The sequence below is a fragment of the Clostridium pascui genome (assembly GCF_016908015.1).
Taxonomy (GTDB): Bacteria; Bacillota; Clostridia; order Clostridiales; family Clostridiaceae; genus Clostridium_AK; species Clostridium_AK pascui.
Map to the genome: position 1 here is coordinate 1 of NZ_JAFBDB010000009.1, position 107,956 is coordinate 107,956.

Genomic DNA, 107,956 nt, shown 5'->3' on the forward strand with positions numbered 1-107,956 from the left:
CATTAATTTAATAAAATAAGGCCCCTTGGTCAAGCGGTTAAGACACCACCCTTTCACGGTGGTAACACGAGTTCGAGTCTCGTAGGGGTCACCATATAATGTGGGAGCATAGCTCAGCTGGGAGAGCATCTGCCTTACAAGCAGAGGGTCACAGGTTCGATCCCTGTTGTTCCCACCACATTATGGCCCAGTGGCTCAGTTGGTTAGAGTGCCGGCCTGTCACGCCGGAGGTCGAGGGTTCGAGTCCCTTCTGGGTCGCCATAATTATGCTGGCATGGCTCAACGGTAGAGCAGCTGACTTGTAATCAGCAGGTTGTAGGTTCGATTCCTATTGCCAGCTCCATTAATTTAATAAAATAAGGCCCCTTGGTCAAGCGGTTAAGACACCACCCTTTCACGGTGGTAACACGAGTTCGAGTCTCGTAGGGGTCACCATTATAATGCGGGAGCATAGCTCAGCTGGGAGAGCATCTGCCTTACAAGCAGAGGGTCACAGGTTCGATCCCTGTTGTTCCCACCATTTTTTTTATTGGAGCTTAAAACAAGGTATACATCTTAGATGTATACCTTGTTTTTTACTTTCTTCTTGCCACATTTTTTCTTACTCTTATATCATCACCATAGAATTTATATAGATTAAAGTTTCCAAGTAGTCTAGATGATATTCTTTCTGAGTATGTCTTTAAAATCAATTCTAGAGTAAAGTTTGTAGAAATAATCATTTTCTTTCCTTTAAGAAGTTTTCTATTTAATAAGTTGAATAATTCTCCCTTAGAAAACTCAGTCATAGGCTCAGTGCCTAAGTCATCTATTATTAACAAGTCGCAATTTAAGAGTAAATCTTCTAATTCCTCATTATCTCTATAGCGTATCTCTTTTAAGTTTTCAATTAAATCAACTGCTGTTCTGTATATAACTAAATATCCGTTATCAAAAAGCTCTTTTGCAACACAGTTAGCTAAAAAGCTTTTTCCAGTTCCAGAATCACCGTAAAATAGCAAGTTTTCATTTGTATTAGGAAAGTTATTTATGAAGTTCCAACAGTCATTTGCTATTTTTTCCATATTTTTTCTAGGACTTTCAGGTTCATTTGGTCCTGCATTAGTAGAAAAGTATTCAAAGCTAAAATTATCGAAGTTATTAGTTTTGAGAAGAACATTTAATTCAGAGTTTTGATATAATATTTTTACTAAATTATATTTATAGCAGCTACACTGCATATTGCCTATACGACCAGTATCTTTACACTTAGTGCATCTATAATGCAATTCTAAGTAATCTACGGAATAACCTTTACAAACTAGTAGTTCGGACTTTCTTATTCTTAATTCTGTTATTTTTTCCTTTTGACTATTTATATAAGAATTTATATCTTCTCTACCTCTTAATATATTTAAGGAAAGCTCTAAGGAAAGCTTTCCTATTTCTTTTTCTAACCTTATAACTTCGGGAAGTTTTTTTTCTATTTCTTCTCTTCTTTTTAAAAGGGCATGTTCCTCTTGTGTCCTTATATTTTCATAAAGCTTAAGAACTTTTTCATGATAAACTTTAAGCATTATTTATCCCATCCTAACAATTTCTTTTCTAGCTCGTCAAAATTATAATTTCTTTGATCATAACTATTGAAACTATCCATTTTAACTTTATAAGAGCCATTCTTTTTAATAGTCTTTTTATTATCTTTCTTGTCTATATCTTCTAGAGTTTTAATACCTTCCCTTTGCCAACTATTTAAAATTCCATCTATATATTTAAAGTCAGCTTTATTTATTCGCTGAAAACATATGTCACAAGCTCTATGTATTATATCCATGCTAAAGCTATATGTGTATAGCCACTTAGTTAACATTTCTTCTTGAGGTTTCATTATTTCCCCATCTTTTATACCTAAGTAAGTTAGGATCTTTCTTATATTAATCCATTTATTTTCATGCTTTTTTATAAAACCTTGTGCATCTTCAATGGATTTAATATTAGCATCATACCAAGCGATGGCAATGGTTTCTATATATCGGCAGTCAGTTTTTCCCTTAGAAACACAATATTGAATTAGCAGAAGTATTATCTCAGGTAAAAATGCATAGTCTTTAATCCACCCTATGTACATAGTCATTTCCTTACTAGAAAGAGGTCTGCCCAAAAGCTTTTCAATATCTTGAAGCATATCTTTAGTAGAGTTTTTATTTAATTCCTCAAGTAAGTTTATATTATTTTCATTTTCAGATGATATAGAAGTTGTAATATCTAAAAATTCTATAGTATAGTTACCCATATTATCTACAGGTATCATCTTTATAAGTCCTTCATCATTCCAATAACTCCAAGCATTAAGTACATCTGTTTCAAGTAAGTGTAGGCTACTTGCCATTATGCTGGAATTTACTCCAAGTTCTCCAGATACACAATATTTTAGCCCAAGAAGATATACTTTTACAAACTCTCCACGGGCTTTCGGCATGTACTTATCTATAAATATATTGCTTACAGGAGTATACTCAGAATGCTTATTTTTAAATACAAATGTACTCATTTATAAGCCCCCTAAAAATTCCTAATTATTTTACTTCAATTAATTATAACAAAGTATATTTATTATCTCAATAACAAATACTTGATAACTTAGCTAAAAAATAGGACATACTTATATCATATAAATAATAATAAAATTATGAAAAATGCATATAATAAGTAGCGATTGGTTAAAAATAGATTAATATAACATGTGATTAAAAATGGAAAGGAAAGTAAATCATGAAAAAAAGGTTAATAATTGGGGTTCTGTCAGTAAGTATAACTTTTACTTCTACAGCTTATGTTATAAGTGCTGAAAGGATAACAAAAGAAGTAAAGTATACATCTAGTAGCACTGTGGAGAAATCAAATATTAATATGATTGAAGTCATATCTGTAAAATCAGATGGTAAGGAAGTTGCATTGGTTAAAGATAAATCTGAGATTAAAAAGTTGATTGATATGGTAAAGGAAGAGGCTATAAAGCAAAGTGATGTAAAAGAAGTAGAAGAAGTAAGGTTAAATAGTAAAATTACATATGTACCAAAGGTAGTTAATAGCTCAGAAATAAATAACCTAGCATACTATGTTTCAAATATATCTATGGCCCATGATAACAATTGGTCAATAAAGTTTCAGGTAAAGGGTTATAAGGAAGGCGATAAATGGATACCAGTTTCAAGAGGAACTATTTCATCTAGCTTTGGAGAAAGATGGGGAAGGATGCATAAAGGAATAGATATAGCCGCACCTACGGGAACTTCTATATATGCAGTAAGAAAGGGCAGAGTCATATTTTCAGGGTGGCAGGATGGATATGGAAAGGTAATTAAAATAGATATAGGAGAAGACACTGTTATAATATATGGCCATTGCAGTGCTTTAAATGTTAATAAAGATGATTTAGTAGATACAGGAGATAAAATTGGAGAAGTAGGAAGTACGGGAAATAGTACTGGCCCCCATCTTCATTTTGAAGTAAGAAAAGATGATATCCCTCAAAATCCAGAACCATATTTAAAAAAATATTAAAATAACATTATTTCATCAATTTATCACTTTACAAATTTATCATGCTAAAGTATAATGAATTTATAAATTTTAAAAGTATAGGGGGATTAACTATGAAAAAGAAATTTTTATTAGGAGTAGCAGCTTTAATATTAAGCTTTAGCATGATAGGATGTTCATCACAGGGAAATAGCAGCAAGGAAGATAAGTCTTTGGAAGCGATAAAGCAAAAAGGTGAATTCGTAGTAGGACTTGATGATACCTTTGCACCTATGGGATTTAGAGATGAAAAAGGTGAAATCGTAGGAATGGATATAGATTTGGCAAAAGAAGTGGCAAAGAGAATGGGAGTTAAGGTGGTTTTTAAGCCAGTTGAATGGGATGGAATAATAATGAGTTTAAACAATGGTGATATAGATCTTATATGGAATGGCTTAAGTATTACTGAAAAGAGAAAGGAACAAATAAATTATTCAACTCCATATATGGTTGACGGACAAGCTATAATGGTAAAGAAAGATTCAACCATAAAGACTAAGAAAGATTTAAAAGATAAAGTAGTGGCATTACAAATGGGAAGTACAAGTGAAGACGCAGTACAAAAGGAACCTGAATTATTAAATTCATTTAAGGAGTTAAAAAAATATGGAAACTACGCAGAAGCCCTTATGGATTTACAAATAGGTAGAGTTGAAGCGGTAGTTATTGATGAGATAGTGGGAAGATACTATATGACTAAAAAGCCAGGAGTATATACGGTATTAGATGATTCTCTTGAAGAACAAGCAATGGGAATAGGATTTAGAAAAGCGGACGTTAGCTTTAAAGATGAAGTAAATAAAGTTCTAGATGAAATGAAAGCTGACGGAACAGCGAAAAAGATATCAGAAAAATGGCTTGGAAAGGATCTTATTGAAAAATAGAGGTGAAATAAATGGACAATCTTCAATCATCAGCACTATTTATATTAAAGGGAAGTATAGTAACGGTTAAACTATTTTCTATAATATTCTTATTTTCTATACCAGTTGCAGTAATATTATCTCTTATGAAGGTTTCTAATAATAAAATATTAAAAGGAATAATTGGAGTATATACATGGGTGTTTAGAGGAACACCCCTTTTACTTCAATTGTTTTTTGTATACTTTGGTCTTCCGGTTACAGGGATAAAATTATCTCGTTTTGCAGCAGCATCAATTGCTTTTATATTAAATTATGCTGCATATTTTACAGAAATATTTAGAGCTGGAATTGAGTCTATAGACAAAGGACAATATGAAGCTGCAAAAGCTTTAGGGATGAGTTATTCACAAATCATGAGAAGAGTTATAATACCTCAAGCAGTAAGAAGAGTAATACCTGCTACTTGTAATGAGGGCATAAGCTTAGTAAAGGATACAGCATTAGTAGCAACTATAGGTATGGAGGAGATATTAAGAGCAGCTAAGCAAATTCTTTCAAGAGATTTTACTATTACACCTTTTTTTATAGCTGCATTTATATACTTAATATTAACTTCTATAGTGGTGTTGTTTTTCAAAAATGTGGAAAAAAAATACGCCGCTTTTGAGTAAATTTTCAAATTTTTTATTGACTTTATTTTTTTTTAGATATATACTTTGACTATCAAAATATTTGAATATCAAATAGTAGGGAGGGGAGCTTATGAATATTCCTCCTTTGCAAATTGGAGATCTAACCTTAAAAGTTCCTATTATACAGGGGGGCATGGGAATAGGAGTTTCCTTGTCAACTCTTGCAGCAGCAGTAGCAAATGAAGGAGCTTTAGGAGTGATTTCTGGTGTGCAGATAGGATTTAGAGAAGAAGACTTTAAATCTAATAGCAAAGAGGCTAATATTAGAGCTTTAAGAAAAGAAATAAGAAGAGCAAAAGAACTAAGTCCAAAGGGAGTTATAGGGCTAAACCTAATGGTGGCTATGAATAATTACGAGGACATGGTAAAAACAGCAGTAGAAGAAAAAATAGACATTATAATATCAGGAGCAGGATTACCAACTGTTTTACCAAAGCTTGTAAAAGGAAGTACTACTAAAATAGCACCTATAGTTTCATCAGCTAAGGCGACTAGAGTTATATTAAAGTTATGGGAAGAAAAGCATAATTATATCCCAGATTTAATAGTAGTAGAAGGTCCTAAGGCAGGAGGACATCTTGGCTTTAAGAGAGACGAACTAGAAGTTATTGAAAAATATGATTTAAGGAATATATTAAAAGAGGTACTTGATACTGTAAGTGAATATGAATCTAAACATAATTGTAAGATACCTGTTGTAGCAGCAGGTGGAGTATACTCAGGAAAAGATATAGCAGAGCTTTTAAGTATTGGGGCTTCTGGAGTGCAAATGGGTACTAGATTTATAGGAACTTATGAATGTGATGCGGATGAAAAGTATAAAAGAGCATTTATAGAAAGCAAAAAAGAAGATATAGAAATAATTCAAAGTCCAGTTGGAATGCCAGGAAGAGCTATAAAGAATTCATTTATAAAGAGTGTAAACGAACAAAGACCTAAAATAGATAGATGTTATAATTGTTTGAGAAAATGCGACCCCAAAACTACCATATATTGCATATCTAATGCATTAATGGAGGCAGTTAAGGGAAACATTGAAAATGGGTTAATATTTACTGGAAGTAATGGTTACAAAATAACTAAATTGGTTACAGTAAAAGAACTTATAAATGATCTTACTAAGGAAGTGATGGAGTATGAGCAAATCGATTAGCATACTAAATGAGTTACTGGTGGAATTGTTCAATGATATCCTCACTATAGAACAAAATGCATTACAGTCTGGAGAGTTTAAAGATTTATCTGTAACTGAAATACATACTATAGATGCCATAGGCATGTATAGTAAAAGAACTATGTCTGAAGTTGCACAAGAGTTAAGAATTACTGTAGGGACCTTAACAACTGCAATTAATCATTTAGTAAGAAAGGGCTATGTAGAAAGAAAAAGGTCAGAGGAAGACAGAAGAAATGTATATATAAGCCTTACTAAAAGAGGAAAGCTTGCCTATAGAATTCATCAAAAGTTTCATTCAGATATGATTAAAAATACTATATCAGGACTTAGGGATGAAGAGGAGAGAATTCTTATGGATTCTCTTGAGAAATTAAACACTTTCTTTAAAAGTCATTATGACATAAAAAATTAAAAGAAGGAGACGTAATTAAATGAATGAAGTAGAAATTATAGCAACAGGTAGCTATGTTCCGGATAGAATAGTTACTAATAAAGAGCTTTCTGAATTCGTAGATACAAATGATGAGTGGATAAGAAGTAGAACTGGTATATGCGAAAGAAGAATTTCAATTGATGAAAATACATCAGATATTGCAGCTAAGGCAGCAATTAATGCTTTAAAAAGTTCCAACTTATCTGCTGAAGACATTGATCTCATAATAGTTGCTACAGTTACACCAGATTGTTACACTCCTTCTACTGCATGTATTGTTCAGGAAAAAATAGGAGCAAGTAAAGCAACTTGCTTTGATATTTCTGCAGCTTGTTCAGGATTTATATTTGGCTTAAATATTGCATCTCAATTTATAAAAACAGGCGCTGTAAACAATGCATTAGTAATAGGAGCAGAAACTTTATCAAAAATTTTAAATTGGAACGATAGAAATACTTGCGTATTATTTGGCGATGGAGCTGGTGCAGCTATTATAACAAAAAGTGAAAAGCAAGGAATAATAAGCTTTCATACTGGGTCTGATGGAACAGGTGGAAAATTTTTAAGTTGCAGCGCGGCACCTTTAAAGGTAAATAACGAAATTTTTAATAAAAAACTTAAAAACTCCTCTGAAAATACAATTTATGAACAATTATTTTTGTCTATGGAAGGTAAGGAAGTTTTTAAGTTTGCAGTAAGAGCTATGAATGAAACAATAAAAGAGTTATTAAAATCCAATAATTTAACTATTGATGATGTAGATTATGTAATCCCACATCAAGCTAATTTAAGAATAATAGAGCATGTTGGAAAGAAATTAAATATAGATAGAAATAAATTTTATATAAATTTGCACAAGTATGGGAATACATCTGCAGCAAGTATTGCAATAGCATTAGATGAGGCAAATAAAAGTGGTCTTATTAAAAAGGAAGATAAATTAATATTAGTAGGATTCGGCGGCGGACTTACTTGGGGTGGAACCTTAATAAAATGGACTATATAAATATGTATATTTAAATTTGAGGAGGATATTAAAATGATTTTTGAAAAAATAAAAAATATTATTGTAGAACAATTAAATGTAGAAGAAGAAGGCCTAACTTTAGAAACTAGCTTTGAAGAATTAGGAGTAGATTCATTAGACCTCTTTCAAATAGTTATAGAAATAGAAGAAGAATTTAATGTTCAAATAGAAGATGCAGAAGAAATAAAAACTATAGGCGATGCAGTTAAATTTGTAGAAAGCAGAATAGAGGAATAGAATTAGGCCTTTTAGTATTAAATTTTGGGAGGTCAACGATGAAAAATAACAAATTTTGTGAAATGATAGGTATAGAATATCCAATTATTCAAGGGGCCATGGCATGGATAGCTGATAGTACTTTAGCTGCTGCTGTATCCAATGCAGGAGGACTTGGAATTATTGCTACAGGGAATATGCCTGTAGACCTTGTAAGAGAAGAAATAAGAAAAGCAAAAGAACTTACAGATAAACCGTTTGGAGTTAATATAATGCTTTTAAGTCCAAATGCTGAGGAAGTTGCAAGAATAGTTTGTGAAGAAAAGATAAAAGTAGTAACTACAGGAGCTGGAAGCCCGGGCAAATATATGGAGATGTGGAAGAGCCATAACATAAAGGTTATTCCAGTAGTAGCTTCAGTAGCACTTGCAAAGAGAATGGAGAAAGCAGGAGCAGATGCAATTATAGCAGAAGGATGCGAATCAGGAGGCCATGTAGGAGAACTTACAACTATGGCATTAGTGCCGCAGGTAGTAGATGCGGTAAATGTTCCTGTAATTGCGGCCGGAGGAATCGGTGATAAAAGAGGAGTGGCAGCAGCTTTTATGCTTGGAGCAGTGGCAATACAAGTAGGAACAAGATTCCTAGCTGCTAGAGAATGTAATATACATGAAAATTATAAGCAAAAGGTTTTAACTGCTAAGGATATAGACACTGTAGTTACAGGAAGAAGTACAGGTCATCCTGTAAGAGTACTTAGAAATAAACTCACAAGGAAGTTCCAGATTTTAGAAAAGGGAAATGCTGCTTCTGAAGAGTTTGATAAGCTAGGGAAAGGTGCATTAACAAAGGCAGTTAAAGAAGGAGATTTGGATAATGGGTCCTTTATGGCAGGCCAAATCGCTGGGTTAATAAGCAAGGAAGAAACCTGTAAAGAAATAATAGAAGAAATGTTTGATTTAGTAAATTTATTAGAAAAAATTAATAAAGATATAAGATAGATAAAGAGGAGATAAGTATGAGTAATTCAAGTAAGGTAGCTTTCATTTTTCCAGGGCAGGGAGCTCAATATGTAGGAATGGGCAAAGAATTATATGAAAATCATCCTAAGTGTAGAGAAGTATTTCAAGAGGCAAGTTATGCTTTGGGTTTTGATATGGCAAAGTTATGTTTTGAAGGCCCTGAGGAAAAATTAAACAGCACAGAATTTACTCAACCAGCTATTTTAACTGTAAGTATCGCAGCATTAAAGCTACTGGAAGAAGAAGGAATAACACCTGACGTAGTAGCAGGATTAAGCCTTGGCGAATATTCTGCATTAGTTACAGCAGGGGCAATTAAGTTTAAAGATGCAGTAGCTTTAGTAAAGAAAAGAGGAAGGTTTATGCAAGAGGCTGTTCCCAATGGAATTGGTGGAATGGCTGCAGTACTAAAACTTGATGAAAAACAAATTTATGAAGTATGTGAAATAGCTAGGGAAAAAGGTATAGTGGAGCCAGCTAACTTTAATTGTCCAGGGCAAATAGTTATTGCCGGGGAAATGGAAGCTTTAAGTTATGCTTGCGAAATAGCTAAGGAAAAGGGAGCACTAAAAACTGTAATGCTTCCTGTAAGCGGGCCTTTTCATAGCTCTATGCTTAAAGACGCGGCAGATAAGCTTTATGAGGAACTACAAAACTTAGAAATATCAAAGCCTAATATACCTGTTATAACAAATGTTACAGGGGAATACATGAATGAAGATAGTATAAGAGAAACACTAAGACTTCAAGTTATGACTTCTGTAAAATGGGAACATAGTATAAGAAAAATGATAGAAGAAGGTGTAGAGTCCTTTATAGAAATTGGGCCTGGAAAAACATTAAGTTCTTTTGTAAAGAAGATAGATAGAAAATTAAAAACTATTAATTATGGAGCATAATCAATTGCTCCATTATAAGTTAGAGAAGGAGTTGTTAGTTTGAATAGAGCACTGGAGGGAAAGGTGGCTATAGTTACTGGAGGAAGCAGGGGCATAGGCAAAGCAATATGCTTTAAACTTGCAAGCCTTGGAGCTAACATAGTAATTAACTACAGAAGCAGTAATAATTTAGAAGAATTAATTGAAGAAATCAAGGCCATGAACGTAGAATGTATAGCCATTAAAGGTGATATAAGTGATTTTAATGAATCAGAAGTTATAATAAAGGAAACAATAAATAAGTTTGGCAGAATAGACATACTTGTAAACAATGCAGGTATAACTTTAGATGGATTAATCATGAGAATGAAGGAAGAAGACTTTGATAAAGTTATAAATGTAAACTTAAAGGGTGCATTTAACTGTATAAGGCATGCATCTCCTATAATGGTTAAGCAAAGATATGGTAAAATAATAAATATGTCTTCTGTAGTAGGGGTTGCAGGTAATGCAGGCCAAGCAAACTACGCTGCTGCAAAGGCAGGGATAATAGGGCTTACTAAAAGTGTAGCTAGAGAACTAGCATCAAGAGGGATAAATGTCAATGCAATAGCACCTGGCTTTATAGAAACCGATATGACAAGTGGTTTATCAGATAAGGTTAAAGAGGAGTCAGTAAAGGGTATACCACTTAAGAGATTTGGAAAAGCGGAAGATGTAGCAGAGTTAGTAGCATTTTTGGCTTCTGACAGTGCTTCATATATAACTGGTCAGGTTATAAATGTAGATGGAGGAATGGTGATATAACTTGGAAAATAGAGTAGTAATTACAGGAATGGGAGCTGTAACTCCTTTAGGAAATAATGTTAATGATTTTTGGAATGGGTTAAAAGAAGGAAAATGTGGAATAGATCTTATAAAAGCATTTGATACAGAAAATTTTAAGTCAAAGTTGGCAGCAGAAGTTAAAGACTTTAAGCCAGAAGATATAATTGATAAAAGAGAAGCTAAAAGAATGGATAGATATTCACAGTTTGCAGTGGTAGCTGCTGACGAGGCTGTAAAGGATTCAAAGCTTGACTTAGAAACTATAGATAAGGATAGACTTGGAGTAGTTGTAGGTTCTGGAATAGGTGGAATAGATACTGTTGAAAAGCAGCATGGAACTCTTGTAGAAAAAGGACCAGGCAGAGTACATCCATTATTTATACCAATGATTATAAGTAATATGGCAGCAGGAAATATCGCTATAAGATTTGGAGCGAGAAATATATGTACAACAGTTGTTACTGCTTGTGCTACAGGTACAAATGCCATTGGTGAAGCATTTGAGATGATAAAATCAGGAAGAGCTGATGTAATAATAGCAGGAGGAACAGAAGCATCTATCACTCCTCTTTCAGTAGCAGGGTTTATAACATTAACTGCTTTAAGTAAAAGTACAGATCCAACTAGAGCATCCATACCTTTTGATAAGGAAAGGGCAGGATTTGTAATGGGAGAAGGAGCAGGAATAGTTATTGTAGAATCCTTAGAACATGCATTAAAAAGAGGAGCAAAAATATATGGTGAAGTAGTGGGTTATGGTTCAACTTGTGATGCTTATCATATAACATCTCCAGCACCAGGCGGAGAAGGTGCTGCAAGAGCTATGAAAATGGCATTAGAAGAAGCTAATATCAAGCCAGAGGAAGTTTCTTATATTAATGCTCATGGAACTGGAACAGAAGTTAATGATAAACTTGAAACAGCAGCAATAAAACTAGTATTTGGTGACAAGGCTAAGGAAGTACCAGTGAGTTCTACTAAATCTATGACAGGACATCTTTTAGGAGCAGCAGGTGCAGTAGAAGCTATAGCTTGTATAAAGGCTATGGAAGATAGTTTTATACCTCCAACCATTGGATATAAAGTTTTTGATGAAGAATGTGATTTGGATTGTGTTCCAAACGAAGGAAGAGAAAAAGAACTTCAGTATGCAATGTCAAACTCATTAGGTTTTGGGGGACATAATGCAGTTATTTTATTTAAAAAATGGAGTGATAAGTAATGGATTTTAAGGGAATTACTGAACTTATTAAGGTAATGAGCAGTTCTAATATAAAACTTCTTGAAGTTCAGGAAAATGGAATATCAATAAGGATGGAAAAGGATTCACAGGGTGTAGTTGTCAAAAATGAAGTACCTGTAATTAGTTCATCAAGTTATGATATTCTTGATGAGGAAGTAAGTAGAGATTTAGCAGTAGAAAAAAAAGAAATAGTAAATGATGAAAATATATATACAATAACTTCACCTATAGTGGGCACTTTTTATGGTTCACCATCACCTGATAAAGATCCTTTTATAAAAGAAGGAAAAGAAGTAAAGAAAGGTGATACTATTTGTATTATTGAAGCTATGAAGCTTATGAATGAAATACAAAGCGAAGTAGATGGAGAAGTTGTGGAAGTTCTTGTAAGTGATGGAGACATGGTAGAGTATGGTCAAGAGATGGTAAGAATAAGAAAGCTTTAATCTATAAATAAGCTAGGAGGTTATTATGGAAGGTTTAGATATCAAAGACATTATGGAAATAATTCCTCATAGATATCCATTTTTATTGTTAGATAAAATAGAGGAATTAGAGCCAGGTAAAAGAGTAGTAGGAATAAAAAATGTTACTATGAATGATAACTTTTTTCAAGGTCATTTCCCAGGTAACCCTGTTATGCCAGGAGTGCTTATAGTTGAAGCTTTAGCTCAAGCTGGCGCTGTAGCAGTTTTAAGTCTCGAGGAATTTAAGGGTAAAACTCCATATTTTGCAGGAGTTAATAAGGCTAGATTTAGAAAAAAGGTTGTACCAGGGGATACTTTAAAACTTCAAGTAGAACTTACTAAATTAAGAGGAAATTTTGGTGTTGGAGATGCTGTTGCATTAGTAGGTAATGAGAAAGTAGCGGAAGCCGAAATTATGTTTATGATAGGGTGATTATATGTTTAAGAAAATATTAATAGCAAATCGAGGAGAAATTGCAGTAAGAATAATAAGAGCATGCAGGGAAATGGGAGTAGAAACTGTTGCGGTTTATTCCACTGCAGATAAAGATGCCCTACATGTTCAAATGGCAGATGAAGCAGTTTGCATTGGACCTCCTGCGTCAAAGGATAGTTACTTAAATGTAAAAAATATTTTAAGTGCTACAGTACTTACAGGTGCAGAAGCAATACATCCTGGATTCGGATTTTTATCTGAAAATAGCAAATTTGCACAAATGTGTAATGAATGTAACATAACATTTATAGGCCCTGACGCTGAAACTATAGACTCTATGGGTAATAAATCCAATGCTAGAAAAATGATGATAGAATCAGGAATTCCTGTAATCCCTGGGGTAGAAGAAAAAATTACGGAAGAAAATATAAAGAATATAGCAAATAATATAGGATATCCAGTTATGATTAAGGCATCAGCAGGTGGCGGCGGAAGAGGAATAAGAATTGTAAGAGAAGAAAAAGAATTATTGGATGCATTTTTTGCAGCAAGAGAAGAATCTAGAGTAGCCTTTGGAGATGACGATGTATATGTAGAAAAGTATATAGAAAATCCTAGGCATATAGAAATTCAAATCCTTGCAGATAACTACGGAAATGTGGTATATCTAGGAGAAAGAGATTGTTCTATTCAAAGAAGAAATCAAAAGGTTTTAGAAGAAGCTCCAAGTCCAATAATGACTGAAGAATTAAGAAGTAAAATGGGAGAGGCAGCTGTTAAAGCAGCTAAATATGTAAATTATAAAAATGCCGGAACCATAGAATTTTTAGTAGATAAACACATGGACTTTTATTTCATGGAAATGAATACAAGAATACAAGTGGAACATCCTATAACTGAATTTATAACTGGTGTAGATTTGATAAAAGAGCAAATTAAAATAGCATCAGGAGAGAGATTGAAATTTTCACAAGAAGATGTTCAAATAAAAGGGCATTCTATAGAATTTAGAGTAAATGCAGAGGATCCTTCAAAAAACTTTATGCCGTGCCCAGGAAGAATAGATGGATTATTTATGCCAGGGGGATTAGGTGTAAGGGTAGATAGTGCAATATATGAAGGATATACTATTTCTCCATATTATGATTCAATGATAGGGAAACTTATTGTATATGGAAAAGATAGAAATGAAGCTATAAATAAAATGAGAAGAGCATTAGGTGAATTTTTGATAGAAGGACTTACAACTAATATAGAGTATGCCTTTAAAATCATTGATAATGAGGAGTTTAATAAAGGGAACTATGATACAGGATTTGTAAGTAGAAACCTAATGTAGGAGATGATTTTGGTGTTTAAAGGATTATTTAAAAAGACTAAATATATAACCGTAAGTACTCAAAATTTAAATACATCAGTAAATGATAAAGAAGAACAAAAGCCTAATATTCCGGGAGGAATGTGGCAAAAGTGTGAAAAGTGCGGGCAAATAATATATATTAATGATTTAAAGGAAAATAATAAAGTATGTAATTTTTGCAAATATCACTTTAAAATGCCTGCATATGAAAGAATAGAATTTATTTTAGATGAAGGAAGTTTTCAAGAGCTAAATAAAGAAATGAAAACTTTAAATCCATTGGACTTTGAAGGGTATGAAGAAAAGGTAGAATTTTCAAAGGAAGCTACAGGACTTAGAGAAGCTGTTATTACAGGAACAGGAACTATAACTGAGCAAGATGTTGTAATTTGTGTTATGGATAGCAGATTTCTAATGGCAAGTATGGGATCTGTAGTAGGAGAAAAGCTTACAAGAGCAATTGAATTTGCAACTAAAAAAGAATTACCTCTTATAATTTTTACAGCATCAGGTGGTGCTAGAATGCAGGAGGGAATGTTCTCTCTAATGCAAATGGCTAAGGTTAATTCAGCACTTGCAAGATTCAAGGAAAAGGGATTACTGTATATTTCTGTAATTACAAATCCTACTACAGGAGGAGTTACTGCTAGTTTTGCAATGGTAGCAGATATAGTAATTGCAGAGCCAGGAGCACTAATTGGTTTTGCAGGAAAAAGAGTTATTGAACAAACCGTTAATGAAAAGCTTCCAGAAGGATTTCAAACAGCTGAGTTTATGTTAAAGCGCGGATTTATAGATAAGATAATTCATAGAAAAAATTTAAGAAATGCCCTAGGATACTTAGTAAAGGTTCATAGAAATGACTGTATTAAGGATACTAATAACATTGAAAACAATGAAGGCGGTAAGGAAAGTATTGAAGAATGCAATGGATTAACGGCCTGGCAAAAGTTAAACCTTGTAAGAAAGGCTAATAGACCTACTGCTCTTCACTATATAGATAAAATATTTGATAATTTTATAGAAATGCATGGAGATAGATACTTTGGAGATGACGGATGTATAATAGGTGGAATAGCTACTATAAATGGCATGCCTTTTACGGTAATAGCTCAGCAAAAAGGTAGAGATCTAAAAGATAATATAAAAAGGAACTTTGGAATGCCAAACCCCGAGGGATATAGGAAGGCATTAAGACTTATGAGGCAGGCGGAAAAGTTTAAAAGACCTATTATTTGTTTTGTGGATACACCAGGAGCTTATCCAGGTATAGGAGCAGAAGAAAGAGGTCAAGGAGAAGCTATAGGAAACAACATTTTAGAAATGAGTCAAATCAAATCTCCTATTATTTCTATAGTAATAGGGGAAGGTGGAAGTGGAGGAGCTTTAGCTTTAGCCGTAGCTGATGAAGTATGGATGCTTGAAAATGCAATCTACTCTGTATTATCACCTGAAGGATTTGCAAGCATACTATGGAAGGATTCTTCAAGAGCTGAAGAAGCTTCAGAGATAATGAAAATAACTGCACAAAACCTAAAAGAGTTTAAGATAATAGACAAGATTTTAAAGGAACCATCAGGAGATGCATCTACAGACGTAGAAAGGTTATCCGACGAACTAAAGATAAATCTAATAAGCAAAATTAATGAGTTATCTTTATTATCAGATGAAGAGTTGTTACAAAAAAGATATGATAAATTTAGAAATATGGGTATGTATTCAGAATTTTAATTTTTAGGGAGTAATGCAATATAAGATTGTATTACTCCTTGGTAATTTATGGGAGTAATTTTTCTATATCTATTACTCCAGCACCTTGCACCCATCTTGATATATTTAGCATATTACAAGATATTTTTAAAAGAGAAGTAACATCTTTAAATGTAAGATCAGGATTAGTTTCAAATAATAAAGCACAAAGCCCTGATATATAGGCTGCTGCACAGGAAGTGCCAGTATATGTGATATAGGGGTCATCTAAAGGCCGAGGATATATACGCCTATTATTACGTTCAGATATATAGTCTATATTAGAGTTTAGAGAACATATATCTACACAAGATGCAGATAAGTTAGGTTTATCTAATTTTCCTACAGGTCCTGAGGATGAATTGGCATAGGCCTTTAAATCATCAGAAGAAGTATCAATTCCACCTACAGTAATGCAATTTGATAAAGTTGCTATACCTCTTATAGAACATTCTATGTTTCCATTATGTCCAGAAGGAACAACAACAATAATTCCACTATCAACTGCCTTTTGAAATAACTTGGAAAATAATGACAATATAAATTCATTGTTTTCATGAAGTTCACAAGGTAAGCATATGACCTTTATGTTATAGATATCCTTTTCTTCTATTAGCTTGTTTAAAGAGAATAGTATATTAGATACATAACCCTTTCCTAAGTTATCAAAAGCCTTTATACAATATAAATTACTATTAACAGCTACCCCTCTATAAACCCCTTTTGATGCAGAGCCATTACCACATAATATGCCGCTTATAAAGGTTCCATGTCCATTATCATCATATGGATACTTATATTGATTTATTAAATCAGTAAAGCATTTAATTCTATTATAAGGATTTACTAAATCCATGTGTGGATAAACTCCACTGTCAATTAAGCCAATGGTGATTCCCTTTCCAGTAAGCTTATGATTGTTTTGCAAAGCACATCTATTTGACTTTAATATGCTTTTAGCACAAAGAAAAGCCATTGTATCTAAGGATATATAGCTTATACTAGGGAACTCCAAGAGTCGTTCTATTGCATTAGGAGATAAATTAGCTACAATGCAATTTATATCAGGGAGTGAATGAATAACATGGCCTCTATAGCTTTTTATTTTACCCTCTATTTTTTCCTGGAGCAGCTTACAATGAATAATAACTCTTAAGCTTTTGTAAAGCTTATTTTTTACAAGTACCTTTAAATCAGGGCTTAATTTACTTTTGAAAAAATACATAGTAAGATACTCCTTAAAATTTATTCCATTATATATTATAGTAACAAAAGGATATATATGTGATAAAAACTATATAAATTTTTAAAATTCATTTTATAAATTCTTAGAGGTACAAAATGTACCCCTAAGAATTTAACATTTCCATTTAAATATAATAATCCCTATTATCATAACTCCAACTCCAATTATTTTTGTTAGTCCAAATTTAATTTGGGTGGAATCAAAAAGTCCAAAAGCATCTATAATAGCAGCAGCAGTTAATTGTGCTACTAATATAGTTGCAATAGAGCAGGTAGGACCAAGGGATTTTATTCCCATCATAACTGTATATATTATTATTACGCCTAATATTCCACCGGTAAGGTATAACTTGTTTGCTTCCCGTAAGTTTTTAAAACTGCCACTTCCTGAAATTAGAAGTGCTATTAAAGTAACAATTAAGCCAGTGCCCTGAACAAACACATTTGTTTCCCAAGTGCCTATTTTTTCACCAAGTCTTGTATTGAATACTCCTTGAAAACTCATAGCTATTCCTGCAATTATTGAAAAAATTACTCCTAGCATAATTAACTGATCACTCTCCTTTTATTTAGTGTATCCAAAGAAGAATGTAATTATAAAAAAAAGAAGTAGTAAAAAACTACCTCCTAATATCCAATAACCTGCCTTTGATGATTTATGAAATTTTTTTTATGATAACCTTTTTCTATATCTTCATCTGTAAAATTTAAATACTTTCCTAATAAGAGAAAGTCTTCAAATAAGGTTTGATAGTGATCTTTAGAAGGGCAAATTATAAAATCATTTACATCTATATACAAATTTGTGAATTTATCTGTTATATCTACTTGTAAGCTAACATCAGGTATAGTAAGTGATATATCAGTATAGTTTTTTTCAAGGCCTATGGTTAATATAAAATGAAGGCAATCCACATATTCTTCCAATATAACATCTTTTGAAGATGGACCTTTAGTGCTCCAGTATTTAAAGCAACGCGTTTCATTAGCTAGCTCCGCTATTTCAACTTGAAGTGCAAGTAACTTTTGCGGCAAAAGAGGTTTATCTTGAAGATTATGTTGGTTTATTATATATTCATCCAGCTTTTCTTGCATTACAAAAAGATTTTTAAGATTCATATTGTAAGGCCGCCTTTCTATATACTCTTCTTAAGATTTTAATTACATAATATATTTTATATAAACTTATTAAAAAGTTAAAGGTACAGCAATCGGTTACATAAAAAAAATTTTATATATGCGTGAAAAATGGACTAAAGTAAATGTGAAAACGATTTTATTGGGCTAAATCGTTGATAAATAAAAGAAACACCGCAAATCGATGTTTCTTTTGTTTATATTAGGTTAACAAAACCTTATAAATAGGAATAACGACTACACTTAATAAGGTACTGATTGCAACCATAACAGCTGCATATTTATAATCTGTATCATAAATCCTGGACATAATAGCTGTGTTGGTCATTGCAGGCATTGCTGCTTGTACAGTAAATACGTTTTTCATAAGTGGAGGAAGTGGGTAAATAAGAATAACGATAAGAACTAATATAGGAGAAATAACAAATCGGCCTAAAAGAGCACCAACCATATCTTTGTCCACTTTAATTCCCTTAAAATCAACATAGTAAATAGTATTACCTATAAAAATCATAGATAAAGGTGTAGTGATGTTTCCTAAATATCTACAGCTATCTAATATAAAGCTTGGAAGTTTAATTCCTAAAAGGATCAATACTATTGCCGAAGAAAAACCTAAAAGTGGAGGAGAAATTATTCTCTTTAATGTATCTTTAGAAAATAACTTAGCTCCACCAGTTTTTCCATCTTTACTTATTTCATAAACTCCAATTGTCCAAAAAAATGTAGTATTTGCTATATAGTATAAAAGTACATAAGGAACACTTTGCTCGCCAAATAAAGCTAAATTTACAGGAAGCCCCATATATATGGTATTGGACACGAAAAATATAGATTGGAATGCTCCTTGTCTTCCTTTTTTCACTCTAAATATACGACAAAAGACTTTGGCACAAAGATAAGATAGAGCAATGGAGGCAAAGGGAACAAATAATCCCTTGCCAGCATCTAAAAGCTTTTCTTTATCAAAGTTAATCATTAAGTTATTTATCATCATAGTAGGAAGTCCTATATTGGTAATTAGTTTGGCAAAAACCTTAGCATTTTCTTCATCAATCCACTTTTTATGTGTAAGAAAATACCCTAGTGCTATCATTATTACTATACTAAATACACTTCCCAGGGCATTAAAAAAAGCCATTGAACTCCCCCCTTTAAAAGTTATTTGTTAAAATTCAGCGGAACCTGTAGTTCTTGGATAAGGTATAACATCTCTAATATTAGAAATTCCGGTAATATACATTATTATTCTTTCAAAGCCTAAGCCAAATCCAGCGTGTTTAGTACCACCATATTTCCTAAGCTCTAAGTACCACCAGTAATCTTCCTTCTTAAGTCCTAGTTCTTCCATTCTTCTTTCAAGGACATCAAGACGCTCTTCTCTTTGGCTGCCACCTATTATTTCTCCAACTCCAGGAACAAGTAAGTCAGCAGCAGCAACTGTTTTATTATCATCATTTAATCTCATATAAAAGGCCTTTATATCCTTTGGATAATCAGTAACAAACACAGGTTTTTTAAATATTTTCTCTGTTAAGTATCTTTCGTGCTCAGTTTGAAGATCTATACCCCATTCAACTGGATATTCGAAGTTCTCTCCACAATTTTTAAGAAGTTCTACAGCTTCAGTGTAGGAAACTCTTTTAAATTCTGAATTCACTACATTATTTAATCTCTCAAATAAGCCCTTATCTACAAAGTTATTGAAGAATTCCATTTCTTCAGGAGCATTTTCCATTACATAGTTAATTACGTATTTAACCATATCCTCAGCTAAATCCATGTCATCATGTAAGTCTGCAAAGGCCATTTCAGGTTCTATCATCCAAAACTCAGCTGCATGTCTTGCAGTATTAGAATTTTCCGCTCTAAATGTAGGGCCAAAGGTATATACATTTCTAAAAGCTAATGCATAGGTTTCAGCAGATAATTGACCACTTACTGTAAGATTAGATTCTTTGCCGAAAAAGTCCTTTGAAAAATCTATGCTACCATCTTCAGTCTTAGGAATATTATTTAAGTCTAAAGTAGTAACCTTAAACATTTCTCCTGCACCTTCACAGTCACTGCCAGTAATTATTGGAGTGTGAACATATACAAAGGCTCTTTCATTAAAGAATTTATGTATAGCAAAGGCAGCTAGTGAACGCACCCTAAATACTGCAGAAAACATATTACTTCTTGGTCTTAAGTGTGCTATAGTTCTTAAAAATTCAACAGTATGTCTTTTCTTTTGTAGTGGATAATCTGAAGATGAAAGCCCTTCGATTATTATTTTTGATGCATGTAATTCAAAGGCTTGCTTTGAGTTAGGTGTAGCCACTAACTTTCCTTCTACTGTTAAGGATGAACTTATAGCAAGTTTTGTAATTTCTACAAAGTTGTCAAGCTTATCATCAAATACTATTTGAACATTTTTAAAGAAACTTCCATCATTTAATTCTATAAAACCAAATGTTTTAGAATTTCTTTGAGTTCTTATCCATCCAGATATGCTAACTTCTTTGTCTGTAAACTTTTCTGTTTCTCTGTAAAGCTGTTTAATTAATATAGTTTCCATATTTATCCTCCCTGTATCTAATTATATTATGTAAGAATTTATTTATATGTTATAAATAATTTGTAAAATAAAAAAAGACTTTCATCCTAAAGGGACGAAAGTCTTATATTCGCGGTACCACCCAATTTGCCAAAAGGCCTCTTAGCTACATAGAAAAATCTATATCCCAACTATAAGGTGTTGGAAACCTCTAAGCCTACTTTTATTTAAAATTTCGGTTAGAAACTCAAGGATGTTCTTCTGCAAAGGTCTCACACTGATCTCACACCATCATCAGCTCGCTTAGGTTATATCCTGTACATACTCTTCCTATCATAGTTTTTACATATTATTATATCTAATAATTATAATAATTCAAATATTTTCTGTCAAGGTAAAGTTTAATAAGATTATTTATTTAAACCAATTATCAACTTCATGTAATATTTTAAAGTTAGTTAAATCATAATGAAGAGGGGTAATAGTTACATAGCCATTATTAAAATAAAACTTATCAGTTCCCTCGCCTATATTATTATTTAAGGTACCTCTTAAGAGTACTGAAATATCGTTGTTTTCAGTAGTTGATTCTAAATAATAATTGTCATAAGTTTTATCTCCTATAGGACAAACTTGTATTCCCTTAATATCCTCTTCTTCAATACAAGGTACATTTACATTTAAAACTAAATCTTTATAAATTCCATTTTTTATTGCTGTATTTAAAATTTTAGGCGCAAATCTTGCCGCTATATCATAGCAAAGTTTATCCTTGCGGACTTCTGAAGAAATAGCTATTGATGGAATTTTATAAATAGCAGCTTCTATTGCAGCAGATACAGTGCCAGAATAAAGTACATCAGTTCCTAGATTAGTTCCTAAGTTTATTCCTGATATAACCATATCAAAGCTATCGCTTGAAAGCTTATCTATTGCAACTCGTACACAATCTGCAGGAGTGCCACTTATACTATATGCCTTTGATGAAACTCCTTGTAAACTTACTGGTCGTATTATAATGGGGGTTTCGATGGTTATTGAATGACCAGTTGCACTTTTTTGAGCATCTGGGGCAGCTATTATAAGTTCATGGTCTTTTTCTAATTCTTTTGCTAAGGCAAGTAATGCGGGAGATTGGATGCCATCGTCGTTAGTAAGTAATAATTTCATAGTTACCTCCTAAAAATATATTAAATAAAGTATTAATATAACTAATTATGCTAATTACTATTTATTATATATTAATATTATATATTTATATACAAATTATTATTTTGAGAGTTTTAATGAAATATCTGAATTATTATATTGAAAAAATATTTATAGAAATAAAAAAGATTAAATTTCCATAAATTATTTGATATAATTTTAGATGCATTAAATAAATAGGAGGGAACAATATGGCAGAGTTTTTTACGAATACCATTGGCCAAGCAAATAATATACTATGGTCTTATGTATTAATTGCAGTTTTGGTAGGTGTGGGTTTATATTTTGGATTTTTAACAAAATTTGTTCAAATAAGATACTTTAAAACCATGTTTAAGCTTTTAGGAGAAGGTGCAGGAAAAGCCATAACAGAAAAAAATAAAACTCATGTCTCATCATTCCAAGCATTTTGCATAAGCACAGCTTCAAGAGTTGGAACAGGGAACATGGCGGGAGTAGCAATTGCTATTGCAGCTGGAGGTCCTGGGGCAGTATTTTGGATGTGGGCTATAGCAATCGTAGGAGGAGCATCTAGCTTTGTAGAGAGTACATTAGCACAAGTTTATAAGGTTAAGGATGGAAATGGTGGATATAGAGGTGGTCCTGCATATTATATGGAACAAGGACTAAATAAAAGATGGCTTGGTATAATTTTTTCTATTCTTATAACAGTAAGTTTTGGGTTAGTTTTTAATTCAGTGCAAGCTAATACTATATCCGGAGCCTTTGAGGAAGCTTTTGGTATAAACAAACTTGTAGTAGGGATAGTATTAATAGCTTTAACATCTATTATTATATTTGGAGGAGTAAAAAGAATAGCTCAAGTAGCAGAGGCTATAGTACCTGTAATGGCAGTAGCTTATGTATTGATTGCATTATTTGTAGTTATAAGAAATATAACACTAGTTCCACACATGTTTAATCTTGTAATTAAAAATGCTTTTGGATTACAGCCATTCATTGGAGGTACCATAGGTACAACTATTATGATGGGAATAAAGAGAGGATTGTTTTCAAATGAAGCAGGTATGGGAAGTGCTCCTAATGCAGCTGCAACAGCAGAGGTTACTCATCCTGTAAAGCAGGGATTTATACAAACACTTGGAGTATACACAGATACTATTTTGATATGCAGCTGTACGGCATTTATAATACTTCTTTCAGGAGTTTATACTGAAGCTAATTTGACAGGAATACAGCTTACTCAAAAGGCTTTAAGCTCACAGGTAGGAAATTGGGGCAATACATTTATAGCAATAAGCATATTCTTATTTGCCTACAGTTCAATAATTGGTAATTATTATTATGGGGAAACAAACATTGAATTTATTAAAGCAAATAAGGGATGGCTTTTTGCATATAGAGCAGCTGTACTTGGCATGGTTATATTTGGAACAATAGCTAAAGTGCAAATAGTTTGGGATATGGCTGATTTATTTATGGCATTTATGGCTCTTATAAACTTAGTTACTATTGCAATGCTTGGAAAGGTAGCTTTCAATGCGCTAAAGGATTACGAAGTTCAATTTAAACAGGGAAAGGATCCTCATTTCAATAAAAATAACATACCTAATTTAGAAAATGTTGAGTGTTGGGATGAATAAAATACATAAAAATTTATGAATTTATAAGGCATGTACGGTATTAAATACTACTACATGCCTCTTTATTTATTAGTATTTTCAGCATTTAAATAAAGATTTTCAAGTTCGTCATGGGATAAAAGTGATTCTATTATAAGGCCCATGAGGATTATGCCAGGAAGATTTATAAGGAGCCTTGCAAAGGTGAATCTATAACCTAAAGCTGTAAGTTCAAATAAAAATGTTGATATCTTTGTGACGCACCAAGCATTCATAAATATTAGCACATTACTAAATCGGACACCTTTTTTTAATAATACAGTTGTAAAAGGAAAGGCTGCATACATAGGGCCAGCGGCAAGGGACCCTATAAGTATAGAGAGTAATATTCCCCCAAAACCTGAATTCTTTCCCATATACTTCATCATTGTTTCTCGAGAAATCCAAGAATCCATTAATCCAAGCATTATCATTATTGGAGGTAATACCGAAATCATTTGTTTAAAACTTGATAGCGCTATAACAAAAGACTTCAACCCGATAGTCTTATCAAATAATGCTAACAGAATAGTAATAAGAATAGAAAATAAAAAAAACTTATATCTTTTTAGTATTTTAGTAAACTTCATTTAAAAAACCACCCTATGATAAATGCTACAATAAAAGAAAATAAAAAAGCCACAAAGTTTCTTAAAAAAGCAGCTTTCTTACCAATGTATTTAGATTCCAGGGGAAAAGTAATTACCCCTACCAGTGTTAATGTAGATACAAGTGCTCCAACTTGTGCATAGCCGGCACCACTTTTAAGGAGCATGTCAGCAGTAGGAAACGCAACAAAGGTTGGCATCATTGTTATGGATCCAATTATTGAAGATAAAAACACTCCTAAAATCCCAGAATTATTACCAATAAGATTTGATATGGTTTCTGGTTTAAGTAGTGCAAGCATTATTCCAACTATAAATATTATCCCCAAAAATTGAGGCATTATATTTTCAAAGGATTTCATAGATCTAATAAGTGCCTTTTTAGTTTTATTTTTATCTTTAAAATAAGATAGCATAAGTAAAATTCCAGCACTTATATAAAGTATTACAGATGACATTTAGACCTCCAATATTATAAGCACTAATATACTATTAGTCTATTATGAAAATCTAAATAGGTGATAGGAGTAATCAAACTTTATAGCATACATTGCCTTAAATAAATAAATCATCAACTAACTTTCCGTCGGTATTCTCCATGGAAATACCAAGCATTTTAGCAAGGGTAGGACCCTCATCAACAATATTAGCTTCTTTAATTATTCCTCCTTTTTTTATATTTTTACCCATAGCTGAAAATATTGTACTGTAATTAGGTTTTAAAGGAGAGTAACCATGAGTAGCTTTTGTATAGTGTTTTTTGATGCCTATAAGTGATTCATCTACTTTCTCAAAAATACTTCCAGTATATTTTTCTAAAAAGTAATATCCCTTCTTGGCTTCAAGCATAAATGAACATTTATCATTAGCACCTAAGCCTATTGCTTGGTCTTTATTAAGTAAAGATTCTATTCCACTATCTTCTCTTTTTATAAAATCTATAAGTATATCTTCAACCTTTTTAACTAAATGACTATCATTAGGTTTTTTTAAATAAACATAGCCACTTCCATCACAGCTGCTAAAGTAAGCCTGCCAATCCTTTAATTCTCCATTTGAATCTAGGGTAATTAGATCTTTTTCTTTAAAGAGTACATTTATATTTATTATGGTATGTTCATCTAATGCACTATGATCACCTAGTATAGCAAATGTAGTGTCTTCATATATACCAATATCTTTAGTAGTCTTTAATATTTCACCTAATCTAAAGTCATGACGGTGAATAGCATCTACAGCTTCTTTAGAGTTATATCCGTATAAATGCCTATTTGTATCTACATCTGTAAAGTGGACCAAAAGTAAGTTAGGCATTTTACTTTTAATAGTATATATAGCAGATTGCAGTATAAAGTCGTCCAAGAAGGGCTGAGATATTCCTTTTCTTATCTTACCAAACTTACTATTTAATTTAAGTATATAGCAGAGAGACCCACCTAAAAGGGAAACTAAAGCTTGATTCTCATACCATTTATTTGGCCATATTTCAGGGAGATTATAATCTATATTAGCACCAGCAGTTACAGGCCAAAGAAGCGCTGCAGTTTTCAATCCCTTTTCTTTAGCTATATCATATAATGTAGGACACTTTATATATTTCCTATGCCAATACCAATCAGGACTCTGTTTTCCAGGTTGAAATAATGTGTTATTTACTATACCGTGATTTTTAGGCAGCATACCTGTAATAATAGATGTATGCGCAGGATAAGTTAAGGTTGGATATATAGAATTTACTTTTTCTATATGGGAGCCATTGTCTAAAATAAATTTAAAGTTTGGAAGAGTCTTCATATATCCATAATCTTCTGAAGACATAGCATCAAAAGATAACACTATTAAGTACTTAGAAGTTGTCATTTTTCCACCCCTTCAGGTTAATTATATTATATATATTATGCATGAATAAAACTAATTGATAAGAAATATTAAATATTTACTTATATTGTAACATGTACAGTTCATTAGTCATAAAATAAGTTGATAAATAATTTTTTGGGGGAATATTTATAGAAACCAATGGATTATTAAATCTTTTAATAAATGTACCACAAAGTGTATTAGCAAAATTAGCGGATTTATCAAAAAATGAGCAATTTTTAACTGGAAAGGTAGAATTAACAGTAATATATAATGTTCGGCCTGATGAAATATCCAGCCAAGTTACAGCTATAGGGGGAACATTTGAAGATTTAGGTTACAATTTTGGGATCGTAATCTTGAATGTGGAAGACATTGAAAAAGTATCTCAAATAAGAGGGATTCAATATTTGGAGCTCCCAAGAATTGTATTTACATCCGATTTAAATAGTAATAGAGCTTCTTGTGTTCCTCCGCTTTGGGGAAGTGGACTAACAGGTAGGGGTACACTTGTAGGATTCATAGATTCAGGCATAGATTATACAAGCCCTGCTTTTATAAATGCAGATAATACCACACGAATTGATTATATATATGACTTATCTCAAGGGGGAATGGTATATAATAGAGCGGATATAAATAGAGCTCTTCAATCTGAAAATCCATTTGCTATAGTTCAGCAAAGAGATACTCTTGGACATGGTACTCATGTTGCAGGTATAGCATGCGCTGGAGGAAGAATTCTTAGAGAAAATTATGGAGTAGCTTATGAAAGCTCTATAGCAATGGTTAAGATAACCGCAGGAGGTCAAGTAAACTATACTAAGGATACTTTAATTATGAGAGGAATAAAGTTTCTTTTAGAAAAAGCGGTAGAACTCAACAAACCATTAGTAATAAATTTAAGTTTTAGTACTAATGATGGATCACATACAGGAAGTACTTTATTTGAGCAATATATTGATACTGTTTGCAGGTTAAATCCAATTAGTTTTGTAGTTGCCGCTGGAAACGAAGGAGATAAGGCACATCATGCAGGCGGTGAATTAAGACAAAATCAAACAATACCTTTGAACATAGCACCAGATGAGAGAGGAATAATATTTCAAATATATAAGCCTGTACTAAATGACATTACTATACAAATAGTAAATCCCAGTGGAATTCGTTCAGAGCAAATTAGAATAACTGAGGGATACAAAGAAGGAACAATAGGACAGGACAGATATTATATTTATTATACAGGCCCTAAACCATATAACATGAATGGAGAAATTATAATAAGTTTAATACCTACAGGAGATTTTTTATCCTCAGGAGTTTGGAATCTGAATATTACATCTCAGGGAGAATATCAAGGAAGATATAATATATGGCTTCCTATAACAGAAGGGTTAAATCCGAATACTAAGTTTTTAGAGCCTGAAGTATATTTTACTATAGGTATACCAGCTACAGTAGAAAGTGTATTTTCTGTAGGAAGTTATAATGGAATTACAAATACTATTTCAAGTTTTTCAGGAAGAGGGGAACTTCAAGGGAATATAATAAAACCAGATTTAGTGGCTCCGGGAGAAGATATTCAATCTGTAATACCTAGTGGTAGGTTAGATACTAAAAGTGGGACCTCTATGGCAGCTCCTCATGTAAGCGGAATATGTTCACTTTTTATGCAGTGGGGTATAGTAGATGGGAATGACCCCTTTTTATATGGAGAAAGACTTAAATATTATCTTGCACGAGGTGCAAAGAAGGATAGGCCTCAAGTTATTTATCCTAATCCCACTTGGGGATATGGTCAGGTGTGTGCACAAACATCCTTTGATTTATTAAGACTTTTTAGGGGTGATTTATTGAATATGAATGATAACTATTGTAAATTAACTCGTGAGCAGCAAGAAGTTCAGCCAGTACCGGAGACTCAAGTAGCTCCTGAAGTTCAAGAAATTAGTCAAGAGCCAATAATTTTAAGCTATCTTGTAGAATATGATGGAGATATAGTTGAAAGACTTAGACAATTACCTTATGCAAGTGCAGCAATTTTAGATGAAAATTATGCCATAGTGTCTGTAGAACGAGGCAGAGAAACAGAAGTTTTAAGAATACAAGAAGTGGTTTACGTAGATAGGTCATCGTTATATACATTGATGCAAACACAACCTCAAGAATCTGCAAATATATATCAATTTCACATAAATCCATATCTTAATTTGTTAGGCACAGAAGTATACGTAGGAATAATAGACACGGGAATAGATTATTTAAATAGAGAGTTCATGTACGAAGATGATACAACAAAGATACTAAGTATTTGGGATCAAAGTGATAATAGTGGAACCCCTCCACAGGGACTTAATTATGGAACTGAATATAGTAGAACACAAATAAATGAAGCAATAACTATTTCAAGAAATAATGGAGACCCTTATGGGGTCGTAAGCCAAAGAGATACTATAGGTCATGGAACGCAAATGGCAGGGATCATAGGAGCAAGAGGATATAATAGAGAAATTATTGGAGCTGCACCTGACGCACAATTCATAGTTGTAAAGCTTAGACAGGCCAGCGCTGATGCCATAGACGAAGGAATAGGAGGGGTTTCAACTCCAGTACCTGTGTATGAGGGAACAGATATTATAACAGCTATAAGATATGTGTCCAACGTAGGTAAATCGTTAAATAAACCTACAGTAATTTTTATACCTCTTGGGACTAATTGTGGGCCCCATGATGGGAATACAATTATAGAAAGATATATAGATGAAGTTTCAAAAGTAAGAGGAATAGCAGTGGTAACAGGGGTTGGAAATGAGGGAGATGAAAACGGGCATACTTATGGAACGTTAGAAAGACAGGGTGATAGAAAGGTTATTGAATTAAATATGGCCCCAGAACAAAGGAATTTGGTCTTTCAAATATGGGTGAAAAAACCAGATATATTTTCATTAGGTATAGTATCTCCTTCAGGAGAAGTTATAGATAGAATTCCTGCTAAGCTTCAAGAAGTAGAACAAATAAATCTTGTATTTGAAAGAAGTACAGTGTTTGTAGAATATTTACTTCCAGAAGAATTAACAGGAGATGAGTTGATAATAATAAGAATTGAAAATGCTAGACCTGGAATATGGCAGTTTATATTATATGGAGATCTTGTTTTAAGTGGAGAATATAATGCATGGCTGCCCCAAAAGCCATTAGTTAAAGAAGGAACAAGATTTTTAAACCCTACACCTTTTATTACAGTTCAGACACCAGCTACTGCAAGGCAAGTACTTGTGGCAGGGTTTTATAATCAAAATACTAATGCAAGAGTTGTAGAATCCGGTAGAGGATACACTAGGGATGGAAGAATAGTTCCTAATATAGCAGCTGGTGGTATAAATGCTAAGACTACAGCAGTAGGAGGAGGAGTTACCACTATTAGTGGAAGCAGTGTAGCAGCAGCAGTTTACGCTGGAGCATGTGCACTATTATATCAATGGGGACTAGTAGATGGTAATGATCCAAGTCTTTTTGTTGGAAAGATGAGAACCTATTTTATAAGAGGGGCAAGAAGAAGAGAAGGCGATATCTATCCAAATCCTGAATGGGGTTATGGGCAGCTGGATTTAGAGAAGGTTTTTGAAACAATTCGTGCTGGAGGAAGAGGTCTAGAGCAAGAGGTATTAGGAAATAGAGATGTATGCATAAAGGAAGATTGTATTGAGTGTAGTATAGGTGAAATATTTTTAAGAATACCAAAAGATATATAAAGTCGCCATTTAGGCGACTTTATAGTTTAAAGAAGCATCTTTAAAAAATTATCTATTTCCCGGGAATTTAGGTATATGTCTCCTATCAATCCATGTTTCAAATCAGTTTGCTTATTTGTATGAAAGTCAGAACCAGCAGTATAAAATAATCCACTTTCAGTAGCTATTTTTATGAAGAATTCCATATCGCTAGGTGTATGTCTAAAATGCTTGGCTTCTATACCATCAAAGGGCATATTAATAATTTCCGTAAGATAGTTTTTATTTATAAGAATTGGATGAGCTAAAACTACTGTTGCCCCAAATAACTTTAACACCTTAATTCCATCATTAACAGATAATCTATGGCTATTTTTATTATAATCGCTTTGTAAATTTATTAATTGCTTTGCATGATTTGCTTTATGATCTTTTACAAGGTTTAAAAATTCCTCGAAAATTTTATCCTTATATCTATCATCTTTAAAGTAACCTAAAATATGAACACTCTTATTTTTATAACGTGAAGATAATTCAACCCCTGGAATTACCGTAATTCCAAGTTTATTACCTGCTTGAATAGCTTCTTCAACACCTAATATAGTATTGTGATCTGTTATTGATATTATATCAATATGTTCATTACTTGCAAGACTTACTATTTCACTTGGAGTGAGGTCACCATCAGATGCTGTAGAATGTATGTGGAAATCACCCTTATAAAACATATTAAAATCCTTTAATTAATTATTATATATTTATAGTATTAAAAAAGATTAATAAAGGACACTAGAAATCATAGATATTATAACAAAAATATAACTTTAAATAGATTATAAATATAAGTTTAATATTTATCTATAGCTTTTCTCTAATTATAGGCATACTCATACACCTAGGACCGCCACGTCCTCGTGATAACTCATAGGATTGGAATTCTAACACTTCTACGCCATTTTTTCTAAGTGCCTCATTTGTAATATAATTACGATCATAACAAATCACTTTTCCAGGAGAAATGGCCAAAGTGTTACTTCCATCACTCCATTGTTCTCGACTAGCAGCAATTGGGTCCCCATTTCCACATCTAATCAGGTTTACCGAAGGTAGATTCAAATGTTTTTTTAGGATATCACATAAGTCATCACATTCATAAGTAATGCTTATCTCATTATTTTTGCTCCTAGTTATTCTATATACATCTAAAGGCTCCTCAATTCCTGGGTATATGCTAAACTTATCATAGTCGACCATTGTGAATACAGTATCTAAGTGCATATATGCCCTTGCCTTTGGGATATCTAAGGCTAAAACTACTTCAAAGGGTTCATCTGAAGCTAAGAGTTTATGCGATAATCTTTCAATAGCCATTGGATCCGTTCTATCGCTAATACCTACAGCTAATATTTTGTCAGAGAGAACTAAAATATCTCCACCTTCTATAGGATGTGTCTTATCACGATTATACCAACGGCTCACATCTTTGAATCTAGGGTGATAATTAAAAATATATTTAGCAAATAAAGTTTCTCTATTTCTGGTGGTATTTGCCATAACATTTAAAGAAATTCCCCCTCCAATGGAGGCAAATGGATCCCTTTGAAAATAAAGATTTGGAATGGGATCCAAATAAAATGGATAAGGGTTTTTAACCATATCTCCTAGTGATTTAGGCTTAATATGCCTAAGTTCCTCTTTACGAACTCCAGATATACATTTTCTTATAAGTTCATGGGGGGAACATGAATTAAATAATTCCATAATGGCTTCTTGTAAGCCCCATGTAACTACACCGCCTTCCTCCATAAACTCTGTCAAAAATTCTTGCCTGATTTGTGGATGCTGTAAAATTTCTGCCATCAAATCTGTCAAGTATAGGACCTCGACACCTTCTTTTTTTAAAATATTAGCAAATTCAGTATGCTCTTTACGAGCTTGCTTTAAATAAGCAATTTCATCAAATAAAAGCCTTCTTAAATAATCTGGTACTATATTTTCAATTTCTTCCCCAGGGCAGTGAAGTAGTACACATTTTAGCTTTCCTATTTCGTTGTAAACAGAAATACTTGGGTTAGAATACATAGGCGCCATCCTTTCTATCATCTATTCTAACCATTAGTTTATCAATTCCATAAAATATTATGCTAATTTATATTTACATAGAAATGGGTTAAAGCTTAATTGGATTTAATTCTATTAAATTCAGATGTTATTTCCTGTAGTTTTTCTTTGTTTGTAATCAAAGCAAGTCCAGTAATTGCTAGAGCTTTTGCACCGATAATTAATGCCTCGTCGGCTTCCTTAGAAGCTGATGCCTCACAAAATTCAGGAGTATGCCCTACTAAGGTATTAGGACCAATTTTTATATAGGGATGTATAGTAGGAACAACCTGACTTATATTTCCGGCATCTGTTGATCCTAATCCCTCTTTCACCTTGTTGCTTATTTCTAAACCAAGCAAGTTAGCACTTTCAATAAATAGTTCATCAAAGCTTTTATTGATAAGAAAGTTATCAACTTTATTTTGAAAGGCTATTATATTTAACTTCGAACCAGTGGCAAGAGCTGCACCTTGCGCAATGTTTTTTATCTTAGAGGTAACTTCATCACATGTTTTTCTGTTTGCTGCGCGAATAAAAAATCTTGCTTTTGCATAATCAGGAACTATATTAGGTGCATCACCACCATGAGTAATAATTCCATGTATGCGCACATCCGTAGGCACATGTTGTCTTAAGGCATTTATACCGTTAAAAAGCTGAATAACTGAATCTAGGGCATTAATACCCTTTTCAGGTGCACCTGAAGCATGGGCTGATTTGCCTATATATTCGAAATCAAGTGGATCCACAGCTAGAGAATTCCCAGTTACTCCTGTTGTATTTGATGGATGAATTATCATACAAGCATCTATACCTTGGAGTAAATTATAATTAACAAAACTTGCTTTAGCACTTCCATTTGGACCACCTTCTTCTGCTGGAGTACCTAGAACTACAACTTCTCCTCCTGTTTCATCTAAAAGATATGAAAGAGAAATAGCAGCCGCAATACTGATTGTTCCAATCATATTATGCCCGCAGGCGTGTCCTAGTCCTGGCAAGGCATCATATTCAGCTAAAAATCCTATAGTAGGACCTTCAAGTTTTGTTGATTTTTTTCTTGCTATAAAGGAAGTATCATGACCAGCTACAGCTCTTTCTATAGAAAAACCTGCATCAGCCAAGGTGTCTGCAAGAAGTTTAGATGCAAAGAACTCTTGATTGCCTATCTCCGGATTAGCATGAATTTTATGACTTATTTTTATGTATTTATTTCTTTCATTGTCCAATTTATCAATAATTATTTTTTCATAGCTATTTATTATTTTACTCATTATAATAGATCCCCCTTTTTATAAGTAAATAGAGATACTAATCTTTATTTGCTTCGCTAATAAAATTAGATAAAATAAAAATCTTCTTCCTAGATGGAAGAAGATTTTAAAACATAAACTCTTATAAGAGCAATATTTAAACTTAACACCTTCCCTCATCTACCAGAATAAACTTCTGTTGGATTTAGCACCATACAGGCTAATGATACCTGCTGGTTGCTGAGACGTCACAGGGCCAATCCCTCAGTCTCTCTTGATAAGGATACTTATTAACTTTTAACTTTATCATGACAAAGATTAATTGAATAAAATTATATATGCATGCGTAAAAATTGTCAACAAATTTATAATATTTGGTGCATTGACGGTAACGTATGATTATTACATGATTAAATAAAATATTTAGAAAAAATGCGTTTCGGTTGTTTGACTTAATAATTTATTTTTAAGTATTTTTTCATAAGATATTAAAGTATATTTATTATATGAATAGCAAAAAAAGTTTATTTCTCTATAAAAATTTTTATTGACATTTAAAAAATATGAGAATATAATAAGTTTCAAGCAGAAAACGCTAACTTAAAAATCGAATATAAATCCTTATCTAGAGAAGCAGAGGGACTGGCCCGATGAAGCTTCAGCAACCAGCAATGCTTATTTGCAAAGCAAGGTGCTAAATCCTGCAGACATTAGTCTGAAAGATGAGGGAAGGTAATAGTTTAAAAGCGGTCCTTCCATGGGGCTTTTTTTATTGGAATTATCCTCTTTCTCATCTGGGAAAGGGGATTTTTTATTTTATTTGGGGAGGTAAATGAATGATTTATTTAAAGGATGTTAAAAAAGTCTATGAAACTAAAGAACATAAGATAGAGGCTGTAAAAGGAGTAAACTTACATGTAGAAGCTGGCAAGATAATGGGTATTATTGGATATAGTGGTGCGGGAAAAAGTACTCTCATAAGATGTATCAATTTGCTTGAGGCTCCTACTTCTGGGGAGGTAATTGTAAATGGTAAAAACTTAACTAAATTGTCGCCAAAAGAGCTTAGAAAAACTAGAGAAAAGATAGGCATGATTTTTCAGCACTTTAACCTTATGAGGAGTAGAAATGTATTCGAAAATGTAGCGTATCCTCTCAAAGGAAAAGGTCTTACTAAAGAACAAATTAAGGAAAAGGTAGAAAGCCTTTTGGAATTAGTTGGATTAAGCGATAAAATTAAAGTTTATCCTGGAGAGCTAAGTGGGGGACAAAAGCAAAGAGTTGCAATTGCTAGAGCACTAGCAAATGATCCACAGGTACTTTTATGTGATGAGGCTACTTCAGCATTAGATCCTCAAACAACTAGAGCAATCTTAAAGCTTTTAAAACAAATAAATGAAAAATTAGGCCTTACAATAGTTATCATTACTCATCAAATGGAAGTCGTTAAAGAAATATGTCATAGGGTAGCGATAATGGAGGATGGAAGAGTGGTTGAGGAAGGAAATATTCTTCAAGTATTTGTAAGTCCAAAGGCGAAGATGACTAAGGGCTTTGTATCCACAGTATTTCATTATGATAAGATTTATGAAGTTTTAGATAAAGAATCATTTATAGGAGAACTTACCGAAGAGGAGTTAATTGGAAAGATATCTTTTGTAGGTCAAAAAACGGGCCAGGCCTTTATTTCCAAGGTGTCTAGAAGATTTAAAGTTGATGCAAGTATCTTATTTGGTAACATCGAACTAATTCAAGAGGTTCCTGTAGGAAATCTAATCGTTAAATTTAGTGGCTCTAAAGAAGGAATAGTTGAATCATTAAATTATTTAAAACAAAATGATATTTATGTGGAGGTGATTAAAAATGCTAGAATTTCTGAACAACTTTATGCCGAATGTAATAGAGCTCTTTCCTGATATGATAAAGGCATTAGGAGAAACCATACTTATGGTAGTTATAGCAGGAAGCATTTCAACTGCTATAGGAATAATAATAGGAATAATTATTGTAGTAACAAGGCCAGGAAATATACTTGAGAATAACGCAATTTATAGTGTTGTGGGGAAAGTAATAAATATATTTCGTTCAATTCCGTTTGTAATACTTTTAGCAGCAGTTGTACCTTTTACAAGACTTATAGTTGGAACAACAATTGGATTAAAGGGCGCCATAGTTCCATTAGTACTTGGTGCTGTTCCATTTGTGGCAAGGCAAATTGAGTCTGCTCTTTTAGACATTGATAAGGGAGTAATAGAGGCAGCACAGGCCATGGGTTCAAGTCCTTTTGAGATAATCTATAGGATTTTATTAAAGGAAGGGCTCCCAGGTATCGTTTATGCTCTAACAATTACAACAGTTAGCTTAATAGGATTTTCGGCTGTTGCAGGAACCGTAGGAGGGGGTGGACTTGGAGACTTTGCTATAAGATATGGATATCAGTACTTTAAAACTGACATCATGGTAGCTACTATAATAATTCTTCTAATCCTAGTTAATGGAATACAAAGCTTTGGTGATTTTTTACTAAAGAAATTAAGTCATTAATAAAATAAAAATATTTAAGATAATTTAGGGGGGCTTTAATAATGAAAATAAAAAGATTAGCAGCGTTAGTATTAGGGGTAGTAATAACTGCTACAGCATTTGTTGGATGTGGACAGTCAAAAGGAGCATCTGCTGATGCAAGTAAGAAACAGGTTATAAAACTAGGGGTTACAGGGGATGACCATAAAGTTTGGGATAATGTAAAAGAGAGATTAGCAAAAGAGAATATTGAGTTAAAGATTGTAAGTTTTAGTGATTATGTAAGACCAAACATGGCATTAAATGATGGAGAAATAGATGCCAATGCCTTTCAAACTATGGCATACTTTGAACAATTTAAAAAAGACCGCAACCTAGATCTTGTATCTATCGCAAATACTGTTTTAGCACCAATGGCTATATATTCAAGTAATTTAAAAGACTTAAAGGAGCTAAAAAATGGAGATAAAATTGCTATTCCTAATGATGCAACCAATGGCGGAAGGGCACTTTTACTTCTTCAGGAAGCAGGTTTAATTAAATTGAAGGAAGGCTCAGGTATTACCCCAACTGTCAAAGACATAGTGGAAAACCCTAAGAATTTTGAAGTAATACCACTTGTAGCAACACAAATTCCAAGATCTATAAAAGACGTAGCAGTTGCAGCCATTAATAACGGTGTTGCAGTGGAAGCAGGATATTCTCCACTAGAAGATTCCATATATATTGAGGATACTAAAAAGGATAGTGTTAAGAACTATTTTAATATTATAGCTGCAAGAACTAAGGATAAAGACAATGCAGCGCTTAAAAGATTAGTAGAAATTTACCAAACTGATGAAACCAAAAAGCTTATAAAAGAAACAACTAAAGGTTCATCTATTCCTGTATTTTAAGATTTTATCAGCATGGCCATGTCTTATAAAGGGGATATGGCTATTTATTTTTATGATATAATACTATAGGGTGATAACATGCAAATATTAAAAAATGATTGGCAGGATTTATTAGAAGATGAATTTAAAAAGGATTATTATTTAAATCTTAGAGAGTTTTTGATAAATGAATATAAAACAAAAACTATATATCCTAATATGTATGATATATTCAATGCCCTGCACTACACTGAGTATAAGGATGTAAAGGTGGTTATATTAGGTCAGGATCCATATCACGGCCCTAATCAGGCACATGGATTAAGTTTCTCCGTAAAGCCAGGCGTACCAGCTCCGCCTTCTCTTATGAATATCTATAAGGAGCTTAATAATGACATGGGCTACTATATTCCTAATAATGGTTACTTAAAGAAATGGGCGGATCAAGGAGTTATGCTTCTTAATACTGTGTTAACAGTTAGAGCAGGTGAGGCAAATTCACATAAAGGAATAGGATGGGAACACTTTACTGATAAAGTAATTAGCCTATTAAATGATAGGGAAGAACCTATTGTCTTTATATTATGGGGGAAAAATGCTCAATCCAAAGTTGATATAATAAATAACCCAAAGCATTACATAATAAAGTCTGTTCATCCAAGTCCACTATCTGTTCATAGAGGATTTTTCGGAAGTAAGCCTTTTTCTAAGACTAATAAATTTCTTAGCTCCATAGGTAAAAAAACTATAGATTGGCAGATTGAAAATATTTAAAAAGCATCCTATGATGCTTTTTATCATTTTTGCCTAAAAACTTTGACTTTTTTAAAGCAATTTTTATATTATTGCATATTAAATATATAGGTAGAGATTTTTTGGAGGTGGATTACTTATGGCATTATATAGACAATTACAATTATCCTTTTGGGGAGATGCTTTTGTTATAGATTTGACACCAGAGGAGAAGTTTTTCTATGTCTACTTACTTCAATGTACTAATACTAAACAATGTGGAATTTTTGAACTTCCTAAAAGAACAATCGAATATGAGACAGGCTATAATAGGGAAACTGTGGGTAAGCTTTTAGAGAGGTTTATTACTTATGGGAAAATAGAATATTGTGAGGAAACAAAAGAGATTATGATTTTAAACTGGATAAAGTACAACTTTATAAACAGCCCAAATACAATAAAGTGCATAAATAAGGAAATAAAAGAAATTAAACATAAGGAGTTTGTAGATAAGCTTTATGATTTATGTAAGAAGCTAGGATACCCTATACATTTAATTTTTGATGGGGTAGGGGACTTTCTGGAAAAAACAAGGGTCTTAGAAGGGGCTTATAAGGACCTAGGGGAAGAAGAAATTAAAGAAGAAATTAAAGAAGAAATTAAAAAAGAAATTGAAGAAGTAGAAGAAGCAGAAGAAATAATAGGGAACTCTGCTGCTGATGTTCATGAGAATGTAGTTAATGAGACAGAAAATGCAGGTATCAGTGAAGTTTTAGAGATATTTAATGACAATATTCACCTAATAACTCCTATAGAGTTTGAAAGTCTTCAGGATTGGAGTAAGGATATGAGCTGTGATTCTATAATTTTGGCCATTAAAGAGGCGGCGTATCATAATGCTCGAAGCATGAAATACATAGATTCGGTTTTAAATAATTGGTATATCCTTAATCTTACAACGGGCCCAAAAATTCTAGCTTATCAAAGGGAATGGAAGGATAAAAATAAAGATAAGTGCAATAAAACTAAATTTCAAGGTGCTAATGCTGAAGCTTATGTATAACGTAGACTAAGGGTGATTGGGGTGTACTAAAAGTGCCACCCACATAGCAAGATTAAAAAACAATAGAATATCTTTTACTTTACTAGTAATTTGTAAGCACATAGTCCATTTGTTTGCAGCCGATGGCAGAGGCAACTGAACTGCATTTTGCTCGCAATAGATAAAATATAGTTTTATCTTTAATATCACTTAATGTTTCAAAGTTAGCTTGTCCTTTACTTATAATAAGATCTGCCTTGTTAAATTCACTCTTAAATGTACTTGAGCAATCTTTTAATATAGTTCCTTGTGCAGCATGTCCATTGTCGATAACTTTTACTAGATTTACAATACCTGTGCTTATTGCATCCTGCATCGTTGCATCATTAACTATTGGGCCTCCCTTTACCACATAAGTAACCTTGTTTAATGGAAGATTCTCTAATAGAAATTTATCAAATATTATTTCGCCAGCATTGTCAGCAATATACATAATATTATTTGATTTCTCTACTGCTTCTCGCAGAGCTGCTGTTCCAGTACCAAAAATATCATGCTTGATACTGTCCTCAACGGACTTAACAACATCTGAGTGCTCTAGCTTTAAGCCAACTGAAAAATCTATAATATTTCCTGCAATAGCTAGCCTACAGGACATATCGAAGGGATCTTTTGCATTATCTAACCACTTTTCCCTAGTAATTCTTTCATAAATCTCTTTAGCAATTTCATTATACTGTTCTTTCAATCTTGCATATGGATCAATAATCTTAGTAATATTCTTAGCATGTTGATGCATCCTAAAAGCTATTTCAGGCGCTGTTTCATTGAAGTTTATTTCTGCTAATTCTTTCAAAGATTTTTTGATTATTTCTTCCTGTATTGTTACATTGCTTGTAGATTCTTCAGCTATTTCTACTGCTTGTCTAGCAAGACAGTAGATGCATTCATGTGATATTTTCATAGCATTTTCTCCTTAAGAGCAATATGATTTTACTCCACTAATTAGAGTATTTATATTATACCATCTTAATTTACAATTAAGAAACTACATTTATTTATGGTAATGTTTCCTGTACCGTTATATTGGAGGTTTTTACTAATGTCATCTGTTTAAACTAACACGTCAAATTTCCATTGCATATATACCTTTTAGGATATCTATGACCTTAATCATACACTCCTATATGTGTGGTGGTTGATGCTCAATTTCTAAAGACTTCTATGTTTAATGATTGAAATTTGTGAAGAAAGGTGTTATGTTATCTACTGAAATCAAAAACAATATCATTGCTGCATAATATTGAATTTGAAAATTAAGATTGGCAATATTATATAATAAAGAGCTTATTTGATAGGTTCTTTTTAAGTGATAAAGAGAGGTAATAATATGATAAAGGTTGATAACTTGTCTTACTCGTTCCCACAAAAAAATCTATATAATAATATTTCATTTTCATTAGAAGATGGTCAACATTGCGCTTTTATAGGGAGAAATGGAAATGGAAAAAGTACATTAATAGATATAATTATGAATCCAGAAAGATATATGTTTGATGGTAAGTTAGAGATGGACCCTAATTGTAGAATTGGGTATGTAAGTCAGTTCTCGCAAATAGAGGAGAGAAAAGATACTACAGTTTACGAATATGTAGCAGAAGAATTTATTAAATTACAAAATCAAATAACATCCATTTGCACTGAAATGGAAACATCTATGGATATTGATACTTTATTAGAAAAATACCAGCAAGCTTTAGACGCATTTAATGCAATTGGTGGGGATGATTTCGAAAGCATCATAAACAAGAAACTAAATCTTGCAAATCTAACCAGGCATAAAGATCTAATGATATCTGAGCTTAGTGGCGGAGAATTCAAACTTATACAAGTTATTAAGGAGATGTTCAGTAATCCAGACTTAATGATTATGGATGAACCAGATGTATTCTTAGACTTTGAAAACCTTAATTCTCTTAAAGACCTAATTAATTCACATAAAGGAACACTATTAGTTATTACGCACAACAGGTATTTATTGAATCATTGTTTTAACAAAATTCTGCACCTTGAAAACATGGAACTCCAAGAATTTGATGGAAGATTTATTGATTATAACTTTTCATTGCTTCAAACTAAAATTGAATTGCAAGAACTGGCTATGGCCGATAGTGAAGAAATTGAAAGAAATGCTAAATTAATCGATAAACTAAGGGAGATTGCAACTGATGATTCTGAAGCTGCTAGAGGAAAGTCTTTAAAGGCTAGAGTGAAAATTCAAGAAAGATTAGAAGCAAGACGTATTAAAGAGCCTTTTTTGGATATTAAGCAGCCAAATATAAGTTTTGATATTGATAATAAAACCGAAAATATCATCGCTTTAAAGGTTAATGATTACAGTGTTTCCTATGATGAGATGCTTTTACAAAATGTTAATATCGAGATTAAATCTACTGATAAAGTAGCTATTATCGGTTCAAATGGTACTGGAAAAACCACTTTATTAAGATCCATTTTTAAGAATAATAGTGATTCAATTGAAATAAGTCCTGAAATTAAAATGGCTTATTTATCTCAACATCAAGGTGAAACACTAAATGAGTCTAATACAATATTTGAAGAGTTCTTCGATGCAGGTTTTAAAACCTATGCAGAGATTAAATCATATATTTCGAACTATGGCTTTGAGGGAGAAATACTTGATCATAAAATAGGATCCCTATCCGGCGGAGAAAAAAATGTGCTTCAATTAGCTAAAGTTTCTGCTAGTAAAGCAAACATGTTGCTTCTGGATGAACCCACAAGTCATTTAGATACATATTCACAAATAGCGCTTGAAAAAGCCATTGAAAACTATAAAGGCGCGATTTTAATGATCTCTCATGATTACTATCTTATATCCAATTGCATGGATTATGTTCTAATCGTTGAAGATAAAACCCTTAGAAAAATGAGTATGAAGAAATTTAGAAGGAAGATTTATGCCAATCATTTTGATAGGGACTATTTAGAAGTTGAACAAAAGAAAAAATCAATTGAAACGAAAATAGAATTGGCTTTAAAAGACACTAATTTTGAGCTTGCAAAAGCTTTATCTGAAGAGTTAGAAGAGCTGATTAAGTTGCTTTAATAAGAAGCTCCTAGAAACAATAAAAGTTGTACATAAAAAAGCTATGGAATCTATGGTGCACCTCAGATAACTAAGAATCTACTTGAAGATCAGAAAGCTAGCAAGGGACGCGTAGCGCGGCTTATGAAAGCAGATGGCATACGCTAATTTTCAATTAACATATCACAAAACAAAGGGGTTATGCTGAAAGATGAACTCAAAATCATCTTACAACATAGCCCCTTTTATTTTTTTAACTTTACCAGATGAGAATCCTCAATGTAAGTGATATTTTCTATGCGTGGTGAATATGCTAATATATGGTGCTCCGGCATATAATTAGTATGTAATTGAGAGGTAATTGTAATGATGAAGCTTGCTTTGATAGGCTGTGGAAAATGGGGAAAAAATTATCTGAAAACTGTAAATGCAATAGAGGGCTGTGAATTGAAGTGGGCCTGCGACCTAGAGTATGAAAAGCTAAATCAAGCAGCTGCTGTTTACCCTCAGACCAGGTTCACTGAAAATAAGGCAGATATATTCAATGACGGTGAGGTACAGGGGGTTATTATAGCCACAACACCTGAAAGTCATTACATACTGGCGAAGGAAGCAATAAGCAAAGGCAAAGCTGTTCTCGTAGAAAAGCCAGTGACAATTAACAGTAAAGACAGTCATGATCTAATTGAATTGGCTGCTGATCAAAATACCGTATTGATGGCCGGCCATACATTGATTTACCATCCTGCTGTGAAAAGGATAAAGGGGCTTCTGGAAGAAAAACATATTATTGATGATCTATGTTACTTGAACATGTCCAGAACCAGTTCCACTTCTCAGGCTCCTAAAGTAGATGTTCTTCATGATCTGGCAGTTCATGATATTTATCTTTCACGCCACCTTATAGGGATGGATCCTATCTGGGTAATTGCCCATGGTGAAAAATATATTCAAAGTCCTTATAACAATGTTATCAATATACTGTTGGGTTTCCCCAATGGTAAAACAGCTTCTATATTTGCTAGCTTCATTCATACGGAAAAAACAAGGAAAATGACACTGGTTGCATCGAAAACAAAATTAGTATTTGACGATGTACAGACTGCCGATAGAAAGATCCAAATCTTCCATAACGGAGAGCAGGAGCATTTTTGGGCAGTGGAAGACAATTCGGAACCTCTGACACAGGAGTGTATTCATTTTATGGAATGCATTAGAGAACACAAGGAACCTCTTAGCGGCAGAAAAGATATAGAATTTGTAGCAAAAATAACTGATTGCATTTTGGAATCTCTCGCAAAAGTCGGAGAGAAAATCAACATCTTTTGATGGAGATGGTAAGCACTATAATCAGGAAAGTGTGGTGAAATTATATTGTTTGTAAAGAGATATTCAAAAGAGCTTGAGAATGAATGGGAGGGATTTGTGAGTTCCTCAGTTAACGGCACTTTTATGCAGGAGAGAAGATTTCTGGGTTATCATCCTTCAGACAGGTTTTTAGATCATTCCCTGATATTTATGGAGGATAAGGGAATCATTGCTGTTCTTCCTGCCGCCGTAGTACAACAAGAGGATAAACGCATCCTAGTTTCCCACCCCGGCGCCTCCCATGGAGGGCTCATAATAAAGTCCAGTCTAAGCACTAAAAAATGCCTGAAGCTCGTAAGTGCCCTTGTGGAATATTGTGCCATAGCTGGTTTTGACTATATACGGCTAAAACCTGTTCCAAAGGTTTACCATAATGAGCTTTCGGAACAACTTGACTTTGCTTTAAGGTTTTCTGGGTTTAGGCTTGAGTATACAGAGCTGGCCACAGTCCTTGAGCTAAAAAAAGGTGAGGAATCTTTTGTAAAGCGGGTAATGAGTGACACCGCTTTTCGAAACTATCAGAAGGCATTGAAAAGTGGACTATCAGTGGTGGAGGATGCCGATATAAATGATTTTTGGCCTATCTTAGAAAATAAACTTAAACATAATCATAATGCAAAGCCTGCACATACATTAGATGAAATCAAACATCTAAAAACTCTTTATCCTCACAGGATAAAACTCTTTGCAGCATATGAAGGAGTAACTCCTGCAGCGGGTGTTTTGGCATTTTTACTGAACGACAGAGTTATAAACTGTTTTTATATTGCCCACCACGATGGTTTCCAACATAAGCGGCCGTTAAACCTTATTTTTGGTCATATGATGGAATGGGGACTAAAAAACAGCTTTTCATATTTAGATTGGGGTATTTCCACTGAGGTAAAAGGAAGTAGAGTCAATACAGGGCTGTTTCGTTTCAAAGAAGGTTATGGAGGGCATGGGATACTTAGGGAATGCTATTTGTATGAAGTAAACAATAGCAAATAATTTAAAGGAGTAAGGTAATGAAATTAGCAGGTCATCAACCGAATTATATTCCCTGGCCGGGATATTTTGTTAAGATGGCACAGTGTGATATTTTTTTTATTTTAGATACTGCTCAGTTTCAAACAGGCAGTTCATTGGATAATAGGAATCTTATCAAAACTTCCCAAGGGACTCAGATGCTAACTGTGCCGGTGAAACGCAAAGGCATGGGCTTGCAGCGGTTTAATGAAGTTACTGTTATACCAGGCTTTAAAAGGCATCATCTTATGGCACTCAAAGTAAACTACGCCAAAGCACCCCATTTCAAAGAAGTTTTCCCCATGATGGAGCAGGTATTGCAAGATACCGGATATCTTATAGATACCAACATGGCTTTTATCAAGCTGGTATATGACCTGCTGGGACTTAAAACAAAGCTTGTGTTTTTATCAGATTTACCTCAATTTTCTGAGCTTCGAAAAAATGAACTAATAGCTGCAATCTGTCGCCACTTTTCTGCTGACAGTTACCTGTCCGGTATTGGAGGAATGGCATATATTAAGCCAGAGATTTTTGAAAAACAAGGTATTAAATTGGAGTATTTGGATTATGAACCTACAGCATATTCGCAGCTTTGGGGCAATTTTATCCCTAATTTGTCTATAGTTGATATGTTATTTAATTGCGGTGCGGAGGGCACACGCAAGCTTTTGTTGAAAGAGGTGCAATTATGAAAAGAATATTGTTTTTTGCACATAGTTCTAAATATACCCTTGGGCTGCCCCAGGGCTTTAGGGAACTTAATTGTCCTGTTTTTAGCCTGAGGGATTTAAGTAGAAGCTCTATAACAGACGCAATTGACAACTTTAGGCCTGATATTATGATAACAACGGGATGGGCTTACCGCAGGTATAGCCGTGAGCATATAGACGAGCTTACGAAAAGAGCTACTAAATATAAGGTGAAACATGTCTATTGGGCAACTGAAGATCCAAGATGGACTGAAAAGTGTTCCTTCAGGTGTATTGAAACCTATAAACCTAATGCAGTTATGACCATACATCCTGGTAGTGTAAATAAATACAGGGAGCTTGGGCTTCCCGCCGAACATCTTGATTTTGGCTGCAATCCGGAATTCAATAAGAATGAACCTCCAAGCAGTAAATATGATTATGATGTCGTCCTAATTGGGAATGGGGGACGAGAGTGGAAGTCATATCGGAAGGATAGCGTTCAGATATTACTTAAGCCTTTGGTGGAAAGGGGATATAACATTGCTATTTGGGGTAAGCGATGGGATCGTTTTAATGAGGAGCTAATGGGTTTTAAGATCCCAAAGCATATGCTTAAAGGTGAACTACCTTATGAGGAAACAAATAAAGTATATAATTCAGCTAGAATTATATTAGGTTTGCAAAATGACCATGACATGTTAACATCTAGGACTTTTGAAGTGCTGGGTTCGGGCGGTTTTCTGCTTACCGTACCAACACAATCTGTCACCAAGCTGTTTATAAATAATGTTCACCTGTCATGTGCCTCTTCCCAAGAAGATACAGTTAACTTGGTAAATTATTTTCTTAAAAATACCGCAGCACGGCAAGAAATAGCGCACAATGGTCAGCTGGAGGTTTATTTAAAACATAGTTATAAGGAACGCGCCAGACAAATTCTTGATTTCTGCAGTTTAGTTGAAAGGAATTGAAATTGAAATGGATAATCAGACAACTATTAAACAAAGGGTTTCTTTAATGGGTACTAGCATTGCTGGCGAAACTGATGCAAAGGTAACTTTTTATCCAGCTCCGCCGAGTACTGGTATAATATTTATCCGTAATGACCTGCCAGGCTGCCCTAAAGTAAAATGCTCATTTGAAAAAGCAAAGGTTGAATACAGATGGACTTCTCTTGTTGATGGAGATGTTCGCATCGAACACACGGAGCATGCCTTGGCAGCCTTATCAGGATTAGGTTTGGACAACGTATTTATTGAGCTGGAACAGGCCAGCCTGCCCGTAACAGAGGATTACAGCAGTAAAGAGTTCAAAAGAGCGCTCACGGAAGCTGGGATAGTGGAGCAAAATGCCAAGAAGGAAATGATAAAAATACTTAAGCCCATTATTGTATATAAACGTGAAAGCTTAGGGGATATGGAATATGAAAAGTTCCTGATAGCTCTTCCCTACGATGGATTTAAACTAACCTATGTGGTTGACTATCCCAATCTGCCTCAATTATCTCAAGTAGCTGAAATGGACATAACTCCTGAAACCTTTGCTAAAGAGCTGGCAGATGCCCGTTCTTATATAATTGAGTCAGAGATTGAAGATGTTGTAAACCTAACTGGGAAAGTCAGCTCAAATGTATTGGTAGTCAAATCCGGGGCTGAGTACAGGTCCTGGAAATGGCCCAATGAACCTGCCCGTCATAAAGTGCTTGACCTTCTCGGAGACCTTGGCTTACTTGGGAAAAAGGTACTGGGACATGTAATAGGCTTTAGATCCGGTCACCGGTTAAATCTAGAGCTGTGTAAAAAAATTTATGAGGAGTGTAATTATGAATAAAATCAATGGAACTCTCAGTGTATTGGTTACAGGTGCAGGTTCCGTATACGGGCAGGGTATTATCAGGTCACTGAAGGAATCGGTGCTTCCTGTTGAAACAATAGCAATTGACGTTAACCCATATTCCCTAGGTTTATTTTTTGCCGACAAAAGCTTTATCCCTCCACAGGTAGCAGATGAAGAAAGCTATTATATGTTTATTAAAAATCTTTGTATAAATCATCAGATTAAAGCGATATTTATCGGGTCTACAGCGGAGCTTCCCTTTTATTCAAGAAATAGAGAATCCCTTGAAAGATCTACAGGAGCAAAGGTGTTTGTAAATTCTCCGAGAGTGTTAGAGCTTTGCACCGATAAGTGGCTGACTATGTGCCATTTATCACGCTCCGGTTTTCAAATTCCTGCAAGCATCAGGTATCCTGAAGATGCTGGTATGCTCTCCTCATTTATTGAAAGTGCGGGGTTTCCCTTGATAGTCAAGCCGCGTTTTGGACGTGGCTCAGTAGGTGTTGTTCTGGTTAAGGATAAGCAGCAGCTGCTTGAAAATATAAAGGGTAAGGAAAGCTTGATTATACAGGAATACCTTACAGATGAGGATCAAGAGTTTACCGTAGGGATTTGTACAAATCAAAAGGGAGAGGTTATTTCCAAAATCGCTTTAAGGAGGTATTTGCTGGAGGGAGTTTCTATTGCTGCAGTTTCTGATGATTATCACCACATTGCAGATTATTGTGCGGTCGTTGCAAGTACACTGGGAGCCTATGGGGCTATAAATATTCAATTGCGCATTAAAGATGGTATGCCGGTAATTTTCGAAATAAATCCCAGATTCAGCAGTTCCACAGGGATGCGGTTACTATTTGGAATAAATGAGCCGGAAAGCTTAATACGCTCAGAAGTGCTTTGCCAGGAGGTAATACCCGGCAGCCCAGCAACTGGCCTTGTATTGAGACAATACATGGATAATTACTTCCCGCTAGATAAGCTTAACTCGCTTTCTACAGCCAGGCTTCACAAGATATAAATATTTACGTGAAAATTATTGAAAACCACGACTAATTAATTAGTCGTGGTTTTTATGTTTTTTATTTATGGTACGGTTCACCCTTTATTATTCTAAAAGATCTATATATTTGTTCTAAAAGCATTACCCTAAACAGTTGATGAGGGAATGTCATTTTGGAAAAACAAAGCTTATAATGGCACTTATTTAAAACTTCCTGTGAAATACCTAAAGAACCGCCAATAATAAAGGTTATATGACTGTTGCCTGATAAGGCACGGTCTTCTATAAACTGGGCAAGTTCATCAGATGAAATCATTTTACCTTTTAAATCTAACGCAATCACATACATATTATCCTTAATGTGTTTTAAAATTGATTGGCCTTCCTTAAGTTTAATATTTTCTTCATCTTTAGGAGAGGCATTTTCAGGAGTTTTTTCATCAGCGACTTCTACAATTTCAAGGCTGCAATATTTGGTTAATCTTTTTGAATACTCATTTATTGCGTCTTTAAGATATTTTTCTTTTAGTTTACCTACAGTTATTATTGTTATATTCATTTTAATTCTCCTAACAGATTGTAAGTTCAATATAAAATGCAGAAAGCCGGGAGTACCCGACTTTCAATTAAAATTATCAAACTTTATTAATACTGGTTAATGGTAACTAGCTGCTAATTAAGCTTCTTTACCACAGCATTTTTTGTATTTCTTACCGCTTCCGCATGGGCAAGCATCGTTTCTGCCTACTTTATTGTTATTAACTATAACCTTAGATTCCTTCCACTGATTACGAATTTCTTTTCTTTTTTCAGGGGAGAATACAGCTTCCCATTGAGGAAGAGTATAAAGATAATCAGCTTTAGCATCTAACATGTTAAAGTATAATTTGTCAAAGTCGATAGCTAAATTTAATTCTGTATTAGTATCTATAGCTTCTAAATCTAGAGGATTAATTAAGCTATCGTTTACTCCATCAATAAATCCCATAAAAAATATTGTAGAAGTATTGAAGTCATTAGCTAAATCTTCTAGTTTACCGCTAATTTCCTTTGTATGATTTGCAAGTATTTTAGTATATATATTTTTTTCTACAGCACCATATTCTTTCCAAAAAGCAGCTTCACCTTTTGTTTTAACATACTCTACAACCATATCTGTCCATTCTGTATATAAACTCATATCCATTCTCCTTTTGTAAAAAGTATAAAATTTTACAATAATATTATAATAAAAAAAATTAAAGATTTCAATTAAAAGCAAGTTAGAAAAAATATATTTATTTTTTTTCTAACTGTTCTACATCAAGCTTTCCTATAGGCTTAGAAATATTAAAATTACCACCTAATGTATCAATAGTTTTATTTTCTACCAATATCTTAATTTTATCAATTGAAGGCAATTGAGTAAGTGACCATATAAGACTTCTTAAGCAGGCTTCTTCAGCCACAGGAGACATAGTTAAGATGGCTTCTTTGCTTAAATTTACATATGCAATTCCGTCGTTAATAGAGAAACTTAAAAGTCTTGTATTTTTAGGTAAAATAGGGCTTAAGCTACTATTTACTGCAGGGCCCTTTATAAGTTCACGAACTATAATTTCACCAATAAGTTCATTTTCCTTAATAATTCGCTCTTCCTTAGTAATAGTTATTTTCTTATTATCTTTAGAGGAATTAAAGTACAAATTTAATTCTAAAGTATCATCATCAGCTTCAGATAAGGTAAATTGCTGTACTTTTTGCTTATTTTCTGAGCTTAAAACATCTGTTTTTTCACAACCTGAAAATGTAAAACTTAAAAATAGCATAAAAGAACACGATAAGATAATAGATTTTTTCATTAACTTCACCCCTTTTAAAACTCTATACATTTAGTGGGTGCACTTCTGTCAGCCATAAGCAAATCGATATCCTTATTTAATTTTAACTTGTTTTCTATAAGAATATTCTTTACAGTTTCGTAAGCTAGTTCAGGATAATTATTGGTTTTACTCAAGTGCCCAAGCATTATTCTTTTAAAGTTGCCATCCATTAAATTAATGATTGCTCTTCCACAATCATCGTTAGAAAGATGGCCTTCATTGCTTAATATTCTTCTTTTTAAAACATATGGGTAAGGGCCAAACTTTAGCATTTCTACATCATGATTACTTTCAAGCAGTATGGCATCAGCACCTTTTAAAGCTTGTTCTACTTCTTTAGAAAAGTAACCTAAATCTGTAGCAAGAGAAAATTTTTTATTATTGCTACAAATAGAATATCCATGAGGAGAAACAGCATCATGAGATATTCTATAGCTTAAAATATCCATGTCTTTAATATTTACATGATTATTTTCAATAATTTTTATGTTCTTTTCTTTGATTTTCCCAATTGACTTACTCATGGCTTCCCAAGTAAGAGCGTCAGTATATATTGGAATATCATATTTTCTTGATAAAACTCCAACACCTTTAGTATGGTCTGTATGCTCATGAGTAACAAATATAGCATCTATTTCATTAGGGGACTCCCCTATAGTTGATAAAGCATTTTCAATACTTTTCCCAGGCAATCCTGCATCAATTAGTACTTTAGACTTCTCTGTAGAAACTAATATGCTATTTCCACTACTACCACTATATAAAGAACAAAAAAACATATATTAATTCACCTTGCCTTAGGAATAAGATACGCGCTTAATATCTGCACCTAACTTATTAAATTTATTTTCTATATAAGGGTAACCTCTGTCAATATGTTCAATATTAATTACTTCAGTAACTCCTTCAGCAATTAAACCAGCTATTACCATAGCAGCTCCAGCCCTTAAGTCTGTAGCCTCTACTTTGGCTCCTTTAAGTTTATCTACTCCAACTATAGTGGCAATTCTACCATCTACTTTTATGCATGCACCCATTTTTATCAGCTCATCAACATGTTTAAATCGGCTTTCCCAGATGCTTTCATTTATTATACTTGTTCCTGTAGAAATACATAATAAAGTACTCATAGGTTGCTGAACATCTGTTGGAAATCCTGGATAAGGTAATGTTTTGATGTTAACTCCTTTTAGGTTTTTGCTGGATATAACACGTACAGATTCACCATTTTCAATAACTTCTGCCCCCATTTCTATAAGTTTGGCAGATATGGATTCTAAATGTTTAGGTATAACATTATTTACAGTAACATCTCCACCACAGGCAGCTGCAGCAATCATATAAGTTCCAGCTTCTATTTGATCTGGAATTACACTATAAGAACATCCTTTTAATTCCTCTACACCAGTTATTCTTATAATATCAGTTCCTGCACCTTTTATATTTGCACCCATACTATTTAGAAAATTAGCTACATCTACGATATGAGGTTCCTTAGCTACATTTTCTAGTGTGGTTATACCTTCTGCTAAAGTAGCAGCAAGCATGACATTAATAGTAGCTCCAACACTGACTACATCAAAGAAAATATTAGTTCCTATAAGTTTATCTGCTTCTGCAGTTACTACACCATCTTCAAGGGTAACTTTAGCACCAAGGGCTTCAAAACCTTTAATATGTTGATCTATAGGTCTTACACCTATAGGACATCCTCCTGGCATTTCAACTCTAGCCTTTTTAAATCTACCAAGTAAAGCACCTATAAGGTAATATGATGCCCTCATTTTTTTTACATCTTCACTATTAGCGTTATAGCTATTTAAAGTTGTACTATCTATAACAGCAGAATTATCCTTTATGGATACCTTACAACCTAAGTTTTCTATAATTCGTTCTATACAATGAACATCTTCTATATTAGGAATATTATCAATATAACAAGTTCCTTTACTAGCGATTATTGCAGCAGGTAATATTGCTACTGCAGCATTTTTAGCACCACTAATATCAATGCTTCCACAAAGGGGTTTACCACCATTGATAACTAACTTTTCCATCCCCGCATCCATCCTTATCTATAAATTTTTAATTTATATGTAAATTTACTGATGTAAATTGAAAAATTCATCACTATTTATTCATAACCCCTATTATATCATAAGTTCATATTATTTTAACATGAAATTTTAAAATATCTACAAGCATATTAAAAAAATAATTAAAAATCCAAAGGAATTATATAAAACCTTTGGATTTATAGGAAATTATTATTCTTTTTGGAAGCTACCGCAATCTGTACATTCCACAGTATTGGCTACAGATTCATGCTTTGATACTTGGATTTGATCAAGAGTGCAGTAATTATCATCTTTACAGTGAAATTTGCACTCATTAACTATACATGCTATACTATCATTGTGATCATGTCTCATAGTATAATCCCTCCTACATATTTTTCTATATTAATGCCAATAATATTTTTGATATAATTGACAAAGTTATTTTCCCACGAAGGATTTTTTATATACATGTGTAATTAATATTATTAAGATTTAATAAATACAATAATTGGGGGAAAAAAATGAAATATTATTTAGTTGCTTTATTTGATGAAGAATCACAAAAGTCAATGGAAGAAATGCAAAAAAAAATATCTAAAAAGTATAAGATATATCGTAGTACTCCTGCGATACATTTGACGCTAGAAGTTATAGATAATCCTAATTTAGAAAAGCTTATACCCATAATTCAAGATGTGTTAAAACCATATAAGAGGTTTAAGGTTTCTGTAAATGGTGCTGTATGTTTTGATCCACCTTATAAATCTGTCAATTTAAAAATTGAAAATAAGGGATATGCTATAAGAATTAGTAGAAATCTAAATGAAACTCTTAAGCTATCTGGATTTAATGTTAGGGAAAATATAGATAAATGGGACCTACATGTATCATTAGCTAATACAAATTATGCTGCAAGGGAATGGAGTAATAAGGAATATAATGCAGCATGTGAAGTTACTAAGATGGAGAATATGAACAGAATGGCAACAGTTGATAGAATTGAACTGTGGAAGCCTATTAATAATAAAAAAGAGATGATTGTAAAATCATTCCCACTAAGAGAATATTAAAAGGTATTAGGTATTTATATAGATAATAATTAAGGTAGAAAATTACCATTAGGTGATTTTCTACCTTAATTACTATCTATATAAAATTTCTTAGCAGTTTATTAAAAATCTAAAAGATTTTTCTTGTAATTAGAATACAGTTTTCTTAGTGTAGAAATTTTTTCATCTAATTCAAGTTGTAACTCAGATACTTGAGCATAATCTTTTTCATCTGCAGCATCTTTGATTCTTGTAAATAAGCTCTTAGTAGTATAAGTATCTTTCATTAAGTATTTTCTTAACTCATCAATAGCAATCCAATTAGATAAGTCCAAATCTAATGCGTTATCCATTGAATGAAGTTTCTTGTAGCTTCTTATCTCTTCAGCATAGTTATTTATAAGTCTAGTAGTTACTTCTGTAATCCATCTATTAATAGTTATTAATTTGAAACTATTAATAATTTTATCGCTTAATATATTTCCTTCTTTTAAAACAGCTAGTTTTTCAGGATATTTCTCAAAAGCTGTTAAATTTTCATATACTGTTGCAGGAACCTTTCCAAAGAAATTTTCACGTTCTTCTTCAGTGAAATCTTCAAATACATCTTCTTCACTTCTGTAAGCTCTATCTTTTTCTAAGTAATCAGCTTCTTCTCCAGGTTTTTTAGATAATTCTTTTAATAAATCGTCTTGAGATTTATTATTTAAAACTGAATATTTAATTCCATCTAGCATAGCTAGATATAAAGTAGAAATACACAGATAAGTATTAGTAAAAGGATTTGGAGCTCTTAGCTCGAATCTTGTTCCTAGAGGATTTTGTAAATCTCTTATTACACCTACTAGTATAGTTCGATTTCTAGAAGGAACTTCCACTGTATGGCCTATGGATGTGACAATACAAACAGGAGCTTCAAAGCCAGGCTTCAATCTTCTAAAGGAATCATTAGTGGAAGTAACAAATGGGTTTATTACCTCATAATTTTTGAGCATTCCCATTAATGAAGAGTAACCAATACCACTTAGGAAATGGTTCTTATCTGTAGCAAATAAATTCACTCTTTTTCCATTCTTTAATTTAAGGGAAATACCTACATGAACATGTTTTCCGCTACCAGCAACTCCATCTACTGGTTTTGCAAGGAACGTTACATCTAATCCATTACGTCTAAATGTTTCCTTTACAACTATTCTAGCTAGTAATTCATTATCAGCAGCTTGAAGTGGAGAGGAGTACTTCCAATCTATTTCAAGTTGTTCCATTATGTGAGTTAACTTACCGCTATCATCTAACTTAGCTTTTACTCCACCAACTTCTTTATGACCCATTTCAGGTTCTAATCCATAGTATTCTAAAAGTAATAAGGATTGTTCTAAAGCTGTTCTTACAGAACCTTTAGTTCTAGTCCAATATTGTTCATGAAGTACTTGAGATGTTGAGAGTTCTTCTGTTTCAGCTTTATCATTAGGGGTTTTAACCCAAAATTCAAGCTCTGTAGCAGAAGTTATTACTACATCTTCTATATCATCGAAGGTAGCATTAAATTCGGAAAGTACATAAGGATGGGATTTAAGTAATTCCATAAGAGAAGATTTAATGTGTTCAATTGAGCTTTTTAAAATATATCGAGAGTCTATTGGCTTATTTTCATGATATAAAAAACAAGGTATTCTAAGCGTACCAACAGGATTATTTGTTTCAAAGTCTATATGTTCATAGTTATAGTCTACAAACCAATTAGTATCAAGATCTGCAATCATATCAACTTTTGCATTATTTAAAGTTGCTATTCCAGGAAAGAAAACAGAAGAACCATCTGTTTGTACTCCACCTGTTAAAAAGGTAGACATATCCTCTAAAAAAAGCGGAACTGGAATCTTTTCATCAGTATCATTACCAGAAAGGTCTATTCCCACAAATGAAACAAATTTTATTTCAGTATGAGAACTTAGTATTGAACGCAAATTTTCTTCTGAATGCATGGTAGGTGGTATTAAATACAGCAAGTCTTTTAACATAGTTGACCTCCTTAAAATAACTAATATTTATGTTTACATTATATTATAGTCTATATAAAAAATATATGCTTGATTGTACAACTTGCTATAACTTTTGTCAATGATTCCTATCAGTAATTCTTATCGATAATTATGAAATATGTTTTTTATAGATAATAAATAATGTATAATGATTAATAATGGAAATAAGAAATTGATATTATATAATTAATTATAAAGGAAGGGAGTGACTTGATTTTGGAGAATGATAAGATGATATTAATATATGGGTTAAATGAGCAAGAAAGTAATACATTTAAAAAAATAGCATCTGAGTATAACTTGCCAAAACACAAGATTATTAGAAATGATATGGGTAAAATGACAATTAGGGACATATTAAATGGTTTGAACTTAGAAGTATTTAATGTAAATTTACCAGAAGAAAAGATAATTCTCTTTAATAATTTTACTGATGAACAATTAAAATACACCATAAATCTTATAAGAGGAACATTTGATTTTTCACCTATATTAGCTGTAATTACTCCAACTTCTATAGAATGGACTTTTGAAAATTTACTTGAGCACTTAATTGAAGAAAGAGAATGGTTTAAAAAGCAAAAAAATAAATAAAGATGATTTTACGAGGTGATACTAATGAGCAGAATAGGAGAAAAGATAAAAAATATTAGAATAGAAAAGGGATTAACACAAAAACAGTTAGGTAAAAAACTTGGAGTAGCCGAGGGGTTTATCAATGAAGTTGAAAGTGGAAGAAAGGTTATAAATCAATCTCTTATAGATAGAATAGGAAAGGTATTAGGAAAGGACTTAAATGATATAACTATGTCCTTTGAAGAAGAAGTATATAAAGAGGAAAAACAGACTAAGTTTGAATACCAACCTAAAAAGGAAAAGATAAATGATGTATGGAATGAAGCGTTTGGGTCTGTAATTAAAAATGTACCAATATATTCATATGAGTTAAACAAAATGTTAGGACATAAGAAAATGCCTATAATAGAAAATAAAATAGAAAGTTTTCCCCAAGATAAGGTAGTATTTTTGCAAATGCAAGATGATGAAATGATGGGATTTAGAATTGCTAAAGGTGATATAGCATTTGCAAATCTAACTAATGAAGTGCAAAACAACTCCATATGTCTTGTAGAGTATGGGAATGAAAGAAAAATAAGACAAATAAAAATTTTAGATAGCAATAAAGTTTTGCTTATAAGTAATGCAGGGAGTGTAAGAACAGAAACTATAGAAAAGAAAAGTTTAAAGATAATAGCAAAATTAAATAAATTAGAAATAACTCTCTAAAAAATAAAAGTTAAATAAATGGCAACAAATTAGTCATTACTTCATATTTATAATAATGAATAAATGATATAGGAGTAATATTATGGCCATAGGCAGGCTAAAAGTTCAAGTTTTTAGAGGGAATTCACTTACACCTGTAGATAATGCAAGGGTAACTATACTTCCTAGTAATGGGCAGCTTACAAGAGAAGCTCCAAAAGTACTTAGGAGTGATTCTTCAGGTATTACAGGAGAACTAGAGCTTACAGCTCCTCCACTAGAATATTCACAGATACCTACAGATAACCTTCCATATAGTTTATATGATATTAGGATTGAGGCAGATGGATTTGTGCCTCAATTTATAGAAGGGTGTCAGGTGTTTCCGGATGTGGTTGCACTTCAACAAAGTAATCTTATTCCTCAGGCTACAAGGCAAGTACAGGTAGAACAAGAAATAATTATTGAACCAAATACATTAGTTGGAAATTTTCTACCCAAGATACCGGAAGATCCAAATAGGCCAGATCCACCGCCACCTACAGGACTTGTAGTTTTACCTGAGCCTGTAGTTCCTGAATTTATAGTAGTTCATGCTGGAAGACCTGATGATGATTCAGCACCTAATTATACCGTGAGGTATAGGGACTACATTAAAAATGTGGCATCTTGTGAAATATTTTCTACATGGCCGCAAAATACAATTAGGGCAAATGCTATGTGTATAATATCTTTTACATTAAACAGAATATACACAGAATGGTATAGAGGAAAGGGTAAAAATTTTGATATTACAAGTTCTACTGCTTTTGATCATGCCTTTAGTTATGGTAGAAATATATATGATACGATAAGTGTTATTGTAGATGAGTTGTTTGCAACCTATATGAAAAGACCCGATAGGAAGCAGCCATTACTTGCTCAGTATTGTGATGGTGTGAAGGTACAATGTCCAGGATGGCTTACACAATGGGGAAGTAAATTTCTAGGTGATCAGGGAAGAACTCCATATGAAATATTAACGAATTTTTATGGTAGTGATTTATCTTTAACTCGTGCAAGGGAAGTAGAAGGTATTCCCCAATCGTATCCCGGAACACCTCTGCGTCAAGGGAGTAGAGGAACTGATGTTAGAACAATACAAACTTATTTAAATAGAATAGCACAAAACTATCCTGCTATTCCAAAGGTAAGAGTAGATGGAGTATTTGGAACAGAGACCACAAGGTCTGTAACTGTATTCCAACAAATATTTAATTTACCTCAAAATGGGGTAGTAGATTATGCTACTTGGTATAGTATATCAAATATATATGTAGCAGTTACGCAAATAGCAGAGCTAAGGGGTATAGAATGCAGTGAGTCTAAAAGTGGAATTTTTGTACCCCCAGCATATGGCATACAGACTAAAAACTTTATACCAACTGCAATGTATCCAGAAGAATATTAAAAAATTTCCCGGAAAATTTTCCGGGAGATTTTTTAATATAGTTTAGTTAAGTTTATATTTTTATAATATGTGTTTAGAATAGATTTGAAATCCTTTCCGCTCTTAGACAGTGACATAGCTCCATATTGACTCATACCAACTCCATGACCATATCCACCACCGTATATTATAAAAGTATCATCAACTTCCTCAATAGAAAAAAATGAGGAGGGTAGAAAATTATTATTTATCAATGGATCACCTTTATGCCTTATAATAGGTATTATTTCACCAGTGTAATCATTACTAAGTCTTATAGCACTCCTAATATTATAGTCATTTTGTACATTTACTGTTGCGTTAGAAAATATAAAGCTTATTTCTATTATATTTCCATATTTGCTACGCTTAGTTGTTTTAATATCTTTTAATTCTTTAAGGTCCGGAAAGTCTTTAGATGAATTGTTAGACTTTACAGTTACGTAATCCTTTCTATTTTGAAATAAGTACTTAAGTGATTTTATAAGTGATTTTTCAAGGGAATTTTTTTTAATTTCTACATTCCATCTAAAATAAGGAGATTCTAAATCTACCGCATCATATTTTGTACTCTTAAAAAACTGTAACCATTCCGATTCGGTTACTGGCAGTTTATTAACATTATTAATATAATATCCTGTAAAATAATAATCTTTATTCTCAGAAGTTCCATATTCTTTGAACCATACATCATCATACAAAGTTCCTAGGCCTGGGGAAGTTGAGTAGTATTTAGCATCTATAGGTTGATCTTTGTTTGTCATAATTAGTCCTTTAGTTAAATTGACAGCTTCAATTGCCATGGAATTAGTAGGAGTATTGTTATAAACTTGACTTTGAGTACTATCATCTACATAAAATCCAAGTTCTGCAAATCTACATTGCAGCATATCAGATAATGCATAAGTTCTTGCAGCGATGGCTTGGCACTTTAAGGATTCTAAACCTCCAATGGTTGGCATTTCAGAGGGAACAACCTTAATTAGATAATCTTCCAGGGAGATTTCATTAATTATAAGCAACTTATTGTCCTTTTCAGAAGTTATTTCAAGAATTCCGCTATACGAAGGAATAAAATCAGGGATACCTCTTCTTATAGAATTAATCCTTAAGTTTTCGCCTTTTAAATAAAGTCTTTCTTTAAATTTCAATTCTTTATCATTGAATAAAACTGTATTTGGACTAATGGTAATCTTACTATTTTTCGATATATCTAGTTTTAAGTTTTCTCTTAGACTATAGAGTAGAGCAGAAGATAAACATTCTATTTCAATATTTGGATGATAAATGGATGAAAATTTTGTAGTAGATATTCCAATTCTCATATTAGTATAGTCCTCTGGGGTGATAATAAAAGTTTTTAATTTACTTTTGCTATCAAGATATATATTTAAATTATTTTTTCCCACCAATATCTTTTGACTGTCAGAAGGTATAAGTATCTTGCCATCATAAAAGTAATATTGAGATTTAGATGCAAGGCCTATAGGGCCATTTTTCTCAAGATCATAAGTATTAATATCTTTTTTCATTATGCGATCCTTTAAAGGTAATTCTTCTTTAAGTGAGAATATACCTATAAAGTTATATTTATAGCTTAAGACTGTCCCCAAACCATAAGTTTTTGATAGTTTAACTTTATGAGGTTTATTATTTATGTATACTTTTGTATAGTCATTATATTTTCCAGCTACTACTGCATGAGTAACCTTCCTTGGGAAAAGCAGTATAAAGGTCAGTATAATTAAGGAAAGTATTAATACATTCTTAATCCTAAACAAATTTTCACCCCTCAAAGTAAATTCTAATAATTTATGAATATTATAATTTTATATAAATTATAACTCATTGTTTTTGTAAAAACATTAATAATAAGTTATAATTTATATAAAGTGTTTATTTTATACAGTAACACAATGGTAATTTTATGTATATCTTAGGGGGAAGGTTAATCTCTTTTAAACATAAAAATGAATAGGAGGTGAGGGCTGCTTTTACAGTGAATAGATTTCATTTACAGCAGCTTCCCTATGGAACATCTTTATAATGTATTCCTTTGTAAATGGAAGGAAATATCGAAACGAGCAGTATTTACTTTACTAATTCCAATTATAAGCGTGATATATCCTATTCTAAATACCCCAAGTGTAAGGTCAGTTGTTATGCATACATTTATAGACGATGTCATTCCTTTTAATGCTTTTTTTGTAGTGCCATATATGCTGTGGTATGCCTATGTAGCGTGGTTCTTATTATATCTTTGTATAATAGATAAGGATAATTACTTCAAACTCTTGGCATGCTTAGCAATAGGAATGCTCATAAGCTATGGAGTGTTTTATCTCTATCCATCCCATGTGCCAAGACCCATAATAATAAAGAACGATGTTTTTTCACAGATGGTGGTATTTATATACCAAAGGGATAATCCTTACAACTGTTTTCCAAGTGTTCATGTTTTAAATTCATTGTTAGTTGCTATGTATGTAAATTCAAGCGATAAAGTAAGCATAACAGTGAAAATAGCTTGTAGTGTGCTAGCTACTCTAATAATTATGTCCACTTTGCTTATAAAGCAGCACTATTTTGTAGATGCAATAGGGGCTATATTTTTAGGATGTATATTATTTAAATTGATGAACATTGTAACGACTAAGCAGATAAAACATACAAGAAACCTGTAGATAATATTATCTACAGGTTTTTTAGACGCCCCTCATATCAAATTTAGGAACAAAGCTTTCTTTTACTGTACCCTCTTCTTGTATAAATCCTTGGGTAATTCCCATAGAAATACAATAATCTATGAATGATTCATATACTTTTGGATTTACAGGCTTGTTTATTTCAGGATAATCTTTAGCTTTATTTAAAGGAGTATATTGATTCATTATGCTAACATATACTAAATCATTAAATCTATTATAAATATAATCTATTATTTTTTTTGAATCAAACAAAAGTCCTGGCAGCATCATATGCCTTATTATAACACCCTTCTTTATTATGCCATTTTCATCAAACTCACATTTACCAATTTGGTTTACCATTTCTTCAATGGCTAGTGAAGCATGTTTAAAGTAATTAGGAGCATTAGAGTATTTTATGGCGAATTTATCATTATAATACTTTAAGTCAGGCAGATATATATCAATGTAGCCCTTCAAAGATTTTATGGTTTCCAAGTTCTCATAGGAACTAGTGTTGTATATTATAGGTATACAAAGGCCATTAGCTTTAGCTATATCAAGAGCTTCTATTATTTGTGGAACATAATGAGTAGGAGTAACAAGATTTATATTATGAGCACCATTTTCTTGTTGCTCTAAGAAAATTCTACTAAGTCTTTTTATAGATATTTCTTTTCCTACATGGTTTTCACTAATTGAATGATTTTGACAAAATACACAGGATAAGTTGCACTCTGAAAAAAATACTGTACCAGACCCATTTGTTCCAGAAATACAAGGTTCTTCAAAGTGATGTAAAGATACTCGTGCTACCTTAGGATTTATAGCTGCCATGCAAAATCCTTTTTCATTATTTAACCTATTTACATCACAATTTCTTGGGCATAGTCTACACTTAGAAAGTATACTTATCAAATCAAACACCTCATTAGTTTTAATTATAAATAATAATTATACAACATATAGTATTATTTTAAAACATCTGTTTATTTTTAAAATAAAATATAAAGCATTGAACTATAAATATTATTCCCACAACTCCAAAGGCAGGATATAAAAAAGTTATAAGTTTCACAAAACCTATTTGAGAAATTAAAATAGCTAAAATCAGTATAAGAAAACATGCATTTTTATAAGGAATTTTAAATTTCTGTTCTAGAGTCTTGCTAACACTAAATACATCAGAAACCTCAGTAGAAAACATTTCAAGCCAAATAATAGCTAGAAGCATTACTTGAATTACTCCTCCAAATCTATTTGAAACATATAATAGTGGAATTTCATAGTTAAATATATAAGGAATATTTAAAATTAATAGGAGATTTATTATTAGCGATAGTATAGTCAGCCCTAAAGCACCAATTACAATTCCTATATAAACAATTTTAAAGTTGTTTATTTCCCGGCTTAAAGGTACCATTACTCCACTAGATGATAATATATTAAAGCTGCCATAAAGAAGGCAGGAAAGTAGCCAAGGAGATTTATAAGGTTTAATACTCTTTATATAGGAAGCACTCATATTATCGTAAAATAAAAGATATAGTATAAATACTGTTATTATTACTAAAAATAATGAAGGAACTATAATTGAGTTTACCTCTATAAGACCTTTGGTATCACGAAGAAGGAAAATAATTGCTAAAATGGCCATAATAATAAGTCCAACCCATTTTGAAACATTAAAGTATTGATGTATTAAGGCACCACTTCCTGCAAGAATAATTGAAGCACTACTAAGTAAAAACAATGTAGTAAATATATGAGTAGCTTTTCCAAGCAAACCTGGGCTTATAAGCATTATCAAGTCGTTATAAGATTTTAAATTATACTTTTGAGATAAATTTACTATTATATAATAAGTGAATATATATAACATACAGCATATGCCTATGCCTATAAAGCTTTTATATCCATAAGTTGAGAAAAATTGTTTAATTTCTTGACCGGAGGCCAGTCCAGCTCCTACAATAGTGCCTATAAAAACTGCAGAAATTTGTAAAGTGGTAATCATTTTCTTAATCATGTTTTCTCCTTTTATTAAATACTTTTCCATATATGTATATATATAATTTATAAAAAAATGATTTTTCAACTAAAAATTTATTTTTGTGAAAGACTATATTAAAAGATGAAGGAGGAATTCCTGTGAAAATGAAAAAGTGTATCAGCCTAATTTTAAGCTTATTAGTTATCGTATCTTTATGTGGCTGTGGGCTTATGTCTTCTAAGAATAAGCAAAGTGAAGAGCCAGCCAAGGAATTTGATATAAAAGCAGCAGAAAGCATTGCGGAAAATTACATAAAGTACTTAATGCAAGAGGATTATGAAAAGGCCAACAAGTTTTATTCAAAAAAGTTATCCAAGACAACTAAAAGTACAGAAAAACAACCATTGAAAATAAAAGGATATAGTATTGATGAAGTTAATGAGGTGGGGAATTCAGGTCTTTTTAAAGTTAAAGTCATCAGATCTAATGAAACTGAACCATATGCATCCTTAGATGAATATTCTATCAAAGTAATACAAGAAGAGAAGGAATATAAAATAGAAGATATACAAAGTACTTCAGAAAAGGAAGCGAGAGCAGATAAAAGTCAAATAAGATTAAAAAGTAAAAGTAATGTGGAGTCAAATTTAATTATAGACACAGCAGGGCTACCCAATTACGCATTCTCAAAGGATGACAAAGCAAAAACTCACAAGATACTAGTGCCTAAAGATAATTATGGATCTATGTCATTTAGCTTTCATGGATATGATATAGCAGTAACCACATACAATGATAGATATTCTTTTGCTGGACTTATAAGAGTAGATGAAAGTATGCCAACACAGGGAGGACAAAGCGAAGGAGGACAGGGAGATCAGGGAGGCCAGGGCCAAGGCCAGGGAGGTGCAGCTGGAAGCGGCTTAAGAGAAAAGCCTATAGGGAAGGAAATTACGGCTCTTGATATACTGGAAAATGCTAAAATAAATTTTTTAACTTTTTCATCAGACGAGAAATATATACTTATGCAATATACCAAAAATGGTGGAGGAAAATGCATAAGAATATATGCAAGTGAAGGTGGAGATTTAATACCTTATGAATTTGAGCAAAACTATCCCATAGATAAAGTTGATATAGTATATTCCTGTTTTAGTGAGGAAGTATTAAATTATGAGGTTATTCCACGTACAAATTCAGATAAAGCTATAGGAAAATATATAGGAAGATGGCAATTGGATTTAAAAGAATTTAAGCCTTCAAAGATGTAGAGTTAATTGAAAGGAAGGTACTCATAAATTATAATATTTATGAGTACCTTATTACTTAAAAAATAAGAGGTGTATATATGATAAGTTTTGGAGACAAAAGATACAATAGTTTAAATTATTTTCTTAGAAATAAGTTTGGAGGTAAAATATTCAAGATATCCTTAGATGCAGGGTTTTCATGTCCTAACAGGGATGGAACCATCAGCAGTGGAGGATGTGTATTTTGTAGTGCCAGAGGTTCTGGAGATTTTGCAGGGGATAGAAAGTTTTCTATATCCAATCAATTTGAAGATAGAAAAAAAATGATGAAAAATAAATGGAAGGAAGGAAAATATATAGCATATTTCCAGGCATATACTAACACATATGCTCCAATAGAGGAGTTAAGGGAAAAATATAATCAAGCATTAGAAGAAGATGGAGTAATAGGACTTGCTATAGCTACTAGACCTGATTGTCTAAATCAAGAAGTTTTAGATTTGTTAAGTGAAATCAATAAAAGGACTTACTTATGGATAGAACTAGGATTACAAACAATTCACGAAAAAACAGCAAAAGTAATTAATAGGGGATATTCCTTAGAAGTATTTGAAAAAGCTTTAAATGAACTTAGAAAGAGAAATATAGACGTAGTAACACATGTAATATTTGGACTTCCAGAGGAGAAAAAAGAAGATATGCTTGAAACTGTGAAATATCTATCACATCAAGATATTCAAGGAATAAAGTTTCATTTACTTCATTTAATGAAAGATACTCCTATGGTAAAGTTATATGAAGAAGGAAGATTAAAATTTTTAGAGCAAGAAGAGTATATAGATATAATATGTGAAGCAATTACAATGCTTCCAGAAGATATTGTTATACATAGGCTTACAGGAGATTCCCCCCGAAATCTACTTATAGAGCCACAGTGGAGTTTAAAAAAATGGGAGATATTAAATAGTATAGATAAAAGTCTTCAGGAAAGAAATTTATATCAAGGATTGTATTATAATACAAAAAATCACTGATAATTTTGTAATTTATGTAAATTGAGTAAATATTGTCTAGATGGTAAAATGTTATATATTGAAAGTTATTAGGAGGGGATTATATGTCTAGTCTATCATTAAAACATATGTATAAAGTTTACCCAGGCAATGTTACAGCAGTAAGAGATTTTAACTTAGATATAAATGACAAGGAATTTATAGTGTTTGTAGGACCTTCAGGATGTGGTAAGTCTACAACTTTAAGAATGGTAGCGGGACTGGAAGAAATAAGTGAGGGAGAATTATATATAGAAGATAAACTTGTAAATGATACAGCTCCTAAGGATAGAGATATAGCAATGGTATTTCAAAATTATGCACTTTACCCACATATGACTGTATATGATAATATGGCATTTGGCCTTAAGCTTAGAAAAGTTCCTAAAAGCGAGATAGATGAAAAGGTTAAGGAAGCAGCGAGAATACTTGATATTGAGCATCTATTAAATAGAAAGCCGAAGGCATTATCAGGTGGACAAAGACAAAGGGTTGCTATGGGAAGGGCAATAGTAAGAAACCCTAAAGTATTTTTAATGGACGAGCCTTTATCTAATTTAGATGCAAAGCTTAGAGTTCAAATGAGAACAGAAATAGCAAAGCTGCATAAAAAGTTACAAACTACGTTTATATATGTAACTCATGACCAAACAGAAGCCATGACTTTAGGTACGCGAATAGTGGTAATGAAAGATGGTATAATACAGCAAGTTGATAATCCCCAAAACATATATGAGCATCCAGTAAATATGTTTGTAGCAGGATTTATAGGAAGTCCTCAAATGAATTTTATAGATTCTAAGCTTGAGGAAATTGAAGGCAGTGCCTATGTAGTATTTGGACAAGATAAAGTACTATTGCCTCAAGATAAAGCTAAAATAATAAAAGATAGAGGATATATAGGCAAAGAAGTGGTTATGGGTATAAGACCAGAACACTTAAGTGATAAAGAGGAACTAATTAAAACTTACCAAGATTCAGTATTTTCTGCTGATGTAGAAGTAACAGAACTTATGGGTGCAGAAACTTATTTATATTTAAGTAAGGAAAATCACAGTTTTACTGCAAGAGTAAATGGTTCATCAAAATCAAAATCAGGAGATAAAGTAACCATTGCGGTATTACCTCAAAATATACACTTGTTTGATAAAGAGAGCGAATTAACAATATTTTAGGGGGTAGTTAAAGGTGCATAATATAGATAGTTTTTTAGTAGAGCTTTCTAATGGGTCAAATATTAAATTTAATTTTTACTGTAAGACAATGGGGGTATCTTTTATTGGTATTACTAATAAAACACGTCTGATGAGCATAGAATTGAATTTATCTGATAATAGGGCCGTATTAGAGCTAGACGAGAAAAACTACATGTATGCACCTTTACTTAAATTTACAATAGAATATAACTTAAGAGAAGTTAGTAATAAAACAGAAAATTTATTAAGAGAAATTTTAATTGGAAATGATATTCGAGAAGAAGATGCAAGAAAAGTGATTCCATACATATTTAATAATAGTTCGTTGTTAGTATTTGATGTAATAGATAAGTATAAAGAGGTCTTAGCAATTATAAAAGAAACATATAATAGTGAAGATGTAATTTCTATATACCATGAAGGCAATGTTATAGTTTTGGGAAATTTCGAAGACATTGTGGAGCATGCAGAAAGTATAAGAAATTCCATTATAATGGAATTATATTGTGATTGTGCAGTGAGTGTTGGGGTAAATATAAGAAGTATTCTTTCTTTAAAGAGGGCTTATAGTAATGGAAAAAAAACGTTATACTTAAAAAAGAAATTTCAAGTTCCAGAAGGTGTATTATTTAGTGACAAGTTATTTTTCGAGGAAATAGTTAATGCTATTTCAACAAATATGAAAAATGAAATAAAAGAAATGTTTAAAAATAAATTCGATAATTTAGATAAAGAAATAATTATTACTATAGAAGAGTTTATAAACTGTGGTTTGAATATAAGCGATACTGCAAAAAATCTTTATATACATAGGAACACTCTAATATATAGGCTAGATAAAATATATAAAGATACAAATTTTGATTTGAGAAATTTCAAGGATGCAATAGTTTTTTATGTAGTATTCCTACTTTGGAAAGAAAGAGTTTAGATAGAGGTGTTAAAATGAAGGTGGACTTAATAATATCAGCAGATGATATAAAAAGAGAGAAAGTTGTTGATAAATCCGTAGTGGTTATAGATATGTTAAGAGCCACTTCGGTTATAGTAACAGCAATAAATAATGGATGTAATAAGGTTATTCCAGTGGTTTCAATAGAAGAAGCATTAAATATAGTAAATAAGGCTAAAGAAAGACATATACTTGGTGGAGAGAGAAAGGCCTTGAAAATAGAAGGATTTGATTGTTCTAACTCTCCTCTAGAATATACATGTGAGATGGTCAAAGATAAAGTGATTGTAATAACTACTAGTAATGGAACTAGAGCAATTAAAGGAAGTGAGGGAGCAAGGAATATATTGATAGGAGCGTTAATAAATGCTAAGGCTGTAGCAGAAAAGCTCATAGAATTAAATAATGATATAGTATTAGTAAATGCAGGAACTTATGGAGAGTTTTCTATAGATGATTTCTTATGTAGTGGGTACATAATAGAATGCCTAATTAAGAACTTAGATGTAGAGCTAACTGATATAGCTAAAACAGCCCATTATTTATATAAGGCAAACCCCAACTTAGAGTTCATAGAAAATGCAAGCCACTTTAAGAGGATAAAAGAACTGAACTTAGAAGAAGATTTAATATACTGTTGTAAAAAAGATATAATAGACATAGTTCCTGAGTATGCAGATGAGGTAATACTATAAAAATGCTAAGCGTTTTTATAGTAGCCAGTTATCAGTAACCAGTGGCCAGCTATAAATGTTTTGCAAAGCAAAATTACATTTTACTGGATGCTGGTTACTAGCATACTGGATACTGATATTATACTACTTGGAATATATAAAATTTAAGATAATAGGATTCATCGGAATTCCATAGTATAGGGTGGTCAGAAGACTGAGTTCTAAATTCTACTTGGCGTAAAGTTCTTCTTGCATCCTTTGCAGCATCTGCTATGGTTTCCTTAAATAACTCTGGATTCATAAAATGAGAGCAGGAACAAGTCATAAAGAAACCACCAGGTTTAACCATTTTTATTCCTCTCAAGTTAATTTCTTTATATCCTCTTACTGCACCATCTATAGTGGAGCGGGATTTTGTGAAGGCAGGGGGATCTAATATAACTACATCATATTTTCTTCCTTCTTTTGCCCATTTGCTTAAAACATCAAAAGCATTATGACATTCAAACTTTACTATATCTGAAAGACCATTAAGTTCTGCATTTTTAGTGGCATCCTTTATAGCCAGTTCGGATATATCCAAGCCAAGTACGCTTTTAGCCCCAGCAATGCCGGCATTAAGCGCAAAGGAACCTGTATGAGTAAAACAATCTAATACATCTGCACCCTTACAAAGTTTATGTATTGCATTTCTATTTTCCTTTTGATCAAGGAAAAATCCTGTCTTTTGACCATTTTCTAAGTCGACGTGATATTTGACTCCATTTTCTGTTATTATTACATTAGTGTCAAAAGGTTCTGTAAGAAATCCCTTTGTTTGTTCCATTCCTTCTAATTCGCGGACTCTAACGTCACTTCTTTCATATATTCCCTTTGCTCCATATTCTTCTTTCAATATGTTCACTATTATATCTTTATATTTATCTATACCTAAGGCAAGTGATTGTATCACATAATAATCCTCATATTTATCTATTATAAGTCCTGGTAAAAAGTCTGCTTCACCAAATACAAATCTGCAACTAGAAGTATCTATTACTTTTTTTCTATATTCCCATGCATTTTTTATCCTTTTTCTAAAGAAATCTTCATCTATTTCCTCATTGATATCTCTAGTCATTATACGTATAGCAATTTTTGATGCATCATTTATATAACCTTTGCCTATAAATTCATTTCTAAAATTATAAACTTCTATAATATCACCATTTACGTATTCTCCATCATAGCCTTCAATTTCATTAGAATATATCCAAGGATGACCTGCCTCAGATTTTCTTCCGCGACCTTTATATAAATAAAACTTACTTGCCATTAAAAAACCTCCTTGATATTTAATACTTTTGTAGTATACCATAATGAATAGTACAATAATATAACTACTCTATAAAAATTATAGAGTAGTTATATCAGTTATAATGTCTAGGTTATCTTCCGTGATCCAGCATATGGATGATTCTAAAATCCATCCTTTATTATTAATTTTTTCCTCTTGAGGGAAGAAGACTTCAAGCCAAAGAGTATCATGTATTTCTCCCATGTCTACCACATTTATTATGGTTTCTGGATTTAAAGTGAAGAGTACAGGGGAGTCATTTAAAGGTGATAGATGAATATAAGTAAAACTTTTAATTTTTACTTTAGAGTAAATAGGTGTCTTGTATTTTATTACTATAGTATTTAAAGCCTTATCTTCTGCATTACAGGATTCCTTAAGCTCTTCATATTGCTTCTTAAGTACCATTATCTGCCTTTTTTGAATATAAACTTTATTATTAAAGTAATAGGAAATATAAAGTGATAGACATAGAAGAATTATAAATAGAAAGGCAAACATATGGGCCTCCATATAATTATTTATAATTATATTTTATTCATGTAAGTTTTTTATATACAAAAAACTCGTGACTTTGCACGAGTTTTTATTAAACAGCTTCAGTTAAGTCGTCATATTTATATATATATAAGTCTGCTAAAGACATTAGCTCTTCCTTTTGAGGTTCAGCATATAAATCATGAACTGCGACTACTTTCATTCCAGCAGCTTTAGCACCTATTACTGCAGGAAGTATATCTTCGAATACAATACAGCTATCAGGAGACACTTTGAGTCTTTCTGCACAAAGCAGGTATACATCTGGAAAGTTCTTGCCCCTTGAAACTTCACCAGTAGTGGTGATGCAGTCAAAGTAATCATATATACCTGTGCTTTTCAAGGCAGCCTGTAGTAACATATCACAATTGCTTGTAGCTAGACCAATCTTAATATTATTAGATTTAAGTAGTGTCAAAAATTCCTTGGCTCCAGGTTTAAGAGTTACATCATTGATGTATTGACTTAGGGCCATATTATTCCACTCATCTGTTATTTCTTCTATGGAAGATTCAATAGAAAATCTGTCTTTAAAATACTGCGCAGTTTGACTAAAACTTAAATGCTCTATATTTTCTTTTAAATCCGAAGGAATAGTTATATTATGTTTTTTTAGGTATTCTACATCTATATTATTCCATATCCACATGGAATCAATCAGAGTACCATCCATATCAAATATAGCAGCCTTAATATTCTTAAACATTTATTTCATCCTTTCTACAATAGTTTTATAGTAATCCTATTATAGCATGAAGTAATGAAATATATCATTTAAAATTCACGTTCAAATATTCTTATCTTAACGGTGTCTTTAAAATCCTCTATTGAGTTTATATTTATTCTTTGAAGCATTGCATCCATACATTTACTATCTACAGCTACTTTAATCTCTGATTTATCTGCAAAACTGTTTACGAGTTCTCTACCTTGTTCGTGGGGAAGCAATGCTTTAGGCCCACCAACACATCCACCAACACAACCCATTCCTTCAATAAAATTAGCTGTAAATTCTCCATCCTTTAATTTATTAAGTAATTCTTTACATTCACGTACTCCATTGCCTTGAACAGTTTTTAAGTATTTATATTTTTCGGGAAATAGTCTCTCTATGGCCTCGCCTACAGCAAGAGATACTCCTCCTGTACGTGCATATAACCTACCTCCACGAGAAGCATACTCAGAGCATTCATCTTCCTCTAGCTCATTGGGATTTATACCTAGTGCATCAAATATATCCTTTACTTCTGAAAAGGTAAGTACGAAATCAATGGCACCTTCTATATCTTTTTCACGTGCCTCTGCTTTTTTAGCAATACAAGGACCTACAAATACCACTTTACAATCCGGATTTATTGCTTTTAAAACTCTGCCAGATGCAATCATAGGAGATACAGATGGAGAAACATGTTTAACTAAATCAGCATAGACTTTTCTAAGCATTCCTACCCACATAGGACAACAGCATGAAGTAATCATAAAATCTTTTTCATCTCGCACAAAATGGTCGTATTCTACAGCCTCTTTTAATGTGAGCATATCTGCAAAGAATGCAGTTTCAACCATATCTGAAAACCCCATTTTTTTAAAGGCTGTTCTAAGCTTATGTATTGTTACGCCTTCACCAAATTGTCCTACAATAGCAGGAGCAACACTAACAATTACTGGGGCACCATTCTTTAGTAAGCTAATTAAAGGAATAAACTCAGAGTTGTCTAATATGGTTCCTTCAGGACAACTGTCTATACACATACCGCAATCCAAGCACAATTCATCATTTATGTATATTTTCTTATTTATACTATCTGAAAGAATAGCACTAATAGGACAGGCTTGTTGACAGAGACAATCATCTGGATTTTTACAATCATCTATACAGTCTTCTATTTTAAATATCACTTTTTGGGAAGGAGAATAGTTTTCTATAGCTTTTGTAAGATTATCTATATAATTATCATCAAATTTTACTTCTACACCACACAATGAAGCTATGACTTTACCTAATTTATCCCTATTAACTTCAGGATTAGAAAACAAACTATTAATTTCAGCTTTTAAGTTTCCTTCATAGTGAGCTTTTATTAGTTTCTTAAATAAATCTTGATAGGACTTGTGCATTAATAAACACCCCTTTATATATGTAGTTAATGATGCTTTTATAATAATATAAAATAAATGAATAATATTTAGTATTATTCACTTAATGGATAGAATTTATTTATTAATTACATACAAGGTATAAAATAGAAAGTATTTTGATAATAAAAAAAAGGACTACCATTTGGTAGTCCTTTGGTCGGGGTGACAGGGATTGAACCTGCGACCTCATGGTCCCAAACCACGCGCGCTCCCATCTGCGCTACACCCCGATAACAAAATATATTATAAAAGAAATTTTGAAAAATTTCAAGAAGTAATTTCATTAAAAAAGAAAATTGGTGCAGACCAACTTTCTTTTTTAATGAAATTACTTCTTCTCTTTATCACCTATACCTCGAGTAGGAACTAGTGACATGACAAATCCAACTAATATAGAAACTAAAGCAGGTGCTATCACATTTATATAAGCAATAAATCTTGTCTTATAAAGGACTAATGCACTAATGCCTGTTATTGCTACAGTTATTATAAAAATCAATATTACAAATTTAGCAAATGAACTAAAGATTTTTTCATATATTTTATGGCGAGTAGGTCCACTTATTAGTTTCTTAAATAAAAAGTAAGATATAAATATCAATACTATGTTTACAGCAGTAGAAATTAAAAAATTTCTCACGAAAAACACCTCCTAGTACTGTTATATTTATTGTTACCAGCTTAGAGGTGTTTTACACTTTTTATTTTTTAATTATTTATTTAAAAAATCTTCTCCGATTTTGTATACATCTCCTGCACCAACTGTTAACACTAAATCTCCTTCATTTAAAGAATCATTTAGGTAAGTTAATATTTCTTTAAAGCTATGAAAGTTTTTGCAGTTTAAATTCTTTAACCTTAATGCATCACCAAGCATTAAAGAACTCACTATCCCGGTATCTTTTTCTCTTGCTGCATAAATGTCTGCTAAGATTATTTCATCTGCATCATAAAAGCATTCAGTGAATTCGTTAAATAAGGTTATAGTTCTTGTATAAGTATGGGGTTGAAAAATACATATAACTTTATTGTGAGGATAATTTTTAGCAGCTTTTAGTGTAGCTTTGATTTCTGTAGGATGATGCGCATAATCATCTATAACTGTAATACCATTTTTAGTGCCTTTAAGTTCAAATCTTCTATGAGCGCCACCAAAACTTTCAATTCCAAGTTTTATATTTTCATAAGATATATCAAGTATAAGTGCTATGCATATACTTGATAGGGAATTTAAAAGATTGTGTTTGCCGGGGACATTTAAGTTTACTGAAAATAATTTATTGTTATTTTGAAATACATCGAAAGATGCACAAGCTCTTTCGTTATAAGTTATATTTTTAGCAATTATGTCACCCTTGTCTATTCCGTAAGTTAATATATTAGCATTACAAGCATGTAACACTGGTTCCATATGAGGATCCTCGGCATAAGCAACTAAGTAACCTTCTTGAGGGATAAGCTTTGCAAATTTTACAAATGTATCTTGTATATCTTGTATATCTTTGTAGTAATCTAAGTGGTCAGCATCGATATTTAGGATTGTACCTATATAAGGATAAAACTTTAAAAATGAAGCTTTATACTCACAAGCCTCTGTTATAAAATATTCGCTTTTTCCTGTTCGTACGTTTCCGTTTATAATATCTAAATCCCCACCAACCAATATAGTAGGATCTAAATCAGCCTTTAGACATATGTGGGTTATCATGGATGTAGTTGTAGTTTTACCATGAGTTCCAGATATAGCTATATTGTACTTATGACCTTTCATAAGTTTTCCCAAAAACTCTGCTCTATCCATTAAAGGTATATTAAGTTCTTTTGCTTTTAGAATTTCTGGATTATCTTCAGAAATCGCTGCAGTATATACTATCAAGCCTGCATGTTCAACATTTTTTGATTCATGACCTATATAAACTTTTGCACCTATGGATTCAAGTTTGTCAGTTATATTAGATTTATTCATATCTGATCCTGATACAATATAATTTTTTTCTAAAAGTATCTCAGCGAGACCGCTCATACTTATTCCACCTATACCTATAAAATGTATAGGTTTGTCTTTGTATTTTTCTAAATCAAGTAGCAATTTGCTCAACTCCTCGTAAATTTCATTCCATCTAATAATTATATACAAAAAAGCATTAAAAAAACACTTAAAAAATTTTTTATTTTTACTATATCATTGATTATATTCTATTTTTAGAATAGAATATGAATAATAGGAAATATTTAATAAAGAATAATCGTAATTAATATAGTTAGGTGATATATATGGAAAAATTTACACGAAATCAAAGAATTTCTGCTATTACTAAAATACTTATAGAAAATCCCAATAAGATAATAAACTTGAATAGATTTACTGAAATGTTTAATGCTGCGAAATCCACTGTAAGTGAAGATTTAATTGCAATAAAGGAAATTTTATTAAAGCTTTCGCTAGGGAAAATAGAAACTATACCAGGGGCAGCTGGTGGAGTAAGATACATAGGAGGAGTTTCTGAGGAAGAAAGCCTAAGATTTGCTGAAGAATTATGCATGATTTTAAAAGATAGAGAAAGAATAATACCAGGGAATTTTCTCTACGTTACAGATTTAATGTTTAATCCAGATGTAATTAGCAAAGCTGGAAAAATATTAGCATCTTCATTTAATAATAAAGGTGTAAATTATGTAGTGACTGTAGAAACCAAAGGTATTCCGTTAGCTTATGAAGTGGCTAAAATGCTTGGGGTTCAATTAGTAGTTGTGAGAAGAGAAAACAAGGTAACTGAAGGGCCAACTGTTAGTATAAATTATGTATCAGGTTCTACTAATAGAATACAAAACATGACCTTGTCTAAAAGAACTATTAATAAGGGAAGTAATTGTATTTTCATTGATGACTTTATGAAAGCTGGTGGAACTGCCCTTGGAATAATGAATTTACTAAAAGAATTTGAAAGCAATTTGGTAGGCATTGGTGTACTTATAGATAATATAGAAATGGATAGGAAGTTAGTAGATAATTATGTATCCATTATTGAGTTTGAAGGATTAGATGGAGAAGATAATGCTATTTTAAATGTATCCAAGAAAATAAAAATGTAAAATATTCTAAAAATTATATATTTTTTTAAAAAATAAGAAGGAAAAATACAAAACGTAGAGAATATTATTATCATAAGCATCGTGGAGGTGGATTTTTATGCAAATTACAGATGTAAGAGTTAGAAAGATTGCCGCTGAAGGTAAAATGAAAGCCATTGTGTCCGTAACTTTTGATAATGAATTTGTTGTACATGATATCAAAGTTATAGAAGGACAAAATGGACTATTTATTGCTATGCCAAGTAGAAAAACCCCAGATGGAGAGTTTAAAGACATAGCTCATCCAATAAATACTCAGACAAGGGAAAAAATACAAAAGTCTATTCTAGATGAGTACGAAAAGGTAAAGGATGAAGCAGTTACTGACGTTACAGAAGAGTAAAAAGGAGGAGTATTAGTACTCCTTTTTATTTTGTCAAATTTTCTGAATATGCCCGGCAATGTTGCAATTGATATGCATATAAAATATAATAATAGGTAAGAAGTTATATTATTATATATAATAATGTAAAAATGTGCCTATAAGAGGTGGTAAAATGTATAATTGTGCTATAATATTAGCTGCTGGTGAAGGAAAAAGAATGAAATCAAGCTTACCAAAGGTACTTCACAAAGTGTGCGGAAAAGAAATGGTTAATCATGTAATAGATACCTTAAAAGAGGCAGAAGTAGATGACATAAATGTAATCGTTGGAAAAGGAGCAGATGAAGTAAAAAATGGAACTTCATCTAGAAAAGTTTCATATTCATTTCAAGATAAGCAGCTAGGGACAGGTCATGCAGTAAAATGCGCAAAGGACTTTTTAAAGGGTAAGGAAGGCACTGTAGCTATATTTACAGGGGATGCCCCACTTATTACATCTAATACAATAGAAAATCTAATTTCTTTCCATGAAAAAAATCAATATAAAGCAACTATACTTACTTCTATTGTGAGTGATCCAACAGGGTATGGAAGAATAATAAGAGAAAAAAATAAAGAAGTAGGGAAAATAGTAGAACATAAGGATTGTAATAAAGAAGAATTAAAAGTAAATGAAATAAATGCAGGTATGTATTGTTTTGATATACATGAACTTTTAGGAAGTTTAGAATTATTGTCAAATAATAATTCTCAAGGAGAATACTACTTAACTGATGTAATTGAAATATTAAAGAGTAAAGGTTTTAAGGTTGGTGCATTACCAGTAGAATTCGAAGAGACTATGGGTGTAAATTCTAGAGTTCAATTATCTGAAGTAGAAAGTATTATGAGAAGAAGAATAAATAATAAACATATGGAAAATGGTGTTACTTTAATAGATCCAAATAACACATATATTGAACCTGGAGTAATAATTGGAAATGACACAATTATTTACCCGGGAAATGTAATTGGAGGAAGTACCATCATAGGTCAAGAATGTATATTATATCCTAATTCTAGAATTCAAAGTAGTATTATTGGCGATAAAGTAACTATACAAAATTCAGTTATACTGGAAAGTAGCATAGGAGAAAATACTACAGTAGGTCCTTTTGCATATATAAGACCAGAAAGTAGAATAGGAAAGTCTGCAAGAATAGGGGATTTCGTAGAAATAAAGAAATCTATTATTGGAGATAATACTAAGGTTTCACACTTAACATACATAGGAGATGCAGAGGTAGGTAGTAAGTGTAATTTTGGATGCGGTACAGTTGTAGTGAATTATGATGGTAGTAAGAAATATAAGACTATTATAGGGAACAATGTATTCATAGGATGTAATACTAACTTAGTAGCACCTATAGAAGTAAAAAGTAATTCTTATATAGCTGCAGGTTCAACAATTACTGAAAATGTACCAGAAGATGCGTTAGCTATTGCCAGAGCAAAACAAGTAAATAAGGAACAATGGGTAATTAAAAAAGGATTTAGTAAATAATTCTAAGGAGGTCTTTCCAATGATAAGCCACGGAAAAAGTATTAAGATTTTTAGCGGTAATTCACATCCACAACTTGCGAGTGATATAGCAGAAATTTTAGGAGTGCCGCTAGGAGATGCAAGTGTAAGTAAATTTAGTGATGGAGAAATATGTGTAGACATCAATGAAACAGTTAGAGGTATAGATGCATTTATAATTCAGTCTACTAATGATCCAGTAAATGATAATTTGATGGAACTTTTAATTATGATAGATGCATTTAAGAGAGCATCAGCAGGAAGAATAACAGCCGTTATTCCTTACTATGGATATGCAAGACAGGACAGAAAAGCTAAAGCTAGAGATCCAATTACTTCAAAACTTGTTGCAGATCTTTTAACTGCAGCAGGAGCAGATAGGGTTTTAACTATGGACTTACATGCAGCCCAAATCCAAGGGTATTTTGATATACCAGTAGATCACTTGTTAGGAGTTCCTATCCTTGGAAAATATTTTGCTCAAAATGGATTTGATCAAAGAGATGATGTTGTAGTTGTTTCTCCAGATTTAGGTAGCGTTACTAGAGCAAGAAAGTTTGCTGATAGAATTCATGCACCAATTGCAATAATAGACAAGAGAAGACCAAAGCCAAATGTATCAGAAATTATGCATATAATCGGAGATATAAAAGATAAAACTTGTATACTAGTCGATGATATGATAGATACAGCAGGAACTATTACTAATGGAGCTAGTGCATTGATGAAAATGGGAGCTAAGGAAGTATACGCTTGTTGTACTCATTCCGTATTATCAGGCCCTGCTATAGAGAGAATAAATGAATCTGTTATAAAAGAATTTATAATGTTAAATACTATAGCCCTTCCTGAAAATAAGAAGAGTGATAAATTTAAGATGTTATCTGTAGCTCCTGTATTTGCAGAAGCTATAAGAAGAATATATGAAGAAATATCAGTAAGTAAATTATTCGAAGAATAGAACTTTGATACTTTTGAGAGGCATATATTACGAGTACTCGTAATATATGCCTCTCAAAATTTATTTAAAAATATAAACTTTAGTAAAGAATTTGTAACAATTTAAATATATACTATTAATAGTGTTATGGTGTATGATAAGTTTAAAATATAAAATAGGGTAGGAGGAGCATAAAATGATGGACGGTAAAATAGCAAAGGTATTGGTAGTGGATGATGATAATAATATTTGTGAAGTTATAAAAATGTACCTGGAAAATGCGGGATATGAAGTTAGGGTAAGCAATGATGGAAAAGAAGCACAGGAAGCCTTTTTAGAGTATAAGCCAGAATTGGTGTTGTTAGATATAATGCTCCCTCATATAGATGGAGTAGATGTACTTAAGTGGATAAGAAAAGATTCTGAAGTTCCTGTAATAATGCTAACGGCAAAAGGGGAGACTTTTGATAAGGTTTTAGGATTAGAACTAGGAGCAGATGATTATATAGTAAAACCCTTTGAACCTAAGGAATTACTTGCGAGAATTAAAGCAGTTCTTAGAAGATATAGTTCGGAAAATGAAAATAAAGAAATATTAAAGTTTGAAGATTTAATAGTTGACAGCAATTCTTATAATGTAATTTACAAGGGTGAGGAAGTAAAAATGCCTCCCAAGGAATTCGAACTTTTACACTACTTGGCAAGTAATAAAAATAGGGTTTTTACAAGAGAGCAACTCCTATGTGAAGTATGGGGATATGATTATCCTGGAGACTCTAGAACTGTAGATGTTCATGTTAAGAGATTGAGAGAAAAACTTCAAGGTGGATTTAATTGGAGCATAGAAACCGTTTGGGGCGTTGGATATAAGTTTGAGGTGAAATAATAAATGAAAAAGGGACTCTTCCCTAAAATGGTAGCTACATTTACGGCTATTATAGCAGTTAGTTTCATAGTAACAGCTGCATTCTTGTCCTATTGGTTTGAGGGCTACTATTTTAATGAAAGAAAAAAACAGTTAACTAACGAATCACAATTTATAGGTGAAAGTGCTATAAAATATTTAGAAGGAAATACTACTCATGAAAGAATTGAGGAGATGATTAGTAATATTGGTAGTTACTTGTCTACTAATATATGGCTTACGGATAACTATGGAATAGTATATAGTGTGTCAAATGATGAGCACAAAAGGATAATAGGGAAACAAGTACTTACAGATGAGTTAAGTGACTTAAGAGAGGGAAAGAATATAGAGAAAAGAGGTATATCATCAGATGTTTTCCATATGCAGGTACACACTTTTATAATTCCAATTTTTCATAACGATGTATTTAAAGGTTCTATAATTATGCATACTTCTCTTAATCAAATTAAAGAGCCGTTGGAGAGGGTTTATGAAATCATATGGCTAGCTGCAGTACTTGCTATAATGGGATCAGGATTTATTATTTACTATTTTTGTCAGAAAATAATTATAAAGCCTCTTGGAAAGATAAACTATGTAGCAGATAAAATTTCTAAGGGCGAAGTGGAAAGAAGGGTACACTTAAACTCTAAAGATGAAATTGGAATTCTTGCAGAATCTTTTAATACCATGGCGGAATCCCTTGAAAAAATTGAAGAAAATAGAAGAGAGTTTATATCTAATGTGTCTCATGAGATAAGAACCCCATTAACTTCTATAAAGGGATTTATAGGTGCCATATTAGATGGGGTTATACCAAGAGAAAAGGAAAGCTACTATCTTTCCTTGGCCCAGGATGAAACTCAAAGACTAACGAGACTTGTGAATGATCTTTTAGATCTTTCTGCAATTGAAGCAGGGGAACTTAAGCTTAATATAGGGGACGTAAACATAAGTGAGATAATAAGGGTTACTATTATAAAATTAGAAAATAAGATAAAAGGAAAAGATTTGAATGTAGAAGTGTATTTAGATGATGAGGATTTACATGTAATAGGTGATAAAGACAGACTTACTCAAGTGGTTACAAATTTAGTAGATAATGCAATAAAGTATTCCAATCAGTCCGGATTAATGCAAGTAAATACTAAAGTTAGAAATAATAAGGTACACGTTTCAATTTATAATAGTGGGCCGCGTATATCTGAAGAGGACATTAAAAACATATGGTCAAGATTTTATAAGGCTGATAAAGCGAGATCCTCTAAAGTTAGTACAGGATTGGGACTTTCTATTGTACGAAGTATATTAACTCAGCTAGGTGAAGATATTTGGGTTAGAAATAAACCTGAAGGAGGAGTAGAATTCACATTTACTTTAAAGTTAAATAAACAATAACATTATGCTATAAAAATGTATGTAAGTAGGAACATATAATAATTATTATATATTTGGAGGGCGTAACTACAGATGGATGATTATAAATATAATGAAGTAACTGATGTGAGTTTTGAAGAGATAGATTCGAGAAATAGTAATATTAAATTTAAAAAGAAGAATAGACACAGTGGTGGGATTTTCATGCTCATTGCAGTAATAGTGATTTCAGCTTTATCTGGAGCAATGGGTGGAGCTTATATAGTTCAGAAATATCAAGCTAATCAAAGTAACAAAGGGAATGCTATAATTCAGCAAACTCGGGTATCCACTAAGGAAGTGCCTAAAAATGCAATAACAAATGTAGCTGAAACTGTAGGACCTGCTGTAGTTGGTATAAATAATAAAGGTGAAACCTTTTGGGGAGATATACAGCAAGGAAGTGGGTCAGGAATAATATTTGAACCTAATGGATATATAGTAACAAATTATCATGTTATAAGTGGAGCATCTAAAGTAACTGTAAAGCTATCTACTGGCAAGGTTTTTTCAGCTAAGTTAGTAGCTGCAGATCAAAGGTCAGATTTAGCAATCATTAAGATAGAGGCAACTAATTTGCCGGTTGCTAAATTTGGAGATTCCTCCAAGGTAAGAGTAGGAGATTTAGCAATTGCTATAGGGAATCCATTAGGAGAAGAATTTGCGGGATCTGTTACATCAGGAATTATAAGTGCACTAAATAGAGAAATGCAATATGATGGAGCTATATATAAGGTATTACAGACAGATGCTGCAATAAATCCAGGTAATAGTGGAGGAGCCCTTTGTAATGAAAATGGAGAGGTAATAGGAATAAATAGTTTAAAGATAGGATCAGAGGCTAATGCAGAGGGCATGGGGTTTGCTATTGCAAGTAATGAGGCTAAATCTATCATTGATTCACTTATGAACTATGGTAAGGTTAAGAGACCTGCGTTAGGTGTAATAGGTCAGGCTGTAAATTATAAAAATGGCGAAGTTAAGGGGTTTTATGTAAGCGAAGTCATTAAGGGTTCAGGAGCTAGCAATGCAGGAATAAAGCCAACAGATATAATAACAGAAGTAGAAAATACTAAAATTAATTCTTATGAGGATTTAGCAGGTGCGTTAGATAAGCATAAAATTGGAGATAATGTATCAATAAAAATATGGAGAAGTGGCAATACTATAACAAAGAACTTAATTCTTTCAGAAATGTAGAAACAAAACTAATAATTAAATAAAACAGGTGATTATTATAATAAAGAGGCTTTAAGGTCTCTTTATTATTTATTTTACCTAGTGTAATATATTTATTAGCGCATTATTTAAATTATGGAGGAAATAACATGTATCTAATAGTTGGACTAGGAAATCCAGGAAGAGAATATGAACACACAAGACATAATGTAGGATTTGATTCTATAGACAAGATAAGCAGTAGGTATAACATAGATTTAAACAGGACAAAATTTAAAGGAATGTATGGAGAAGGTTTTATAAATGGTGAAAAGGTTATTTTACTAAAACCTCTTACATATATGAATTTAAGTGGAGAAAGCGTTGGAGAAATAGCAAACTTTTATAAAATAAAAAGTGAAAATATAATAGTAATATATGATGATGTAGATTTAGAGGTCGGAAGAATTAGAATAAGAAAAAAAGGTAGTTCAGGAGGCCATAATGGTATAAAAAGTATACTTTATCACTTAGCAAATGAAGATTTTATAAGAATAAAATTAGGTGTAGGAAAAGCAGAAAGGGATATGATTTCTCATGTGCTTGGGAAATTTAATGTAGAGAATAGGGAAAAAGTCGAGGGAGTATTAAACTGCACTTTAGATATAGTAGACACGATTATTAAGGAAGGTGCAGACAGTGCCATGAACAAGTATAATAATTTTAAGGCATAGTAGTTATTGAGGTGAAATAAATGAGATTAAAAGGTATAATGAAACCTTTAAAAGATAGTATAGAGTTTAAAAATATAATAAATGGTATAAATAAAAATAAGTTTCCTATAGCGTTGTATGGGGTCTCTGAATCGGCAAGGGCTTATGTGATGAATGGAATATATGCTGAGATGGATAAATCTCTTTTGATATTAACTCATAGTGATGTAGAAGCTAAGAATATATATGAGGATTTACTATTATATGTGCCAGAAGTATACTATTTCCCAACAAAAGAAATAGTTTTTTATAATATAGATGCAATTTCGGGAGATCTCAGGTGGGAACGATTAAAGGTAATAAAAAGTATAATTGACAATAGTAAGAAGGTTATAGTTTCCTCTATTGAGGCCATAGCAGCTTGCTGTATTGATTATGAACTTTATAAGGAATATACCTATAATTTCTCAGTGGGTGATGTAATTGACTTTAGTGAACTTAGTGAAAAGTTCATACAATGTGGATATGAAAGAGTAGATGTAGTTGATGGTAAGGGGCAATTTTCTATAAGAGGGGGGATAATGGATATATATCCCCCTATTTCAGCAGAACCATATAGGGTTGAACTATTTGGAGATGAGATAGATTCTATAAGAAGTTTTAATACAGAATCTCAGAGAAGTATCGAGAAAATACAGAAAATAGAGGTGTTTCCAGCTAAAGAAATCATATTATCTAATGAGAGTATAGACAGGGGATACAAAAATATAGAAACAGATTTAAAAGGTATGATGGATACCTTGAAAAGCAAAAACAACAAAGAAGCTGCAGAAAAATTAAGCTCCGCAGTAAATCAAAACTTAGAATTTCTTAAGGAAACCTGGAATTTTGAGGCTATTGATAGTTACTTACCATATTTCTATGATAATAGTACATCCTTTTTGAGTTATTTTAGAGATTGGATGATAATGATTGATGATGTGCAAAGATGTGAGGGTAAACTTAATAGTGTATATTTTGAATTTGAGGAAAACTATAAAAGTTTCCTTCAAAGAGGAGATATACTTCCAAAGCAAGGGGAATTACTTATCCCTAAAAGTGTTATTTGGAATAGCTTAGAGCAATATAATGTAATAACTATGAGTTCTATTCCTAAAACCGTAAAATTATTGCCGCCTAAAGCTATAATAAGTTTTACTGAAATTACTCTTCATAATTATCAAGGTCAAATTGACTTATTGATTGAAGATATAAAGGATAAAAAGCAAAGAGGATATAAAACTCTTATACTTTCTGGAACCAGGCCAAGAGGAGAAAGGCTTGTAAATACATTAAGAGATAGGGGAATAGATAGTGTATATAAGGATAAGATAGATGAGATTCTTAATGGAGAAGTAGTGGTTACCTTTGGAAGCCAAATTAAGGGGTATGAATACCCAACATTAAGGATATGTATCATTTCTGATAAAGAAGTATTTGGAGAAGCTAAAAAAGGCCTTGCTAAAAGAAGTTCCAAAAGAGGAATAAATAAAATAAAAAGCTTTACGGAGCTTAAGCCTGGAGATTATGTAGTACATGTAAACCATGGAATAGGAGTATATAAGGGAATCAAGCAGTTAAATATAGATGGACATACAAAGGATTATTTAGAACTTACATATACTGCAGATGATAAATTGTATGTTCCAGTTGATCAATTAGATTTAGTGCAAAAATATGTTGGAGGAGAGGGAAAGGTACCTAAAATCACCAAACTTGGTGGAAGCGAGTGGAGCAAAGCCAAAAGCAAGGCTAAAAAGTCCATACAGGAAATAGCAGAGGATTTAGTAAAATTATATGCTTTTCGTTCCACTTTGAAGGGGCATGCTTATTCTAAGGATACAGTTTGGCAAAAACAATTTGAGGAGGAATTCCCTTACGAGGAAACTCCAGATCAGGTTACAGCTATTGAAGACATAAAAAGAGATATGGAATCGGATAAGGCTATGGACAGACTGTTGTGCGGAGACGTAGGATATGGTAAGACTGAGGTAGCTGTAAGAGCAGCATTTAAGGCTGTAATGGATGGTAAACAAGTAGCTTTTTTAGTTCCCACTACTATTCTTGCCCAGCAACATTATAATAACTTCATACAAAGGTTTTCTGATTTCCCAGTAAGAATAGATATGTTAAGCCGCTTTAGAACTGCTGCTCAGCAAAAAGAAACTATGAAAGCAGTAAAAGAAGGGAATATAGATATTCTAATTGGGACTCACAGAATACTACAAAAGGATATTAAATTTAAAGACTTAGGAATTCTAATTATAGATGAAGAACAAAGGTTCGGAGTAAAGCATAAGGAAAAAATAAAAGAATTTAAAAAGAATGTAGATGTTTTAACATTAAGTGCCACTCCTATCCCTAGAACACTTCATATGTCTCTGGTAGGAGTAAGAGATATAAGTGTAATTGAAACTCCGCCAGAAGAAAGGCATCCAATTCAAACCTATGTGGTAGAGTACAATGATCAGTTGATAAGAGATGCAATTTTAAGAGAAGTAAATAGAGGTGGGCAGGTATATTTTGTATACAATAGAGTGGAAACTATAAGTGAGACGGCATCCTATATATCAAAGTTACTGCCTGAGGTAAGAGTAGATGTAGCACATGGACAAATGGATGAAAAGGAGCTCGAGGGAGTCATTATAAATTTTATGAAAAATGAATTCGATGTTTTGGTGGCGACTACAATCATTGAAACAGGTATGGATATTCATAATGTAAATACCATGATAATATATGATGCTGATAAGATGGGACTATCTCAATTATATCAATTAAGAGGGAGAGTCGGAAGAAGCAACCGAATTGCATATTGTTATTTAACTTATAGAAAAGATAAAATACTTACTGAAGTAGCAGAAAAAAGATTGAAAGCTATTAAAGAATTTACTGAATTAGGTTCTGGATTTAAGATAGCTCTAAAGGACTTAGAGATTAGAGGGGCAGGTAATATGATGGGATCTTCTCAACATGGACATATGGCGTCTATAGGATATGATTTATATTGTAGGATGCTTGAAGATACCATAAAACAATTTAAGGGGGAAATAGATAAAGAACCAGTAGATACTACAGTTGAGTTAAAAGTAGATGCTTATATACCTGGAAGTTATATAAATGATCAAACTCAAAAGATAGAGGTATATAAAAAGATAGCGGCTATAAATTCTTATGAAGATATGATTGAGGTACAAGATGAGTTAGAGGATAGGTTTTCCAATATACCAAGTTCTGTGCAAAATCTTATTGACATAGCTTATATAAGGTGTATAGCTAAGGAATTAGGAATTGAAAATATAAAGGAAAGAAAAGATGAAATATTAATCCAATTTCAAAGTATGGAAAATATGACAGGAGATATAAGAGGAAACATAAAAACAAAATATAATAGAAATATATTGTTCAAATTTGGAGAAAAGCCTATTATAGCATTAAAAATGTCACAAATAAAAAGAGAAGAAATGCTTGATAATGTAAAGGAATTGATTTTATTTATGAAGGAAATGGAAAATGGTAATTAATCTACAACAGAGCAATAAAAAACCAGTAAAAATATTTGCAATATATATTAAAAATTATTATAATGAAAAAAGATTATAAAAAATGGGGGAATAATATAATGAACATAAGAAAAGTAATTGCCGCAGCCATTATAGGTGCTTTTACCTTTGCTACTGTAGGATGTAGTATGGTGGAAAAGACACCTGAAGCAATAAAGAAGAGTACTGTAGCTCAAGTAGGTAGTGAAAAAATAACTAGAGGAGAGTTAGATGAAAATCCTATTTTATCTGAACAGTTAAATACATTAAAAGCTCAATATGGTGAAAACTATGGTACAAATGCAGAGATAAAGGATCAGCTTGTAGAATACAAGAAACAGATTTTGGATCAAATGATACAAGAAAAGCTTGTGCTTCAGCATGCTAAGGACTACAATATTAATCCTGATGATGCTGCTATAAAGGAGCAAATAGATAAATCGATAAGCGATATGATAAAACAAAACTTTGCTAACGATAAAAATAAGTTTGCAGAAGAATTAAAGAAAATAGGAACTACGGAAGAAATATTAAGAAACTTTTATAAAAAGCAAATAGTTATAGAAAAGATAAATGATCAAATAGCTAAAGATGTAAAAGTAGATGATGCTGCTGCAAAAAAATATTATGATGAAAATGTATATCAATTTTTAAAGAAACCAGCTAAATTCCATGCATCACATATATTAGTAAAAACTGAGGAAGAAGCTAAAAAGGTTAAAGAAAGATTAGATAAGAAAGAGGACTTTGCCAAGGTGGCAAAGGAAGTTTCCGTAGATGGAAGCAAGGAAAAGGGTGGAGACTTAGGAGAAATGGAGTATTCAGGTGTAGTTAAACCTTTTGCAGATGCTGTTGTGAAATTAAATAAAGGTGAAACATCTGGAATAGTAAAGAGTCAATTTGGATACCACATTATAAAGCTTACAGACAAAGAAGCTGTAGAATTTAAGGGCTTTGCTGAAGTTAAAGAACAAATAAAAAAGGAATTGCTTGATGACGAAAAACAAAAAGCTTTTACTAATAAGATAGAAGAGTGGAAAAAGGCAGGCAAAATTGAAACTGAAAAGTATGAAAAAAATTTAATATAATTTTATAAAGAGGCATATGTCTTTCTTAAAGTATTTTTTGGAAAAAAGAATTTAAGGAGGATATATGCTTTTTTAATTACAAATGTGTATAAAATTTCATAAATAGAAAGATAATATTAATACAACTTGTATCAAGCAAGTATCAATTTAAGGGAGGTAACGCAGCATGAAAGCTACAGGTATTGTAAGACGTATAGATGACTTGGGAAGAGTAGTTATTCCAAAGGAAATTAGAAGAACATTAAGAATAAGAGAAGGAGATCCGTTAGAAATATTTACGGATAGAGAAGGTGGAGTAATACTTAAAAAATATTCCCCTATAGGAGAGCTAAGTGAATTTTCAAAGGGTTATGCAGAATCTCTACAACAAGTTATAGGAAATGTAGTTATTATATGTGATAAAGATAGTATCGTTTCTGTGAGTGGAGCTCCTAAAAAGGAATACATAGATAAAAAGATAAGTGAAGAATTAGAAAAAATTATTGAAGAAAGAAAAACAATTTCTTTAGCTGATGCAAGTCAGTTTATACCTTTAAATTCAGATGATGATGTAGATGGTAGATATACGTCTCAAGTAATTTCACCTATAATAGCTGAAGGAGATGCAATTGGTGCTGTTATTATAGTTTCTAAGGAAGAAGGGAAAAAGTTTGGGGATGTGGAAATAAAGTTAGCAGAAACTGCATCATCCTTCTTAGGTAAACAAATGGAACAATAAATGACAAAATATTTTAGTATTGAAATGGCAGCGTGTCTGCCATTTATTATTTTTTGTTCATAAAGGATTATTGACTAATTTAAAATAAATATTCAATAAAAGTAATAATATTTGTAAAACTAAAATAAATAATAGTTAGAATGATTTCAGAGAGGTTGGGGAAATGAAAACACATTCTTTGTTAAAAGGTACATTTATACTAGCAACTGCAGGGCTTGTAGCAAAGTTTTTGGGTATATTTTTTAGATGGCCGCTAATAATGCTAATTGGGGATGAGGGAATTGGGTATTATCAAATGTCATATCCGCTATATACTTTTTTTATTGCTGTGGCATCTGGAATACCTGTAGCTATTTCCAAATTAATATCAGAAAGAAGAGCAGTTCAAGACATGGAAGGAATTATCCAAGTGTTCAGAAAGTCCATTTTAGTAATGTTTATAATAGGGGGAGGATTTACAGCTTTTCTTTTAATTTTTTCTAAGAGATTGGTAAATGTTTTCGGCTGGGAAGCCAAATCATATTATTCCTTATTAGGGATAGCATTAGCGCCTATGTTTATTTCGCTAATGAGTGCATTTAGAGGTTTTTTTCAGGGGCTTCAATATATGACTCCCACTGCATGGTCGCAGCTTATAGAGCAAGCTGGAAGGGTAGTGTTTGGGGTAGGGCTTGCTATACTGCTTTTACCTAAGGGAATAGAATATTCAGCAGGGGGGGCAGCTTTTGGAGCAACAGCAGGAGGAATATTTGGAACGATATATCTATTTTATAAATATACCAAAGTAAAAAAGGAATTAAAGATAAGAAAAGTGAGAAGCAATCTAGAAGTATTAAACAAATTATTATTAACAGCTATACCTATATCTGTAGGAGCTACGGTTATAAGTATAATGAGCTTAATTGATTCTTTTTTGGTGCCTAGAAAGCTTTTAGAGGCAGGATTGAGTGGAAAGGAAGCAACTATACTATATGGACAACTAACTGGCAAGGCATTTGTATTAGTTAATGTACCTTTAACGGTATCTATGGGACTATGCTTAAGCTTAGTACCTATAATAACTGAATGCTTTATACTTAATAGAAGAGGCGAGCTTATAAGCAAGATAGAAACTGCTATGAAATTTTCCATGGTTGTAGCAATACCATCATTTTTAGGCCTTTTCGTTTTAGCAGAACCAATTTTATCGCTGGTATTTCCAGGGCATAGTGAGGGGTATCCTATACTAAGGTATTTATCTATTTCAATACCGTTTATAGTAATATTTCAAACTTCTACATCTATTTTACAGGGCGTAGATAAATATAGAGTACCAGTAAGAAATTTGATGGTTGGATGTATTATAAAATTTATAATTACATTTATGTTGGTTCCAATATCCTATATAAATATATATGGAGCAATTATAGGTACCACAGTAGGATATATCATATCTTCAATTATGAATGTAAGAACTTTAGAAAAGTCTCTAGGCATTAACATAAATTACTATGATATAATAATAAAACCAGCATATGCGGCAGTTTTAATGACAATAGCAGTAATATTTATATATGAGAAAAGTTTTAATATATTTCTTAGTAACGGACTTGCATGTATAATATCGATATTTTCTGGGTTGTTAATATATAGTATACTGGTTATAATATTTAAAATAATGAGCTATAAGTACGTAAGAGAAAGACTAAGAGGAGACAAAAGGAGAGAATTGTAATGATAAAAATCATAGGCTTAGGTCCAGGAGATAAAAATGCTTTAACCTTGGGTGCAATAGAAACTTTGAAAAGTGGAGAAAAGATATTTTTAAGAACCTTTAAGCATCCTACTGTGCAGTATCTTGATGATTTGAACATAGCATATAGTACTTTTGACGATAAGTATGAAAATAGTAAAAGTTTTGATGAAGTTTATAACTCTATAGCGGAAGAACTTATAATAAGCCATTCTAAATACAAACAGATTGTGTATGCCGTGCCAGGACACCCATTGGTTGCTGAGAAGTCTGTAAGCATTCTTATAGAAAAGTGTAAAAATCTTAATGTAGAATATGATCTACTTCCTGCAGTGAGTTTTGTTGATGCAATTATGGAAAGTCTAACGATAGATCCTATAGAAGGTATTAAAATTATAGATGCATTTGATATAAATAATCAACTATTAGATAAAAGAAGTGGGGTTATAATAACTCAAGTTTATAATAAGTTTATAGCTTCTGAAATAAAATTAGCCTTACTCGATTATTATAAGGATGATACAAAAATATATTTTATAAGAGCAGCAGGGGTGAAAGACTTAGAGATAGTTAGAGAAATTCCTTTGTATGAGTTGGATAGACAAGAAGAAATAGATTATTTAACATCGGTATATATTCCTAAGGATTTAAATAATAATAAGGATTTTTATGATTTGTTAGAAGTTATGAAAACTTTAAGAGGAGAAAGTGGATGCCCTTGGGACAGAGAACAGACTCACGAAAGTCTTAAAAAATATCTTTTAGAGGAAAGTTATGAAGTTATAGAAGCTATAGAAAATAAAAATGATGATATGTTAATAGAAGAATTAGGAGATGTATTACTTCAAGTTGTATTTCATGCTGAAATAGGAAATGAAGAAGGATTTTTTAATATAAATGATGTAATACAATCTATATGTAATAAAATGATAGATAGACATCCACATGTATTTGGAGAAGTAGATGTAGAAAATTCAGATGAAGTACTGTATAATTGGGATAAAATAAAGAAGAAAGAAAAGGGATTCAAAACCTATACAGAAGAAATGAAACATATAGCAAAAATCTTGCCTGCGCTTATAAGGGCTGAAAAAGTTCAAAAAAAAGCTGCGAAGGTAGGGTTTGATTGGGATAAAATAGAGGATGCATTTGAGAAAGTAAAAGAAGAATTTTATGAGGTAAAAGATGTATATAAAAATAATAATAGGGAAAAAATACTAGAAGAAGTTGGAGATTTAATATTTTCTGTGGTAAATGTAGCAAGATTTCTTGACATAGACCCCGAGTTTGCATTAAATTATACTATAGATAAATTTATTAATCGTTTTAATCATATTGAACAAACGGCGATTAATAAAGGTTTAAAATTAGAAAACATGACGTTGCAGGAAATGGACTTATTATGGGAGGAAGCAAAAACACAAAAATAGCTTTTTCTTAAAAAACTGCAATAAAAAAGAAGGAATTTTTAAATTAACGAAGAATATGCTACTTTATAGCATACTCATATTTAAGGAGGTAAACAAAGGTGAACAAATCAGAATTAATTACAAGCATGGCTGAAAAATCTAAACTAACTAAGAAGGATGCAGAGGTTGCTTTAAAGGCATTTATAGAAAGTGTTGAAGAAGCTTTAGAAAAAGGTGAAAAGGTTCAGTTAGTGGGATTTGGAACTTTTGAAACAAGAGAAAGAGCAGCAAGAGTTGGTAGAAACCCAAAAACTAAAGAAGAAATACAGATACCTGAATCAACAGTTCCAGTATTTAAAGCTGGTAAGGAATTTAAAGATAAAGTTAATAAATAATAAATGTATTTATATTCATAAAAACCTGGGTGAAAATCTAGGTTTTTTGCATTATTGGAGGGGAGCAAGTGAGATTAGATAAGTATCTAAAGGTTTCAAGAATAATAAAAAGAAGAACTGTTGCAAAAGAAGCCTGTGAAAATGGAAGAGTATACATAAATAATAAGGTTGCTAAACCTGGTACAGATATAAAAGAAAATGATATCATTGAAATAAAGTATGCGGATAAGTCCTTGAAGGCTCGCATAATTAATGTTGCAGAACATGTAAGTAAGGAAAATGCTAAAAGCATGTACGAAATTATGGCTGGGGAAGAAGATACAGAAGAATAATGAGGGTTAATAAAAATAAGGCAGAGAATGTATTTATATATTCTCTGCCTTATTTTTGTACTATAAAATTAAAAAAAAGCATATATAATATTATAAAAGTTGGAGGTGAATTGTATGGAAAAAAAGGAAATTAAGATAGAGGGAAAAAGCAGTTTAAATTTAGAAAATAGAAAAAGATTAACTTTAAGTGGCGTGGTAGAGGTTGTAAGCTTTAATGAAGATCAGATAATACTAAATACATCACTTGGGACTTTAAATATAAAAGGGGAAGGACTAAAGATGAATAAGCTAGATGTACAAAATGGAGATGTTATTATAAATGGTATAGTAAATTCTTGTATATATGTGAATAAAGAAAATAAAAAGGAAAAAGAAAAGTTACTTTCAAAACTATTTAAGTAGAGGTAGTGTATGTTAATTTCTATTAGTCATCAATTAAAATTGGTAATATTCAGCTTTATCTCAGGGGTCCTCACGGGAATGCTATTTGATATTTATAGAATAATAAGAGGATTTGAACGAACTAATAAAATAATAACATTCATAGAAGACATGCTATTTTGGATATTTTCAAGTATAGTAGTCTTTATATTTTTACTATTTACAAACTATGCATATATAGGATTTTACGTTTATTTACTAATAGCATTGGGCATATATGTATATTTGAGATTTTTAAGTAAAGTAATTTTATCTATAGAATACAAAATACTGAGAAGTGTGGGTAAACTTTTAAGAGTTTCTAAAAACATCCTATTGTTTCCTGCTGATGTTTTGTTATACACTATTAAAAGAAAAAAATAATGTTAAATTATAAAATTTACTTGAAGAAACATTAAAATCACATTAGAATATAATAAAGGGATAAAATATAATTAAGAAAGGAATTATTTTTTATCTATGAAGAAGAATGTGAATTTTAAAAAGTTATTATTTTTCCTTTTATTTATATATGCAGGTTATATTTTTGTAAATCAACAAATTATAATAGGCAATATAAAGAAGCAAGTTATTCAAAGAAAAGTCGAACTTGAAAATCTACAGGAAAAAAATCAAAAGCTCCAAGATGAGGTTAAGATGTCCAAAAGTGATTCGTATATTGAAAAGCTAGCAAGAGAAAAACTGAATCTTATAAAAGAGGGAGAAATTCCTGTAATAAGCAACAAATAGTTATAATTTAAATTTATTATACATTTATTTTAAGGAGGAATTTTTTTAATATGACCTTAAAGGCAGGAAACATACTAGAGGGTACAGTGGTAAACATCACTAATTTTGGTGCTTTTGTTGAAATTGAAGGCAAAACTGGATTGGTGCATATATCTGAAGTTTCAGATAGCTATGTGAAAGATATCAGAAGTTATCTAAAAGAAAAAGAGACAGTTAAGGTTAAAGTAATTTCTGTAGATGAAAGTGGTAAAATAAGTTTATCAATAAAGCAGGCGACACCACAAAGAAAATCAGTGAAACCTATGGAAATTGATTGGCAGAGAGAAAAGGAAAAGCCATCACCTAAGGATTTTGAAGACAGAATGATGAAATTCTTAAAGGATAGTGAAGAAAGACTTCAAGATGTAAAAAAGAATCAGGACTCAAGAAGTAGAGGATACAGAAAGAGTTCCAGTTACTAGTAAATTAGAGGCTTTACAGCCTCTTTTATATTTTTTAAAAAAAAGTGTTGACATATGTAGAAGCGTGGGATATAATAATTTATGTCGTGAGACGGCAAAAGCTTATGTGCCGAAGTGGCGGAACTGGCAGACGCACAGGACTTAAAATCCTGCGGGCCTAACAGCCCGTACCGGTTCGATTCCGGTCTTCGGCACCAAATAACGCGGGGTGGAGCAGTTGGCAGCTCGTCGGGCTCATAACCCGAAGGTCGTAGGTTCAAGTCCTGCCCCCGCAACCAAATTTAACATGGCGGAATAGCTCAGCTGGCTAGAGCATTCGGTTCATACCCGAAGTGTCGTAGGTTCAAGTCCTATTTCCGCTACCAATTACCTAAATTTAATATGCCGAAGTGGCGGAACTGGCAGACGCACAGGACTTAAAATCCTGCGGGCCTAACAGCCCGTACCGGTTCGATTCCGGTCTTCGGCACCAAATGACGCGGGGTGGAGCAGTTGGCAGCTCGTCGGGCTCATAACCCGAAGGTCGTAGGTTCAAGTCCTGCCCCCGCAACCAAATTTTATATGGCGGAATAGCTCAGCTGGCTAGAGCATTCGGTTCATACCCGAAGTGTCGTAGGTTCAAGTCCTATTTCCGCTACCAGAACAACCTATAAGTTATAACTTATAGGTTGTTTTATTTTTTACATTATTTTAATACCATATTTTTACATAAAAATATTTATTTTATATATTTCTATGTGCGAAAGTGTAAAAGTATTGAAGAAAAATACACATAATATTTCTTTTCAATAAATAAAGCAGATAAATGTCCTAAAAAAGCTAGAGATACCTATCACCTTATGACAATTAATTCCAGAAGTCTTTGATATAATAATTTTGAGAAAAAATATAGGGTGGTGGGAATAATGCAATATGGGGTAAATATATTTCCGTATGAAAGAATCAAAAAATCTAATAAGGATACAAATAATAGAAAGGCATTTTATTGTTCTACTTCTTTAAAGTTAGTTTTATATTTTATTGCAGCTTTCTTTATAAGTAGAGTACTTATGGTTAATTTGATGGCACCTTTTGGAATTGCATTTTTATTATGCTTTATTTTTGAAAATAAGAATATATTTTTGTTGTCTGCACTAGGGACGCTAGTTGGATATTTATCTATATATAATAATGTGAAGGATATAGGAGTTTACTTATGTAGTATAATTGTTATAACGATGTTAAGCTACATATCTAATAAGATAAAATCAGATAAAAGGATAATTATTACATTTATATTGCTATTTTTAAATGTTGCATTATACGGTAAAGTTATTCTTAACATTACTACTTCCATTGCTCTTTTGAATGCTGTAATTCAAACGGCAATTCTCTTTCCAATATATTATATTATGAAGTTTTCTATTGTATGCGTAAAAGAATTAAAAACTAAACATCTTTATAATAGTGAAGAAATAATAAGCATGGCTGTAACAGCTTCACTTATTATTTCAGGAACCTGGGGCATTAATATTTATGGGGTATCCTTAAGAAACATACTAGCTCTTTCCTTTATATTAGTAGTAGGTTATGTGAAAGGTAGTAGTGCAGGAGCTTCTTGCGGAATTGCAATAGGGACCATAATAGGTCTTTCAACCAATAATATGGTTGCATTTACTGGAATGTGTGGATTATGTGGACTTACTGCAGGGGTTTTTAAACAGATGGGTAAAATAGCAAGTGGGATACCTTATATGGTAGTGTTTTTAATACTAAAATTATATTCTGATATAGGAGTTCAGTTTCAACTTCAAGAAGCTTTAATTTCCTTAGTAGTATTTTATGTTATACCATCAAAAGTTTATAATAGATTAGAATTAGAATTGGATTGGGAAAGAAAACAGGAGAATCTAAAGGAAAATTATATAAGCAAAACTAAGGAGATTTTCAACTCAAAGCTAACGGACTTTTCTGGATTATTAATGGACATGTCTACTACTCTAGCAGGACTTGCAGATAATGACAAACTTCAAATGAAGGTTAAGAGTAGTGCTTTAGTAGAAAACTTAGCAGATAGAGTATGCAGTAATTGTAATATGAAATCTATGTGTTGGAAGAGGGAAAGTTTCTATACCTACTCAGCATTTGGAGAGTTAATAGATAATTATCAAAATAAAAGAGAAAAAGTACCTTATGAAATAGAAAGGAAATGTATAAAAAGATCACTTCTTATAAAAAATACTGAAGAAATAGTAAAAAGTTATATAATGAACGAAATGTGGAGAAAGAGATTGGCGGAATGCAGGGAGTTCTTATCTAATCAAATCGGCAATATTTCAGTTGCTGTAAATGAAATAGTTGAAGAAATGGATTCAAGTACGCAATTTAACAAGTATATGGAAAATGATATAACAAGGATTTTAAATAAAAATCACATTAAATTTAAGGATGTTTTTTGTTACAATGATAATGATGGAAGAGTGCTCGTAAATATGACGATGGATGCTTGCGGAGGAACTCAAAAATGTGTTAAAGATATTTTACCTCTAATTAACTCAATTACTGGTAAGATTATGAGTGTAAGCGATGATGGATGTAATATAAATCCTAAAGATAATACGTGTAACTTTACATTAGAAGAGACTCCTAAGTTTCATGTTGCTTCGTATGTATCTAGATTGTGTAAAGATGGAGAAAAACATAATGGAGATAGTTATTTATATCAAAAGGTTGATAATGGAACTTATTTAACTATGATAAGTGATGGAATGGGTTCAGGTCCTCAGGCAGGAAAGGAAAGTTCTGCAGCAGTAGATTTGATAAATAAGTTTGTAAAGCTTGGATTTAGTAAACTAACGGCTATAAATACAATAAACTCACTTATGACTATTAATTTTTCACAGGATGAAAAGTTCTCTACTGTAGATTTAAATACTATAGATTTATATACAGGCGAAGCTGAATTTATAAAGGTAGGAGCAGCAGCAACTTTAATCAAATCGGAAAATAAAATTGAAAAAATGGATTGCAAAAGTCTTCCTATTGGTGTGCTAGAAAAGGTAGATACAGAAATAATAAAAAAACAAGTTAAAAATGGTGATATGATAATAATGGTTAGTGATGGAGTGCTTGATTATGATAATGAAGAAGCAGGCAAAGCAGATTGGTTAGTAGAATATTTAAGTAAGGACAATACAAACGATCCTGAAATACTTTCTAACAATATTATAAAAAGAGCCAAGGAATTAAGTAAAGGCAAAATAAAGGATGACATGACTGTTGTGGTTTCTAAGGTTTACAATTTATATTAAGTTGATTAAAAACTAGAATCCTTTATTAGTTGTAGGGATTCTAGTTTTTAAATTTTTATTTATGATATAATTATCCATATTAGTTTTTTAAGGAAGGGTTAAAAATGCTACAAAAGATAATAGAGACTATTAAGGAAAATGAAATGTTTAACAAAGGGGAGAAAATAATCGTAGGTGTTTCTGGGGGACCGGACTCTATGTGCCTTTTACATATTTTAAATACTTTGAGGAATACATATTTTATAGATATTATAGCTGCTCATTTAAATCATGGACTTCGAGGAAAAGATGCAGATGAAGATGAAGAATACGTGAAGAAGTTTTGTGAGAAGAATAATATTGAGTTCTACTCAAAAAGAGTTAATATTGATGAGCTATCCAATACTTGGGGAATATCTTCAGAAATGGCTGGAAGAGAAGCGAGATACTCTTTTTTTCAAGAACTTTTTAGCAAATTAGATGCAAATAAAATAGCTATAGCTCATAATGCCAATGACCAATGTGAAACCATACTTATGAGGATAATAAGGGGAACTGGACTCGAAGGGCTTGAGGGCATAAAACCTGTTAGAGATGGGATATACATAAGACCTTTAATAAAGATTACTAGAGATGAGATAGAAGACTATTGTGATAAAAACAATATTAATCCAAGAATAGATAAAACAAATCTTGAAAATATATATAGTAGAAATAAAGTTAGATTGGAGTTAATTCCTTATATAAAAGAAAATTTTAATTCGCATATAATAGAGGTAGTTAATAGGCTTGGAGAAAATATAAAAGTTGATAATGACTTTATGGAAAAAAAGTCTAAAGATTTTTTTGGAAAATATTGCATTATGACTCCAAATAAAGTTAAAATTAAAAGTGAAGCATTTAATGAACATAAGGCATTGCTTAGTAGAATGATTAGAAAAGCAGTTGAAGTGGTTAAAGGAAATCTTGTTAACTTTGAAAGGGTACATGTAGAGTATGTAATATCGCTACAAAAGGGAAATACTGGAAAGGGAATTGAACTTCCAGGAGGTATAAGAGCTTTAAATAATTATGGAGAGATAATATTAAGTAAAGAAAATAAAAATGAAATAAAAAGAGACTTAGGAATTTACGAAATACATCTTAATGAAAAGAACAAGATAGGTAAATTTAATATTGAAGCAAATATATTAGATAAAAACTTTCTTGAAAGGGTAAAAGAGAACTCATTGGAACAATACTTCGATTATCAAAAGGTTAATGGTAATATAAGTCTTAGATATAGAAAAGAAGGAGATAAATTTCAACCTTTAGGTATGAAAGGTACTAAAAAATTAAAGGATATATTTATGGATTTAAAAATCCCTAAATCTATAAGAGACGATATACCTATTATATGTGTTGGGAAAGAAATAGCATGGATTGTAGGTTATAGAATAAGTGATAAATTTAAAGTAGATAAAACTACAAATAAAATACTTAAAATAAAACTAGAAAGCGAGGAAGAAAAGTGGTAAACATGAGAGAAGACATTGAAGAAATACTTTATAGTGAAGAGAAGCTTAAGGGAAGGATAAGAGAATTAGGTAGAGAAATTAGTGAGGATTATCAGGATAAGAATTTAATGCTTATAGGAGTATTAAAAGGTTCAGTTCCATTTATGGCCGATTTAATGAAGGAAATAACAGTACCATGTATTATGGATTTTATGGCTGTTTCTAGCTATGGTAACTCTACAAGTACTTCAGGTGTTGTGAGAATACTAAAAGATTTAGATTTTGAAATAGAAGGAAAGGATGTTCTGTTAATAGAAGACATAATTGATTCAGGAATTACCTTAAGATATCTAGTGGATTATCTTAAGGGAAGAGGAGCATCTAGTATAGAAATAGCCTGTCTTTTAAATAAATCTGAAAGAAGAAGAGTTGAAATAAATGCAAAATATATGGGTTTTGAAGTTCCAGATTTCTTCTTAGTTGGGTATGGATTAGATTATGCAGAGAAATATCGTAATCTTCCTTTTATAGGAATATTAAAGGAAGAAATTTATAAATAATTACTACTAATATTATTGTAAATAAATATTTGATATGATACAATTTTACAATATAACAACAAAGAGAGGGGGGCCAGGAATGAATAAAAAGTTTTCAAGTGCAACGGCCTGGGTTATAGTTTTTATAATGGTCATCTTTGCTGCGCTATTCTTGGCAAGAACTAATGAGAGTGCAACAGCAATTAATTTTAATCAATTCCAAAAGCACTGGATCAACAATGAAATAAAAAGTTTTGAAGTTAAAGAAGATAAAATGACAGTTGTGGGTAACTTAAAAAATGGTACTCAATATGAAACTATAGTTCCGTTTGAAAGACTTAATGAATTTGTGAGTACACATGATAAAAACGGCGAAGTGATAGAAAAATATGCACTTCCAGCAAGAACACCCATGTGGCTAAATTGGCTACCTACTGCCTTGGTAATACTTATGTTTGTGGTGTTTTGGTTTATGTTTATGCAACAATCACAAGGTGGCGGAGGCAATAGAAACGTAATGAATTTTGGTAAGAGCCGGGCTAAGATGGCTGCACCAGATAGAAAAAAGGTTACATTTAGTGATGTGGCGGGAGCAGATGAAGAAAAGGCAGAACTTGCTGAAATAGTTGATTTCTTAAAGCAACCTAAAAGATATATAGAAATGGGAGCGCGAATACCTAAGGGAGTTTTACTTGTAGGACCTCCTGGAACAGGAAAGACATTACTAGCTAAAGCTATTGCAGGTGAAGCTGGAGTTCCTTTCTTTAGTATTTCAGGTTCAGATTTCGTAGAAATGTTTGTAGGTGTAGGAGCTTCTAGAGTAAGAGATTTATTTGATCAAGCAAAAAAGAATTCACCTTGTATTATTTTTATAGATGAAATAGATGCTGTAGGTAGACAAAGAGGTGCAGGTCTCGGTGGGGGACATGATGAAAGAGAGCAAACTCTTAATCAATTACTAGTAGAGATGGATGGTTTTGGAGTTAATGAAGGTATCATAATGATAGCAGCTACCAATAGACCTGATATATTAGATCCTGCGTTATTAAGACCTGGAAGATTTGATAGGCAAATTGTAGTAGGGGCTCCAGATGTAAAGGGAAGAGAAGAAATATTAAAAGTACATGTAAAAAACAAACCTCTTTCAGAGGAAGTAAAATTAGATGTTCTTGCAAAAAGAACTCCAGGATTTACAGGAGCAGATTTAGAAAACTTAATGAATGAAGCTGCGCTTTTAGCGGTTAGGCAAAATAAAAAAGAAATAGGTATGGATGAGTTGGAGGAAGCTGTTACAAGAGTAATAGCTGGACCGGAAAAGAAAAGTAGAGTAATTGATGAGGATGACAGGAGACTTACTGCATATCATGAAGCAGGCCATGCGGTAGTTATGAAACTTTTACCTCATGCAGACCCTGTTCATCAAATCAGCATAGTTCCTAGAGGAATGGCTGGTGGATATACTATGCATCTTCCTGAAAAGGATAGTTCATATATGTCAAAGTCGAAGCTTTTAGATGAGATAGTAGGCTTACTTGGTGGAAGAGTAGCTGAAAAACTCATAATAGGAGATATAAGCACTGGAGCTAAAAACGATATAGATAGGGCTAGTACTATAGCTAGAAAGATGGTTATGGACTATGGCATGAGTGAAAAATTAGGACCTATAGCTTTTGGAAGTGGTCATGATGAAGTGTTCTTAGGGAGAGATATAGGTAAGGCTAAGAATTATAGTGAAGAAGTTGCATTTAAGATTGACCAGGAAATAAAAGAGCTTATAGATGGTGGATATAATAAAGCTGAAACATTGCTTAGAGAAAATATAAGTAAGCTTCATGCTGTAGCTAAAGCTCTATTAGAAAGAGAAAAACTTGAAGCAAATGAATTCGAAGAAATATTTAATAATAATTAATGATTAAACAGAGGTTTATTACCTCTGTTTTTTAAATTATTTACCAAGTATTTGGGTTTAGTGATATAATAATTTTATTGTTATAAAATTTTATACAGAAGCGGGATGATAAAGTGGATTTTAATTTAAGGGAAGGTATAAGCGCAGTTGCTGAAATAACAGTTACAGATAGAGATACTGCAATTTTTTATGGCTCTGGGGACTTGCCTGTATTTGCTACACCGGCTATGATTGCACTAATGGAAAGTACAGCAAAGAGTTCAGTGGGGTTACATTTGAACTCTGAACTTACAACAGTGGGAATAAAGGTAGATGTAGATCATATAAGGGCTACTCCGAAAGATATGAGGGTTAAATGTGAGGCGGTGCTTGATAAGATAGAGGGGAAAAAGTTATTTTTCAAGGTTACTGCATGGGACGAAAGAAATAAAATAGGCGAAGGTATACATATAAGGTATATAGTAGATAGTATTGATTTTATGAAAAAATTAAAGTAATTATTGTTAAAGCCGTAGAGTATCTGGACTTTATAATTTACAGATGCTCTTTTTTAACTTATAATTGTGTGTATGTAAACGTCAATAACTACACAATATACACATAACATAATATGAATTTTAAGAAAGTGGTGATTAACTTTGATTTTAGTTCTAGATGCCGGTAATACTAATATGGTATTAGGTCTTTATAATGGAAAAGAGCTAATTGCAGACTGGAGATTGTCCACCGATTCTATAAGAACAGCAGATGAATATGGCATACAAGTTATACAATTATTTGTGCAAAATAATTTAGATATTTGTGATGTGGAAGGAGTTATAATTTCCTCTGTAGTTCCTAATATCATGTATTCTGTAGAACATATGATACAGAAGTATTTTAAAATAAAGCCTATAATTGTAGGACCTGGGGTGAAGACGGGAATTAATATAAAGTATGATAATCCTAAGGAAGTTGGAGCAGATAGAATAGTAAATGCCGTAGCAGTTCATGAAAAATTTAATAGACCTGCTATAATAATAGATTTTGGAACTGCTACAACATTTTGTGCACTAACTGCATCAGGTAACTATTTAGGGGGAACCATATGTCCAGGTATAAAGATATCTTCAGAAGCACTATTCCAAAGGGCAGCAAAACTCCCTAGAGTTGAATTAGTGAAACCGTCATCTGTAATAGCTAAGACTACTATAACAAGTATGCAGGCTGGAATAATATATGGATACAGCGGATTAGTAGAGTATATAGTTGAAAAGATGAGAAAAGAAATGACTGAAATTGGAGAGCAAAATCCATACGTAATTGCAACCGGCGGATTAGCTAAGTTAATAAGTGAAGAAACAAAATGTATAGATGAAATAGACCCATTTCTAACTCTAGAGGGATTAAGATTAATATATGAAAAAAATAAGGAGCTAATTTCTTCATGCAAATAGGAAATTTAAGTTTTGAAGATAGTGTTTTTTTAGCACCTTTAGCAGGAGTTACAGACATTGCCTTTAGGGGATTGTGTAAAGATATGGGCTCAGGACTTATATATACTGAAATGATAAGTGCAAAAGCGCTTTATTATGAAAGTGAAAATACAAAGGAAATGCTTAGGTTTGATGAAAAAGAGCTGCCGATTGCTGTACAAATATTTGGACACGAGGCAAATATAATGGCAGATATATGTGAGAAATATTTTAATCAAAATGATGATATATGCCTTATAGATATAAATATGGGATGCCCGGCTCCTAAAATAGTGAAGAATGGAGATGGTTCAGCTCTTATGAGGGACCCTAAACTAGCAGCGTCTATTATTAAGGCTATAAAAGATAAAACCAATAAGCCTGTTACTGCTAAGTTTAGAAAAGGATTTGATAAGAACAATATAAATGCTGTGGAGTTTGCAAAGGAACTTGAGTCAGCAGGAGTAGATGCTATAACAGTTCATGGGAGAACAAAAGAGCAGATGTATGAAGGAAAAGCGGATTGGGATATAATAAGGGAAGTAAAAAGGGCGGTTTCCATTCCAGTGATAGGAAATGGAGATGTATTTACTGCCGAAGACGCTTTAAGAATTAAAGAAGAAACTTGTTGTGATGGTATAATGATAGGAAGAGGCGCTTTAGGAAATCCATGGATATTTAAACAGGTTAAACAAAAAATTTGCGGAGAAAAAGTAACGTATCCTACATCTTCTGAGATAATAGATATGTGTGTTGAACATTTTAAAAGGTCGATTTACTATCATGGTGAACATAAGGCAGTAAGGGAAATGAGAAAGCATGTATCTTGGTATATAAAGGGATTAAAAAACTGTACTAACATAAAAAATATGATAAATAACGAGAAGGAATCACAAAGGGTATTGGATATATTACTTCAATATAAAGAAGAGTTGAGAATGGAATAAAGTCATTGGATAAAAGTTGACATTGATTTAATGCTGTTTTATAATTACTTAAATGATTGGATAAGTGACAGAATTACATATATTTTGCATAAATTAGGTATAATCATAATAATATATAAAAAAGCATTTAGCAAAATTAAAGGGGAGAATAAAATGAGCGATTCAAAGAAGTATATAATGACTTATGAGGGTGTTAGAAAATTAGAAGAAGAATTAGAGTATTTAAAAACTGTAAAAAGAAAAGAGATAACTGAAAAAATAAAAGTAGCGATTTCCTTTGGAGATCTAAGTGAGAATTCCGAATATGATGAAGCTAAAAATGAACAAGCTTTTGTTGAAGGAAGAATAATGCAACTTGAAAATATGCTAAAGAATGCTAGTATTATAGATGAAAGCGAAGTGCCATCAGATACCGTTAATGTAGGTACTATAGTAAAGGTTAAGGATTTTGAATTTGATGAAGAAGTAGAATATATTATAGTAGGTTCAGCAGAAGCGGATCCGCTAGAAAACAAGATTTCCAATGAGTCTCCTGTAGGTAGGGCTTTAATTGGTAAAAAGCCAGGAGATATGGTAGAGGTTGTGGTTCCTGATGGTGTAAATAAGTTCGAAGTCTTGTCAGTAAGAAGAAGTTAATGGAGGAATGAAAAAAATGTCAAATGAACAAAAGAATTTAGTAAATGAGGAACAAGAGTTTAATCAGCTTATTCAAGAAAGAAGACAAAAGTTTTTTGATCTTCAAGCTGCAGGCAAGGATCCTTTTGATGTATATAAGGTAGAAAGAACTCATACCTCAAAGGAAGTTAAGGAAAATTATGAAGAGTTAGAGGGAAAAGAAGTTACTGTAGCAGGGAGATTGATGTCTAAGAGAGTTCATGGGAAAGCTGGATTTTCTGATATTCATGATAGATATGGTAAACTTCAATTATATATAAAGATAAATGATGTTGGTGAAGAAAAGTTAAAAGAGTATAAGACTTTTGATATAGGTGATTGGGTTTCTATAAAGGGGACTGTATTTAAAACAAAAACAGGAGAAGTATCTGTACACATATTAGATTTTCAGTTAATTGGAAAGTCTTTAAAACCGCTTCCAGAAAAGTGGCATGGTCTTAAAGATCCTGATTTAAGATATAGACAAAGATATGTAGATTTAATTATAAATCAAGATGTTAGAGATACCTTCATGAAAAGAACGGCTATTATAAGGTCTATAAGAGAATTTTTGGATAATAGGGGATACTTAGAAGTTGAAACTCCTGTACTTTCACCTATAGCTGGAGGAGCTGCAGCAAAACCATTTAACACTCATCATAATGCCCTAAATATAGATATGTACTTAAGAATAGCTACAGAGCTTTACTTAAAGAGACTTATAGTAGGCGGATTTGAAAAAGTGTATGAAATGGGTAAGAACTTTAGAAATGAAGGAATAAGTGTAAGACATAACCCAGAATTTACAATGATAGAATTATATGAAGCGTTTGCAGATTATAATGATATGATGGAAATTACTGAAAATATGATGGCTTATGTGTGCGAAAAGGTTCTTGGTACTACAAAGGTAATGTATGAAGAAACAGAAATAGACTTCACTCCACCATGGAGAAGAGTTACTATGGTAGATGCAGTAAAGGAATATGCTGGTATTGATTATAATGCTATTAAAGATGATGAAGAAGCAAGAGCTATTGCAAAAGAAAAGCACCTAGAGTTTAAGAAGAATCTTAGTGAGTGTACTAAGGGAGATGTTCTTATAGCGTTATTTGAAGAATTTTGTGAAACTAAGTTAATACAGCCTACCTTTGTATTAGACTATCCAGTAGAAAATTCTCCTCTTACTAAGAAAAAGAGAGGAAATGAAGCATTTACTGAAAGATTTGAAGGATTTATATATGGCAGAGAAGTGTGTAATGCATATTCAGAGTTGAATGATCCTATAGTTCAAAAGGAAAGATTTGTTCAACAGCTTAAGGAAAGAGAACTAGGAGATGATGAAGCTTACATGATGGATGATGACTTTATAAATTCTCTAGAAATAGGTATGCCTCCAACTGGTGGACTTGGAATAGGTATAGATAGAATGACTATGTTCTTAACAAATTCTGCATCTATAAGAGATGTTATATTATTTCCAACTATGAAGCCAATGAACAATCAGTAGTAAAAAAATATAAAGTAATTTTTTTAATAATAAATAATATATGATAAGTGAAAATTAATATAGAAAGTTTATTTGATAGACTTTTTATATTAATTTTGTTATCATATATTTTTCATTAAATTACTTCATGATTTCCCATAATTTTGTGAAAAAATTTATAAAAGCAGTTGAAATTAATAAAAAATATGTTATAATAATATCAAATGATATTCCGCGATAGCTCAACGGTGGAGCACTCGGCTGTTAACCGATAGGTTGAAGGTTCGAATCCTTTTCGCGGAGCCATTTTTATTTTTTGGGAAATGCATTGACAAATGATATGCATCTGATAAAATATATAGTAATTTAATAATGCACAATGAAAAAGAGGAGTAGTAATAAAGTTTTTTAAGAGAGACTATGGTTGGTGGGAATAGTTAAGGTTTTATTATGAATGGAACTTTGGAGTGTAAGGATTAGAAAAGCAGGGCTGTGCCAAAAAGGGTGGAACCGCGGAAGAGAAACTTTCGTCCCTTTATGGTAGAGTCTTTTTTTATATTTTAAATTAAAGGAGGAATATATATGGCTATTGAAAAAACCATGGATAAGGTTGTAGCGTTATGTAAAAATAGGGGATTTGTTTTTCCTGGCTCAGATATTTACGGAGGTCTTGCAAATTCTTGGGATTATGGTCCTTTGGGAGTGGAATTTAAGAATAATGTAAAAAAGGCTTGGTGGAGAAAATTTGTTCAAGAAAGCCCGTATAATGTAGGATTAGATGCAGCTATATTAATGAATAGGGAAGTATGGGTAGCTTCAGGCCATGTTGGGGGATTTTCTGATCCTTTAATGGATTGTAAAGAATGTAAAGCAAGATTTAGAGCGGATAAGATAATAGAAGACCATATGACAGAGCAAGGTGCGGAAGTAGCCAGTGCAGATGGATGGACTAATGAAGAGTTAAAAGAATATATAGATAAGCATAATATAGTATGTCCTAAGTGCGGCGAAAAGAATTTTACAGATATAAGAAAGTTTAATCTTATGTTTAAGACATTTCAAGGAGTAACTGATGATGCTAAATCAGAAATATACCTAAGACCAGAAACTGCTCAAGGTATATTTGTAAACTTTAAAAGTGTGCTTAGAACTTCTAGAAAGAAGGTGCCTTTTGGAATTGCCCAAATAGGTAAATCCTTTAGAAATGAAATTACTCCAGGTAATTTTACATTTAGAACTCGTGAATTTGAGCAGATGGAGTTAGAATTCTTCTGTGAGCCAGGAACAGACTTGGAATGGTTTAAATATTGGAAGGATTATTGCTGGAATTTCCTATTAAACTTAGGCATGAATAAGGAAAATTTAAGAATGAGAGATCATTCTGCTGAAGAACTTTCATTTTACAGCAATGCAACTTCTGATATAGAATACTTATTCCCATTTGGCTGGGGAGAGTTATGGGGAGTTGCTGATAGAACTGACTATGATTTGAAACAGCACATGAAGCATTCGGGAGAGGATTTGACTTATTTAGATCCAACCACTAATGAAAAATATGTTCCTTATTGCATAGAGCCTTCCTTAGGTGCAGATAGAGTTGCACTAGCATTTCTTGTAGATGCTTATGATGAGGAAGAACTAGAAGGTGGAGATAAGAGAACAGTACTACATTTACATCCAGCATTAGCTCCTTTTAAGGCTGCAATATTACCATTAACAAAGAAATTATCCGATAAATCTACAGAGATCTATGATATGTTAAGAAAAGAGTTTAATGTAGATTATGATGAAGCAGGAAGTATAGGAAAGAGATATAGAAGAGAAGATGAAATAGGAACTCCTTATTGTATAACTATAGATTATGATACTTTAGAAGATAACACTGTTACAATAAGAGATAGAGATACTATGGAACAGCATAGAATAAAAGTTGATGAGCTGATTAACTTCATTTCAGAAAAAGTTAAATTTTAATATATAATTCAAAAAAGCTGCGACATTCGTCGTAGCTTTTGATTTATATTGATATAATAAAGAATAATATATAAAATTAAATAAAAAAAGTGCCGGAATAACTCCGGCAATTATAGGGTTTAATCATGGGGATATGTTATATGTTCAATTAAAACTTGGGGAATTATATTAATGTTTCCTTACGGCACAATATTAGTATAGCATATATATATAATTTTGCAATACCTGATAATAAAGTCTTTAAATTAAGTATTTTCTAACAATTTCGACACGGATTGCTGCTGAATTTTATATAAATTTGTATATATTTTGACATTAAATTGATTGTGGACATATAATTATAGAATAAAAAAAGTGATATAATTTAATATAGAAATTATCCATGGAGGTAAATAATGAATAAACAATTTGAAGAGTTTAAGAAATTTATAGAAGGAAAAGAAACTGCTGTGGTAGGAATAGGGGTAAGTAATAGGCCATTAATAGATTTATTAGTAAAATTGAATGCTAAGGTAACAGCTTTTGATAAAAAAAGCGAAGCTGAACTTGGAGAAATAGTAGAAAACTTAAAGGTAAAAGGAGTAAAACTAGTTCTTGGAAAGGATTATTTAACAAAGCTTAAAGGATATGAAGTTATATTTAAAACTCCATCTATGCGAATAGATAGCCCTGAACTATTAGATGCTAAGCGTGAAGGTGCATATATAACGTCAGAAATGGAAGAGTTTATAAAATATTGCCCTGGAAAAATATATGGAGTTACAGGAAGTGATGGTAAGACTACTACTACAACGCTAATATATAAAATGTTAAGTGAACAAGGCTATAAAACATGGGTAGGAGGGAATATAGGAACTCCTTTATTTTCTAAGATAGAAGAAATTAGTAAAGAAGATAGAGTAGTTTTAGAATTATCAAGTTTTCAACTTATGACTATTCATGAAAATATGGAAGTAGCGCTTATAACAAATTTATCACCTAATCATTTAGATATGCATAATGGTATGGAAGAATATATAAATGCAAAGAAAAATATATACTTAAATCAAACAAATAATAATTTATTGGTTTTAAATAGAGATAATAGCATTACTAGAGGCATGGTAAATGAAGCAAAGGGGAGGGTTTTTCTTTTTAGTATAAGCAATAAAGTAGATAAAGGAGCATATTATTATAGCGATAAACTCTATATTATGGGAAAAGAAGTATGCTCTAAAAATGAAGTGAAGTTGAAGGGTATGCATAATATAGAAAATCTATTAGCAGCATTTTCTTGTGTGTATGAAGATGTATCATTAGAAACTATGAAAAAGGTAGCTACCACATTTGCAGGTGTGGAACATAGAATGGAGTTTATAAGGGAATTAAATGGAGTTGAATATTATAACGATTCAATAGCATCTAGCCCAACTAGAACACTAGCGGGTTTGAAAGCCTTTGGAAGACCTGTGATATTGATAGCTGGTGGATATGACAAAAAGATATCTTTTGATGTTTTAGCAGAAGAAGGATATCCATATATAAAAACACTAATACTATTAGGGGTAACCAAAAATAAAATAAAGGAAGCATTTGAAAAGGTGATAGAAAAAAACAATACTCAGCTTCGCATTATAATGGTAGAATCTTTTGAAGAAGCGATAAAGGTTTCAAGGGGTGAAGCAAAGGAAGGAGATATTGTAACTTTGTCTCCGGCTTGTGCAAGTTTTGATATGTTCCCTAATTTTGAAGTTAGAGGAAATAAGTTTAAAGAAATAATAAACGGATTGTAATTAATAAGTTGTTAAAAAGTCAGCGAGATGCTGGCTTTTTTTATATGATAACAGGTTAAATTCCCTTCAACAGACTCGGATGTGTCTATACGTTAAATATAGAGAAATAACGAGAAGGTGGGAGATTTTAATAGCTAATTAGGTATAATAAAATATGGGTGTGACATATCGTTGGACAAGTATGATACAATAACACATGTCGTCAAAACAAACGACAAATAAGTTGACAAAGATTTTAAAAAAGATTTTAAAAAATTGTTGACAAGAAGAAACAAAAATGTTACTATATAAAAGTCGCTTGGAGCGACAGGGTCTTTGAAAATTGAACAGAGAATAGAAACCAGTCAATTACTTAACAGTTAAATGTTAAGAAACGCGATGAGCGAAACAGATTAAACTTTT

The 107,956-nt window shown here is 32.1% G+C and carries 101 protein-coding genes, 14 tRNA genes, 2 riboswitches and 2 other annotated features; of the genes, 83 read left to right on the plus strand and 32 right to left on the minus strand.

Going from position 1 to position 107,956, the window contains the following annotated elements:
* Positions 1 to 19 precede the first annotated feature (19 nt).
* The 6 genes from JOC70_RS16985 (at position 20) to JOC70_RS17010 (ending at position 520) form a co-directional block, all read left to right on the plus strand.
* Positions 20 to 94 (plus strand) — tRNA-Glu (locus JOC70_RS16985).
* Positions 95 to 102: 8 nt separating this feature from the next.
* Positions 103 to 178: transfer RNA gene (locus JOC70_RS16990), tRNA-Val, on the plus strand.
* 6 nt (positions 179 to 184) lie between these two features.
* Positions 185 to 261: transfer RNA gene (locus JOC70_RS16995), tRNA-Asp, on the plus strand.
* Positions 262 to 268: 7 nt separating this feature from the next.
* Positions 269 to 343, plus strand: a tRNA-Thr gene (locus JOC70_RS17000).
* 17 nt (positions 344 to 360) lie between these two features.
* Positions 361 to 435: transfer RNA gene (locus JOC70_RS17005), tRNA-Glu, on the plus strand.
* Positions 436 to 444: 9 nt separating this feature from the next.
* Positions 445 to 520, plus strand: a tRNA-Val gene (locus JOC70_RS17010).
* Between the two features lie 55 nt (positions 521 to 575).
* On the opposite strand, the gene JOC70_RS17015 is transcribed toward JOC70_RS17010, so the two are convergent.
* Positions 576 to 1,556 (minus strand): ATP-binding protein, encoded by a 981-nt coding sequence (locus tag JOC70_RS17015; protein ID WP_204600077.1) that lies wholly within the window; start codon positions 1,554 to 1,556, stop codon positions 576 to 578.
* Positions 1,556 to 2,530 carry a DnaD domain protein gene (locus JOC70_RS17020; protein ID WP_204600078.1) on the minus strand — a complete coding sequence of 325 codons (975 nt, stop codon included), beginning with the start codon at positions 2,528 to 2,530 and terminating at the stop codon, positions 1,556 to 1,558. The genes JOC70_RS17015 and JOC70_RS17020 overlap by 1 nt, the downstream gene beginning before the upstream one ends.
* Positions 2,531 to 2,751: 221 nt before the next feature.
* Here JOC70_RS17020 and JOC70_RS17025 point away from each other — a divergent pair, with 221 nt between their 5' ends.
* The 15 genes from JOC70_RS17025 (at position 2,752) to JOC70_RS17095 (ending at position 15,937) form a co-directional block, all read left to right on the plus strand.
* Positions 2,752 to 3,543: a M23 family metallopeptidase gene (locus JOC70_RS17025; protein ID WP_204600079.1), complete on the plus strand. Its 792-nt coding sequence runs from the start codon at positions 2,752 to 2,754 to the stop codon at positions 3,541 to 3,543.
* Positions 3,544 to 3,635: 92 nt separating this feature from the next.
* Positions 3,636 to 4,445 (plus strand): amino acid ABC transporter substrate-binding protein, encoded by an 810-nt coding sequence (locus JOC70_RS17030; protein ID WP_204600080.1) that lies wholly within the window; start codon positions 3,636 to 3,638, stop codon positions 4,443 to 4,445.
* 11 nt (positions 4,446 to 4,456) lie between these two features.
* Positions 4,457 to 5,098 carry an amino acid ABC transporter permease gene (locus JOC70_RS17035; protein ID WP_204600081.1) on the plus strand — a complete coding sequence of 214 codons (642 nt, stop codon included), beginning with the start codon at positions 4,457 to 4,459 and terminating at the stop codon, positions 5,096 to 5,098.
* Positions 5,099 to 5,189: 91 nt separating this feature from the next.
* Positions 5,190 to 6,272 carry an NAD(P)H-dependent flavin oxidoreductase gene (locus JOC70_RS17040; protein ID WP_204600082.1) on the plus strand — a complete coding sequence of 361 codons (1,083 nt, stop codon included), beginning with the start codon at positions 5,190 to 5,192 and terminating at the stop codon, positions 6,270 to 6,272.
* Positions 6,256 to 6,708: a MarR family winged helix-turn-helix transcriptional regulator gene (locus JOC70_RS17045; protein ID WP_204600083.1), complete on the plus strand. Its 453-nt coding sequence runs from the start codon at positions 6,256 to 6,258 to the stop codon at positions 6,706 to 6,708. Before JOC70_RS17040 ends, JOC70_RS17045 begins: the two co-directional genes overlap by 17 nt.
* A 19-nt stretch (positions 6,709 to 6,727) precedes the next feature.
* Positions 6,728 to 7,735, plus strand: a complete 1,008-nt coding sequence (locus JOC70_RS17050; protein WP_204600084.1) for a beta-ketoacyl-ACP synthase III — start codon at positions 6,728 to 6,730, stop codon at positions 7,733 to 7,735.
* A gap of 33 nt (positions 7,736 to 7,768) precedes the next feature.
* Positions 7,769 to 7,993, plus strand: a complete 225-nt coding sequence (gene acpP / locus JOC70_RS17055; protein ID WP_204600085.1) for an acyl carrier protein — start codon at positions 7,769 to 7,771, stop codon at positions 7,991 to 7,993.
* A gap of 38 nt (positions 7,994 to 8,031) precedes the next feature.
* Complete coding sequence (fabK, locus tag JOC70_RS17060) at positions 8,032 to 8,973, plus strand: enoyl-[acyl-carrier-protein] reductase FabK (RefSeq protein ID WP_204600086.1); 942 nt, start codon at positions 8,032 to 8,034, stop codon at positions 8,971 to 8,973.
* 17 nt (positions 8,974 to 8,990) lie between these two features.
* Positions 8,991 to 9,893, plus strand: a complete 903-nt coding sequence (gene fabD, locus JOC70_RS17065; RefSeq protein WP_204600087.1) for an ACP S-malonyltransferase — start codon at positions 8,991 to 8,993, stop codon at positions 9,891 to 9,893.
* Positions 9,894 to 9,932: 39 nt separating this feature from the next.
* On the plus strand, positions 9,933 to 10,679 hold the full coding sequence (gene fabG, locus JOC70_RS17070) for a 3-oxoacyl-[acyl-carrier-protein] reductase (protein ID WP_204600088.1): 747 nt from the start codon (positions 9,933 to 9,935) through the stop codon (positions 10,677 to 10,679).
* A gap of 1 nt (position 10,680) precedes the next feature.
* Positions 10,681 to 11,922 (plus strand): beta-ketoacyl-ACP synthase II, encoded by a 1,242-nt coding sequence (gene fabF, locus JOC70_RS17075; RefSeq protein WP_204600089.1) that lies wholly within the window; start codon positions 10,681 to 10,683, stop codon positions 11,920 to 11,922.
* Positions 11,922 to 12,389, plus strand: coding sequence for an acetyl-CoA carboxylase biotin carboxyl carrier protein (accB, locus tag JOC70_RS17080; protein ID WP_204600090.1), 468 nt, complete (start codon positions 11,922 to 11,924; stop codon positions 12,387 to 12,389). The genes fabF and accB overlap by 1 nt, the downstream gene beginning before the upstream one ends.
* 22 nt (positions 12,390 to 12,411) lie before the next feature.
* Positions 12,412 to 12,843, plus strand: a complete 432-nt coding sequence (fabZ, locus tag JOC70_RS17085; protein ID WP_204600165.1) for a 3-hydroxyacyl-ACP dehydratase FabZ — start codon at positions 12,412 to 12,414, stop codon at positions 12,841 to 12,843.
* A 4-nt stretch (positions 12,844 to 12,847) separates the two neighbouring features.
* Positions 12,848 to 14,185: an acetyl-CoA carboxylase biotin carboxylase subunit gene (locus tag JOC70_RS17090; protein ID WP_204600091.1), complete on the plus strand. Its 1,338-nt coding sequence runs from the start codon at positions 12,848 to 12,850 to the stop codon at positions 14,183 to 14,185.
* 12 nt (positions 14,186 to 14,197) lie between these two features.
* The gene (locus JOC70_RS17095) at positions 14,198 to 15,937 is read left to right on the plus strand and encodes an acetyl-CoA carboxylase carboxyltransferase subunit alpha (RefSeq protein WP_204600092.1); all 1,740 of its coding nucleotides are present in this window, start codon (positions 14,198 to 14,200) and stop codon (positions 15,935 to 15,937) included.
* A 46-nt stretch (positions 15,938 to 15,983) separates the two neighbouring features.
* Here JOC70_RS17095 and JOC70_RS17100 read toward each other — a convergent pair whose 3' ends face one another.
* The 6 genes from JOC70_RS17100 to surE all read right to left on the minus strand — a co-directional run bounded on the left by JOC70_RS17100 (position 15,984) and on the right by surE (position 22,046).
* Positions 15,984 to 17,180, minus strand: coding sequence for a S8 family serine peptidase (locus JOC70_RS17100; protein WP_204600093.1), 1,197 nt, complete (start codon positions 17,178 to 17,180; stop codon positions 15,984 to 15,986).
* A gap of 132 nt (positions 17,181 to 17,312) precedes the next feature.
* Positions 17,313 to 17,744, minus strand: a complete 432-nt coding sequence (locus tag JOC70_RS17105; protein ID WP_204600094.1) for a DMT family transporter — start codon at positions 17,742 to 17,744, stop codon at positions 17,313 to 17,315.
* Between the two features lie 83 nt (positions 17,745 to 17,827).
* On the minus strand, positions 17,828 to 18,319 hold the full coding sequence (locus JOC70_RS17110) for a dUTP diphosphatase (RefSeq protein ID WP_204600095.1): 492 nt from the start codon (positions 18,317 to 18,319) through the stop codon (positions 17,828 to 17,830).
* A 220-nt stretch (positions 18,320 to 18,539) separates the two neighbouring features.
* On the minus strand, positions 18,540 to 19,478 hold the full coding sequence (locus JOC70_RS17115) for an AEC family transporter (RefSeq protein ID WP_204600096.1): 939 nt from the start codon (positions 19,476 to 19,478) through the stop codon (positions 18,540 to 18,542).
* Between the two features lie 27 nt (positions 19,479 to 19,505).
* Complete coding sequence (gene asnS, locus JOC70_RS17120; protein ID WP_204600097.1) at positions 19,506 to 20,897, minus strand: asparagine--tRNA ligase; 1,392 nt, start codon at positions 20,895 to 20,897, stop codon at positions 19,506 to 19,508.
* Positions 20,898 to 20,984: 87 nt separating this feature from the next.
* Positions 20,985 to 21,222, minus strand: a binding site (T-box leader).
* 68 nt (positions 21,223 to 21,290) lie between these two features.
* A complete protein-coding gene (surE, locus tag JOC70_RS17125; RefSeq protein WP_204600098.1) occupies positions 21,291 to 22,046 on the minus strand; it encodes a 5'/3'-nucleotidase SurE in 756 nt (251 codons plus the stop codon).
* A gap of 230 nt (positions 22,047 to 22,276) precedes the next feature.
* On the opposite strand from surE, the gene JOC70_RS17130 reads away from it, so the two are divergent.
* Complete coding sequence (locus JOC70_RS17130) at positions 22,277 to 23,689, plus strand: alanine/glycine:cation symporter family protein (protein WP_204600099.1); 1,413 nt, start codon at positions 22,277 to 22,279, stop codon at positions 23,687 to 23,689.
* A gap of 62 nt (positions 23,690 to 23,751) precedes the next feature.
* Here JOC70_RS17130 and JOC70_RS17135 read toward each other — a convergent pair whose 3' ends face one another.
* The 3 genes from JOC70_RS17135 to JOC70_RS17145 form a co-directional block, all read right to left on the minus strand.
* Entirely contained in the window at positions 23,752 to 24,297 is a 546-nt protein-coding gene (locus JOC70_RS17135; protein WP_204600100.1) for a permease, read from the minus strand.
* Positions 24,294 to 24,773 carry a permease gene (locus JOC70_RS17140; RefSeq protein ID WP_204600101.1) on the minus strand — a complete coding sequence of 160 codons (480 nt, stop codon included), beginning with the start codon at positions 24,771 to 24,773 and terminating at the stop codon, positions 24,294 to 24,296. Before JOC70_RS17140 ends, JOC70_RS17135 begins: the two co-directional genes overlap by 4 nt.
* Positions 24,774 to 24,870: 97 nt before the next feature.
* Positions 24,871 to 26,175, minus strand: a complete 1,305-nt coding sequence (locus JOC70_RS17145; RefSeq protein ID WP_204600102.1) for an alkaline phosphatase family protein — start codon at positions 26,173 to 26,175, stop codon at positions 24,871 to 24,873.
* Positions 26,176 to 26,324: 149 nt separating this feature from the next.
* Here JOC70_RS17145 and JOC70_RS17150 point away from each other — a divergent pair, with 149 nt between their 5' ends.
* Entirely contained in the window at positions 26,325 to 29,927 is a 3,603-nt protein-coding gene (locus JOC70_RS17150; protein WP_204600166.1) for a S8 family serine peptidase, read from the plus strand.
* A 26-nt stretch (positions 29,928 to 29,953) separates the two neighbouring features.
* On the opposite strand, the gene JOC70_RS17155 is transcribed toward JOC70_RS17150, so the two are convergent.
* The 3 genes from JOC70_RS17155 to JOC70_RS17165 form a co-directional block, all read right to left on the minus strand.
* A complete protein-coding gene (locus JOC70_RS17155) occupies positions 29,954 to 30,634 on the minus strand; it encodes a PHP domain-containing protein (protein WP_204600103.1) in 681 nt (226 codons plus the stop codon).
* Positions 30,635 to 30,764: 130 nt separating this feature from the next.
* Positions 30,765 to 31,988 carry an arginine deiminase gene (gene arcA, locus JOC70_RS17160; protein ID WP_204600104.1) on the minus strand — a complete coding sequence of 408 codons (1,224 nt, stop codon included), beginning with the start codon at positions 31,986 to 31,988 and terminating at the stop codon, positions 30,765 to 30,767.
* 95 nt (positions 31,989 to 32,083) lie between these two features.
* On the minus strand, positions 32,084 to 33,283 hold the full coding sequence (locus JOC70_RS17165) for a M20 family metallopeptidase (RefSeq protein ID WP_204600105.1): 1,200 nt from the start codon (positions 33,281 to 33,283) through the stop codon (positions 32,084 to 32,086).
* A gap of 152 nt (positions 33,284 to 33,435) precedes the next feature.
* A riboswitch (SAM riboswitch) is annotated at positions 33,436 to 33,546 on the minus strand.
* A gap of 334 nt (positions 33,547 to 33,880) precedes the next feature.
* Positions 33,881 to 33,991: riboswitch (SAM riboswitch) on the plus strand.
* 107 nt (positions 33,992 to 34,098) lie between these two features.
* Here JOC70_RS17165 and JOC70_RS17170 point away from each other — a divergent pair.
* From JOC70_RS17170 to JOC70_RS17190, 5 genes are all read left to right on the plus strand, one after another.
* On the plus strand, positions 34,099 to 35,178 hold the full coding sequence (locus tag JOC70_RS17170; RefSeq protein WP_204600106.1) for a methionine ABC transporter ATP-binding protein: 1,080 nt from the start codon (positions 34,099 to 34,101) through the stop codon (positions 35,176 to 35,178).
* On the plus strand, positions 35,126 to 35,806 hold the full coding sequence (locus JOC70_RS17175) for a methionine ABC transporter permease (protein WP_204600107.1): 681 nt from the start codon (positions 35,126 to 35,128) through the stop codon (positions 35,804 to 35,806). Before JOC70_RS17170 ends, JOC70_RS17175 begins: the two co-directional genes overlap by 53 nt.
* A 41-nt stretch (positions 35,807 to 35,847) precedes the next feature.
* Positions 35,848 to 36,681, plus strand: a complete 834-nt coding sequence (locus tag JOC70_RS17180; protein WP_204600108.1) for a MetQ/NlpA family ABC transporter substrate-binding protein — start codon at positions 35,848 to 35,850, stop codon at positions 36,679 to 36,681.
* 78 nt (positions 36,682 to 36,759) lie between these two features.
* A complete protein-coding gene (locus JOC70_RS17185) occupies positions 36,760 to 37,434 on the plus strand; it encodes a uracil-DNA glycosylase (protein WP_204600109.1) in 675 nt (224 codons plus the stop codon).
* Between the two features lie 118 nt (positions 37,435 to 37,552).
* Positions 37,553 to 38,455 carry a DnaD domain-containing protein gene (locus JOC70_RS17190; RefSeq protein ID WP_204600110.1) on the plus strand — a complete coding sequence of 301 codons (903 nt, stop codon included), beginning with the start codon at positions 37,553 to 37,555 and terminating at the stop codon, positions 38,453 to 38,455.
* A gap of 82 nt (positions 38,456 to 38,537) precedes the next feature.
* Here the strand turns inward: JOC70_RS17190 and JOC70_RS17195 are convergent, their stop codons facing one another.
* On the minus strand, positions 38,538 to 39,398 hold the full coding sequence (locus JOC70_RS17195) for a damage-control phosphatase ARMT1 family protein (protein ID WP_204600111.1): 861 nt from the start codon (positions 39,396 to 39,398) through the stop codon (positions 38,538 to 38,540).
* A 426-nt stretch (positions 39,399 to 39,824) separates the two neighbouring features.
* Between JOC70_RS17195 and JOC70_RS17200 the strand changes: the two genes are divergently transcribed.
* The 8 genes from JOC70_RS17200 to JOC70_RS17235 all read left to right on the plus strand — a co-directional run bounded on the left by JOC70_RS17200 (position 39,825) and on the right by JOC70_RS17235 (position 47,468).
* On the plus strand, positions 39,825 to 41,564 hold the full coding sequence (locus JOC70_RS17200; protein WP_204600112.1) for an ABC-F family ATP-binding cassette domain-containing protein: 1,740 nt from the start codon (positions 39,825 to 39,827) through the stop codon (positions 41,562 to 41,564).
* A gap of 48 nt (positions 41,565 to 41,612) precedes the next feature.
* Positions 41,613 to 41,711 (plus strand): IS3 family transposase, encoded by a 99-nt coding sequence (locus JOC70_RS19645; protein ID WP_204600167.1) that lies wholly within the window; start codon positions 41,613 to 41,615, stop codon positions 41,709 to 41,711.
* Positions 41,712 to 41,909: 198 nt separating this feature from the next.
* Positions 41,910 to 42,872 (plus strand): Gfo/Idh/MocA family protein, encoded by a 963-nt coding sequence (locus JOC70_RS17210; RefSeq protein ID WP_204600113.1) that lies wholly within the window; start codon positions 41,910 to 41,912, stop codon positions 42,870 to 42,872.
* A gap of 45 nt (positions 42,873 to 42,917) precedes the next feature.
* The gene (locus JOC70_RS17215; protein ID WP_204600114.1) at positions 42,918 to 43,901 is read left to right on the plus strand and encodes a GNAT family N-acetyltransferase; all 984 of its coding nucleotides are present in this window, start codon (positions 42,918 to 42,920) and stop codon (positions 43,899 to 43,901) included.
* A 17-nt stretch (positions 43,902 to 43,918) separates the two neighbouring features.
* On the plus strand, positions 43,919 to 44,614 hold the full coding sequence (locus JOC70_RS17220; protein ID WP_204600115.1) for a WbqC family protein: 696 nt from the start codon (positions 43,919 to 43,921) through the stop codon (positions 44,612 to 44,614).
* Positions 44,611 to 45,585 carry a CgeB family protein gene (locus JOC70_RS17225; RefSeq protein ID WP_204600116.1) on the plus strand — a complete coding sequence of 325 codons (975 nt, stop codon included), beginning with the start codon at positions 44,611 to 44,613 and terminating at the stop codon, positions 45,583 to 45,585. The genes JOC70_RS17220 and JOC70_RS17225 overlap by 4 nt, the downstream gene beginning before the upstream one ends.
* Positions 45,572 to 46,444, plus strand: coding sequence for a UDP-3-O-acyl-N-acetylglucosamine deacetylase (locus tag JOC70_RS17230; RefSeq protein ID WP_204600117.1), 873 nt, complete (start codon positions 45,572 to 45,574; stop codon positions 46,442 to 46,444). The genes JOC70_RS17225 and JOC70_RS17230 overlap by 14 nt, the downstream gene beginning before the upstream one ends.
* Positions 46,437 to 47,468: an ATP-grasp domain-containing protein gene (locus tag JOC70_RS17235; RefSeq protein WP_204600118.1), complete on the plus strand. Its 1,032-nt coding sequence runs from the start codon at positions 46,437 to 46,439 to the stop codon at positions 47,466 to 47,468. The genes JOC70_RS17230 and JOC70_RS17235 overlap by 8 nt, the downstream gene beginning before the upstream one ends.
* Before the next feature lie 61 nt (positions 47,469 to 47,529).
* Here JOC70_RS17235 and rlmH read toward each other — a convergent pair whose 3' ends face one another.
* The 6 genes from rlmH to JOC70_RS17265 all read right to left on the minus strand — a co-directional run bounded on the left by rlmH (position 47,530) and on the right by JOC70_RS17265 (position 51,744).
* Entirely contained in the window at positions 47,530 to 48,009 is a 480-nt protein-coding gene (gene rlmH, locus JOC70_RS17240; RefSeq protein WP_204600119.1) for a 23S rRNA (pseudouridine(1915)-N(3))-methyltransferase RlmH, read from the minus strand.
* Positions 48,010 to 48,126: 117 nt separating this feature from the next.
* Positions 48,127 to 48,630, minus strand: a complete 504-nt coding sequence (locus JOC70_RS17245) for an SEC-C metal-binding domain-containing protein (RefSeq protein WP_204600120.1) — start codon at positions 48,628 to 48,630, stop codon at positions 48,127 to 48,129.
* Between the two features lie 97 nt (positions 48,631 to 48,727).
* Positions 48,728 to 49,291, minus strand: a complete 564-nt coding sequence (locus JOC70_RS17250) for a GerMN domain-containing protein (RefSeq protein ID WP_204600121.1) — start codon at positions 49,289 to 49,291, stop codon at positions 48,728 to 48,730.
* A gap of 14 nt (positions 49,292 to 49,305) precedes the next feature.
* Positions 49,306 to 50,091 (minus strand): MBL fold metallo-hydrolase, encoded by a 786-nt coding sequence (locus JOC70_RS17255; protein WP_204600122.1) that lies wholly within the window; start codon positions 50,089 to 50,091, stop codon positions 49,306 to 49,308.
* A gap of 18 nt (positions 50,092 to 50,109) precedes the next feature.
* On the minus strand, positions 50,110 to 51,369 hold the full coding sequence (locus tag JOC70_RS17260) for a UDP-N-acetylglucosamine 1-carboxyvinyltransferase (RefSeq protein ID WP_204600123.1): 1,260 nt from the start codon (positions 51,367 to 51,369) through the stop codon (positions 50,110 to 50,112).
* Positions 51,370 to 51,579: 210 nt separating this feature from the next.
* Entirely contained in the window at positions 51,580 to 51,744 is a 165-nt protein-coding gene (locus tag JOC70_RS17265; RefSeq protein WP_204600124.1) for a DUF1540 domain-containing protein, read from the minus strand.
* A 149-nt stretch (positions 51,745 to 51,893) separates the two neighbouring features.
* Here JOC70_RS17265 and JOC70_RS17270 point away from each other — a divergent pair, with 149 nt between their 5' ends.
* A complete protein-coding gene (locus tag JOC70_RS17270) occupies positions 51,894 to 52,442 on the plus strand; it encodes a 2'-5' RNA ligase family protein (protein ID WP_204600125.1) in 549 nt (182 codons plus the stop codon).
* A gap of 101 nt (positions 52,443 to 52,543) precedes the next feature.
* On the opposite strand, the gene JOC70_RS17275 is transcribed toward JOC70_RS17270, so the two are convergent.
* A complete protein-coding gene (locus tag JOC70_RS17275) occupies positions 52,544 to 54,442 on the minus strand; it encodes a type I glutamate--ammonia ligase (protein ID WP_204600126.1) in 1,899 nt (632 codons plus the stop codon).
* Between the two features lie 237 nt (positions 54,443 to 54,679).
* On the opposite strand from JOC70_RS17275, the gene JOC70_RS17280 reads away from it, so the two are divergent.
* The 3 genes from JOC70_RS17280 (at position 54,680) to JOC70_RS17290 (ending at position 57,179) form a co-directional block, all read left to right on the plus strand.
* Entirely contained in the window at positions 54,680 to 55,057 is a 378-nt protein-coding gene (locus JOC70_RS17280; protein ID WP_243429175.1) for a DUF3783 domain-containing protein, read from the plus strand.
* 24 nt (positions 55,058 to 55,081) lie between these two features.
* Positions 55,082 to 55,750, plus strand: a complete 669-nt coding sequence (locus JOC70_RS17285; protein ID WP_204600127.1) for a helix-turn-helix domain-containing protein — start codon at positions 55,082 to 55,084, stop codon at positions 55,748 to 55,750.
* 82 nt (positions 55,751 to 55,832) lie between these two features.
* Positions 55,833 to 57,179: a peptidoglycan-binding domain-containing protein gene (locus JOC70_RS17290; protein WP_204600128.1), complete on the plus strand. Its 1,347-nt coding sequence runs from the start codon at positions 55,833 to 55,835 to the stop codon at positions 57,177 to 57,179.
* Positions 57,180 to 57,211: 32 nt separating this feature from the next.
* On the opposite strand, the gene JOC70_RS17295 is transcribed toward JOC70_RS17290, so the two are convergent.
* Positions 57,212 to 58,978: a SpoIID/LytB domain-containing protein gene (locus tag JOC70_RS17295; RefSeq protein ID WP_204600129.1), complete on the minus strand. Its 1,767-nt coding sequence runs from the start codon at positions 58,976 to 58,978 to the stop codon at positions 57,212 to 57,214.
* A gap of 381 nt (positions 58,979 to 59,359) precedes the next feature.
* On the opposite strand from JOC70_RS17295, the gene JOC70_RS17300 reads away from it, so the two are divergent.
* Positions 59,360 to 59,881 carry a phosphatase PAP2 family protein gene (locus JOC70_RS17300; RefSeq protein WP_204600130.1) on the plus strand — a complete coding sequence of 174 codons (522 nt, stop codon included), beginning with the start codon at positions 59,360 to 59,362 and terminating at the stop codon, positions 59,879 to 59,881.
* 21 nt (positions 59,882 to 59,902) lie between these two features.
* Here JOC70_RS17300 and JOC70_RS17305 read toward each other — a convergent pair whose 3' ends face one another.
* Together JOC70_RS17305 and JOC70_RS17310 are read right to left on the minus strand one after the other, a co-directional pair.
* Positions 59,903 to 60,802: a radical SAM protein gene (locus JOC70_RS17305; protein WP_243429176.1), complete on the minus strand. Its 900-nt coding sequence runs from the start codon at positions 60,800 to 60,802 to the stop codon at positions 59,903 to 59,905.
* Positions 60,803 to 60,860: 58 nt separating this feature from the next.
* Positions 60,861 to 61,913 carry a YkvI family membrane protein gene (locus JOC70_RS17310; protein WP_204600131.1) on the minus strand — a complete coding sequence of 351 codons (1,053 nt, stop codon included), beginning with the start codon at positions 61,911 to 61,913 and terminating at the stop codon, positions 60,861 to 60,863.
* A 122-nt stretch (positions 61,914 to 62,035) separates the two neighbouring features.
* Here JOC70_RS17310 and JOC70_RS17315 point away from each other — a divergent pair, with 122 nt between their 5' ends.
* The 5 genes from JOC70_RS17315 (at position 62,036) to JOC70_RS17335 (ending at position 67,022) form a co-directional block, all read left to right on the plus strand.
* Positions 62,036 to 63,148, plus strand: a complete 1,113-nt coding sequence (locus JOC70_RS17315; RefSeq protein WP_204600132.1) for an outer membrane protein assembly factor BamD — start codon at positions 62,036 to 62,038, stop codon at positions 63,146 to 63,148.
* Between the two features lie 77 nt (positions 63,149 to 63,225).
* A complete protein-coding gene (mnmL, locus tag JOC70_RS17320) occupies positions 63,226 to 64,161 on the plus strand; it encodes a tRNA modification radical SAM protein MnmL/YtqA (protein WP_204600133.1) in 936 nt (311 codons plus the stop codon).
* 83 nt (positions 64,162 to 64,244) lie between these two features.
* Positions 64,245 to 65,354 carry an ABC transporter ATP-binding protein gene (locus JOC70_RS17325; RefSeq protein WP_204600134.1) on the plus strand — a complete coding sequence of 370 codons (1,110 nt, stop codon included), beginning with the start codon at positions 64,245 to 64,247 and terminating at the stop codon, positions 65,352 to 65,354.
* Positions 65,355 to 65,367: 13 nt separating this feature from the next.
* On the plus strand, positions 65,368 to 66,306 hold the full coding sequence (locus JOC70_RS19570; protein ID WP_204600135.1) for a helix-turn-helix domain-containing protein: 939 nt from the start codon (positions 65,368 to 65,370) through the stop codon (positions 66,304 to 66,306).
* A gap of 14 nt (positions 66,307 to 66,320) precedes the next feature.
* A complete protein-coding gene (locus JOC70_RS17335) occupies positions 66,321 to 67,022 on the plus strand; it encodes a 2-phosphosulfolactate phosphatase family protein (RefSeq protein ID WP_204600136.1) in 702 nt (233 codons plus the stop codon).
* A 118-nt stretch (positions 67,023 to 67,140) separates the two neighbouring features.
* Here the strand turns inward: JOC70_RS17335 and JOC70_RS17340 are convergent, their stop codons facing one another.
* The 7 genes from JOC70_RS17340 to murC all read right to left on the minus strand — a co-directional run bounded on the left by JOC70_RS17340 (position 67,141) and on the right by murC (position 73,102).
* Entirely contained in the window at positions 67,141 to 68,316 is a 1,176-nt protein-coding gene (locus tag JOC70_RS17340) for a class I SAM-dependent rRNA methyltransferase (RefSeq protein ID WP_204600137.1), read from the minus strand.
* Between the two features lie 78 nt (positions 68,317 to 68,394).
* Positions 68,395 to 68,745 carry a hypothetical protein gene (locus JOC70_RS17345; RefSeq protein WP_204600138.1) on the minus strand — a complete coding sequence of 117 codons (351 nt, stop codon included), beginning with the start codon at positions 68,743 to 68,745 and terminating at the stop codon, positions 68,395 to 68,397.
* 181 nt (positions 68,746 to 68,926) lie between these two features.
* Positions 68,927 to 69,580, minus strand: a complete 654-nt coding sequence (locus JOC70_RS17350; protein ID WP_204600139.1) for an HAD family hydrolase — start codon at positions 69,578 to 69,580, stop codon at positions 68,927 to 68,929.
* A 68-nt stretch (positions 69,581 to 69,648) separates the two neighbouring features.
* Positions 69,649 to 70,992, minus strand: coding sequence for a [Fe-Fe] hydrogenase large subunit C-terminal domain-containing protein (locus tag JOC70_RS17355; protein ID WP_204600140.1), 1,344 nt, complete (start codon positions 70,990 to 70,992; stop codon positions 69,649 to 69,651).
* A 175-nt stretch (positions 70,993 to 71,167) separates the two neighbouring features.
* Positions 71,168 to 71,243, minus strand: a tRNA-Pro gene (locus JOC70_RS17360).
* A 98-nt stretch (positions 71,244 to 71,341) separates the two neighbouring features.
* Positions 71,342 to 71,653, minus strand: a complete 312-nt coding sequence (locus JOC70_RS17365) for a hypothetical protein (protein ID WP_204600141.1) — start codon at positions 71,651 to 71,653, stop codon at positions 71,342 to 71,344.
* A 72-nt stretch (positions 71,654 to 71,725) separates the two neighbouring features.
* Positions 71,726 to 73,102 carry a UDP-N-acetylmuramate--L-alanine ligase gene (gene murC / locus JOC70_RS17370; RefSeq protein WP_204600142.1) on the minus strand — a complete coding sequence of 459 codons (1,377 nt, stop codon included), beginning with the start codon at positions 73,100 to 73,102 and terminating at the stop codon, positions 71,726 to 71,728.
* Between the two features lie 185 nt (positions 73,103 to 73,287).
* On the opposite strand from murC, the gene purR reads away from it, so the two are divergent.
* The 37 genes from purR (at position 73,288) to murD (ending at position 107,554) form a co-directional block, all read left to right on the plus strand.
* Entirely contained in the window at positions 73,288 to 74,106 is an 819-nt protein-coding gene (gene purR, locus JOC70_RS17375; protein ID WP_204600143.1) for a pur operon repressor, read from the plus strand.
* Between the two features lie 97 nt (positions 74,107 to 74,203).
* Positions 74,204 to 74,488 carry a septation regulator SpoVG gene (spoVG, locus tag JOC70_RS17380; RefSeq protein WP_035306851.1) on the plus strand — a complete coding sequence of 95 codons (285 nt, stop codon included), beginning with the start codon at positions 74,204 to 74,206 and terminating at the stop codon, positions 74,486 to 74,488.
* Between the two features lie 154 nt (positions 74,489 to 74,642).
* Positions 74,643 to 76,013, plus strand: a complete 1,371-nt coding sequence (gene glmU / locus JOC70_RS17385) for a bifunctional UDP-N-acetylglucosamine diphosphorylase/glucosamine-1-phosphate N-acetyltransferase GlmU (RefSeq protein ID WP_204600144.1) — start codon at positions 74,643 to 74,645, stop codon at positions 76,011 to 76,013.
* A 19-nt stretch (positions 76,014 to 76,032) separates the two neighbouring features.
* Positions 76,033 to 76,992: a ribose-phosphate diphosphokinase gene (locus tag JOC70_RS17390; protein WP_204600145.1), complete on the plus strand. Its 960-nt coding sequence runs from the start codon at positions 76,033 to 76,035 to the stop codon at positions 76,990 to 76,992.
* 178 nt (positions 76,993 to 77,170) lie between these two features.
* A complete protein-coding gene (locus tag JOC70_RS17395) occupies positions 77,171 to 77,857 on the plus strand; it encodes a response regulator transcription factor (protein ID WP_204600170.1) in 687 nt (228 codons plus the stop codon).
* Between the two features lie 3 nt (positions 77,858 to 77,860).
* A complete protein-coding gene (locus JOC70_RS17400; protein ID WP_204600146.1) occupies positions 77,861 to 79,276 on the plus strand; it encodes a sensor histidine kinase in 1,416 nt (471 codons plus the stop codon).
* Between the two features lie 72 nt (positions 79,277 to 79,348).
* Complete coding sequence (locus JOC70_RS17405) at positions 79,349 to 80,494, plus strand: S1C family serine protease (RefSeq protein WP_204600147.1); 1,146 nt, start codon at positions 79,349 to 79,351, stop codon at positions 80,492 to 80,494.
* A gap of 128 nt (positions 80,495 to 80,622) precedes the next feature.
* Positions 80,623 to 81,186, plus strand: a complete 564-nt coding sequence (gene pth / locus JOC70_RS17410) for an aminoacyl-tRNA hydrolase (protein WP_204600148.1) — start codon at positions 80,623 to 80,625, stop codon at positions 81,184 to 81,186.
* Positions 81,187 to 81,206: 20 nt separating this feature from the next.
* On the plus strand, positions 81,207 to 84,728 hold the full coding sequence (gene mfd / locus JOC70_RS17415; RefSeq protein ID WP_204600149.1) for a transcription-repair coupling factor: 3,522 nt from the start codon (positions 81,207 to 81,209) through the stop codon (positions 84,726 to 84,728).
* Between the two features lie 98 nt (positions 84,729 to 84,826).
* Complete coding sequence (locus JOC70_RS17420; protein WP_243429177.1) at positions 84,827 to 85,834, plus strand: peptidylprolyl isomerase; 1,008 nt, start codon at positions 84,827 to 84,829, stop codon at positions 85,832 to 85,834.
* Between the two features lie 166 nt (positions 85,835 to 86,000).
* Positions 86,001 to 86,552: a stage V sporulation protein T gene (spoVT, locus tag JOC70_RS17425; RefSeq protein ID WP_204600150.1), complete on the plus strand. Its 552-nt coding sequence runs from the start codon at positions 86,001 to 86,003 to the stop codon at positions 86,550 to 86,552.
* Between the two features lie 163 nt (positions 86,553 to 86,715).
* Positions 86,716 to 88,266, plus strand: a complete 1,551-nt coding sequence (locus tag JOC70_RS17430) for a putative polysaccharide biosynthesis protein (protein ID WP_204600151.1) — start codon at positions 86,716 to 86,718, stop codon at positions 88,264 to 88,266.
* Complete coding sequence (gene yabN, locus JOC70_RS17435; RefSeq protein WP_204600152.1) at positions 88,266 to 89,714, plus strand: bifunctional methyltransferase/pyrophosphohydrolase YabN; 1,449 nt, start codon at positions 88,266 to 88,268, stop codon at positions 89,712 to 89,714. Before JOC70_RS17430 ends, yabN begins: the two co-directional genes overlap by 1 nt.
* Positions 89,715 to 89,812: 98 nt before the next feature.
* Entirely contained in the window at positions 89,813 to 90,088 is a 276-nt protein-coding gene (locus JOC70_RS17440; protein ID WP_035306879.1) for an HU family DNA-binding protein, read from the plus strand.
* Positions 90,089 to 90,156: 68 nt separating this feature from the next.
* A complete protein-coding gene (locus JOC70_RS17445) occupies positions 90,157 to 90,420 on the plus strand; it encodes a S4 domain-containing protein (protein ID WP_204600153.1) in 264 nt (87 codons plus the stop codon).
* A gap of 114 nt (positions 90,421 to 90,534) precedes the next feature.
* Entirely contained in the window at positions 90,535 to 90,822 is a 288-nt protein-coding gene (gene yabP, locus JOC70_RS17450; RefSeq protein ID WP_035306883.1) for a sporulation protein YabP, read from the plus strand.
* A 9-nt stretch (positions 90,823 to 90,831) separates the two neighbouring features.
* Entirely contained in the window at positions 90,832 to 91,224 is a 393-nt protein-coding gene (yabQ, locus tag JOC70_RS17455) for a spore cortex biosynthesis protein YabQ (RefSeq protein WP_204600154.1), read from the plus strand.
* Positions 91,225 to 91,320: 96 nt separating this feature from the next.
* The gene (locus tag JOC70_RS17460) at positions 91,321 to 91,590 is read left to right on the plus strand and encodes an FtsB family cell division protein (protein WP_204600155.1); all 270 of its coding nucleotides are present in this window, start codon (positions 91,321 to 91,323) and stop codon (positions 91,588 to 91,590) included.
* A 50-nt stretch (positions 91,591 to 91,640) separates the two neighbouring features.
* Positions 91,641 to 92,051: a S1 domain-containing RNA-binding protein gene (locus JOC70_RS17465; RefSeq protein WP_204600156.1), complete on the plus strand. Its 411-nt coding sequence runs from the start codon at positions 91,641 to 91,643 to the stop codon at positions 92,049 to 92,051.
* A gap of 108 nt (positions 92,052 to 92,159) precedes the next feature.
* Positions 92,160 to 92,248: transfer RNA gene (locus JOC70_RS17470), tRNA-Leu, on the plus strand.
* Positions 92,249 to 92,253: 5 nt separating this feature from the next.
* Positions 92,254 to 92,329, plus strand: a tRNA-Met gene (locus JOC70_RS17475).
* Between the two features lie 10 nt (positions 92,330 to 92,339).
* Positions 92,340 to 92,416 (plus strand) — tRNA-Met (locus tag JOC70_RS17480).
* Between the two features lie 18 nt (positions 92,417 to 92,434).
* A tRNA-Leu gene (locus JOC70_RS17485) sits at positions 92,435 to 92,523 on the plus strand.
* Between the two features lie 5 nt (positions 92,524 to 92,528).
* Positions 92,529 to 92,604: transfer RNA gene (locus tag JOC70_RS17490), tRNA-Met, on the plus strand.
* Positions 92,605 to 92,614: 10 nt separating this feature from the next.
* Positions 92,615 to 92,691 (plus strand) — tRNA-Met (locus JOC70_RS17495).
* 265 nt (positions 92,692 to 92,956) lie between these two features.
* Positions 92,957 to 95,341, plus strand: a complete 2,385-nt coding sequence (gene spoIIE, locus JOC70_RS17500; RefSeq protein WP_204600157.1) for a stage II sporulation protein E — start codon at positions 92,957 to 92,959, stop codon at positions 95,339 to 95,341.
* A gap of 104 nt (positions 95,342 to 95,445) precedes the next feature.
* Positions 95,446 to 96,837 (plus strand): tRNA lysidine(34) synthetase TilS, encoded by a 1,392-nt coding sequence (tilS, locus tag JOC70_RS17505; RefSeq protein ID WP_204600158.1) that lies wholly within the window; start codon positions 95,446 to 95,448, stop codon positions 96,835 to 96,837.
* A 2-nt stretch (positions 96,838 to 96,839) separates the two neighbouring features.
* Positions 96,840 to 97,376, plus strand: a complete 537-nt coding sequence (gene hpt, locus JOC70_RS17510) for a hypoxanthine phosphoribosyltransferase (RefSeq protein WP_204600172.1) — start codon at positions 96,840 to 96,842, stop codon at positions 97,374 to 97,376.
* A 79-nt stretch (positions 97,377 to 97,455) separates the two neighbouring features.
* The gene (gene ftsH / locus JOC70_RS17515; RefSeq protein WP_204600159.1) at positions 97,456 to 99,264 is read left to right on the plus strand and encodes an ATP-dependent zinc metalloprotease FtsH; all 1,809 of its coding nucleotides are present in this window, start codon (positions 97,456 to 97,458) and stop codon (positions 99,262 to 99,264) included.
* Between the two features lie 113 nt (positions 99,265 to 99,377).
* A complete protein-coding gene (locus tag JOC70_RS17520) occupies positions 99,378 to 99,761 on the plus strand; it encodes a thioesterase family protein (RefSeq protein ID WP_035311627.1) in 384 nt (127 codons plus the stop codon).
* A gap of 141 nt (positions 99,762 to 99,902) precedes the next feature.
* Complete coding sequence (locus tag JOC70_RS17525; protein WP_204600160.1) at positions 99,903 to 100,700, plus strand: type III pantothenate kinase; 798 nt, start codon at positions 99,903 to 99,905, stop codon at positions 100,698 to 100,700.
* Complete coding sequence (dusB, locus tag JOC70_RS17530; protein WP_204600161.1) at positions 100,691 to 101,665, plus strand: tRNA dihydrouridine synthase DusB; 975 nt, start codon at positions 100,691 to 100,693, stop codon at positions 101,663 to 101,665. Before JOC70_RS17525 ends, dusB begins: the two co-directional genes overlap by 10 nt.
* Positions 101,666 to 101,818: 153 nt before the next feature.
* On the plus strand, positions 101,819 to 102,301 hold the full coding sequence (greA, locus tag JOC70_RS17535) for a transcription elongation factor GreA (RefSeq protein ID WP_204600162.1): 483 nt from the start codon (positions 101,819 to 101,821) through the stop codon (positions 102,299 to 102,301).
* Positions 102,302 to 102,317: 16 nt separating this feature from the next.
* Positions 102,318 to 103,829: a lysine--tRNA ligase gene (gene lysS, locus JOC70_RS17540; RefSeq protein ID WP_204600163.1), complete on the plus strand. Its 1,512-nt coding sequence runs from the start codon at positions 102,318 to 102,320 to the stop codon at positions 103,827 to 103,829.
* A gap of 210 nt (positions 103,830 to 104,039) precedes the next feature.
* Positions 104,040 to 104,114, plus strand: a tRNA-Asn gene (locus JOC70_RS17545).
* Between the two features lie 64 nt (positions 104,115 to 104,178).
* Positions 104,179 to 104,346 (plus strand) — a binding site (T-box leader).
* A gap of 44 nt (positions 104,347 to 104,390) precedes the next feature.
* A complete protein-coding gene (locus JOC70_RS17550; protein ID WP_035311622.1) occupies positions 104,391 to 105,782 on the plus strand; it encodes a glycine--tRNA ligase in 1,392 nt (463 codons plus the stop codon).
* A gap of 395 nt (positions 105,783 to 106,177) precedes the next feature.
* The gene (gene murD / locus JOC70_RS17555; protein WP_204600164.1) at positions 106,178 to 107,554 is read left to right on the plus strand and encodes a UDP-N-acetylmuramoyl-L-alanine--D-glutamate ligase; all 1,377 of its coding nucleotides are present in this window, start codon (positions 106,178 to 106,180) and stop codon (positions 107,552 to 107,554) included.
* The last annotated feature ends 402 nt before the right edge of the window (positions 107,555 to 107,956 follow it).

Excerpts from the sequence above, each read along its gene's own strand:
- JOC70_RS17015 (WP_204600077.1), bottom strand. The coding sequence starts at position 1,556 with ATGCTTAAAGTTTATCATGAAAAAGTTCTTAAGCTTTATGAAAATATA.
- JOC70_RS17020 (WP_204600078.1), bottom strand. The coding sequence starts at position 2,530 with ATGAGTACATTTGTATTTAAAAATAAGCATTCTGAGTATACTCCTGTA.
- JOC70_RS17025 (WP_204600079.1), top strand. The coding sequence starts at position 2,752 with ATGAAAAAAAGGTTAATAATTGGGGTTCTGTCAGTAAGTATAACTTTT.
- JOC70_RS17030 (WP_204600080.1), top strand. The coding sequence starts at position 3,636 with ATGAAAAAGAAATTTTTATTAGGAGTAGCAGCTTTAATATTAAGCTTT.
- JOC70_RS17035 (WP_204600081.1), top strand. The coding sequence starts at position 4,457 with ATGGACAATCTTCAATCATCAGCACTATTTATATTAAAGGGAAGTATA.
- JOC70_RS17040 (WP_204600082.1), top strand. The coding sequence starts at position 5,190 with ATGAATATTCCTCCTTTGCAAATTGGAGATCTAACCTTAAAAGTTCCT.
- JOC70_RS17045 (WP_204600083.1), top strand. The coding sequence starts at position 6,256 with ATGAGCAAATCGATTAGCATACTAAATGAGTTACTGGTGGAATTGTTC.
- JOC70_RS17050 (WP_204600084.1), top strand. The coding sequence starts at position 6,728 with ATGAATGAAGTAGAAATTATAGCAACAGGTAGCTATGTTCCGGATAGA.
- acpP (WP_204600085.1), top strand. The coding sequence starts at position 7,769 with ATGATTTTTGAAAAAATAAAAAATATTATTGTAGAACAATTAAATGTA.
- fabK (WP_204600086.1), top strand. The coding sequence starts at position 8,032 with ATGAAAAATAACAAATTTTGTGAAATGATAGGTATAGAATATCCAATT.
- fabD (WP_204600087.1), top strand. The coding sequence starts at position 8,991 with ATGAGTAATTCAAGTAAGGTAGCTTTCATTTTTCCAGGGCAGGGAGCT.
- accB (WP_204600090.1), top strand. The coding sequence starts at position 11,922 with ATGGATTTTAAGGGAATTACTGAACTTATTAAGGTAATGAGCAGTTCT.
- JOC70_RS17090 (WP_204600091.1), top strand. The coding sequence starts at position 12,848 with ATGTTTAAGAAAATATTAATAGCAAATCGAGGAGAAATTGCAGTAAGA.
- JOC70_RS17100 (WP_204600093.1), bottom strand. The coding sequence starts at position 17,180 with ATGTATTTTTTCAAAAGTAAATTAAGCCCTGATTTAAAGGTACTTGTA.
- JOC70_RS17105 (WP_204600094.1), bottom strand. The coding sequence starts at position 17,744 with ATGCTAGGAGTAATTTTTTCAATAATTGCAGGAATAGCTATGAGTTTT.
- JOC70_RS17110 (WP_204600095.1), bottom strand. The coding sequence starts at position 18,319 with ATGAATCTTAAAAATCTTTTTGTAATGCAAGAAAAGCTGGATGAATAT.
- JOC70_RS17115 (WP_204600096.1), bottom strand. The coding sequence starts at position 19,478 with ATGGCTTTTTTTAATGCCCTGGGAAGTGTATTTAGTATAGTAATAATG.
- asnS (WP_204600097.1), bottom strand. The coding sequence starts at position 20,897 with ATGGAAACTATATTAATTAAACAGCTTTACAGAGAAACAGAAAAGTTT.
- surE (WP_204600098.1), bottom strand. The coding sequence starts at position 22,046 with ATGAAATTATTACTTACTAACGACGATGGCATCCAATCTCCCGCATTA.
- JOC70_RS17130 (WP_204600099.1), top strand. The coding sequence starts at position 22,277 with ATGGCAGAGTTTTTTACGAATACCATTGGCCAAGCAAATAATATACTA.
- JOC70_RS17135 (WP_204600100.1), bottom strand. The coding sequence starts at position 24,297 with ATGAAGTTTACTAAAATACTAAAAAGATATAAGTTTTTTTTATTTTCT.
- JOC70_RS17140 (WP_204600101.1), bottom strand. The coding sequence starts at position 24,773 with ATGTCATCTGTAATACTTTATATAAGTGCTGGAATTTTACTTATGCTA.
- JOC70_RS17145 (WP_204600102.1), bottom strand. The coding sequence starts at position 26,175 with ATGACAACTTCTAAGTACTTAATAGTGTTATCTTTTGATGCTATGTCT.
- JOC70_RS17155 (WP_204600103.1), bottom strand. The coding sequence starts at position 30,634 with ATGTTTTATAAGGGTGATTTCCACATACATTCTACAGCATCTGATGGT.
- arcA (WP_204600104.1), bottom strand. The coding sequence starts at position 31,988 with ATGTATTCTAACCCAAGTATTTCTGTTTACAACGAAATAGGAAAGCTA.
- JOC70_RS17165 (WP_204600105.1), bottom strand. The coding sequence starts at position 33,283 with ATGAGTAAAATAATAAATAGCTATGAAAAAATAATTATTGATAAATTG.
- JOC70_RS17170 (WP_204600106.1), top strand. The coding sequence starts at position 34,099 with ATGATTTATTTAAAGGATGTTAAAAAAGTCTATGAAACTAAAGAACAT.
- JOC70_RS17175 (WP_204600107.1), top strand. The coding sequence starts at position 35,126 with ATGCTAGAATTTCTGAACAACTTTATGCCGAATGTAATAGAGCTCTTT.
- JOC70_RS17180 (WP_204600108.1), top strand. The coding sequence starts at position 35,848 with ATGAAAATAAAAAGATTAGCAGCGTTAGTATTAGGGGTAGTAATAACT.
- JOC70_RS17185 (WP_204600109.1), top strand. The coding sequence starts at position 36,760 with ATGCAAATATTAAAAAATGATTGGCAGGATTTATTAGAAGATGAATTT.
- JOC70_RS17190 (WP_204600110.1), top strand. The coding sequence starts at position 37,553 with ATGGCATTATATAGACAATTACAATTATCCTTTTGGGGAGATGCTTTT.
- JOC70_RS17195 (WP_204600111.1), bottom strand. The coding sequence starts at position 39,398 with ATGAAAATATCACATGAATGCATCTACTGTCTTGCTAGACAAGCAGTA.
- JOC70_RS17200 (WP_204600112.1), top strand. The coding sequence starts at position 39,825 with ATGATAAAGGTTGATAACTTGTCTTACTCGTTCCCACAAAAAAATCTA.
- JOC70_RS17210 (WP_204600113.1), top strand. The coding sequence starts at position 41,910 with ATGATGAAGCTTGCTTTGATAGGCTGTGGAAAATGGGGAAAAAATTAT.
- JOC70_RS17220 (WP_204600115.1), top strand. The coding sequence starts at position 43,919 with ATGAAATTAGCAGGTCATCAACCGAATTATATTCCCTGGCCGGGATAT.
- JOC70_RS17225 (WP_204600116.1), top strand. The coding sequence starts at position 44,611 with ATGAAAAGAATATTGTTTTTTGCACATAGTTCTAAATATACCCTTGGG.
- JOC70_RS17235 (WP_204600118.1), top strand. The coding sequence starts at position 46,437 with ATGAATAAAATCAATGGAACTCTCAGTGTATTGGTTACAGGTGCAGGT.
- rlmH (WP_204600119.1), bottom strand. The coding sequence starts at position 48,009 with ATGAATATAACAATAATAACTGTAGGTAAACTAAAAGAAAAATATCTT.
- JOC70_RS17245 (WP_204600120.1), bottom strand. The coding sequence starts at position 48,630 with ATGAGTTTATATACAGAATGGACAGATATGGTTGTAGAGTATGTTAAA.
- JOC70_RS17250 (WP_204600121.1), bottom strand. The coding sequence starts at position 49,291 with ATGAAAAAATCTATTATCTTATCGTGTTCTTTTATGCTATTTTTAAGT.
- JOC70_RS17255 (WP_204600122.1), bottom strand. The coding sequence starts at position 50,091 with ATGTTTTTTTGTTCTTTATATAGTGGTAGTAGTGGAAATAGCATATTA.
- JOC70_RS17260 (WP_204600123.1), bottom strand. The coding sequence starts at position 51,369 with ATGGAAAAGTTAGTTATCAATGGTGGTAAACCCCTTTGTGGAAGCATT.
- JOC70_RS17265 (WP_204600124.1), bottom strand. The coding sequence starts at position 51,744 with ATGAGACATGATCACAATGATAGTATAGCATGTATAGTTAATGAGTGC.
- JOC70_RS17270 (WP_204600125.1), top strand. The coding sequence starts at position 51,894 with ATGAAATATTATTTAGTTGCTTTATTTGATGAAGAATCACAAAAGTCA.
- JOC70_RS17275 (WP_204600126.1), bottom strand. The coding sequence starts at position 54,442 with ATGTTAAAAGACTTGCTGTATTTAATACCACCTACCATGCATTCAGAA.
- JOC70_RS17285 (WP_204600127.1), top strand. The coding sequence starts at position 55,082 with ATGAGCAGAATAGGAGAAAAGATAAAAAATATTAGAATAGAAAAGGGA.
- JOC70_RS17290 (WP_204600128.1), top strand. The coding sequence starts at position 55,833 with ATGGCCATAGGCAGGCTAAAAGTTCAAGTTTTTAGAGGGAATTCACTT.
- JOC70_RS17300 (WP_204600130.1), top strand. The coding sequence starts at position 59,360 with ATGCATACATTTATAGACGATGTCATTCCTTTTAATGCTTTTTTTGTA.
- JOC70_RS17310 (WP_204600131.1), bottom strand. The coding sequence starts at position 61,913 with ATGATTAAGAAAATGATTACCACTTTACAAATTTCTGCAGTTTTTATA.
- mnmL (WP_204600133.1), top strand. The coding sequence starts at position 63,226 with ATGATAAGTTTTGGAGACAAAAGATACAATAGTTTAAATTATTTTCTT.
- JOC70_RS17325 (WP_204600134.1), top strand. The coding sequence starts at position 64,245 with ATGTCTAGTCTATCATTAAAACATATGTATAAAGTTTACCCAGGCAAT.
- JOC70_RS17335 (WP_204600136.1), top strand. The coding sequence starts at position 66,321 with ATGAAGGTGGACTTAATAATATCAGCAGATGATATAAAAAGAGAGAAA.
- JOC70_RS17340 (WP_204600137.1), bottom strand. The coding sequence starts at position 68,316 with ATGGCAAGTAAGTTTTATTTATATAAAGGTCGCGGAAGAAAATCTGAG.
- JOC70_RS17345 (WP_204600138.1), bottom strand. The coding sequence starts at position 68,745 with ATGGTACTTAAGAAGCAATATGAAGAGCTTAAGGAATCCTGTAATGCA.
- JOC70_RS17350 (WP_204600139.1), bottom strand. The coding sequence starts at position 69,580 with ATGTTTAAGAATATTAAGGCTGCTATATTTGATATGGATGGTACTCTG.
- JOC70_RS17355 (WP_204600140.1), bottom strand. The coding sequence starts at position 70,992 with ATGCACAAGTCCTATCAAGATTTATTTAAGAAACTAATAAAAGCTCAC.
- purR (WP_204600143.1), top strand. The coding sequence starts at position 73,288 with ATGGAAAAATTTACACGAAATCAAAGAATTTCTGCTATTACTAAAATA.
- spoVG (WP_035306851.1), top strand. The coding sequence starts at position 74,204 with ATGCAAATTACAGATGTAAGAGTTAGAAAGATTGCCGCTGAAGGTAAA.
- glmU (WP_204600144.1), top strand. The coding sequence starts at position 74,643 with ATGTATAATTGTGCTATAATATTAGCTGCTGGTGAAGGAAAAAGAATG.
- JOC70_RS17390 (WP_204600145.1), top strand. The coding sequence starts at position 76,033 with ATGATAAGCCACGGAAAAAGTATTAAGATTTTTAGCGGTAATTCACAT.
- JOC70_RS17395 (WP_204600170.1), top strand. The coding sequence starts at position 77,171 with ATGGACGGTAAAATAGCAAAGGTATTGGTAGTGGATGATGATAATAAT.
- JOC70_RS17400 (WP_204600146.1), top strand. The coding sequence starts at position 77,861 with ATGAAAAAGGGACTCTTCCCTAAAATGGTAGCTACATTTACGGCTATT.
- JOC70_RS17405 (WP_204600147.1), top strand. The coding sequence starts at position 79,349 with ATGGATGATTATAAATATAATGAAGTAACTGATGTGAGTTTTGAAGAG.
- pth (WP_204600148.1), top strand. The coding sequence starts at position 80,623 with ATGTATCTAATAGTTGGACTAGGAAATCCAGGAAGAGAATATGAACAC.
- mfd (WP_204600149.1), top strand. The coding sequence starts at position 81,207 with ATGAGATTAAAAGGTATAATGAAACCTTTAAAAGATAGTATAGAGTTT.
- JOC70_RS17420 (WP_243429177.1), top strand. The coding sequence starts at position 84,827 with ATGAACATAAGAAAAGTAATTGCCGCAGCCATTATAGGTGCTTTTACC.
- spoVT (WP_204600150.1), top strand. The coding sequence starts at position 86,001 with ATGAAAGCTACAGGTATTGTAAGACGTATAGATGACTTGGGAAGAGTA.
- JOC70_RS17430 (WP_204600151.1), top strand. The coding sequence starts at position 86,716 with ATGAAAACACATTCTTTGTTAAAAGGTACATTTATACTAGCAACTGCA.
- yabN (WP_204600152.1), top strand. The coding sequence starts at position 88,266 with ATGATAAAAATCATAGGCTTAGGTCCAGGAGATAAAAATGCTTTAACC.
- yabP (WP_035306883.1), top strand. The coding sequence starts at position 90,535 with ATGGAAAAAAAGGAAATTAAGATAGAGGGAAAAAGCAGTTTAAATTTA.
- yabQ (WP_204600154.1), top strand. The coding sequence starts at position 90,832 with ATGTTAATTTCTATTAGTCATCAATTAAAATTGGTAATATTCAGCTTT.
- JOC70_RS17460 (WP_204600155.1), top strand. The coding sequence starts at position 91,321 with ATGAAGAAGAATGTGAATTTTAAAAAGTTATTATTTTTCCTTTTATTT.
- JOC70_RS17465 (WP_204600156.1), top strand. The coding sequence starts at position 91,641 with ATGACCTTAAAGGCAGGAAACATACTAGAGGGTACAGTGGTAAACATC.
- spoIIE (WP_204600157.1), top strand. The coding sequence starts at position 92,957 with ATGCAATATGGGGTAAATATATTTCCGTATGAAAGAATCAAAAAATCT.
- tilS (WP_204600158.1), top strand. The coding sequence starts at position 95,446 with ATGCTACAAAAGATAATAGAGACTATTAAGGAAAATGAAATGTTTAAC.
- hpt (WP_204600172.1), top strand. The coding sequence starts at position 96,840 with ATGAGAGAAGACATTGAAGAAATACTTTATAGTGAAGAGAAGCTTAAG.
- ftsH (WP_204600159.1), top strand. The coding sequence starts at position 97,456 with ATGAATAAAAAGTTTTCAAGTGCAACGGCCTGGGTTATAGTTTTTATA.
- dusB (WP_204600161.1), top strand. The coding sequence starts at position 100,691 with ATGCAAATAGGAAATTTAAGTTTTGAAGATAGTGTTTTTTTAGCACCT.
- greA (WP_204600162.1), top strand. The coding sequence starts at position 101,819 with ATGAGCGATTCAAAGAAGTATATAATGACTTATGAGGGTGTTAGAAAA.
- lysS (WP_204600163.1), top strand. The coding sequence starts at position 102,318 with ATGTCAAATGAACAAAAGAATTTAGTAAATGAGGAACAAGAGTTTAAT.
- JOC70_RS17550 (WP_035311622.1), top strand. The coding sequence starts at position 104,391 with ATGGCTATTGAAAAAACCATGGATAAGGTTGTAGCGTTATGTAAAAAT.
- murD (WP_204600164.1), top strand. The coding sequence starts at position 106,178 with ATGAATAAACAATTTGAAGAGTTTAAGAAATTTATAGAAGGAAAAGAA.